This is a genomic window from Polaromonas aquatica (assembly GCF_050626995.1).
Classification (GTDB): domain Bacteria; phylum Pseudomonadota; class Gammaproteobacteria; order Burkholderiales; family Burkholderiaceae_C; genus Polaromonas; species Polaromonas aquatica_A.
This window is the reverse complement of sequence record NZ_CP192467.1, coordinates 3174280-3286029: the sequence shown is the minus strand read 5'-3', so window position 1 is coordinate 3286029 and position 111750 is coordinate 3174280. Positions and strand designations below refer to the sequence as shown.

At 61.9% G+C, this 111750-nt stretch carries 110 protein-coding genes, 5 tRNA genes and 1 pseudogene (2 of these 116 cut by a window edge); 50 read left to right on the top strand and 66 right to left on the bottom strand.

Annotation, left to right across the window (positions count from 1 at the left end):
* Positions 1–32, bottom strand: the 5' portion of a protein-coding gene (locus ACQ4MS_RS15770) for an FAD-dependent oxidoreductase (RefSeq protein ID WP_431095578.1). Its footprint begins 1150 nt before the window's first position; 32 of the gene's 1182 nt are visible here — the first part of the coding sequence; it begins with the start codon at positions 30–32; the stop codon falls past the left edge of the window.
* Between the two features lie 102 nt (positions 33–134).
* On the opposite strand from ACQ4MS_RS15770, the gene ACQ4MS_RS15765 reads away from it, so the two are divergent.
* On the top strand, positions 135–716 hold the full coding sequence (locus ACQ4MS_RS15765) for a TetR family transcriptional regulator (RefSeq protein ID WP_431095577.1): 582 nt from the start codon (positions 135–137) through the stop codon (positions 714–716).
* A 26-nt stretch (positions 717–742) separates the two neighbouring features.
* Here the strand turns inward: ACQ4MS_RS15765 and ACQ4MS_RS15760 are convergent, their stop codons facing one another.
* Complete coding sequence (locus ACQ4MS_RS15760; protein WP_431095576.1) at positions 743–1330, bottom strand: carboxymuconolactone decarboxylase family protein; 588 nt, start codon at positions 1328–1330, stop codon at positions 743–745.
* 174 nt (positions 1331–1504) lie between these two features.
* Here ACQ4MS_RS15760 and ACQ4MS_RS15755 point away from each other — a divergent pair, with 174 nt between their 5' ends.
* Positions 1505–2485, top strand: a complete 981-nt coding sequence (locus tag ACQ4MS_RS15755; RefSeq protein ID WP_431095575.1) for a succinylglutamate desuccinylase/aspartoacylase family protein — start codon at positions 1505–1507, stop codon at positions 2483–2485.
* A 150-nt stretch (positions 2486–2635) separates the two neighbouring features.
* On the opposite strand, the gene msrA is transcribed toward ACQ4MS_RS15755, so the two are convergent.
* The 3 genes from msrA to ACQ4MS_RS15740 form a co-directional block, all read right to left on the bottom strand.
* Positions 2636–3178, bottom strand: a complete 543-nt coding sequence (msrA, locus tag ACQ4MS_RS15750; RefSeq protein ID WP_431095574.1) for a peptide-methionine (S)-S-oxide reductase MsrA — start codon at positions 3176–3178, stop codon at positions 2636–2638.
* 130 nt (positions 3179–3308) lie between these two features.
* Positions 3309–3587: a hypothetical protein gene (locus tag ACQ4MS_RS15745; protein WP_431095573.1), complete on the bottom strand. Its 279-nt coding sequence runs from the start codon at positions 3585–3587 to the stop codon at positions 3309–3311.
* Between the two features lie 135 nt (positions 3588–3722).
* A complete protein-coding gene (locus tag ACQ4MS_RS15740) occupies positions 3723–4616 on the bottom strand; it encodes a LysR substrate-binding domain-containing protein (RefSeq protein WP_431095572.1) in 894 nt (297 codons plus the stop codon).
* A gap of 151 nt (positions 4617–4767) precedes the next feature.
* On the opposite strand from ACQ4MS_RS15740, the gene ACQ4MS_RS15735 reads away from it, so the two are divergent.
* The 9 genes from ACQ4MS_RS15735 to ACQ4MS_RS15695 all read left to right on the top strand — a co-directional run bounded on the left by ACQ4MS_RS15735 (position 4768) and on the right by ACQ4MS_RS15695 (position 15827).
* Positions 4768–5976 carry an acyl-CoA dehydrogenase gene (locus ACQ4MS_RS15735; RefSeq protein WP_431095571.1) on the top strand — a complete coding sequence of 403 codons (1209 nt, stop codon included), beginning with the start codon at positions 4768–4770 and terminating at the stop codon, positions 5974–5976.
* Positions 5977–6048: 72 nt separating this feature from the next.
* Positions 6049–6825 (top strand): YdcF family protein, encoded by a 777-nt coding sequence (locus ACQ4MS_RS15730; RefSeq protein ID WP_431095570.1) that lies wholly within the window; start codon positions 6049–6051, stop codon positions 6823–6825.
* 198 nt (positions 6826–7023) lie between these two features.
* Positions 7024–7704, top strand: coding sequence for a TetR/AcrR family transcriptional regulator (locus ACQ4MS_RS15725; protein WP_431095569.1), 681 nt, complete (start codon positions 7024–7026; stop codon positions 7702–7704).
* A complete protein-coding gene (locus ACQ4MS_RS15720) occupies positions 7701–8894 on the top strand; it encodes an efflux RND transporter periplasmic adaptor subunit (RefSeq protein ID WP_431095568.1) in 1194 nt (397 codons plus the stop codon). Before ACQ4MS_RS15725 ends, ACQ4MS_RS15720 begins: the two co-directional genes overlap by 4 nt.
* A 12-nt stretch (positions 8895–8906) precedes the next feature.
* Positions 8907–12140, top strand: coding sequence for an efflux RND transporter permease subunit (locus ACQ4MS_RS15715; protein ID WP_431095567.1), 3234 nt, complete (start codon positions 8907–8909; stop codon positions 12138–12140).
* Between the two features lie 62 nt (positions 12141–12202).
* The gene (locus ACQ4MS_RS15710) at positions 12203–12886 is read left to right on the top strand and encodes a protein-L-isoaspartate O-methyltransferase family protein (protein WP_431095566.1); all 684 of its coding nucleotides are present in this window, start codon (positions 12203–12205) and stop codon (positions 12884–12886) included.
* 64 nt (positions 12887–12950) lie between these two features.
* Positions 12951–13313 (top strand): rhodanese-like domain-containing protein, encoded by a 363-nt coding sequence (locus tag ACQ4MS_RS15705; RefSeq protein ID WP_431095565.1) that lies wholly within the window; start codon positions 12951–12953, stop codon positions 13311–13313.
* A gap of 65 nt (positions 13314–13378) precedes the next feature.
* A complete protein-coding gene (locus ACQ4MS_RS15700; RefSeq protein WP_431095564.1) occupies positions 13379–14740 on the top strand; it encodes a TolC family outer membrane protein in 1362 nt (453 codons plus the stop codon).
* 61 nt (positions 14741–14801) lie between these two features.
* On the top strand, positions 14802–15827 hold the full coding sequence (locus tag ACQ4MS_RS15695; protein ID WP_431095563.1) for a cupin-like domain-containing protein: 1026 nt from the start codon (positions 14802–14804) through the stop codon (positions 15825–15827).
* Positions 15828–16250: 423 nt separating this feature from the next.
* Here ACQ4MS_RS15695 and ACQ4MS_RS15690 read toward each other — a convergent pair whose 3' ends face one another.
* From ACQ4MS_RS15690 to ACQ4MS_RS15680, 3 genes are all read right to left on the bottom strand, one after another.
* Entirely contained in the window at positions 16251–17624 is a 1374-nt protein-coding gene (locus ACQ4MS_RS15690) for a 3-deoxy-D-manno-octulosonic acid transferase (RefSeq protein ID WP_431099602.1), read from the bottom strand.
* The gene (waaC, locus tag ACQ4MS_RS15685; RefSeq protein ID WP_431095562.1) at positions 17621–18688 is read right to left on the bottom strand and encodes a lipopolysaccharide heptosyltransferase I; all 1068 of its coding nucleotides are present in this window, start codon (positions 18686–18688) and stop codon (positions 17621–17623) included. Before waaC ends, ACQ4MS_RS15690 begins: the two co-directional genes overlap by 4 nt.
* Before the next feature lie 235 nt (positions 18689–18923).
* Positions 18924–20309: a phosphomannomutase/phosphoglucomutase gene (locus ACQ4MS_RS15680; protein ID WP_431095561.1), complete on the bottom strand. Its 1386-nt coding sequence runs from the start codon at positions 20307–20309 to the stop codon at positions 18924–18926.
* Positions 20310–20543: 234 nt separating this feature from the next.
* On the opposite strand from ACQ4MS_RS15680, the gene ACQ4MS_RS15675 reads away from it, so the two are divergent.
* The 5 genes from ACQ4MS_RS15675 (at position 20544) to ACQ4MS_RS15655 (ending at position 24320) form a co-directional block, all read left to right on the top strand.
* A complete protein-coding gene (locus ACQ4MS_RS15675) occupies positions 20544–22052 on the top strand; it encodes a DNA-3-methyladenine glycosylase 2 family protein (RefSeq protein WP_431095560.1) in 1509 nt (502 codons plus the stop codon).
* Positions 22053–22255: 203 nt separating this feature from the next.
* Entirely contained in the window at positions 22256–22777 is a 522-nt protein-coding gene (locus tag ACQ4MS_RS15670; RefSeq protein ID WP_431095559.1) for a methylated-DNA--[protein]-cysteine S-methyltransferase, read from the top strand.
* Complete coding sequence (locus tag ACQ4MS_RS15665; RefSeq protein WP_431095558.1) at positions 22774–23724, top strand: DMT family transporter; 951 nt, start codon at positions 22774–22776, stop codon at positions 23722–23724. The genes ACQ4MS_RS15670 and ACQ4MS_RS15665 overlap by 4 nt, the downstream gene beginning before the upstream one ends.
* Entirely contained in the window at positions 23721–23891 is a 171-nt protein-coding gene (locus ACQ4MS_RS15660; RefSeq protein WP_431095557.1) for a hypothetical protein, read from the top strand. Before ACQ4MS_RS15665 ends, ACQ4MS_RS15660 begins: the two co-directional genes overlap by 4 nt.
* 108 nt (positions 23892–23999) lie before the next feature.
* Positions 24000–24320, top strand: coding sequence for a hypothetical protein (locus ACQ4MS_RS15655; RefSeq protein ID WP_431095556.1), 321 nt, complete (start codon positions 24000–24002; stop codon positions 24318–24320).
* A 33-nt stretch (positions 24321–24353) separates the two neighbouring features.
* Here ACQ4MS_RS15655 and ACQ4MS_RS15650 read toward each other — a convergent pair whose 3' ends face one another.
* The 11 genes from ACQ4MS_RS15650 to pip form a co-directional block, all read right to left on the bottom strand.
* Positions 24354–25013, bottom strand: coding sequence for a DUF1345 domain-containing protein (locus ACQ4MS_RS15650; RefSeq protein ID WP_431095555.1), 660 nt, complete (start codon positions 25011–25013; stop codon positions 24354–24356).
* A 234-nt stretch (positions 25014–25247) separates the two neighbouring features.
* Positions 25248–25324: transfer RNA gene (locus ACQ4MS_RS15645), tRNA-Asp, on the bottom strand.
* 103 nt (positions 25325–25427) lie between these two features.
* A tRNA-Glu gene (locus tag ACQ4MS_RS15640) sits at positions 25428–25503 on the bottom strand.
* 78 nt (positions 25504–25581) lie between these two features.
* Positions 25582–25657, bottom strand: a tRNA-Ala gene (locus ACQ4MS_RS15635).
* Between the two features lie 74 nt (positions 25658–25731).
* Entirely contained in the window at positions 25732–27126 is a 1395-nt protein-coding gene (gene gltX / locus ACQ4MS_RS15630; RefSeq protein WP_431095554.1) for a glutamate--tRNA ligase, read from the bottom strand.
* Between the two features lie 8 nt (positions 27127–27134).
* Positions 27135–28352 carry an O-succinylhomoserine sulfhydrylase gene (locus ACQ4MS_RS15625; RefSeq protein ID WP_431095553.1) on the bottom strand — a complete coding sequence of 406 codons (1218 nt, stop codon included), beginning with the start codon at positions 28350–28352 and terminating at the stop codon, positions 27135–27137.
* Positions 28353–28354: 2 nt separating this feature from the next.
* Positions 28355–29884, bottom strand: a complete 1530-nt coding sequence (purF, locus tag ACQ4MS_RS15620; RefSeq protein ID WP_431095552.1) for an amidophosphoribosyltransferase — start codon at positions 29882–29884, stop codon at positions 28355–28357.
* Between the two features lie 34 nt (positions 29885–29918).
* Positions 29919–30404: a CvpA family protein gene (locus ACQ4MS_RS15615; protein WP_431095551.1), complete on the bottom strand. Its 486-nt coding sequence runs from the start codon at positions 30402–30404 to the stop codon at positions 29919–29921.
* Between the two features lie 18 nt (positions 30405–30422).
* A complete protein-coding gene (locus tag ACQ4MS_RS15610; RefSeq protein WP_431095550.1) occupies positions 30423–31220 on the bottom strand; it encodes an SPOR domain-containing protein in 798 nt (265 codons plus the stop codon).
* 91 nt (positions 31221–31311) lie between these two features.
* The gene (gene folC / locus ACQ4MS_RS15605; protein WP_431095549.1) at positions 31312–32619 is read right to left on the bottom strand and encodes a bifunctional tetrahydrofolate synthase/dihydrofolate synthase; all 1308 of its coding nucleotides are present in this window, start codon (positions 32617–32619) and stop codon (positions 31312–31314) included.
* A gap of 135 nt (positions 32620–32754) precedes the next feature.
* Entirely contained in the window at positions 32755–33726 is a 972-nt protein-coding gene (gene pip, locus ACQ4MS_RS15600; RefSeq protein ID WP_431095548.1) for a prolyl aminopeptidase, read from the bottom strand.
* A 199-nt stretch (positions 33727–33925) separates the two neighbouring features.
* On the opposite strand from pip, the gene ACQ4MS_RS15595 reads away from it, so the two are divergent.
* Both ACQ4MS_RS15595 and ACQ4MS_RS15590 read left to right on the top strand, forming a co-directional pair.
* Positions 33926–34270 carry an ArsC family reductase gene (locus ACQ4MS_RS15595; RefSeq protein ID WP_431095547.1) on the top strand — a complete coding sequence of 115 codons (345 nt, stop codon included), beginning with the start codon at positions 33926–33928 and terminating at the stop codon, positions 34268–34270.
* A gap of 197 nt (positions 34271–34467) precedes the next feature.
* The gene (locus tag ACQ4MS_RS15590; RefSeq protein ID WP_431095546.1) at positions 34468–35181 is read left to right on the top strand and encodes a glycine zipper 2TM domain-containing protein; all 714 of its coding nucleotides are present in this window, start codon (positions 34468–34470) and stop codon (positions 35179–35181) included.
* A 75-nt stretch (positions 35182–35256) separates the two neighbouring features.
* On the opposite strand, the gene ACQ4MS_RS15585 is transcribed toward ACQ4MS_RS15590, so the two are convergent.
* Both ACQ4MS_RS15585 and ACQ4MS_RS15580 read right to left on the bottom strand, forming a co-directional pair.
* The gene (locus ACQ4MS_RS15585) at positions 35257–36036 is read right to left on the bottom strand and encodes an anti-sigma factor (RefSeq protein ID WP_431095545.1); all 780 of its coding nucleotides are present in this window, start codon (positions 36034–36036) and stop codon (positions 35257–35259) included.
* Positions 36036–36611, bottom strand: a complete 576-nt coding sequence (locus ACQ4MS_RS15580) for an RNA polymerase sigma factor (RefSeq protein WP_431095544.1) — start codon at positions 36609–36611, stop codon at positions 36036–36038. The genes ACQ4MS_RS15585 and ACQ4MS_RS15580 overlap by 1 nt, the downstream gene beginning before the upstream one ends.
* Positions 36612–36780: 169 nt before the next feature.
* On the opposite strand from ACQ4MS_RS15580, the gene ACQ4MS_RS15575 reads away from it, so the two are divergent.
* The 4 genes from ACQ4MS_RS15575 (at position 36781) to ACQ4MS_RS15560 (ending at position 41470) form a co-directional block, all read left to right on the top strand.
* Complete coding sequence (locus ACQ4MS_RS15575; RefSeq protein WP_431095543.1) at positions 36781–37107, top strand: pyrimidine/purine nucleoside phosphorylase; 327 nt, start codon at positions 36781–36783, stop codon at positions 37105–37107.
* A gap of 88 nt (positions 37108–37195) precedes the next feature.
* Complete coding sequence (gene argG / locus ACQ4MS_RS15570) at positions 37196–38527, top strand: argininosuccinate synthase (protein WP_431095542.1); 1332 nt, start codon at positions 37196–37198, stop codon at positions 38525–38527.
* 162 nt (positions 38528–38689) lie between these two features.
* Positions 38690–39040: a nucleotide pyrophosphohydrolase gene (locus ACQ4MS_RS15565; RefSeq protein WP_431095541.1), complete on the top strand. Its 351-nt coding sequence runs from the start codon at positions 38690–38692 to the stop codon at positions 39038–39040.
* Positions 39041–39043: 3 nt separating this feature from the next.
* Complete coding sequence (locus ACQ4MS_RS15560; RefSeq protein ID WP_431095540.1) at positions 39044–41470, top strand: DNA/RNA helicase domain-containing protein; 2427 nt, start codon at positions 39044–39046, stop codon at positions 41468–41470.
* Positions 41471–41676: 206 nt separating this feature from the next.
* Here ACQ4MS_RS15560 and ACQ4MS_RS15555 read toward each other — a convergent pair whose 3' ends face one another.
* Positions 41677–42528 (bottom strand): glycine-rich domain-containing protein, encoded by an 852-nt coding sequence (locus ACQ4MS_RS15555; RefSeq protein WP_431095539.1) that lies wholly within the window; start codon positions 42526–42528, stop codon positions 41677–41679.
* Positions 42528–43592, bottom strand: coding sequence for a UDP-N-acetylmuramate dehydrogenase (murB, locus tag ACQ4MS_RS15550; RefSeq protein WP_431095538.1), 1065 nt, complete (start codon positions 43590–43592; stop codon positions 42528–42530). Before murB ends, ACQ4MS_RS15555 begins: the two co-directional genes overlap by 1 nt.
* Before the next feature lie 45 nt (positions 43593–43637).
* Here murB and ACQ4MS_RS15545 point away from each other — a divergent pair, with 45 nt between their 5' ends.
* Together ACQ4MS_RS15545 and ACQ4MS_RS15540 are read left to right on the top strand one after the other, a co-directional pair.
* On the top strand, positions 43638–44123 hold the full coding sequence (locus ACQ4MS_RS15545; protein WP_431095537.1) for a YajQ family cyclic di-GMP-binding protein: 486 nt from the start codon (positions 43638–43640) through the stop codon (positions 44121–44123).
* Positions 44124–44130: 7 nt separating this feature from the next.
* On the top strand, positions 44131–44811 hold the full coding sequence (locus ACQ4MS_RS15540) for a retropepsin-like aspartic protease family protein (protein ID WP_431095536.1): 681 nt from the start codon (positions 44131–44133) through the stop codon (positions 44809–44811).
* A 27-nt stretch (positions 44812–44838) separates the two neighbouring features.
* On the opposite strand, the gene plsY is transcribed toward ACQ4MS_RS15540, so the two are convergent.
* From plsY to ACQ4MS_RS15520, 4 genes are read right to left on the bottom strand one after another with little or no spacing between them, the layout of a single operon-like run.
* Positions 44839–45477, bottom strand: coding sequence for a glycerol-3-phosphate 1-O-acyltransferase PlsY (gene plsY / locus ACQ4MS_RS15535; protein WP_431095535.1), 639 nt, complete (start codon positions 45475–45477; stop codon positions 44839–44841).
* A 36-nt stretch (positions 45478–45513) separates the two neighbouring features.
* Positions 45514–46032: an aminoacyl-tRNA deacylase gene (locus tag ACQ4MS_RS15530; RefSeq protein WP_431095534.1), complete on the bottom strand. Its 519-nt coding sequence runs from the start codon at positions 46030–46032 to the stop codon at positions 45514–45516.
* A gap of 3 nt (positions 46033–46035) precedes the next feature.
* The gene (locus ACQ4MS_RS15525) at positions 46036–46488 is read right to left on the bottom strand and encodes a hypothetical protein (RefSeq protein WP_431095533.1); all 453 of its coding nucleotides are present in this window, start codon (positions 46486–46488) and stop codon (positions 46036–46038) included.
* A complete protein-coding gene (locus ACQ4MS_RS15520; RefSeq protein WP_431095532.1) occupies positions 46485–47546 on the bottom strand; it encodes an aldo/keto reductase in 1062 nt (353 codons plus the stop codon). Before ACQ4MS_RS15520 ends, ACQ4MS_RS15525 begins: the two co-directional genes overlap by 4 nt.
* A gap of 270 nt (positions 47547–47816) precedes the next feature.
* On the opposite strand from ACQ4MS_RS15520, the gene ACQ4MS_RS15515 reads away from it, so the two are divergent.
* Positions 47817–48482, top strand: coding sequence for an OmpA family protein (locus tag ACQ4MS_RS15515; RefSeq protein WP_431095531.1), 666 nt, complete (start codon positions 47817–47819; stop codon positions 48480–48482).
* Positions 48483–48725: 243 nt separating this feature from the next.
* Here ACQ4MS_RS15515 and ACQ4MS_RS15510 read toward each other — a convergent pair whose 3' ends face one another.
* Complete coding sequence (locus tag ACQ4MS_RS15510; protein ID WP_431095530.1) at positions 48726–50522, bottom strand: acyl-CoA synthetase; 1797 nt, start codon at positions 50520–50522, stop codon at positions 48726–48728.
* Positions 50523–50529: 7 nt separating this feature from the next.
* Between ACQ4MS_RS15510 and ACQ4MS_RS15505 the strand changes: the two genes are divergently transcribed.
* From ACQ4MS_RS15505 to ACQ4MS_RS15475, 7 genes are all read left to right on the top strand, one after another.
* Positions 50530–51537 (top strand): alpha/beta fold hydrolase, encoded by a 1008-nt coding sequence (locus tag ACQ4MS_RS15505; RefSeq protein ID WP_431095529.1) that lies wholly within the window; start codon positions 50530–50532, stop codon positions 51535–51537.
* A gap of 233 nt (positions 51538–51770) precedes the next feature.
* A protein-coding gene (gene prfB, locus ACQ4MS_RS15500) for a peptide chain release factor 2 (RefSeq protein WP_431095528.1) occupies positions 51771–52875 on the top strand; the annotation gives its coding sequence in 2 pieces (ribosomal slippage) (positions 51771–51851 and positions 51853–52875; 1104 coding nt in all).
* 64 nt (positions 52876–52939) lie between these two features.
* Positions 52940–55672, top strand: coding sequence for an aminopeptidase N (pepN, locus tag ACQ4MS_RS15495; protein ID WP_431095527.1), 2733 nt, complete (start codon positions 52940–52942; stop codon positions 55670–55672).
* An 18-nt stretch (positions 55673–55690) separates the two neighbouring features.
* A complete protein-coding gene (locus tag ACQ4MS_RS15490) occupies positions 55691–56548 on the top strand; it encodes a tetratricopeptide repeat protein (RefSeq protein ID WP_431095526.1) in 858 nt (285 codons plus the stop codon).
* Between the two features lie 69 nt (positions 56549–56617).
* The gene (locus tag ACQ4MS_RS15485; protein ID WP_431095525.1) at positions 56618–57625 is read left to right on the top strand and encodes a class 1 fructose-bisphosphatase; all 1008 of its coding nucleotides are present in this window, start codon (positions 56618–56620) and stop codon (positions 57623–57625) included.
* A 23-nt stretch (positions 57626–57648) separates the two neighbouring features.
* Positions 57649–57724 (top strand) — tRNA-Thr (locus ACQ4MS_RS15480).
* A gap of 556 nt (positions 57725–58280) precedes the next feature.
* On the top strand, positions 58281–59114 hold the full coding sequence (locus ACQ4MS_RS15475; protein WP_431095524.1) for an amino acid ABC transporter substrate-binding protein: 834 nt from the start codon (positions 58281–58283) through the stop codon (positions 59112–59114).
* Between the two features lie 44 nt (positions 59115–59158).
* On the opposite strand, the gene ACQ4MS_RS15470 is transcribed toward ACQ4MS_RS15475, so the two are convergent.
* From ACQ4MS_RS15470 to ACQ4MS_RS15420, 11 genes are all read right to left on the bottom strand, one after another.
* Entirely contained in the window at positions 59159–60007 is an 849-nt protein-coding gene (locus ACQ4MS_RS15470; RefSeq protein WP_431095523.1) for a DUF2726 domain-containing protein, read from the bottom strand.
* 177 nt (positions 60008–60184) lie between these two features.
* Positions 60185–61522, bottom strand: a complete 1338-nt coding sequence (locus ACQ4MS_RS15465) for a hemolysin family protein (protein WP_431095522.1) — start codon at positions 61520–61522, stop codon at positions 60185–60187.
* Positions 61523–61573: 51 nt separating this feature from the next.
* On the bottom strand, positions 61574–62212 hold the full coding sequence (locus tag ACQ4MS_RS15460; protein WP_431095521.1) for a recombinase family protein: 639 nt from the start codon (positions 62210–62212) through the stop codon (positions 61574–61576).
* 393 nt (positions 62213–62605) lie between these two features.
* Positions 62606–63568 carry a zonular occludens toxin domain-containing protein gene (locus ACQ4MS_RS15455; protein WP_431095520.1) on the bottom strand — a complete coding sequence of 321 codons (963 nt, stop codon included), beginning with the start codon at positions 63566–63568 and terminating at the stop codon, positions 62606–62608.
* A complete protein-coding gene (locus tag ACQ4MS_RS15450) occupies positions 63565–63849 on the bottom strand; it encodes a DUF2523 family protein (protein ID WP_431095519.1) in 285 nt (94 codons plus the stop codon). Before ACQ4MS_RS15450 ends, ACQ4MS_RS15455 begins: the two co-directional genes overlap by 4 nt.
* Positions 63846–65192, bottom strand: coding sequence for a virulence factor TspB C-terminal domain-related protein (locus ACQ4MS_RS15445; protein WP_431095518.1), 1347 nt, complete (start codon positions 65190–65192; stop codon positions 63846–63848). The genes ACQ4MS_RS15450 and ACQ4MS_RS15445 overlap by 4 nt, the downstream gene beginning before the upstream one ends.
* 391 nt (positions 65193–65583) lie before the next feature.
* Positions 65584–65790 (bottom strand): major capsid protein, encoded by a 207-nt coding sequence (locus ACQ4MS_RS15440; protein ID WP_431095517.1) that lies wholly within the window; start codon positions 65788–65790, stop codon positions 65584–65586.
* A 92-nt stretch (positions 65791–65882) separates the two neighbouring features.
* Positions 65883–66731: a rolling circle replication-associated protein gene (locus ACQ4MS_RS15435; RefSeq protein WP_431095516.1), complete on the bottom strand. Its 849-nt coding sequence runs from the start codon at positions 66729–66731 to the stop codon at positions 65883–65885.
* Positions 66728–66961 (bottom strand): hypothetical protein, encoded by a 234-nt coding sequence (locus tag ACQ4MS_RS15430; protein WP_431095515.1) that lies wholly within the window; start codon positions 66959–66961, stop codon positions 66728–66730. Before ACQ4MS_RS15430 ends, ACQ4MS_RS15435 begins: the two co-directional genes overlap by 4 nt.
* Complete coding sequence (locus ACQ4MS_RS15425) at positions 66958–67158, bottom strand: hypothetical protein (RefSeq protein ID WP_431095514.1); 201 nt, start codon at positions 67156–67158, stop codon at positions 66958–66960. Before ACQ4MS_RS15425 ends, ACQ4MS_RS15430 begins: the two co-directional genes overlap by 4 nt.
* 13 nt (positions 67159–67171) lie before the next feature.
* Complete coding sequence (locus ACQ4MS_RS15420; protein ID WP_431095513.1) at positions 67172–67465, bottom strand: single-stranded DNA-binding protein; 294 nt, start codon at positions 67463–67465, stop codon at positions 67172–67174.
* A 145-nt stretch (positions 67466–67610) separates the two neighbouring features.
* Between ACQ4MS_RS15420 and ACQ4MS_RS15415 the strand changes: the two genes are divergently transcribed.
* Together ACQ4MS_RS15415 and ACQ4MS_RS15410 are read left to right on the top strand one after the other, a co-directional pair.
* Complete coding sequence (locus ACQ4MS_RS15415) at positions 67611–67865, top strand: hypothetical protein (RefSeq protein WP_431095512.1); 255 nt, start codon at positions 67611–67613, stop codon at positions 67863–67865.
* Positions 67850–68716, top strand: a complete 867-nt coding sequence (locus tag ACQ4MS_RS15410) for a symmetrical bis(5'-nucleosyl)-tetraphosphatase (protein ID WP_431095511.1) — start codon at positions 67850–67852, stop codon at positions 68714–68716. The genes ACQ4MS_RS15415 and ACQ4MS_RS15410 overlap by 16 nt, the downstream gene beginning before the upstream one ends.
* Positions 68717–68758: 42 nt before the next feature.
* Here the strand turns inward: ACQ4MS_RS15410 and ACQ4MS_RS15405 are convergent, their stop codons facing one another.
* The 3 genes from ACQ4MS_RS15405 to ypfJ all read right to left on the bottom strand — a co-directional run bounded on the left by ACQ4MS_RS15405 (position 68759) and on the right by ypfJ (position 72469).
* Positions 68759–69718, bottom strand: coding sequence for a YihY/virulence factor BrkB family protein (locus ACQ4MS_RS15405; RefSeq protein WP_431095509.1), 960 nt, complete (start codon positions 69716–69718; stop codon positions 68759–68761).
* A 100-nt stretch (positions 69719–69818) separates the two neighbouring features.
* On the bottom strand, positions 69819–71264 hold the full coding sequence (locus tag ACQ4MS_RS15400) for a DEAD/DEAH box helicase (protein WP_431095508.1): 1446 nt from the start codon (positions 71262–71264) through the stop codon (positions 69819–69821).
* A gap of 329 nt (positions 71265–71593) precedes the next feature.
* On the bottom strand, positions 71594–72469 hold the full coding sequence (gene ypfJ / locus ACQ4MS_RS15395; RefSeq protein ID WP_431095507.1) for a KPN_02809 family neutral zinc metallopeptidase: 876 nt from the start codon (positions 72467–72469) through the stop codon (positions 71594–71596).
* Between the two features lie 119 nt (positions 72470–72588).
* Here ypfJ and ACQ4MS_RS15390 point away from each other — a divergent pair, with 119 nt between their 5' ends.
* Together ACQ4MS_RS15390 and pcp are read left to right on the top strand one after the other, a co-directional pair.
* Entirely contained in the window at positions 72589–73284 is a 696-nt protein-coding gene (locus ACQ4MS_RS15390) for a DUF4136 domain-containing protein (RefSeq protein WP_431095506.1), read from the top strand.
* A 114-nt stretch (positions 73285–73398) separates the two neighbouring features.
* Complete coding sequence (pcp, locus tag ACQ4MS_RS15385; RefSeq protein WP_431095505.1) at positions 73399–74121, top strand: pyroglutamyl-peptidase I; 723 nt, start codon at positions 73399–73401, stop codon at positions 74119–74121.
* Here the strand turns inward: pcp and ACQ4MS_RS15380 are convergent.
* A complete protein-coding gene (locus tag ACQ4MS_RS15380; protein ID WP_431095504.1) occupies positions 74114–74365 on the bottom strand; it encodes a hypothetical protein in 252 nt (83 codons plus the stop codon). The genes pcp and ACQ4MS_RS15380 overlap by 8 nt on opposite strands.
* Positions 74366–74417: 52 nt before the next feature.
* Positions 74418–74828, bottom strand: a complete 411-nt coding sequence (locus ACQ4MS_RS15375; protein WP_431095503.1) for a hypothetical protein — start codon at positions 74826–74828, stop codon at positions 74418–74420.
* A 183-nt stretch (positions 74829–75011) separates the two neighbouring features.
* Between ACQ4MS_RS15375 and ACQ4MS_RS15370 the strand changes: the two genes are divergently transcribed.
* From ACQ4MS_RS15370 to ACQ4MS_RS15360, 3 genes are all read left to right on the top strand, one after another.
* Positions 75012–75935 carry a delta(1)-pyrroline-2-carboxylate reductase family protein gene (locus ACQ4MS_RS15370; RefSeq protein WP_431095502.1) on the top strand — a complete coding sequence of 308 codons (924 nt, stop codon included), beginning with the start codon at positions 75012–75014 and terminating at the stop codon, positions 75933–75935.
* A 95-nt stretch (positions 75936–76030) separates the two neighbouring features.
* Complete coding sequence (locus ACQ4MS_RS15365) at positions 76031–76453, top strand: universal stress protein (RefSeq protein ID WP_431095501.1); 423 nt, start codon at positions 76031–76033, stop codon at positions 76451–76453.
* Between the two features lie 104 nt (positions 76454–76557).
* Positions 76558–77442, top strand: coding sequence for an alpha/beta hydrolase (locus ACQ4MS_RS15360; protein WP_431095500.1), 885 nt, complete (start codon positions 76558–76560; stop codon positions 77440–77442).
* Between the two features lie 67 nt (positions 77443–77509).
* On the opposite strand, the gene dcd is transcribed toward ACQ4MS_RS15360, so the two are convergent.
* The 5 genes from dcd to ACQ4MS_RS15335 form a co-directional block, all read right to left on the bottom strand.
* Positions 77510–78082 carry a dCTP deaminase gene (dcd, locus tag ACQ4MS_RS15355; RefSeq protein ID WP_431095499.1) on the bottom strand — a complete coding sequence of 191 codons (573 nt, stop codon included), beginning with the start codon at positions 78080–78082 and terminating at the stop codon, positions 77510–77512.
* Between the two features lie 134 nt (positions 78083–78216).
* Positions 78217–79506, bottom strand: a complete 1290-nt coding sequence (guaD, locus tag ACQ4MS_RS15350; RefSeq protein ID WP_431095498.1) for a guanine deaminase — start codon at positions 79504–79506, stop codon at positions 78217–78219.
* A gap of 77 nt (positions 79507–79583) precedes the next feature.
* Complete coding sequence (locus ACQ4MS_RS15345; RefSeq protein WP_431099601.1) at positions 79584–79946, bottom strand: 6-pyruvoyl trahydropterin synthase family protein; 363 nt, start codon at positions 79944–79946, stop codon at positions 79584–79586.
* Positions 79947–79975: 29 nt separating this feature from the next.
* Positions 79976–80611: a 7-carboxy-7-deazaguanine synthase gene (queE, locus tag ACQ4MS_RS15340; protein WP_431095497.1), complete on the bottom strand. Its 636-nt coding sequence runs from the start codon at positions 80609–80611 to the stop codon at positions 79976–79978.
* A gap of 237 nt (positions 80612–80848) precedes the next feature.
* On the bottom strand, positions 80849–81733 hold the full coding sequence (locus ACQ4MS_RS15335; protein ID WP_431095496.1) for a LysR substrate-binding domain-containing protein: 885 nt from the start codon (positions 81731–81733) through the stop codon (positions 80849–80851).
* A gap of 130 nt (positions 81734–81863) precedes the next feature.
* On the opposite strand from ACQ4MS_RS15335, the gene ACQ4MS_RS15330 reads away from it, so the two are divergent.
* Positions 81864–82268, top strand: a complete 405-nt coding sequence (locus ACQ4MS_RS15330) for a tautomerase family protein (protein WP_431095495.1) — start codon at positions 81864–81866, stop codon at positions 82266–82268.
* An 11-nt stretch (positions 82269–82279) separates the two neighbouring features.
* On the opposite strand, the gene ACQ4MS_RS15325 is transcribed toward ACQ4MS_RS15330, so the two are convergent.
* From ACQ4MS_RS15325 to ACQ4MS_RS15295, 7 genes and pseudogenes are all read right to left on the bottom strand, one after another.
* Positions 82280–83566 (bottom strand): YbfB/YjiJ family MFS transporter, encoded by a 1287-nt coding sequence (locus ACQ4MS_RS15325; protein WP_431095494.1) that lies wholly within the window; start codon positions 83564–83566, stop codon positions 82280–82282.
* 54 nt (positions 83567–83620) lie between these two features.
* A complete protein-coding gene (locus tag ACQ4MS_RS15320; protein WP_431095493.1) occupies positions 83621–84673 on the bottom strand; it encodes an adenosine deaminase in 1053 nt (350 codons plus the stop codon).
* Positions 84674–84795: 122 nt separating this feature from the next.
* Positions 84796–85950 carry a BMP family ABC transporter substrate-binding protein gene (locus ACQ4MS_RS15315; RefSeq protein WP_431095492.1) on the bottom strand — a complete coding sequence of 385 codons (1155 nt, stop codon included), beginning with the start codon at positions 85948–85950 and terminating at the stop codon, positions 84796–84798.
* 110 nt (positions 85951–86060) lie between these two features.
* Positions 86061–86981 carry an ABC transporter permease gene (locus ACQ4MS_RS15310; RefSeq protein WP_431095491.1) on the bottom strand — a complete coding sequence of 307 codons (921 nt, stop codon included), beginning with the start codon at positions 86979–86981 and terminating at the stop codon, positions 86061–86063.
* Positions 86981–88090, bottom strand: coding sequence for an ABC transporter permease (locus ACQ4MS_RS15305; protein WP_431095490.1), 1110 nt, complete (start codon positions 88088–88090; stop codon positions 86981–86983). The genes ACQ4MS_RS15310 and ACQ4MS_RS15305 overlap by 1 nt, the downstream gene beginning before the upstream one ends.
* Positions 88091–88407: 317 nt before the next feature.
* Positions 88408–89988, bottom strand: a pseudogene (locus tag ACQ4MS_RS15300) (ABC transporter ATP-binding protein); the annotation flags it as partial.
* A 75-nt stretch (positions 89989–90063) separates the two neighbouring features.
* Positions 90064–90996 carry a LysR family transcriptional regulator gene (locus ACQ4MS_RS15295; protein WP_431095489.1) on the bottom strand — a complete coding sequence of 311 codons (933 nt, stop codon included), beginning with the start codon at positions 90994–90996 and terminating at the stop codon, positions 90064–90066.
* A 70-nt stretch (positions 90997–91066) separates the two neighbouring features.
* Between ACQ4MS_RS15295 and xdhA the strand changes: the two genes are divergently transcribed.
* Both xdhA and xdhB read left to right on the top strand, forming a co-directional pair.
* Entirely contained in the window at positions 91067–92653 is a 1587-nt protein-coding gene (xdhA, locus tag ACQ4MS_RS15290) for a xanthine dehydrogenase small subunit (RefSeq protein WP_431095488.1), read from the top strand.
* Positions 92650–95070 carry a xanthine dehydrogenase molybdopterin binding subunit gene (gene xdhB / locus ACQ4MS_RS15285; protein ID WP_431095487.1) on the top strand — a complete coding sequence of 807 codons (2421 nt, stop codon included), beginning with the start codon at positions 92650–92652 and terminating at the stop codon, positions 95068–95070. The genes xdhA and xdhB overlap by 4 nt, the downstream gene beginning before the upstream one ends.
* 2 nt (positions 95071–95072) lie before the next feature.
* Here the strand turns inward: xdhB and ACQ4MS_RS15280 are convergent, their stop codons facing one another.
* Positions 95073–95411: an antibiotic biosynthesis monooxygenase gene (locus ACQ4MS_RS15280; RefSeq protein ID WP_431095486.1), complete on the bottom strand. Its 339-nt coding sequence runs from the start codon at positions 95409–95411 to the stop codon at positions 95073–95075.
* A 113-nt stretch (positions 95412–95524) separates the two neighbouring features.
* Between ACQ4MS_RS15280 and soxR the strand changes: the two genes are divergently transcribed.
* A complete protein-coding gene (soxR, locus tag ACQ4MS_RS15275; RefSeq protein ID WP_431095485.1) occupies positions 95525–95998 on the top strand; it encodes a redox-sensitive transcriptional activator SoxR in 474 nt (157 codons plus the stop codon).
* A gap of 10 nt (positions 95999–96008) precedes the next feature.
* Here the strand turns inward: soxR and ACQ4MS_RS15270 are convergent, their stop codons facing one another.
* From ACQ4MS_RS15270 to ACQ4MS_RS15240, 7 genes are all read right to left on the bottom strand, one after another.
* Entirely contained in the window at positions 96009–97112 is a 1104-nt protein-coding gene (locus ACQ4MS_RS15270) for a hypothetical protein (protein ID WP_431095484.1), read from the bottom strand.
* A 119-nt stretch (positions 97113–97231) separates the two neighbouring features.
* The gene (rtcA, locus tag ACQ4MS_RS15265) at positions 97232–98290 is read right to left on the bottom strand and encodes an RNA 3'-terminal phosphate cyclase (protein ID WP_431099600.1); all 1059 of its coding nucleotides are present in this window, start codon (positions 98288–98290) and stop codon (positions 97232–97234) included.
* A gap of 10 nt (positions 98291–98300) precedes the next feature.
* Entirely contained in the window at positions 98301–98696 is a 396-nt protein-coding gene (locus ACQ4MS_RS15260; protein WP_431095482.1) for a zinc-ribbon domain containing protein, read from the bottom strand.
* A gap of 43 nt (positions 98697–98739) precedes the next feature.
* Entirely contained in the window at positions 98740–99972 is a 1233-nt protein-coding gene (locus tag ACQ4MS_RS15255; protein WP_431095481.1) for an RtcB family protein, read from the bottom strand.
* Between the two features lie 13 nt (positions 99973–99985).
* A complete protein-coding gene (locus tag ACQ4MS_RS15250; RefSeq protein ID WP_431095480.1) occupies positions 99986–100489 on the bottom strand; it encodes a hypothetical protein in 504 nt (167 codons plus the stop codon).
* 274 nt (positions 100490–100763) lie between these two features.
* Entirely contained in the window at positions 100764–101915 is a 1152-nt protein-coding gene (locus ACQ4MS_RS15245; RefSeq protein ID WP_431095479.1) for an SPFH domain-containing protein, read from the bottom strand.
* A 291-nt stretch (positions 101916–102206) separates the two neighbouring features.
* Positions 102207–102278 (bottom strand) — tRNA-Ile (locus tag ACQ4MS_RS15240).
* 355 nt (positions 102279–102633) lie between these two features.
* Here ACQ4MS_RS15240 and rtcR point away from each other — a divergent pair.
* Positions 102634–104229 (top strand): RNA repair transcriptional activator RtcR, encoded by a 1596-nt coding sequence (gene rtcR / locus ACQ4MS_RS15235; RefSeq protein WP_431095478.1) that lies wholly within the window; start codon positions 102634–102636, stop codon positions 104227–104229.
* A 29-nt stretch (positions 104230–104258) separates the two neighbouring features.
* On the opposite strand, the gene ACQ4MS_RS15230 is transcribed toward rtcR, so the two are convergent.
* Complete coding sequence (locus ACQ4MS_RS15230) at positions 104259–104768, bottom strand: Lrp/AsnC family transcriptional regulator (RefSeq protein ID WP_431095477.1); 510 nt, start codon at positions 104766–104768, stop codon at positions 104259–104261.
* Between the two features lie 215 nt (positions 104769–104983).
* On the opposite strand from ACQ4MS_RS15230, the gene ACQ4MS_RS15225 reads away from it, so the two are divergent.
* The 3 genes from ACQ4MS_RS15225 (at position 104984) to ACQ4MS_RS15215 (ending at position 108584) form a co-directional block, all read left to right on the top strand.
* Entirely contained in the window at positions 104984–106000 is a 1017-nt protein-coding gene (locus ACQ4MS_RS15225; RefSeq protein WP_431095475.1) for a 1-aminocyclopropane-1-carboxylate deaminase, read from the top strand.
* Positions 106001–106135: 135 nt separating this feature from the next.
* Entirely contained in the window at positions 106136–107116 is a 981-nt protein-coding gene (locus ACQ4MS_RS15220) for a Bug family tripartite tricarboxylate transporter substrate binding protein (RefSeq protein WP_431095474.1), read from the top strand.
* A gap of 34 nt (positions 107117–107150) precedes the next feature.
* Positions 107151–108584, top strand: a complete 1434-nt coding sequence (locus tag ACQ4MS_RS15215; RefSeq protein WP_431095473.1) for a M20 family metallopeptidase — start codon at positions 107151–107153, stop codon at positions 108582–108584.
* 21 nt (positions 108585–108605) lie between these two features.
* Here ACQ4MS_RS15215 and ACQ4MS_RS15210 read toward each other — a convergent pair whose 3' ends face one another.
* Positions 108606–109217: a helix-turn-helix domain-containing protein gene (locus ACQ4MS_RS15210; RefSeq protein WP_431095472.1), complete on the bottom strand. Its 612-nt coding sequence runs from the start codon at positions 109215–109217 to the stop codon at positions 108606–108608.
* A 112-nt stretch (positions 109218–109329) separates the two neighbouring features.
* Between ACQ4MS_RS15210 and ACQ4MS_RS15205 the strand changes: the two genes are divergently transcribed.
* The 3 genes from ACQ4MS_RS15205 to ACQ4MS_RS15195 all read left to right on the top strand — a co-directional run.
* On the top strand, positions 109330–110463 hold the full coding sequence (locus tag ACQ4MS_RS15205) for an NAD(P)/FAD-dependent oxidoreductase (protein ID WP_431095471.1): 1134 nt from the start codon (positions 109330–109332) through the stop codon (positions 110461–110463).
* 85 nt (positions 110464–110548) lie between these two features.
* The gene (locus ACQ4MS_RS15200) at positions 110549–111547 is read left to right on the top strand and encodes a Bug family tripartite tricarboxylate transporter substrate binding protein (protein WP_431095470.1); all 999 of its coding nucleotides are present in this window, start codon (positions 110549–110551) and stop codon (positions 111545–111547) included.
* A gap of 13 nt (positions 111548–111560) precedes the next feature.
* Positions 111561–111750 carry the 5' portion of an amidase gene (locus ACQ4MS_RS15195; protein WP_431095469.1) on the top strand. The gene runs 1328 nt beyond the window's last position, so only the first 190 of its 1518 coding nucleotides appear in the window; it begins with the start codon at positions 111561–111563; its stop codon lies beyond the right edge, outside the window.

Sequence of the window (111750 nt, the reverse complement as noted above, 5' to 3'; positions counted from 1 at the left end):
GGGGAAATGGGATTGCTCGAGGGAAAGGTCATGGTTTGCTCCAGTAAAAGTCAACAACCGTTGGTCAACAACTGTTGGCAATCATAATTGGCATTTTTTAAAAAGTCAACACGTGTTGGCCTATACTTGTTGACATGACCGAAACACCCCCCATTCCATCGCCTCCACCCCGCCGCTCCGACGCCACCAAGTCCGCCATCCTGACGGCCGCGCGCGAGCAGTTCGCCGCGGTGGGCTATCAAGCGGCGACCATCCGTGCCATCGCCACGGCGGCCGAAATCGACCCCGCCATGGTCATGCGCTATTTCGGCAACAAGGAAAAGTTGTTTGCGGCAGCCGCCGAGTTCGATCTGCGCCTGCCCGACTTGAGCGATATGCCGCGTAAAGATGTGGGCGCTGCGCTGGTGGAGCACTTCCTCAACCGCTGGGAAGACGACGAAACGCTGATGGCGCTGTTGCGCACAGCCGTCACCAACGAGGCGGCCGCCGAGCGCCTGCAGGAAATCTTTGCCACCCAGATGGCGCCGCTGATTGCCAAACTGTGCGGCGAGCCGCGCGCCGCAGCCGCCATGCGTGCGGGGCTGATCGCTTCACAGATCCTGGGTTTGGCCTTGTGCCGTTATGTGCTCAAGTTACCGCCGGTGGTCGGGCTCAAGCGCGCCGACATCGTGCGCCGCGTGGGCGCTACCGTGCAGGCCTATCTGTACGAGAACTGAGCAAGAACTGAGCGAGAACTGAGAGGCTAGCGACGCTCCGCCACCGGGCGCCCGAACGTCACCGCGTGGTTGACCTCCGCCGGCGCCGCGGCGGCGAGCTGCCAATCCGGGCTCACACCCAGCGCGTCGTTGATCGTCGAGAACGCCAGCCGGAACGCCACGAAGGCTGTGGCTTCGAAAATCTCGCGTTCTGAAAATCCCGCCGTGCGCAGCGCTTCAACATCCTGCGGTGTCGTGGCATTGGGGTTGCGCACCACCTTGCGCGCCCAGATCGACAGCGCCTGGTCACGTGCCGTGAGGTCATCGTTTTCAGTGGCCTGCAAGACAGCAGCCGCTGCCGCAGGGTTAGCCGCCGCAGCCAGCTTCTTGCCCCAGGCCAGCGCACAGTAAGAATCGCCCAGGCTGGCAGCGGTAGCGCAGACGATTACCGCCAGTTCACGGTTGGACAAAGATGAATTGCCCGTCAGCTGCGTGCGCAGCGTGCCAAAGGCTTCACATACTTCCGGTCGCCAGGCCCAGAGGCGGCTGAGGTTCATCACGAAGCCTTGCTGCGCCACGTCGCTTTTGTAGAGGCGGTCAGTGGCTTCGGTGTGAGCGGGGGTTTGCAAAAACATGGAGCGCCCTTTCTATCGGCAGATATTGCCAAATGATAGGTATCAAGGCGAATCCATGCCATCCCCCAAACACATGAGGGCCAGACCCGCAAAGCACTTCAGTCCCCCCATAAACCGCTGTATAACCAAGCCATCAACGCCACCCACGTTCACCACCCCAGCGGTGCATTACCCATGACTTCTACCCCTACCCCACACCCCACCCATCTACGCAGCCACACTTTTCACGGCCTGGCGCCCGGCCCTCGCCTTCTTGTCACTGGCGCCGTACACGGCAACGAGACCTGCGGCACGCGGGCCATCACGCAACTGCTGGAAGAAATCGACAGCGGCCAGCTCGGCATTGAACGCGGCACCGTGACTTTTGTGCCGATTACCAACCCGCTGGCTTACCGGCTCAAGCAGCGCATGGGCGAGCGCAACCTCAACCGCAACATGGCGCCCAGCGCAATCCCGCAAGACTTTGAAGACCGCATCGCCAATGTGCTGTGTCCGCTGCTGGATGCGCACGACGTGCTGCTGGATCTGCATTCATTCCACACGGGCGGGGCGCCGTTTGTGATGATTGGCCCGCAGAACAACACAGGAGCGCTGGAGCCTTTTGGTCACGCCGCGGAAGAAATGCAGCTGGCGCTGCATACCGGGCCGCACCGCATCGTCGAAGGCTGGCTGGACACCTATGCACGCGGTGTGAAACGGCGGGCGGAAGCCGCCTCCACCAGCGCCGGTGACCGAAAACAGGCCTTGGTGACCGACCCGAACTATGGCGTGGGCACCACCGAATACATGCGCTCACGCGGGGGCTACGGCGTGACGCTGGAGTGCGGCCAGCACGATGACCCCGCGGCCGTGGGCGTGGCACGGCACGCGATCCTGCAAACACTGGGTTTGCTGGGCCTCATCGCGCAAGCACCATCGCCCGAACCTGCGGAGCGCGAGATCCTGCGGCTGGTGGAGGTGGTGGACCGCGACCACGCCGGCGACACATTTACCCGCGAGTGGCGCAGTTTTGACCCGGTGAAACGCGGCGAAACCATCGGTACGCGGCATGGCGGCGAACCCATCACCGCACCGGTCGACGGCTTTGTGGTGTTTCCCAACCCGCGCAGCGAAGCGGGCCAGGAATGGTTTTATTTCGCCCAGCGGCGAGCCTGAAGCGATTGCGCACCCAGGCCGGTGCACAGGCAACAAAAAGGCCCGACAAGGGCCTTTTTAGTGAACAAATCGGGGCTCACCCCAACAAAAACGGGCGCAAGCAGCTATCAATTACATAGCAATACGCCGCCGCAAGGCGAAGCTGCAGTCTCAGTCTTTCACCCGCGACGCAAAAGTCTTGCGGAATTTCTCGACCTTGGGGCCGACCACAAACGCGCAGTAACCCTGGTTGGGATTGTTCTCAAAATAGTCCTGGTGATAGGACTCGGCGGGCCAGTAGTTTTGCAGCGGCAGCACTTCGGTGACGATGGGCTTGCCGAAGGTCTTATCCTGGCTGACCTGGCGAATGAAGTCGTCGATTTCTGCTTTTTGCTCCGGCGTTGAGTAATAGATACCGCTGCGGTATTGCGTACCGGCATCGTTGCCCTGACGGTTCAGGCTGGTCGGGTCGTGAATGACGAAGAAGATCTCGAGGATTTCCCTGAGCGTGATTTCTGCCGGGTCGTAGGTGAGCTTGACGACTTCGTTGCTGCCGGTGCGGCCGCTGCAGACTTCCTCATAGCTGGGCCGCGCAGCCTGGCCATTGCTGTAGCCGGACTCGACGTCGGTGACGCCGCGAACCTTGACATACACCGCCTCGGTGCACCAGAAGCAGCCGCCGCCGAGGGTGATGGTTTGGGGGGAAGAAGGCATGGAGATCTCCGCTGAAATCCGTTGGTCGTATGGGGATCGGCAATCTTACGTCGCAGCCTGCGGTGCCTGCGGCGAGGCCGACATTGCCCCCCGAAAAGAGCCGGACTACAAGGAAGGGAGAAGCACCCGTTCAGTCGCGCCGGCGCGGGCCTTTGGTGACATGCTGGGGGCCGACTGCGCGCCGCATCAGCCGCAACAGGCCCAGCGCCACAACGGCCCCGCCAATGGCCATGCCGAGCGAGCTCATGCTGAAGACCGTGTCATTGGTTTTGCCACCGCTGAGAATGGACGCGACAAAGTCACCGCCGATAAAGGCACCGAACATGCCGACGCCGACGCTTTCGAGAATGAGGATTTTTTCGCGGATGCCCGCGATCAGGCAGGCAGCTCCGCCGAGAAGAGCACCCACCAAACACCAGATATACGGGTTGATGCCGTTCTCCTGAAGACTATGAACCGCCCCATGGTGACAGCTTTACGCCGCCAGCAGTGGACATACTTTTACCAAGGTCATTCGCCAGGGCACTTGGGCGAGATGGAGTCTTCAGACTTTCGCGGCCGGGGCAATCGCACGCACCGCGTTGACAAACGCTCCCAATGCCTGGTGGTCACGCGCGGTTTTCCAGAGGCAATGGGTGTCGTAGGGCGTGGTGGTGGCATCCAGCGGCACAAAGGCAGCCCCGGCCATGGCTGACTGCTTGAGCGCCGCCGGCACCAGCGCGACACCCATGCCCTGCGACACCAGCGACACCACACTGAGCCAGTGCCGCAGCTCATAACGAATTTCAGGATAAAAGCCCGCTTCGGTGCATATCGCCAGGATACGGTCGTGGTAGTCAGGCGACACCGTGCGCGACACCACGGCAAACGGCTCGCCCTGCAAGGCCGAAAGCGACAGCGAGCGCTTGCGCGACAGCGCATGCCCAGACGGCAGGCAGCATACAAAAGCCTGGCTGGAGACGAGGATTTGCGACAGCTCGGGCGGAACCCGCGTGGTGTGCACAAAGCCCAGGTCGAGCCGGTCATGCGCCAGCTCAATCAGTTGCTCGCTGGAGCTGAGCTCTTTCAGCGTCAGGCGCAGCAACGGGTGCTCAGCCTGAAAGCGCTCCAGGATGTGCGGCAGGCCACTGTAGAGCATGGTTCCTGAAAAACCGATGGCCAGGCTGCCGGCCATGCCCTGCCCCACGTCGCGCGCATGGCCGGCGGCTTGGGCGGCTTGCTCCAGCAAGGCACGTGCCGCCGGCACAAAGGCCTGGCCTGCGGCAGTGAGCTGCACGGATTTGCTGTTGCGGGTAAGCAGCTTGGCGCCGACCGAGGCTTCAAGCTGCTGGATGTTCAGTGACAGCGGCGGCTGCGAAATCGACAGGCGCCGTGCTGCCCGGCCGAAATGCAGCTCTTCGGCCAGGACGAGAAAGTAGCGCAGGTGGCGGAATTCCATAAATCCCCATGAATATGTTTTTTATATCATTGAATCGTTATTTGATATTAGACAACTATTCATGCTTGTCAAACAATCAAGCCACTCGCATGGCGCAGCGGCCAAACCGGCCTGCGCCCTACACTGCAACCCGGCCCCAAGGAGACATCCCATGAAAACCCAATTCAACTGGCAAGACCCATTTTTCTTTATGGACCAGCTGAGCGACGACGAACGAGCCATCAGCGAAGCCGCCCACGCTTTCTGCCAGGAAAAGCTGCAGCCCCGCGTGTTGATGGCCGCGCGCCACGAGAAATTCGACCGCGAGATCATGAATGAGGCCGGCGCCATGGGTTTCCTCGGCTCCACGATTGAAGGCTACGGCTGCGCCGGCCTCAATTACGTGAGCTACGGCCTGGTGGCGCGTGAAGTCGAGCGCGTCGACAGCGGCTACCGCAGCGCCATCAGCGTGCAAAGCTCGCTGGTCATGCACCCCATCAACGCCTACGGTAGCGAAGCGCAGAAGCAAAAATACCTGCCCAAGCTGGCCACCGGCGAATGGGTAGGCTGCTTTGGCCTGACCGAACCCAACCACGGCTCGGACCCGGCCAGCATGCTGACGCGCGCCAAGCCGGTGACACGTGACGGAGTGGACGGCTTCATCGTCAAGGGCGCCAAGATGTGGATCACCAACAGCCCGATCGCCGACGTGTTCATCGTCTGGGCCAAGCTGGAAGACCCCGACGGCAAGGTCGGCGGCCAGGAAAGCATCCGCGGCTTTGTGCTGGAGAAAGGCATGAAGGGCCTGAGCGCTCCCAAGATCGAAGGCAAGATGAGCTTGCGCGCCTCGATCACCGGCGAGATCGTGATGGACGACGTGTTTGTCCCCGAAGCCAACTTGCTGCCCAACGTCAGCGGCCTGAAAGGCCCGTTCGGCTGCCTGAACAAGGCACGTTACGGCATCGCCTGGGGCGCGCTGGGTGCGGCTGAAGACTGCTGGTTACGCGCCCGCCAGTACACGATGGACCGCCAGCAGTTCGGCCGCCCGCTGGCGCAAAACCAGCTCATCCAGAAGAAACTGGCCGACATGCAAACCGAAATCACGCTGGGCCTGCAGGGCTGCCTGCGCGTGGGCCGGCTGATGGACGAAGACAAGTCGGTGCCCGAGATGATTTCGCTGATCAAGCGCAACAGCTGCGGCAAGGCGCTGGACATCGCCCGCCTGGCGCGCGACATGCACGGCGGCAACGGCATCCATGACGAATACCATGTGATCCGCCACATGATCAACCTGGAAACCGTCAACACCTACGAAGGCACGCACGATGTGCACGCGCTCATCCTGGGGCGTGCGCAAACCGGGCTGCAGGCGTTTTATTAAAGTCTTTTAGGGCTCCAGCCCCATTAAAGCGTGCGCGAGCAGCTATCTTTTTCATAGCAATACATACCACGCATGGAATCCGGCGCACTCAAGCCCCTGTTGACCGCCCTGGCATTGCCGCCGGCCTCGCTGCTGTTGCTGGCCCTGCTGGGCCTGCTGCTGGCTGTGCGCAAGAAGAAAGCAGGGCTGGCGCTGGTTACCTGCTCCGTATTGCTGCTGGCACTGCTCAGCTGCCATGGCACGGCCGTGTGGCTGTCGCGCACCATGCTGCCGCAGTTCCCAGCCATGCCGGTCGCCAGCCTGCAGACTCACAAGGTACAGGCGATCGTGGTGCTCGGCGGTGGCGTGTTGCCCGAAGCGGCGGAATACGGCAACAGCCAGCCGGGCGCACACACGGCGGCGCGACTGCGCTACGGCGTCTGGCTGGCACGGCAGTCGAGCCTGCCGCTGGCCTTTTCAGGTGGCATGGGCTGGGCGGCCAGCAGTGCGCAGACTGATTCCGAAGCCGTGGTGGCCGCACGCATGGTGCAACAGGACTACGGCATGACACTGCGCTGGAACGAAGCCCAGTCGCGCGACACAGCGGGCAATGCCCGCCTGCTGGCGCCGCTGCTGCAACAAAGCGGCGTGCAGCGCATTGCGCTGGTGACCGACGCCTGGCACATGCCGCGCGCCGCCCTGGCTTTCGAACGGGCCGGCCTGACGGTAACTCCCGCCCCCATGGGCCAGGTGCAGCCGGCACGGAATGACTTGATGGAATGGATACCTTCTGCGTCAGGCCTGATCATTTCGCAGCAGGTATTGCGCGAATGGCTGGCGTTGGCCATTGGCCGGTTCACGCCTGTGTAGGCAGACGACCCTCCCCGGCCCTGTCCCTTCTGTCGCCAGCCCTGACCGCAGCGGCCAAACATGGATGCAGGTCCTGGGCTTTACCGCGGGTTTACCTTTTTAAGGGCTTTCCGCTCCCTCGCCACGGTGTAGCCTAGCCGCTTTGGGTTGACGGTCGGAAAGTAAGCAGATATATTACTAACCAGTCAGTCAGTAACTATGTCACTTTCCAAACTCTTCAGCGACAACACCGCCATTGCCGGCAAACGCGAACGCCGCAAGGAAGCACGCCCCGGCGAGTTGCTCGACGCCGCCCTGGACCTTTTCGTTGAAAAAGGCTTTGCCGCGACCCGCGCCGAGGAAGTCGCTGCCCGCGCCGGCGTCTCCAAAGGCACGCTGTTCCTCTACTTCCAGAGCAAGGAAGAGCTGTTCAAGGCGGTGGTGCGTGAAAACATCTCAGGCCGTTTCACGGAATGGCGTACTGAACTGGACACCTTTGAAGGCACGACCCCCGAATTGCTGGCTTACTGCATGAACAGCTGGTGGGAGCGCGTGGGCCTGACGCGCGCCTCGGGCCTGACCAAGCTGATGATGAGCGAGGCCAAGAACTTCCCTGACATTGCCGCCTTCTACCAGCAGGAAGTCATCATGCCGGGCCACACCCTGATCCGCGCCGTCCTGCAGCGCGGCGTGGACCGCGGCGAATTCCGGCCCATGGACCTGGACTACGCGGTCTACCTGGTGGTTGCTCCCATGATTTTCCTGATCCTGTCCAGGCACACCGCCGGCATCTGCATCAGCAGTGAAACGACCCTGGATCCGGAAAAATACATCGCCTTCCAGGTGGAAACCATCCTGAACGGTATTTCCGCACCGGCCAACAGGAAAGCAACCACATGAAGCGATGGATCAAGTGGGCGGTCGCCGGGCTCATCGTGCTGCTCATGGTGGGCGGTGTGCTGCGTGCGTTGTCCGCGCGCAAGGCCCAGCAACAGGCACTCGCGGCCAGCACGGCCGTCAAGGACATCGGCCAGGTTGAGCTGGCCGCCACCGATGTGGTCAAGGCCCAGACGCGCGAAGTGATCCAGGGGCTGCCGGTGTCGGGCTCGCTCAAGGCCGTCAACTCCGCCGTCATCAAGGCCAGGGTCGCCGGCGAACTGCAGGGACTGGCCCTGCGCGAAGGCGACGTGGTCAAGGCCGGGCAGGTGATTGCGCGCATCGACGCCACCGAATACCAGTCACGCGTGCGCCAGGCCAGGGAGCAGGCCGAATCGGCCAAGGCGCAGGTCGATGTGGTGCAGCGCCAGTACGACAACAACAAGGCGCTGGTCGACCAGGGTTTCATCTCAAAGACCGCGCTGGATACCTCTTTGGCCAACCTCAACGCCGCGCAATCCACCTACAAGGCGGCGATGGCTGCCACAGAGGTTGCAGCCAAGTCAGTGGACGACACTGTCCTCAAGGCGCCGATCTCCGGCCAGGTGTCGCAGCGCCTGGCACAGCCCGGCGAGCGCGTGGGCATAGACACCAAAATCATCGAAGTGGTCGACCTGAGCCGTCTCGAGCTGGAAGCCACCCTGAGTGCCACCGATTCCATGGACGTACGCGTGGGCCAGACTGCACAGTTGCAGATTGAAGGCAGCCGCCAGCCGGTGACGGCCAAAGTGGTGCGCATCAATCCCACGGCCCAGGCCGGCAGCCGCAGCGTGCTGGCATACCTCAGCATCGACAACCCGGGCGCCGCCGGTGACGCCGGCGCGGCGCCTTTGCGCCAGGGGCTGTTTGCGCAGGGCGCGCTCGGTACGGCCAGCGCTTCGCTGTTGTCGGTGCCGGTCAGCGCCGTGCGCACCGACAAGCCAGCGCCTTATGTGCAAACGATTGAAAACGACCTGGTGGTGCACAAAAGCGTCGAGCTCGGCGTGCGCGGCACCGCGGGAAAAGACAGCGTGGTCGCCGTCAAGGGCCTGGCCGATGGCGCGGTGGTGATCCGCGGCGAAATCGGCGCATTGCGTGAGGGCACCAAGGTGCGTTTCACGCAACTTCCGGCTGCGGCGCAAGCAGCCAGCGCACCCGCCAAACCGGCGCCCTGAGGACTCACGCGCATGTGGTTCACACAGGTCAGCCTCAGGAATCCCGTGTTCGCCACCATGGTCATGCTGGCCATCGTGGTGCTGGGGCTATTCTCTTACCAGCGCATGCAGGTCGATCAGTTCCCCAACATCGACTTCCCGGTGGTCGTCATCACCGCCGAATACCCGGGCGCTTCGCCCGAGATCGTTGAAAGCGAAGTCACCAAAAAAATTGAAGAAGGCGTCAATTCCATCGCCGGCATCAACGCGCTGACCTCGCGCAGCTACGAAGGCCAGTCGGTCGTCATCATGGAGTTCCAGCTCTATGTGGACGGCCGCCGCGCCGCCGAAGATGTGCGCGAAAAGATCGCCGCCATCCGGCCCACGCTCCGCGATGAAGTCAAAGAGCCGCGCGTGCTGCGCTTTGATCCGGCGAGCCGCGCCATCTGGTCGGTCGCCGTGCTTCCGGACGCCACCAAAGGCAGCGCCGCCATGTCGGCCGTGGAACTGACCAACTGGGCCGACCAGGTCCTGAAAAAGCGCCTGGAGAACGTGCGCGGCGCGGGCTCCGTCACGCTGGTGGGCGGCACCAAGCGCGAGATCAATGTCTACCTGAACCCGCAGGCCATGGAGTCGCTGGGCATCACGGCCGACCAGGTGGTCAACGCCGTGCGCAATGAAAACCAGGACTTGCCGGTGGGCGCCATCCGTTCGCTGCAGCAGGAGCGTGTCGTCAAGATCGACGCGCGCATGAAGCGGCCTGAAGACTTCGGAAAAATCATCGTGGCACGCAAGGGCAGCTCACCGGTGACGGTGGACCAGGTGGCGCGCATTGCTGACGGCGCGCAGGAAATCGACAGCCTGGCGCTGTACAACGGCCAGCGCACGCTGCTGCTGTCGGTGCAAAAAGCGCAGGACGAAAACACCATTGCCGTGGTGGACGGGCTCAACCAGGCCATCAAGGACATCCAGCCGCAATTGCCGCCCGGTGCACGGCTGGAACTCATCACCGACGGTTCGCGGCCGATTCGTGTGGCGGTTGAAAACGTGCGCCGCACGCTGATCGAAGGCGCGCTGCTCACCGTGCTCATCGTCTTCCTGTTTCTGAACTCCTGGCGTTCCACCGTGATCACCGGGCTGACGCTGCCGATCTCCATCATCGGCACCTTCCTGTTCATGAACCTGTTCGGCTTCACCATCAACATGATCACGCTGATGGCGCTGTCGCTGTGCGTGGGCCTCTTGATCGACGACGCCATCGTGGTGCGCGAAAACATCGTGCGGCATGTGCAGATGGGCAAGGCGCCCTACCAGGCCTCGCTCGACGGCACACAGGAGATCGGCCTGGCCGTGCTGGCCACCACCTTCTCCATCGTCGCGGTGTTCCTGCCGATCGGATTCATGGGCGGCATCATCGGCAAGTTTTTCCACGAGTTCGGCGTCACCATCGTGGCAGCCGTGTTGATCTCGATGTTCGTGAGCTTCACACTGGACCCGATGCTCTCGAGCATCTGGCACGACCCTGCCATTGAGGCTCATGGAAAGCGCGGCGCGCCGGTCACCTTCTATGACAAGACCATAGGCCGCGTCACCGGCTGGTTTGACCACGCCACCGAATCCCTGAGCGACAGCTACCAGGGCATCCTGCGCTGGTCGCTGGGCCACAAGCTGTCCACACTGGCGTTGGCCGTGGTAATTTTTATCACCAGCATCTTCATGGTGCCGCTCCTGGGCACCGAGTTCGTTCCCAAGGCCGACTTCTCGGAAACTTCGCTCAACTTTTATACGCCGGTGGGCTCGTCACTGGAGACCACCGAGGCCAAGGCGCGGCAGGTGGAAGCCATCATCCGCGAGTTTCCCGAGGTGAAGTACACGCTGGCCACCGTGAACACCGGCAATGCCCAGGGCAAGATGTACGCGAACATCTATGTACGTATGGTGGACCGCAAGGCACGCACGCGCAGCGTCGACGAAATGTCGGGCGTGCTGCGCGAGCGCCTCAAGCAGGTGCCTGGCATCACGGTGACGCACGTCGGGCTGCTCGACGCCGTGGGCGGCAACAAGCAGGTGGAGTTTTCCCTGCAGGGGACGGACCTGAAAGAGCTGGAGCGCCTCACGCGCGCCATCAACGACAGGATTCGCGGCATCCCCGGCCTGGTGGACCTGGACTCCAGCGTCAAGGCCGACAAGCCTGTGATTGAAATTGATGTGCGGCGCGACGCGGCCTCCGACCTGGGTCTGTCGGTGTCGCAGATCGCCGCATCGCTGCGTACCCTGGTGGCCGGGCAAACCGTGGGCAACTGGCGCGCGCCCGACGACCAGACCTACGACGTGAACGTGCGCCTGGCGCCCGATGCACGCAACGCACCGCAGGACCTGGAGCGCCTGCCCTTCATGAGCACCCCCGGCAGTGGAGCTGGCGCCGCCGCGCACATGGTCCGGCTCAACCAGGTGGCTACGGTGAAGGAATCCACCGGGGCCAACCAGATCAACCGGCGCGACATGGCGCGCGAAGTCGCCATCAACGCCAACGTCTACAACCGCTCGGCCGGCGAAGTGTCCAACGACATCAAGGCGGCGCTGGAGAACTTCAGCTTCCCCCCCGGCTATCGCTACCAGTTCAGCGGCTCCACCAAAAACATGGCCGAGTCCTTCGGTTATGCGGTGTCGGCACTGGTGATGGCCATCCTGTTCATCTACATGATCCTGGCCAGCCAGTTCAAAAGCTTTCTGCAACCCATGGCGCTGATGACCTCCTTGCCGCTGACCTTGATCGGCGTGGTGCTGGCCCTGCTGATGTTCCGCTCCACACTCTCGATGTTTTCCATCATCGGCGTGGTGATGCTGATGGGCCTGGTGACGAAGAACGCGATTTTGCTGGTCGACTTTGCCATCCGCATGCGCGCCGACCAGGTGGACGTGGACGGCCACCGCGTTCCCGGCATGAACCGCAGCGATGCGCTGCTGCACGCTGCCAAGGTACGGTTGCGCCCCATCCTGATGACCACGCTGGCGATGATTTTCGGCATGGTGCCGCTGGCCTTTGCCCTGACCGAAGGCTCGGAGCAGCGCGCGCCCATGGGCCAGGCGGTGATCGGCGGTGTCATCACCTCTTCGCTGCTGACCCTGGTGGTGGTGCCGGTGACGTATTGCTACCTGGACGACCTGGGCCAGTGGTTCAAGCGCAAATTCGGCCCCAAAACACCGTCGCAAAACCCTGCGGACATGCATGCAGCAACGCCGGCCGCCGTCATGGGCGACCGCTAAAATCAAAGGTTTATCTCGTGTACAGCCCAACCTCCCCCATTTCGCCAACTTACAGGTCCGCCATGAACTACGAACAAGCCCGATTCAACATGATTGAGCAGCAAATCCGCCCCTGGGAAGTGCTGGACAACCAGGTCCTTTCCTTGCTGGCCGTGGTCAAGCGCGAAGACTTTGTCCCGGCCGCCCACAAGGCGCTGGCCTTTGTCGACATGGAAATTCCGCTGGGCGCAAAACCAGGCCAGTGCATGCTGGCACCCAAGGTCGAGGCCCGCATCCTGCAGGAACTGGCCGTGCAGAAGCATGAAAAAGTGCTTGAAATCGGCGCCGGCTCCGGCTACATGGCCGCACTGCTGGCCCACCGCGCGCAGCAGGTGATCACTATGGAGATCGACCCCGGGCTGGCACAGACCGCACGCGACAACCTGCAAAGGGCCGGCCTATACAACGCCGAAGTACGCACAGGCGACGGCACGGCAAAAATTGCCCAGGCCGTCTCCAGCAGCGATCCGCTGCGTGGACCGTTTGACGTGATCGTGCTCAGCGGTTCAGTTGCCGAAGTACCTGCCAGCCTGCTGTCCCTGCTGAAAGTGGGCGGCCGCCTGAGCGCTATCGTGGGCTTTGAACCCATGATGCGCGCCACGCTGGTCACGCGCGTGGCCGAAGACGCCTGGCGCACCACGCAGGCCTGGGACACCGTGGCGCCACGCCTGCTGAATTTCCCTGAACCTTCGAAGTTCAGTTTTTGAGCCCGGCCGTCCGCAAGACTTCATCACCCCAAGCACTCGCACACCCAACGCAGGACAGCCGACCATGATTCCCCAATTGAGCCCCGCCGACTTCGCCAACTGGCGCAACAACGCCGGGGAAGGCGCGCCTGCATTGCCGGTGGTGCTGGACGTGCGCGAGCCCTGGGAACTGCAGACGGCGTCGGTCAAGGAAGACGGCTTCAGGCTGGTGCATATCCCGATGCGCGAGATCCCCACCCGCCTGGCCGAGCTGCAGCAGACCGAAGCCGGCACCGGCCAGCCAATTGCGTGCCTCTGCCACCACGGCATGCGCAGCCTGCAGGTGGCCAACTTTTTGATGCAAAGCGGCTTTACCGAAGTCGTCAACCTGCAGGGCGGCATTGATGCATGGTCGCAGCAGGTGGACCCGTCAGTCCCCACGTACTGAGCCCGCAGCAGCCGCACGCCGTATTCACTTTCCTATCGCCAACTCATTCATTCCTCAGGACCTTTATGACCACGCCCAAGAAACCGCCGGCGCTACGCCTGTCGATGCTGCCCCTGTCGATTGCGATCACCTCGGCGCTGATGATGGCGGCACCGGCCGCGCAGGCACAGAGCCTGGTGGAGTTGTATGAGTCGGCCCGGGCCTTCGACGCTGCCTACCAGTCAGCCCAACGGCAGTACGACGCCAACCTGGCCAGGGCGGCCCAGGCCAAGGCCGGCATTTTGCCGACGGCGGGCATTTCGGCGGGCGCGTCGCGCAGCAATTTTGAAAACACCGCGCCGGTAACGGACCGCAGCTTCAACACGCAAAACGCCACGCTCAACCTGTCCCAGCCGCTGTACCGCCCTGCCAACTGGGCCACGTACGAGCAAGCCGCCAAACAGGTGGAGCAGTCCAAGGCACAGCTTGAAACCGCCAACCAGGACCTGATTGTGCGGACCAGCCAGGCGTACTTTGACGTGCTGGCCGCGCAGGACACACTGACCTTTGTGCGTGCACAAAAAGCTGCGGTGGCCGAGCAGCTGGCCTCGGCCAAGCGCAATTTCGAAGTAGGCACCTCCACCATCACCGACACCCGTGAAGCGCAAGCCCGCTACGACCTGGTCATTGCCCAGGAAATCGCCGCCGAGAATGACCTGCGCGTCAAGAAACTCGCACTGGACACACTCGTCGGGAAAGTTGAAACGCAACCCAAGCCCTTGCTGGCGCCCGTCAATTTGCCCGCCGTGGAGCCGGCCGATGTGAACACCTGGGTGCAGCAATCCGAAGCGGTGCATCCGAACATTCGCCTGGCCCAGAGCGGGCTGGAGATCGCCGAACTGGAAGTCAGGAAAGCCGAAGCCGGCCACAAGCCCACGCTGGACGCGACAGCCAGCTACAACGTCACACGCAATCCGCAAGGCACGGCAAGCACCAATCCGCCGTTCGCCTTCCGCACCAACACCACCACTGTCGGTGTGGTGCTCAACGTACCCCTGTTCGCGGGCTTTGCCACGCAAAACCGCGTGCGCGAAACGCTGTCGCTGAAAGAAAAGGCACAAAGCGATCTTGAGGGCGCACGCCGCAACGTGGCCCAAGCGACACGCGCAGCCTACTTCGGCGTGCAGTCGGGCCAGGGGCAAGTGAAGGCGCTGGAAGCAGCCGAACTGTCGAGCCAGAGCGCGCTGGACGCCAACAGGCTGGGCTACCAGGTCGGTGTGCGCATCAACATCGACGTGCTCAATTCGCAAAGCCAGTTGTTCCAGACCAAGCGCGACCTGGCGCAGGCGCGCTACAACGTCCTGCTGGGCGACCTCAAGTTGCGGCAAGCCAACGGCACGCTGACGCCGGAAGACCTCCAAAAAATCAACGCACTGCTGGCCCGGTAACAAGCAACCCAGCGACCGGCACCGCCACCGCACGACGCAACACCAAAGATCCAACGTTTCCATGCTGATGCCCACCCACGACCTGCTGTCGCTTCCCATCGAGGCCGAGCGGGTAACCGACGCACCTCGCGATATCCCGACAGGGCCGGGCTTTCAGTTGATTGAAGAAACCACCTGGGAAGCACTGGAGGCTTCAGGGCGGCAGCTGCCTTTTGAACGTCCCGTGCTGGTCAAGGGCGGCGTGAAGCATTGGCCGGCTTTCAGCAAATGGTCGTTTGAGCATCTTGCGGGTGTGTGCGAAAGCAAAGGCTCCGAAGCGCCTGTGAAATTCACCGACGGCCTGGTGGAGCAAGGCGTGACCAAGGGCCGGCCTTTTCTGCCGGTGGCGCCCTACCTGCGCGAGCTCGGCAAGGCGGCGCTGATCGCCCCCAACCCCGCCGCAGGCCTGCTGCCCAAGGCGCGGCTTGAAGAACTGCGCAAGCAACCCGGCGCGCGTTTCCACCTGAACTGGGCGCACATGCAGTCTTTCAAACCCACCACGCTGTACCTGGCGCAATGGGACATCCTTGAAACATTTCCAGAGCTGCGCAACGATTTGATGATCAAGAGCCTGTGGCCCGGCCAGCGCCTGACCTGGGAATATGTCTTCATGGGCCCGGCCAACACCGTGACCGGCCTGCACAACGACTTTCCACACAACTGGTTTTGCCAACTCAAGGGCACCAAGGAGTTCATCCTTTTCCCGCCCGACCAGCGCCAGCACATGTGCCCCGCCAAAAAATACGACTGGGGCGCCACGCTCAGCGACATCAACGTGTCGCGTCTGCCTGAGCAGGCCAGGGAACTCGCCTCGTTTGAAAAAGCCAACGGCCTCTACGCCCGCGTGGAAGCCGGCGACGCACTTTTTGTGCCCCGCCGCACCTGGCATTCAGTGGTGTCGGCAGAGCCCTCCATCAGTCTGGGCATGTTTGGCCTCACGCCATACGAAGTCGCCACCGGCGGTGCCTGGGCTACGCTGCGGGATTGGGCGCATCACTTGCGTATGTACGCCTGGGGCAATTGCACCTGCCATCAGGTGATCAAATAGCCCCCACGGTCGCTCACTTTGTGTAGCTCCCAGCCCCCCGAGGGGGCCACCCGCCTGCGGTCTGGCAAAGCCAGTCCCGCGGCTCATGCTGGCATGAAGAACTCTTTGAGCACTACAAGCGGGCAGCCGCGGAACCGGCTTTGCCGGGCTGCAGGCGCCGTCCCCGGCCAGGGGAAAAGGGCTACACGAAGTGAGCCCGATAGGGGTGGGCCAATTTTCCGGCTTCGCCGGCCCCAGGCGCCGCCCCCTGGGGGGGAACAGGCTACACGCAGTGAGCCTGAACGGGAGGTGACGCCAGATCTAGATCAGCGTGAGGATCACATAGGCGCCGAAGCCGAAAAGACATGCGGCCATGAAGAGCAGCATCCAGAACCAGATGGGTACGCGCAGCTTCGGTCTGGTTGGCTCGGTCACGGTGCCTCCTTATCGCGCAGGCGCTTTCAAGAAACCTTCGAGCGCACTCACCGTCTTCGCTGTAGCACCCCGGTTGCGGTCGGCGAAGGCCTGGCCCGCAGCCACAGCGGCGGCGCGTGCTTCGGGCCTGTCCATCAGTTTTCTCGCGGTGCGCACGCCCTGCTCCATGTCGACCACGCGCCGGGCTGCACCTTCTTCCACTGCCAGTTCGGCGGCTTCGGTGAAGTTGAAGGTGTGGGGGCCCATGACGACCGGGCAACCGCAAGCGGCGGCCTCGATCAGGTTCTGCCCGCCCAGCGGTGCGAAGCTGCCGCCCAGCAAGGCGACATCGCTCATCGCGTAATACAGCCCCATCTCACCGAGCGAGTCGCCCAGCCACACATCGGCCTGCTGCGCATCGAGGCTGGCCGTCGGGCCGCCTGCGGCATCGTCCCAGCCAGAGCGCCGCGACACGCGCAGGCCATGCTGGACCACCAGGGCCTCGACTTCATTGAAGCGCTGCGGGTGGCGCGGCACCAGCAGCACCTTGAAGCGGCTTCCCATGCCTTCGGGCTGCTGCGTTTGAGATAAATCCGCTACATTTTTGATAGCGCCTTGCGCACGTTCTGATTGGGCTACAGCACTGATTTCTTTTAGAAACAGCGCTTCCTCGCCTTCACGCGAACTGGCGAACATCAGCACAGGCTGCGCCAGCATGCGGCGCCAGGATTTGCCTTTTTCCTGCTGGGCATCATCTGGCGAAGCATCAAATTTCAGGTTGCCGAACACCCCCGCCACGGCAGCACCCGCCTGGCGAAAGCGCCGCGCATCGTCATCCGTCTGCGCGTACACCGCCGACAGCGCAGCGTATGCGGGCATCGACAGTGGTGACATCTTCAGCGCCTGCCGAAGGGATTTTTCAGACAACCTGCCGTTGACCAGCACCAGCGGCATGGCGCGGGCCTGGGCCGCCGCAACGGTGTTGGGCCAGATCTCGGTCTCCATCAGCAGCCCCAGCCGCGGCTTGAAATGCCCAAAGAAGCGCGCCACCGCGCCAGGGGTGTCCCAGGGCTGCCACACCTGCACATCGCCGGGTTGCAGCAGGGCTACGCCTTCCGCGCGCCCCGTGGCCGTGCCATGCGTGAGCAGAACGCGCAGGCCCGGATGCTGCGCGCGCAGGGCCTTGAGCAGCATGGCGGCCGTGCGCGTTTCGCCTAAAGAGACGGCATGCAACCAGACCAGCTCCGATGCCGTTTCCGGGGGCTGCGTGTAGTGGCCAAAGCGCTCCTGCACGGCCTGAAGGTAACCGGGTTCCTGCTTGCCGCGGCGCGCCAGCTTGCGGCGCAGCAGCGGCTGGCCCAGCCACATCAGCAGTGAATAAAGCCTCAGGGCCGGCGCGCTCATGGCGCGCTTCCCGCGCTTCCCGCGCTGGCCGGGCTGCTCACGGACCAGCATCCCAGCCACGCCTGCCAGACGGTTTCCACTGTGGGAACCGGCTGTGCAAACACGCTGACTTGCCGCCCTCCATGGCCGGCTATGCCGGGCCCGGTACGCCAGGCCGTGTCGAAGTTGTAGATCTGCACATGCGGCAAATCCAGCGCCACGGCGATATGGCTCACACCGCTGTCCACCCCGATCACGCCGGCGCACTGTGCAAGTTCTTCAGTGAGCGCGTCAAGCGGCAGCAGCGGCAGCACCAGGACGGTGTCCGCAGTGGTTCTGTTCAACGCATGGGCAATCGCCTGGCTGGTGAGCAGTTCGCGTGCATTGCCATGTGCCAGCGCCACCGGGTAACCCGCTGCACCCAGGCGCCGGCCCAGGGTGATCCAGTGTTCCAGCGGCCACTCCTTGTCGGCGCGCGACGTGCCATGGACCAACACCACCCGGCCTTTTGACGTCGAATCTGCTATCTTTTTAATAGCTGCTTGCGCCCAAAAATCATGGGATTCAGGGCTTTTTAATCCAAAATCCGGGGTGATTTTCGGGATGTACCCCAAAGCGCGCGCGGCCAGCTCCCGTGAGCGCTGCACGGCGTGGATGTGCGGCTCCACGGTAATGGCCACGTCGGCCACCCAGCGCGTTGGGGCCTCATAGCCGGAGCCCTCGGTCTGGTTGGCCAGGGCATAGCGCTTGCCGCCAGGCGCCAGCACGGCCAGCCGGGCGACCAGCGCGGACTTGGTCAAGCCTTGCAAGTCAATCACGGCATCGTAGGCTTCCCGCTGTAGCTCACCCATGAAGGCGCGCCACTCCTGGCGCGTCACGCCGGTCCAGAATGATTTGCGCCAGCGCCGGATCTCACAGGGGATGACCCGGCGCAACCCACTGCAGCGCGCCAGCAGCGGTGCGAATGACTTTTCCACCACCCAGTCAATTTCAGCCTCCGGCAACGCAGTGCGGATGTCCTGCACCACCGGCAGGGTGTGCACCACATCGCCGAGCGAGGACAGCTTGACCAGGAGAATTTTCATGAAGCATTTTAGACCCCCACGGTCGCTCACTTCGTGTAGCTCCTGCCCCCCGAGGGGGCCGCCCGCCTGTGGCCCGGCAAGCCGGTTCCACGGCTCATGCTGGGTTGAAGATTCAGGACGTAACGGAGTAACGGGTATTCCACCAGTGGGGGCCGCGGAACCGGCTTTGCCGGGCCGCAGGCGCCGCCCTGAGGGGAGAGCAGGCTACACGAAGTGAGCCTGAAAGGGGGTGAGCCTAATGCGCGGCGGCAGCGAAGCTGGCATCAGGCTTGACGCTCCGCAACAGGGCCAGCATGTCGGCCTCGATGCGCTCCAGCGCCTGCTGGGTATGACCCTCAAACCGCAACACCAGCACCGGCGTGGTGTTGGAGGCGCGGATCAGCCCAAATCCGTCCGGCCAATCCACACGGACACCGTCAATCGTTGAAATCTTCGCGGGCGCCGCAAACTTCGCCGACCTGGTCAAGGCCTCCACCACCGTATGCGGCTCGCCTTCCTTGCAGGCGACGTTCAATTCAGGTGTGCTGAAGCTGGTGGGCAAGGCATTGAGCACGATGCCGGCGTCGGGCACGCGGCTCAGGATTTCCAGCAGGCGCGCGCCGGCGTAGGTGCCGTCGTCAAAACCGTACCAGCGCTCTTTGAAGAAGATGTGACCGCTCATCTCGCCACCCAGCGGCGAGTTGATTTCTTTCATCTTCGCCTTGATCAGCGAATGGCCGGTCTTGTACATCAGGGGCGTACCGCCGGCCGCCTCAATCTCGGGCGCCAGGCGTTGCGAGCATTTCACGTCAAACAGGATCGTGCCGCCCGGTACGCGCGACAGCACGTCACGCGCAAACAGCATCATCTGGCGGTCGGGGTAAATGTTCTGCCCGTCTTTGGTCACGATGCCGAGGCGGTCGCCGTCGCCGTCAAAGGCCAGGCCCAGTTCAGAATCGCCGTTCTGCAGGGTCTTGATCAAATCCTGCAGGTTTTCGGGCTTGCTGGGGTCGGGGTGGTGGTTGGGAAAGTTGCCGTCCACTTCACTGAACAGCTCGATCACCTCGCAGCCCAACGCACGAAAAATGGCGGGCGCCGACGCGCCGGCAATGCCGTTGCCGGAGTCGATGACAATTTTGAGCGGGCGTTCAAGCTTGATGCCCGACACGATGCGGTCGCGGTATGCCGTTTCCACGTCGACCTGGCGGATGGCGCCGGGCTGCGACGGCAATACCCAGGTTTCACCTTCGATTGTGCGGCGCAGCGCCTGAATTTCCTCGCCATAAATCGCACGGCCGCCCAGCACCATCTTGAAGCCGTTGTAGTCCTTGGGGTTGTGGCTGCCCGTGACCTGGATGCCCGAATCCGTCACCGTGTTCGCCGCAAAATACAACATGGGCGTGGTCACCATGCCAACGTCGATCACCTCCACACCCACCGCAGCCAGGCCCCGCATCAACGCCGCGCTGAGCGACGGGCCGCTGAGGCGCCCATCGCGGCCCACGGCAACCGATTTCTCACCTTCAGCCAGCGCCGCCATGCCAAAAGCCTTACCCAGCGCCTCTGCCATTTCCTCATGAATGGTGGACGGCACAACACCGCGAATGTCGTAGGCCTTGAAGATGGAGGGGTTGATTTGCATCGGGCGGGATTCCTGTGAGCTTGATGGCTTTGATTGTAGGGGCGGTCTTTTCAGGAACTGTAGGCCGCAGTCGTTTCCAGGGGGCCCGTTCAGACTATGGAAAGCCGATGCAAACTGGTATCTAACAGGAGCTCGCGGAAGGCCACGAGGGGCATTTTTGAGGGGGATTTCCGGCAAAAGGGACATGTCCGAAAACGGCTAGTAAGAAGCACCCTGCGGCGTATCATTTCTTCCATGGACCGCGAAAACACCTCTCTTGCCGACGACGACTGCTACCTCGCCCTGAAGGCGCGGGACGCGCGTTTTGACGGCAGTTTTTTCACCGGCGTGACCTCCACCGGCATCTACTGCCGGCCGGTCTGCAATGTAAAAACGCCCAAGCGGGAAAACTGCCGTTTCTTTCACCATGCAGCGCAAGCGGAAAACGCGGGCTTTCGCCCCTGCCTGCGCTGCCGGCCCGAGCTGGCGCCACATTCGGTCGTGTGGTCTATCCAGGATGCGTCGTACATCCTGGCGCATCAGGCGGCGCGCTTGCTGGACGAGTCTGAAGTCTGGGCTGAAGAAGGCCCTTCGGTCGAAAAGCTGGCCGCCAAACTGGGCGTGAGCGACCGCCACGTGCGGCGCATTTTCGAGGCGCAGTTCGGCGTCTCGCCCATGCAGTATTTGCAGACGCACAGGCTGCATACGGCCAAGCAGTTACTGGCCGACACCAACCTGCCGATCACGCAGATTGCACTCATCAGCGGTTTCGCCAGCGTGCGGCGCTTTAACGCCGCCTTTGTAGAGCACTACAAACTCAACCCCACGCAGTTGCGGCGCCAGGGCCCGGCTCGCGTCGGCGAAGTCGGCGAAGGCGTCACCGTGCGGCTGGGCTACCGCCCGCCCTATGACGTGCAGGCCATGTTGGCCTTTTTCAGCAAACGTTGCATCAGTGCCATTGAGTTCGTCACGGCCGAAGCGGCACATCCGGCGTTGGGCCGGACTTTCAGCATCGAATCAGGCGGCAAGCTGCATGCAGGCTGGCTGCTGGCAAGCTTTGACGAAAGCCGCTCACAGCTGGTGCTGCGCGTGAGTGACTCGCTGCGCGAAGTGCTGCCGCTGGTGATTCGCCGGGTACGCACCACCTTTGACCTGGACGCCGACCCGGCCACCATCAACAGCGTGCTGCATGCCAGCTTTCCGGAAGGCGACGGCTTGCGTGTGCCAGGTGCGCTGGACGGCTACGAGCTGGCTGTCCGCGCAGTGCTCGGCCAGCAGATCACCGTGGCCGCGGCCCGCACACTGGCCCAGCGCATGGTGGACCGCTTTGGCGAGCCGGTGGAAACGCCCTGGCCGGAGCTGACGCGACTCTTTCCCGCGCCAGCCGTGCTGGCTGCGGCCAGTGGCGACGCATTGGGGCAATTGGGCATCGTCAGGCAACGTCAGGCTGCCATCGTGGGAATTGCGCAGGCGGTGGCGGACAAGCGGCTACAACTGCACAGCGGCGCAGACATCAGCACGACGGTGGCGGCGCTGAAGGCGTTGCCCGGCATCGGCGACTGGACGGCGCAGTACATCGCCATGCGGGCGCTGCGCTGGCCCGACGCATTTCCAGCGGGGGACGTGGCGCTGCACAAGGCCCTGGGCGTGCAAGACACGAAGAACCCTGCGAAAGAGGCCGAGAAAGCCTCTGCCGCCTGGAAACCCTGGCGCAGCTACGCGGTGATCCGCGCCTGGAGCGGAACGCTGGAGCGCCCCGGCTGAGAGCAACGCAGTGATTCATGCGTTCGGGGAATGAATGCAACGCTTCGATTTCATTGGACGGTACGGCGCCCTGGCGCGAACATCGACAGTGAATGATCGAGCCAGTCTTCGCCCGCAAAGAGACAAGTCCATTGAAGCCGCCCATTCAGGGCTGAAAAAGACCTGATAAGGCAGAAACTCGAAACCATTCAAAGGGGAACAAGATGAAATTCGACAACTCCATCGTCCAGACAACCTTCTCCAGCCCTCTGGGGGAAATGATCATTGCAGCGACGGACAAAGGCCTCGCCGGCACCTGGTTTGCCGGCCAGCGCCATCTGCCGCCACAGCTCGTGAAACCTTACGTATGGCGCGAAGACCCGAACCATTCCGTGCTCAGGCAAGCCATTTCGCAACTGACGGAATACTATGCCGGCACGCGCAGGATGTTTGACCTGCCCCTGGACCTGGGCTACGGAACAGCCTTCCAGCAGTCGGTATGGCAGGCGTTGCTGGCCATTCCGCAAGGCGGCACCCTCAGCTACGGCCAGGTGAGCCAGCGTATCGGCAAGCCGGAAGCTGTGCGCGCCGTAGGCGCCGCCGTCGGGCGCAACCCGGTCAGCGTCATCGTGCCCTGCCACCGGGTGCTGGGAGCCGACGGCTCACTCACTGGCTACGCAGGCGGGCTGCACCGCAAGACCGCCTTGCTGCAGCTCGAAGGCGCACTTCAGGGGAGCATGCAGTGAGCTCCACTCCTTCTGGTATCGCAGCGCCAGCGGGCGCAACTCTTGCCACCCCAAAAAGCTGGGCTGCTGATTTCGTAATGCTGGCGGCCATCTGGGGCTCGTCCTTTCTTTTCACGCGCATCAGTGCGGTGGAGTTCGGTCCCCTGCCCACGGCCGCTGTGCGTGTCGGGATTGCGGCGCTGTTCCTGCTGCCCATCGTGTGGCTGCGCGGCCTGCTGCCCGAATTGGGAAAGAGCTGGAAGAAAGTTTTCTTCATCGGCATCCTCAATTCGGGCATTCCGTTCGCCTGCTTTGCGTTCGCGCTGCTGTCCATTACCACGGGGCTGTCGGCCATTCTGAATGCCACGGTGCCGATGTTCGGCGCGCTGATCGCCTGGCTCTGGTTGAAAGACAAACCAAACGCCTCGCGCATTCTGGGCCTCGTCGTCGGCTTTGCCGGCGTCGCCATGCTGGCCTGGGACAAGGCCACCTTCAAACCCGACGCTTCGGGCATCGCACCCGGCTGGGCCGTGCTGGCCTGTCTTTTTGCCTGCGTGTGTTACGGCATCTCGGCCAGCTACACCAAGCGCTACCTGACGGGCATGCCGCCGCTGGTGACAGCCGCCGGCAGCCAGATCGGCGCCACGCTGGGCCTGGCCTTGCCGGCCGCCTGGCTGTGGCCGGCACAAATGCCAGGCGTCAATGCCTGGCTGGCGCTGCTGGCGGTGGGCGTGGTCTGCACGGGCCTGGCCTACATCCTCTTTTTCCGGTTGATTGAAAATGCCGGCCCGCCACGCGCGCTATCAGTCACTTTTCTGGTGCCGGTGTTCGCGGTGATCTATGGCGTGCTGTTCTTGGGTGAGAGCGTGACCGCCTGGATGGTGATCTGCGCCGTGGTGATTGTGTGCGGCACGGCGCTGTCGACCGGCCTGCTCAAGCTTGGCCGCCAGGCCCCCGTACAGCGATGACCTCGGCCCGCAAGACCAAACTCAAAATCAAGCTGGCTGTGCCCAAGCCGCGCAACCCGCTGGTGCCGGCCGCGGCACAGCGCAAGGCCGGCTCGCACCGTAAATCTGAAGCCAGCCTGCGCAAGAGGGAGAAGATGGCGCTCAAAAAGCAGCTGTTTCAGCTGTAATGCGCATGCCGCAGGTTCGCAAATGTGAATTCGGCGTGGTAAAAGATCGCGAAACGGCGGCTCTACCCTGCGGTGGAGTCTCCGCAGACCGACCTAAGCCGAGGTCCCATGGAATCAAGCACCACGCAACTTCGCATCACGTTTGGAGACGATGACCTTCCCGAGGTCCTCATCGCCATTCCGAAGATGTCCGACCCGGACTTCTATTCCCTGGGCACGGAGCAACTGCTTACCCTTCCCAATGGGGAGATTCTGGACGTGTACGCCGAAGTCTCGCTGGCGAGTGTTGTCGCCGACGTTTCACTGTCCATTGTTGAGGATGGAAGGCTGTCGGCGATCCGTTGCGGGTCCGGGCTCGTCTTCAGCTACACGACGCGGGGTGGACTCGAGCTCCTTTTCCAGATTGGCACTGGCCCGTGGGACGAATAGCGGCCCTGGTGAAACCACCACCCTTCACGGGTTCTACTGCAGCGAGCCCGCCACCACATTGATGCTGAGCGCCAGTATCAGCATGTTGAAACCGAAAGACAGCACGCTATGGATCAGCGTGAGCCGGCGCATTTCGCGCGAGGTGACCTGTACGTCGGAGACCTGCGACGTCATGCCCACGACATGGGCGTGGTAAAGAAAATCAAAGTAATCCGGATCCATCCCGCCGGGGAACTGCAGGCCCGGGCCATCAGGCTCATTCTGCTTTTCTTCGAAGTAGTAGCGGTGCGCATATCGGAACGCAAAGATCGTCTGGATAAAGAGCCATGAAGCCGCCAGCGCCGCAATGGCCAATGCGATGTGCAGCGTACGTTCCATCCCCGACAGGCTGCGGGACTGCTGCATCATGACCGTGATGGCCGCCACGCAGGCCATGGTGGCCAGCAGCATCAGAAAAAACAACACCACGCTCGGCTCGTCCTGCGCCTGTGCGCGTTCGCGTGTGCGCTTGGCGTCAAAACGCACACACAGCCACCAGGCCAGTGCCAGGTAAATCGCAACACCTACACACCAGCCCAGCAGGCCGCGAAACTGCCAGACGGTGGGAAGTGGCAGCGCCGCGGTAGCCAGCCCGGCCGCCAGGCCGGCGATCAGGCGCTGGAGCGCGCTGGTTTCGGACAGGTGTTTGCGCATGGCGCATTGTGAGCCAGCAAAGACCCCTCTTCAAGGCATGGATGTTGGACAGCCTTGAGAACCGCATCGCTGACTTTTGTGCGTCTTTGTATCCGGCCCATATGAGTGCGGATACAGCCGCATGCCCGTTACATCGTCGATGTAGCCGCAGCCCAGTCCCTGCGGCATTTTCCACAACGGGACGCCCAAAGAAAAAGGGCTAGCAAGTAAGTTCTTGCTAACCCTTTTAGAGACTGGCGGAGTGGACGGGACTCGAACCCGCGACCCCCGGCGTGACAGGCCGGTATTCTAACCAACTGAACTACCACTCCTGGTAGTGACAACATTCGCTCTTTCGAGCCAAGTCGCTGGCCATTGCGGGCCGGCGGTTGTCAACTTGCGCCTTGGGCATCACGCGCTGGGCGTGATGAATGCTGGCGACCCCACGGGGATTCGAACCCCGGTACCTACCGTGAAAGGGTAGTGTCCTAGGCCTCTAGACGATGGGGTCAAAACCTTGGAACTTCCGGACAGGCCTTTGTTTTTACACATTGGCCTGCAAACTCTCAAATTCTTCGCGACTAACTTTTGGTGGAGGTAAGCGGGATCGAACCGCTGACCTCTTGCATGCCATGCAAGCGCTCTCCCAGCTGAGCTATACCCCCGTCAAGTTATTGAGGTTTCCCTGCAATTGTCGAGCCTTGAATTATAGCCCGAAAATTTGCTCTTTTTCAAATCCTCAAACAAGCTTCAACCGGGAGACCACATCTTCACGCTTCATGAGCTCCAGAATCGCGTCGAGAGACGGGGTTTGCGGGGTACCCATGACCAGCACGCGCACGGGCATGGCCAGCTGCGGCATCTTCAGGCCCGTGTCGGCCAGCACCTGCTTGATGGCGGCCGAAATCGCGGCCTTGTTCCACTCGACAGTGCTCAACGCCTCTGAGAGCTTGGCGAGCGCCGGGCGCACGGCATCGGTCACATGTGTCGCAATATCCTGCGCACTGGGTTCACCGCCGGTCACCAGCAGCTTGAGCCAGCCGGCCAGTTCAACCAGCGTGCTGCAACGGTCCTTGAACAAGCCGCAGCCACGAACAATGTGCGCGGCATCCAGGCCGGTCACGCCCTGCGCAGCAAGAAAAGGAGCGACCGCCTCGGCCAGCTTGTCGTCGGCCATGGCCTTCAGGTGCTGGGCATTGACCCAGCGCAGCTTGGCTTCGTCAAACTGCGCGGCGCTCTTGCCCAGGTGGTCGAGGTTGAACCACTCAATGAATTGCTCGCGGCTGAAGATTTCGTCGTCACCGTGGCTCCAGCCCAGGCGCGCCAGGTAGTTGACCATCGCGTCGGGCAAATAACCTTCGGCGGCGTACTGCGTCACCGGTTTGGCGCCGTTGCGCTTGCTGAGCTTTTCGCCTTGCTCATTGAGCACGGTCGGCAGGTGCGCATACACCGGCGGCTCTTTGCCGAGGGCCTTGAAGATGTTGATCTGGCGCGGCGTGTTGTTCACATGGTCGTCACCGCGGATCACGTGGGTCATGGCCATGTCGATGTCGTCGACCACCACGCAGAAGTTATAGGTCGGCGTTCCGTCGGGCCGCGCGATCACCAGGTCGTCGAGTTCGTCGTTGCTGATCTCGATGCGGCCCTTGACCTTGTCGTCCCACACCACACTGCCGCCTTGCGGGTTCATGAAGCGCAGCACCGGCTGCACGCCCTCAGGCACGGGCGGCAAGGTCTTGCCGGGCGCGGGACGCCAGGTGCCGTCATAACGCGGTTTCTCTTTGGCAGCCATCTGCTTCTCGCGCAGGGCGTCGAGCTCGGCCACGCTCATGTAGCAGGGGTAGACGAGTCCGTCGGCGCGCATCTGCGCAAGCACGGCCTTGTAGCGGTCCATGCGTTGCATCTGGAAGAAAGGCCCCTCGTCGTGATTGAGCCCCAGCCAGCGCATACCTTCAATGATCACGTCGACGGCTTCCTGGCTGGACCGCTCGACGTCGGTATCTTCGATGCGCAGGATGAAGTCGCCGCCGGTGGCGCGGGCAAACGCCCACGGATACAGCGCGGAGCGAATGTTGCCGAGGTGGATAAATCCGGTCGGGGAAGGGGCGAAACGGGTGCGGGTCTTTTGGGTCATTACTGCAGTCATGCGATGAGGCTAAGGCCGCGGGACAGGTCGGCCTTGATGTCGTCCACGTGGTCCAGCCCGACGGCTACGCGCACCAGGCCCTGGCCGATGCCGGCGGCCAGGCGCTGCTCTTCGCTGAGGCGTCCGTGCGATGTGGTGGCCGAATGGCTGATGATGGTTTTGGTATCGCCGAGATTGGTTGCAATGCTCAGCACCTGTGTGCTGTTGATGACCTTGAAGGCGTTGGCACGCGCCGTTTCCGGTGTGTCGCCGCGCACGTCGAAAGACAGCACCGCACCGCCCAGCCCCGATTGCTGGCGCATGGCCAGCTCGTGCTGAGGATGTGATTCGAGGCCGGGGTAGTACACACGCGCCACGGCGGGCTGCGTTTCCAGCCACCTGGCAACTGCCAATGCATTGGCACTTTGCGCCTGCATGCGGATGTTCAGTGTCTCCAACCCTTTGAGCACAACCCAGGCGTTGAAGGGCGCCAGCGTCATGCCGGCGGTGCGCACGATGGGGCCGAACACGTCGACGATCAGTTTGGACGGTCCGCAGAGCGCTCCCGCCATCACACGGCCCTGACCGTCCAGGTATTTGGTGCCCGAATGCATGATGAGGTCGGCGCCGAATTCCGCCGGGCGTTGCAAGGCGGGCGAACAAAAGCAGTTGTCGACTGCGAGCAGTGCGCCCACGCTGTGCGCCAGGTCAGCCAATGCCCGGATATCGCAGACCTCGGTGAGCGGATTGGTCGGCGTTTCGGCGAACAGCAGCTTGGTGCCGGGACGCAAGGCAGCCTTCCACTCGCTGATGTCGGTCTGCGACACAAACGTGGTCTCAACGCCGAACTTGCCGAACTCACGGCCGATCAGTGCAATCGTCGAACCAAACATCGAACGCGAACAAATGACATGGTCACCGGATTTCAGCAGGCCCATGCACATCATCAGGATGGCGCCCATGCCGGTGGACGCGCCTATGGCGGCTTCCGTGCCTTCCATAGCCGCAAGGCGGCGCTCAAAACTCGTGACCGTGGGGTTCGAGGTGCGGCCGTAGGTATAGCCCTCCGTCGGGTCCGCAAAACGCCGCGCCGAGGTTTCGGCGTCGGGCTGCACAAAGCCGCTGGTCAGGTACAGCGCTTCGGAGTTTTCACCGTGCTGGCTGGGCTCCAGCGCCACGCGCACGGCCAGCGTGTCGCGGTGCAGGTTGCGCGGCAATTCTCTTTTTTTGGTCATGCTCAGGCTTCCTGCGGATTAGGCAATGCCAGGCGGGACACATCGACGTCGCTGTCTTCGCCGATTTTTTCGGCGGTATCGGCGCGCTGGGAATTCATCGCGGCAATGGTTTCGGCCGTGACGTCGCCCGTGATGTAGACGCCGTCGAAGCAAGAGGCGTCAAAACCATCGAGCTTGCCGTTGAGCGAGCCGATGGCGCGCTTCATGCCTTCGACGTCCTGGTAAATCAGCGCGTCGCAGCCAATGACTTCGCGGATTTCTTCGACGGTGCGGCCATGTGCCACGAGTTCGCCCGGGGTGGGCATGTCGATGCCGTACACGTTGGGGTAACGCACCGGCGGCGCGGCGCTGGCAAGGTAGACCTTGCGCGCACCGGCGTCGCGCGCCATCTGCACGATCTCGCGGCTGGTCGTGCCGCGCACGATGGAGTCGTCTACCAGCAGCACGTTACGGCCTTTGAATTCGCTGGCAATCACGTTGAGCTTCTGGCGCACGGACTTCTTGCGCACGCCCTGTCCCGGCATGATGAAGGTGCGGCCGACATAGCGGTTCTTGACGAACCCTTCGCGGTACGGAATGCCCAGCAGGTGCGCCAGCTGCGTCGCGCTCGGGCGGCTGGATTCGGGGATTGGGATGATCACGTCGATCTCGCTGGGCGGAACGGTGGAGACCACGCGCTTGGCCAGCGTCTCGCCCAGGTTCAGGCGGGCCTGGTAGACCGAGATGCCGTCCAGCACGGAGTCGGGCCGCGCCAGGTAAACAAATTCAAAGATGCAGGGGTTGAGCTTGGCGCTGGGCGCGCACTGCTCGGCATGCACCACGCCTTCGAGGTCCACGTACACCGCTTCACCGGGGGCGATGTCACGTTCGAACTGGTGCGAAGTACCCTCCAGGGCCACCGATTCGCTGGCCACCATCACAGTCGTGCCGTCTTCGTTCTGCCCGTGACCGATGCACAGCGGGCGAATGCCGAACGGATCGCGAAACGCCAGCAGGCCGTGGCCGGCGATCAGTGCCACCACGGCGTAGGAGCCCTTCACACGCTTGTGCACGCCGCGCACGGCGGCAAACACGTCCACTGGTTTGAGCGGCAGGCCGCGTGTGGTTTTTTCCAGCTCATGCGCCAGCACATTGAGCAGCACTTCGGAGTCGCTGTCGGTGTTGATGTGGCGATGGTCGGTATTGAAGAGCTCGGCCTTGAGTTCAGCCGCATTGGTCAGGTTGCCATTGTGCGACAGCACCAGGCCAAAAGGCGCGTTGACGTAGAACGGCTGGGCTTCGTCTTCGCTGTAGGCGTTTCCGGCCGTGGGGTAGCGCACCTGGCCCAAGCCGACCGTGCCCGGCAACGCACGCATGTTGCGCGTGCGGAAAACGTCGCGCACCATGCCCTTGGCCTTGTGCATGTAGAACTTGCGCCCTTGCTGCGTGACGATGCCTGCGGCATCCTGGCCGCGATGCTGCAGCAGCAGCAGGCCGTCATAAATCAGTTGATTGACCGGGGCTTTGCTGACGACGCCGACTATCCCGCACATGGTGTTCCGATCATGATGAGTTGACTCTTGAAAGTTAAATTAAATACTTGGCAAACTGTTCTGGCAGCATCGGCTTCAGGGCTTTGAGCATGACCGTCAATATCGGCGCACCGTTGGACTGCACCCACCAGTCGCTGGACTTCAATGCCGTCATGTTGATGACCACCGTGGCGGCCAGCAACAAAATAATGCCGCGCAACACGCCAAAACCAGCCCCAAGCACCCGGTCTATCGGCGCCAGGCCGACGGCTGCCACCAGTTTCTTCAGCAAAAAAGCCAACAAACCCGCGGTAAACACCGCTGCAATAAATATCAGCACAAAGGCCGCCGCATAACGCACCGGGTCGGCGGCGGACTGCAGTGGCAGCCTGGCGGCAAGATCCGGCGCAAACCATTGCGCCACATAAAACGACACCGCCCACCCCAGCACCGACAACACCTCGTACACCAGCCCCCGCCAGGCACCCAGGAGCATGGAAAAAACCAGCACTCCCAGCAAAATCCAGTCAACAGCTGTCACGAATCACCAGAGTACTTATTACAAGGTCAGGATGGCCGCGGGTAAATCAAGGGCCTTGATCTTGGCCGCCGCCTTGTCGGCCTCGGCCTTGCTGGCAAACGGGCCCACGCGAACCCGGATGCGCTTGCCGTCTTTGGTTTCCGCAACTTGCGTATAGGTTTTCATGCCGGTTTTTTCCACCTTCAGGCGCGCTTCACGGGCCTTGGCCACATCGGCAAACGCGCCGACCTGAACCACAAAGCGGCCTTCCGCGTCACTTGGGGGCGGTTTGGCGGCGGCTGGCGCGGCGGTGCCATTGAGCAAGGCGGCAGCGCGTGAGGCATCGTCGCCCGCCGCAGGCTTGGCCGGTTTGGTTTCTGGCTTGGTTTCCGGTTTGGCCGGAGGTTTCACGTCCGGTTTGGTCTCAGGCTTTGCTTCGTTTTTGATAGCTGCCGGCGCAGATTCGACTGGGGCTGACGCCGGTTTTGATGCAAGAATTTCTTCCTTGGGCGCCAGGCTGGCGTCCGCGGCCACTTTTTCGGCGGGCTTGGGTGCAGATGCAGGGGTGGCCACCGGGGCGCTGGCCGGCCCGGGAATCACCAGCGGCTTGACCGTGCCCTTGCCGGGAATTTCAATCGGGATATCGACCGGAATCGGCCGGGGCTGGGTGTCAAACAGCAGCGGAAAACCCAGCACGCCGATCAACACCAGCACCGCAGAGCCGATCAGCCGGTGTTTGGCACGCTTGCGGATCACTTCCACGCTTTCCGTTTGAGCGGCTGACCCGGCAGTGGAGGCAGCGTTGGAGCCGCCCCGGCGGAAGTTGAAAAACGGCATGGTGTGGCTTGGATCCGATAAGGGGTGACGTTAACGGTGAACGTGGGCTGGCGGCCCTTTTGTGAACGCGTTGCGGGCCGGCTTGTCCGGCTCAGGCGGCCAGGTGCGGGGCCGAAAGACGCGGTACACCGTCCTTCAAAATGCCGCCCACCGTATAGAAGGAGCCGAACACGACAATTCTATCAGCGGGGGTTGCGGCCTTGACTGCCGCCTGTAGCGCCGCTTCGGGGGATTTGTAAGTGCCGGCGCTGGCATCAGGCCGGGTATTTGCTGCCTGCCACTTCGCCTGCAAATCCTCGGCAGTAGCAGCCCGGGAAGTCGGCAAATCAGTGAAGTACCACTTGTCGATCAACGGGCCCACGCGCGCCAGCATGGGCGCAAGGTCCTTGTCGGCCATGGCGCCAAACACCGCGTGGGTACACGGGTAAAAGCCCATGGCGTCGAGGTTCTCGGCCAGCGCGGCCACCGAATGCGGGTTGTGCGCCACGTCCAGCACCAGCGTCGGCTGGCCGGGCACGATCTGGAAGCGGCCGGGCAATTCGACCATTGACAGGCCATTGCGCACCGCCTGGGCCGTGATCGGCAAGCGGTCGCGCAGGGCTGTCAGCGCCGCCAGCACACCCGAGGCATTGACGAGCTGGTTGGCGCCGCGCAAGGCCGGGTACGCCAGGCCGGCATACCTGCGCCCGCGCCCGGCCCAGCCCCACTGCTGCTTGTCGCCCGAGAAATTGAAGTCCGTACCAAATCGCCACAGGTCAGCCCCCACTGCGGCCGCGTGGTCAACGATGCTTTGCGGCGGCACCGGATCGCTCACGATGACCGGCTTGCCGGCGCGCATGATGCCGGCCTTTTCGCGGCCAATACTTTCGCGGTCGGGGCCTAGGTATTCCATGTGGTCCAGGTCGATGCTGGTGATCACCGCGCAGTCGGCGTCCAGCATGTTGACGGCGTCCAGCCGGCCACCCAGGCCGACCTCGAGGATGACGACGTCCAGCTTGGCATCGGCCAGCAGTTGCAGGATGGCCAGCGTGGTGAACTCGAAATACGTGAGCGAGACCGCTTCACCCTGCGTGCGGGCCGCCTCGACGCGCGCGAACTGGGTCACCAGATCGGCGGCCTTCACGATGTCACCCCGCACCCGGCAGCGCTCTTCAAAATGCACCAGGTGCGGCGACGTGAAAACGCCGGTGCGGTAGCCCGCCTCCAGCAGGATGGCTTCAAGCATCGCGCAAGTCGAGCCTTTGCCGTTGGTGCCTGCCACGGTGATGATGGGGCAGTCAAAAGCCAGGCCCATGCGCTTGGCGACGGCGCTGATGCGGGTCAGGCCCATGTCGATACCGACGGGGTGCAGGTGCTCGCAGTAGGCCAGCCAGTCGTCGAGAGTTGTGAGGTTTTGCATACAGCCTCCTATTGTCGCAGGGCATGTACACCCCCGTTGACGCTCACTGCGTGTAGCGCCCTCCCCCCTTGCAGGGGGCGGCGCCTGCGGCCGGCAAAGCCGGACCGCGGCCCCTGCTGATAAAGAAAACGGGGGTCAGCCTGCGAAACGGTCGGTGGCGGCGATCAGCTGGCGCAGGATGCCGGGCTCATTGAAGGCGTGGCCGGCGTTATCAATCATGTGGAATTCAGCCTCGGGCCAGGCGCGGTGCAGGTCCCAGGCCGTTTTGGCCGGCGTAGCCACGTCGTAGCGGCCCTGCACGATGACTCCGGGGATTCCGGCCAGCTTGTGCGCATCGCGGATCAGCTGGCCTTCTTCCAGCCAGCCTGCGTGCACGAAATAATGGTTTTCGATGCGGGCGAACGCCAGGGCAAAGGCGTCGTCGCCGTGCTGGGCGGTAAAGGACGGGTCGGGCAACAACGTAATGGTCTGGCCTTCCCACAGGCTCCAGGCCCGGGCAGCCGCCAGTTGCGCAGCGCGGTTGGTACCCACCAGCCGTTTGCGGTAGGCGGCAATCAGGTCGCCGCGTTCTGCCTGGGGAATGGGTTTGACAAACTCTTCCCACAGATCAGGGAACAACCAGGATGCCCCCTCCTGGTAGTACCAGAGCAGCTCAGCCCGGCGCAGCGCAAAAATGCCCCGCACGATGAGCGCGGACACCCGGGCTGGGTGAGCCTGCGCATAAGCCAGCGCCAGCGCACTGCCCCAGGAGCCGCCGAACACCAGCCAGCGTTCCACACCCAGCAGGGTTCGCAGCCGCTCGATGTCGGCGACCAGGTCCCAGGTGGTGTTGTTCTCTAGCGAAGCACTGGGGCGGGAGCGGCCGCAGCCGCGCTGGTCGAACAGCAGCACGCAATAGCGTTCCGGGTCGAACAGGCGGCGGTGCTCGGGCGAGCAGCCGGCGCCCGGGCCGCCATGCAAGAACACCGCCGGCTTTCCTTTGGGATTGCCGCACAGCTCCCAGTACACCGAATGGCCGTCGCCGGTTTCAAGAACGCCGGTGCGAAAGGGCTCCAGGGGCGGGTAAAGAACGGCGGGGGCAGTGAGCGTGGCTGAAGCAGCGGTCATAAGGCAGGGCATCCATGCAAAAAGATGGCAAAAAGGTTGTGCCGGTCGGCGTTCTTCATTATTCCAGCCTTGCCAAAGGCCTGCCCGCGCACCCAGGCCCTCACCGGCCTTTGCGATAACGCTATAAATTTGATAGCTGCTCGCGCCGGTACTGCTTGGCCAGAAGGCCTTTTTCTCTTAAATCTGCGAAAATCAGGCCATGATCATTCTTTACGGCATCCCCAATTGCGACACCGTCAAAAAAGCCCGCGCATGGCTCGGTGAGCAAGGTATCAACTACCAGTTTCACGACTTCAAGAAACAGGGCGTGCCCCCTGACCAGCTCGCGCGATGGGCCCAGGCGGCAGGCTGGGAAAAGCTGCTGAACCGCCAGGGCACCACCTGGCGAAAGCTGGACCCGGCGCTACAGGCCAGCGTGCATGACAGCGCCAGTGCCCAAACGCTGATGCTGGCCAACCCCAGCGTCATCAAGCGGCCAGTAGTGGACTGGGGCAAGGACGTTACCGTCGGTTTTGACGCTCAGGGCTGGGCAGCAAGGGTTTGAACGCACAACCGGCCAGCCGGTCACGTTTTGCAGCCTGTTTTGCGTCCAAAGGTCAGCTTTACCGTCGATTTACCGAACTCCGAGCCCCAAAATGACTCTGACTTACTAAAATTACGGTTGCCGCCCGAGCCAACGCCCAACCACGGGTGACTTCTCCGGCGGCGCAACTTCAGCCACTTGCTGAAAAGGGTTTGATCATGAAAAAAACGCTTGTTCTCTCTGCTCTTGCTGCCGCCTCCGGGCTGGCAGCCGTGCCCGCCTCCGCCATGGACATCCTGGCGCGGGTGATTTCCAGCACGCCGGTTGTGCAGCAAGTGGCTGTACCGCGCCAGGTTTGCAGCAACCAGCCCGTCGTCGTCCAGCAGCCGAGCTCGGGTGCTGGCGCATTGATGGGCGCCATTGCCGGCGGCGCAGCCGGTAACGCCATCGGCAACGGCGGCGGCCGTGCCGTCGCCACCATGATCGGGCTGGTGGGCGGCGCCATTGTTGGCGACCGCATCGAAGGCTCGAACAACCAGGTCCAGAACATGCAGCAATGCACGACGCAGACCTATTACGAGAACCGCCCCAGCCACTACAACGTGGTCTATGAATACCAGGGCACGCAGTACACCACGCAGATGGCCAACGACCCCGGCCAGTACGTGCGCCTGCAGGTCACGCCGGTCGGCGCCATGACACCCGCGCCCCAGACCTTCCAGTCCGCGCCCCAGCAGCCACAGCCCCAAACTTATGTGCAGCCGGCGCCGGCGCCCGTCTATGTACAGCCCGCCGTTGTCGCCCCCGTGGTCTACCCGGCTTACTACCCTCGCCCCTATTACCAGCCCTACTACGCGCCTATCGGCCTGTCGCTGAACTTCGGCTACAGCCGGGGCTATGGCCACGGACACGGACACCGTCACTGGCGCTAAGGCCAGCGGTTCCGGGTTAACCAAAAAAAGGGCGCTATCAGCGCCCTTTTTTGTTGCCCGCTTTTTTAATGGCCCTTATTTCGGCGTCTCGATCAAGGCGCCCTTGAACAGCACCGGCCCGGTAGGCCCGCTGCCAGGCGGTACCCCGCCCTTGGGCTCCAGCGTGATGGCCAGCGTCGGCACCTGCCGCATGTCGGTGCCCGCAGCGGCCAGGCGCACCACCGGATCCGCATTGAGCACCCCCAGCGACTTGGGCGCCGCGCCGGGCGGCAAGGCCCACAGCTCCAGCGATTTGTCGGGTTGCTCCCGGAATCCGCCCACGCGCTTGAGCACCAGGGTTTTGTTCTTCGGGTCAAACGTCACCAGCAGCGAGGCCGACGCCTTGTCATCCGTCAGCACGGCCACGTACTCGATCTCGGGCGTGGCCGTGAGTTTGGCCGTCAACTCATTCACCTGACCGCTTAAACGGCCGTTCACATTCAGTCCGACGACGATGGCCGCGACCGTGGCGATCAGGCCCGCCGCAGCACCACCGCGCCACAAGCCCAGGCTGGACCACCAGCCGCCCGCAGCAACCGGAGGCGCAGCGCCGCGCGCAGCCTGCATCGCGCGCGCCTCCTTGTCGGCCCTGACGAGGTTTTCAATGCGCTTCCACACGGCGGGGCTGGGAGCTTCTAGTGGCTGGAGCTCGGCCACGGACGACAAGCGGCTTTGCCAGACCAGCGCCGCGGCGCGCAAGGTCGCGTTGTCGCGCGCTAACGCTTCAAAGCGGCGGCGCGCGCCGCCGCGTAGCGTGCCCAGCGCGTAGCTGGCCGCCAATTGGTCCATGAGAGCGGAGTTATTTTGAATATTCATCAGGCAAACCTCGCCATGCAACCGCGCAGTTGCTCCAATCCGCGCCGGATCCAGGTTTTGACGGTACCCAAAGGCAGCTTCAGCTGCTCAGCCAGCTCGCCGTGGCTCAAATCTCGCAAATACGCCAAGCTCACCACTTCACGCTGCTTGTGCTCCAGCTTGCCAAGGCACTGATGCAGCGCCCAGGCCTGCTCGCTGGCCTGCGTCGTATCCATCGGGTTGGGTGAGTCCCCGGCTACGGTGTCGGAAATCACATCGTCCAGCTCCTGCATCAGGTCGGCGCGGTCCGAAGTGCGGCGCCGCAGGAAATCCAGGCCCCGGCTGCGCACCACCAGCCCCATCCAGGCCATGGGCGGTGACAGCGTCGCCTTGTAGTCGCCCGCGACGCGCCAGATCGTGATGAATGCCTCCTGCAGCACGTCTTCGGCCCATTCACGGTTACTCACCACACGCACCGCCACGCCGTAGAGCTTGGACGAGGTCAGCTCGTACAGCTCCCGCAAAGCCAGCTCATCGGCCTGGCCGACCCGGTCAATCAGGGCGATCAAATGACTATCCGGGCTTTCTGGTTTCATAAACGACATTCTCCGGTATCCGGGGAATACGCAGTGAATCGCCAAACGGATTCAACGCACCCGCAGGCGCGGGGCCGCGTGACCTAAAATCAACAGCTTTGGCGCCATCCGGCGAATCCGCGGTTACACCCTGGCCAAGGCGGCCCACCTACTTTTTCAGCCCTTACCCATGCCTACCGAAAAAATCGACAACATCAGCGTGACCACCAAGGCCAACGTCTACTTTGACGGCAAATGCGTGAGCCACGGCATCACCTTCGCCGACGGCAGCAAAAAATCGGTCGGCGTGATCCTTCCGGCCAGCCTGACCTTCAACACCGGCGCGCCCGAGATCATGGAATGCGTGGCCGGCGCCTGCGAGTACAAGCTGGCCGGCACTGACAACTGGGTCAGGTCCTCGGCCGGCGAAAAGTTCAGCGTGCCCGGCAACGCCAAATTCGACATCCGCGTCTCCGAAGCCGACCAGGCCTACCACTACATCTGCCACTTCGGTTAAAAAGCGTCTAAGTCCACCCCCTACCGATCCTTCGCTCCTTTATTCATAGCTGCTTGCGCACATTTCACAAGGGCTAGAGGCACTTTTCATGTCAAACACCATTCTCCAAAACATCCCCGCCAACCAAAAGGTCGGCATCGCGTTCTCTGGCGGCCTGGACACCAGCGCCGCGCTGTTGTGGATGAAACAGAAGGGCGCCCTGCCCTACGCCTATACCGCCAACCTGGGCCAGCCCGACGAAGCCGACTACGACGAGATTCCGCGCAAGGCCATGGAATACGGCGCCATCAAGGCCCGCCTGGTCGACTGCCGCCCGCAGCTCGCCGCTGAAGGCATTGCCGCGCTGCAAAGCGGCGCCTTCCACATCACCACCGCCGGCGTCACCTACTTCAACACCACGCCGCTGGGCCGCGCAGTGACCGGCACGATGCTGGTCAGCGCGATGAAGCAGGACGACGTGAACATCTGGGGTGACGGCTCCACCTTCAAGGGCAACGACATCGAGCGCTTTTACCGCTACGGCCTGCTGACCAACCCCGCGCTGAAGATCTACAAGCCCTGGCTGGACCAGCAGTTCATCGACGAACTGGGCGGCCGCGCCGAGATGAGCGCGTTCATGACGGCCAACGGCTTTGGCTACAAGATGAGCGCCGAAAAAGCCTACAGCACCGACAGCAACATGCTGGGCGCCACGCACGAAGCCAAAGACCTGGAAAACCTCAACAGCGGCATCAAGATCGTCAACCCCATCATGGGCGTGCCTTTCTGGAAAGACGACTGCGTCGTCAAGGCAGAAGAAGTCAGCGTGACCTTTGAAGAAGGCCGCCCCGTTGCACTTAACGGCGTGCACTACCCTGACCTCGTGAGCCTGATCCTCAAGGCCAACGAAATCGGCGGCCGCCACGGCCTGGGCATGAGCGACCAGATCGAAAACCGCATCATCGAAGCCAAGAGCCGCGGCATCTACGAAGCCCCCGGCCTGGCGCTGCTGTTCATCGCCTATGAGCGCCTGGTCACCGGCATCCACAACGAAGACACCATCGAGCAATACCGCGACAACGGCCGCAAGCTCGGCCGCCTGCTGTACCAGGGCCGCTGGTTCGACAGCCAGGCCATCATGCTGCGCGAAACCGCCCAACGCTGGATCGCCAGCGCCATCACCGGCACCGTCACGCTGGAACTGCGCCGCGGCAACGACTACTCGCTGCTCAACACCGAATCACCCAACCTGACCTACGCGCCTGAGCGTCTGAGCATGGAAAAGGTGGAAGACGCGCCGTTCTCGCCGCTGGACCGGATTGGGCAATTGACGATGCGCAACCTGGACATCACTGACACCCGTGCCAAGCTGGGGATTTATTCCAATGCTGGGATGTTGGAGTTAGGCAAGGGGGATGATTTTTTGAAGTTGGGCAAGTAAGCCAACTCAAGCCGTAAAGACAAAGCCCGCCAAGTGAAAGCTTGGCGGGCTTTGTTGTTCTGGACCTATCGCTTCGGCTGGCTAGTCTGCCAATACATCTGGGAAAAGAAAGTGGTTGAAGTTAAAGTGAGACCAAATCACATAACCAAATTAATGCCCCCCATGACAGACTCGCTACGCGACCTAGCCCTCCATCTTGAACAGTTTGCAAAAGAGCGCGAGTGGCAGCCCTTCCATTCACCAAAGAATCTCGCTTCTGCTTTGGTTGTGGAGGCCGGCGAATTACTCGAACATTTTCAATGGCTCACTGAAGCCCAAAGTCGGGAGGTGTCCGTCGAGAAACGAGAAATCATAGGATCAGAGATTGCAGATGTTTTGTTGTATTTGATCCAACTCTCCACTGCACTTGGCATTGATCCAATCGCGGCAGCACAAGAAAAAATAAGAGCCAACGCTCTCAAGTACCCGATCGACAAAGCTCGAGGCACCAGCAAGAAATACAACGAGCTTTGATCAATGATCATCTATCAGGCGAGTAAGAGCGAGTTTTTACATCATGCGCTGCACGATGACATTGAAGACGTCATGTCTCGCCACTTCCTCAACGCCACTGGCCACGGCGTCGGGCAATCTGAAGTTCGATCATGGAAAAACTCTCTCATGGAGATGGCCAAGGTATTAAACGACGATGAAATTCCGTCGGATGTCGGTGTAGCCATCGAATATCAACTCCCCCTTCAAAACAAGCGCATTGACTTCGTCATCACCGGTGAGGACGCACAAGCCAGGTCTAAAGTAGTTATCGTTGAATTGAAGCAATGGTCAGAGTCTCGCCGCAGTGATAAAGATGCAATCGTGTGGGCAAGACGAGGTGGAAAAGCTGGAGAAACTGAGGGTCCACACCCGTCCTATCAAGCCTGGTCCTATGCGGCCTATCTAGAGGATTTCAACAGGGCTGTGCATGAGGGTGACATGAAGCTTCAGCCTTGCGCCTATCTGCACAATCACCCAAGAGACGGGGAAATCGATCACCATCACTACCAACAACACATCGAACGAGCCCCGTTATTTCTGGCGCGTGAACGCGAGAAATTGCAACAATTCATTCGAGAGCATGTCAGATACGGCGACCGTAAGGGGATTCTCTACGCCATCGAAAATGGACGCATTCAGCCGTCGAAGATGTTGGCTGACAGCGTCGTCGCCTTACTTCAGGGAAGAAACGAATTCATTCTTCTTGATGATCAAAAGGTAGCGTACGAAACCATCCTACAGATCGAGACCAAAGCAGCGCAGCAGAAGCAGGTTGTGATCGTTCAAGGTGGTCCAGGTACGGGCAAATCAGTGATTGCCATCAACTTGTTAGGCACATTAATAAACCGCAAGCGTAACGCGCGATATGTCTCCAAAAATGCAGCCCCACGTGCCGTCTACGAGGCTCGACTGGCTGGCACTTTCACAAAGACACGCATAAGCAACCTTTTCTCTGGTTCTGGCGCTTTCGTCAACACAGAGCCCGATATTTACGATGTACTTATCGTTGATGAGGCCCATCGTCTGAATGAAAAGAGCGGGCTCTATGGCAACTTGGGTGATAGCCAAGTCAAGGAAGTGATACGTTCGTCCCGCTGCACGATTTTCTTCGTTGACGACAACCAGTGCGTGACGCTTAAGGATGTTGGAAAAGCCGAAGAACTTCGATTCCGAGCGCGGGAATTGGGAGCTGAGGTAACAGAGTTGGAGTTGACATCCCAATTCCGTTGCAACGGTTCCGATGGGTACTTGGAGTGGCTGGACAACACTCTTGATATCCGAACCAGTGCCCATCAAACTCTTGACTCTCGAGAGTATGACTTTCGTGTTTTCGACAATCCAGCCGACATGCATGCGCTTGTTGCACTAAAAAACCGAGCCAATAACCGATCTCGCGTCGTGGCTGGCTACTGTTGGACATGGCCTAGCAAGAAAGATCCCAGCGCATGGGACATCCAGCTGCCAGAATTTGACTACCGACGCCGCTGGAATTTGGACAAGGACGGCAGCTTATGGATCATCACTCCGGGGTCTGTAGACCAAGTTGGGTGCATCCATACCTGCCAAGGGCTTGAACTCGATTACGTTGGCGTAATCATCGGCCCCGACCTTGCATATAAAGACGGGTGCATTGTTAGCGACTCGGGCAAGCGCGCATCGTCAGACAAATCAGTCCGTGGATTGAAAAGCTTGCTCAAGACTGAGCGTGAAAGAGCGCATGCATTCGCCGATGCCATAGTAAAAAACACCTACCGTACGCTAATGACTCGGGGTATGAAAGGTTGCTATGTCTATTGCACCGATCCATCACTTAGAGAATTCCTCCGCAGTCGATTGCGTGCGAATGGTGTCGGGCTTGACGATGGCGTTCCCACCGAAGCAACTGAGCCTTCAAACGTATTGCCGCTAAAGCGCGTTTCCAAGCAGGAGCGGGACGCAGGGGTCGTCGCCGCACCGTTAATAGATCTCCGCTTTGCTGCGGGTAATTTCTCTGAACCGCAGACCTTCGCGCACGAAGCAGATGAATGGATTGCTTTGCCGGATTGGGTGAATCCACAACCAGGGCTTTTCATAGCCAAAGTTATCGGGGAGTCAATGAACCGCAGGATTCCGAACGGCGCTTGGTGCCTCTTCCGGGCGAACCCATCAGGAACACGGGAAGGCAAAGTGGTAGTAGTACAGCACCGCAGCATTTCGGACCCGGAAACGGGAGGGCGCTACACCATCAAACTTTATTCGAGCGAGAAGGTGGAATCTTCTGACCACGAATGGAGACATAGCCGGATTACTCTCCGGCCAGACTCAACTCAGGCCGAGTTCCAGCCGCTTGTAATTGAGCGACCGGACGAGGATGAAGATTTCGCTGTCGTAGCGGAAATGCTGATGGTCTTAGCAGTTCCAACAAAATAGCGACAGGCAGGTCCAAAACCCGAGTCGGAGGCCCCGAAAAATGGCTATAAAAAAATTTGCGGCTTTTTAAGCCCTTTTTTAAGCTATCAAAGTACTAGAACCCCCCGTCTAATGGGCGCAAGCAGCTATCAAAAACATAGCAATCATCAAAAAAAAAGCCGCCTTCTGGCGGCTTTTTTCGTTGGCTTTTCGTCCCTCGCCACGCGCTAGTCGCCACCCCCACCACAACCTCCGCCGCATCCACCACCGTCGCTACCGCCATCACTGCCTCCGTCACCGCCGCTACTGCCCTCAGAGCCGCCAAACCCGTCCGCATCACCGCTGTAGCTGCCGTCGGAAAAGCTTTCGCCGCAATAAGCGCCCGCTGATCCGCCTGTTCCGTCATCACGCTGGGGCTTGCTGCAGTCGGGCAGGTAATGAAAGCCGTTGGGGATCGCCAGCTTCGCGTCCAGCGCAAACAGCAGCGGCAGGCGGCTGGGTGAGCGTGGCTTGATGGCCTCGTCGCGGCAGGCCCAGTACCAGGCGCGCCGCAGGCCGTCGTTGCTCGAAGCCCGGCTGCCCAGCACTTCGGCCGGCACATGGTCCATGAAGCGGCCCAGCACCAGGTCACACCATTCGCGGTAGGCGCGTGTGTGCAGGATGAACTCGTGCCACATGCTGTCGACCACGCGCGACGGCATGGCCACAAACTTGCCCCTGCTGCGCACGCAAGCCAGGAAGAACTGCCGAAGCCCGCGCTCGACCAGCTCGGTGTCTTTGGCGCTCAGGTGCGGATAGGTGTCGCGCAGCTTGCGCTTGAGGAACTGCGGCAGCGGCGCCTCGCGCACCAGGCGTTCGCGTTCACGTATTGCCCACACAGCCAGCACCACCATGGCGGCGAAGAGCCCGAATACGCCGGTTGCCAGCCCGGTCGGCTTGCGCCAGCCGGCCACGCCGGCCATCATCAGCAACACCCACAGCGCAATCAGCACGCCCGCAAGCTGCCGCGCATGGCGCAGCGCCAGGCGGCGCCAGAGCGCGATGTCGGGCCCGGTGTAGAACTTTCCGGCGGTCGCCATCAGACCACCACCGGTTCAGGCTCCAGCAGGATGCCAAAGCGTTCGTACACACTGGTCTGGATGGCCTTGGCCAGCGTCATGACCTCGCCGCCCGTGACGGGGTCAGCCGTGCCGCCGCGGTTGACCAGCACCAGCGCCTGTTTTTCATAGACACCGGCGTTGCCGATGGTCTTGCCCTTCCAGCCGCAGACATCGATCAGCCAGCCAGCAGCCAGCTTGACCGTGCCGTCGGCAAGGTGGTAATGAACGATTTTGGGCTCCCTCTGGATGATGTCGGCGCATTGCTCGGGTGAGACGGTCGGGTTCTTGAAAAAGCTGCCAGCGTTGCCGATCACCTGCGGATCAGGCAGTTTGGCTTTGCGGATCTCGCAGATCCAGTCGTAAATTTGCTGCGCACTGGGCGCCTGGATGCCGGACTGCGCCATTTTTTTGTCGATGTCGGCGTAGCCCAGCACCGGTTTCCACGCCTTGGGAAGGGCAAACCGCACCCGCGTGATGAGGGCCTTGCCTTCCAGCCCAAAACCATGGGTGGCCGACTCCGGCGCCGAACTGCTGTGTTTGAACACCGAATCACGGTAGCCAAACGCACATTGCGCGGCATTGAGGGTAAATGGCTGGCCCGTCGTCAAATCAATGGCGTCCAGCGACTCGAAGCGGTCTTGCAGCTCCACGCCATAGGCGCCAATGTTCTGCACCGGCGACGCACCGACCGTTCCGGGAATTAATGCCAGGTTTTCCAGGCCGGGGTAGCCGTTTTGCAGCGTCCAGGTGACAAGGTCGTGCCAGTTTTCCCCGGCGCCGGCCTCGATGATCCAGGCCTTGGGGTCTTCCCTAAGCAGCCGTTTGCCCATGATTTCGACCTTGAGCACCAGGGGTTTGACGTCCCCGGTCAGCACGATGTTGCTTCCGCCGCCCAGCACAAACTTGGGGGCGGCTTTCAGGGCCGGATCCTGCAAAGCCGCGGCGATATCGGCCTCCTGGGCCACCCGCACCAGAGTCAGTGCCTTGGCGACGATGCCAAAGGTGTTGGAATGCTGGAGTGGAACGTTTTTCTCGACTAACATCCGGGTGATTGTCTCACCCCATCTACCGTAAAAAAGACTTGCACCATGCCCTCTTTCGACACCGTTCTTGAAGCCGATCTGGTCAAGGTCAAAAACGCCGTGGAAAACACCTCCAAGGAAGTCGGCAATCGCTTTGACTTTAAGGGCACCTCGGCTTCCATCGAACTGAAGGACAAGGACATCATCCTCGTCGGCGACGGTGACTTCCAGATCGACCAGATCAATGACATCCTGCGCTCCAAGCTCGCCAAGGCAGGCGTTGACGTGCGCTTTCTGGACACCGGCAAGATCGAGAAAATCGGCGGCGACAAGGTCAAGCAGACCAACAAGGTCCGCAATGGCATCGACACCGAAACCGCCAAGAAGATCCAGGCCGCCATCAAGACCAGCAAACTCAAGGTGCAGGCCGCCATCCAGGAAGAAAAAGTCCGCGTCACGGGCGCCAAGCGCGACGACCTGCAGGCCGCCATGGCGCTGATCCTGTCGGAGATGAAGGACTTTCCGCTGAGTTTTGACAACCGTCGCGATTAGGATTGCCATGAATCTTCTGCCTGCCCTCACCCACGCAGCATTTTTGCTGTCCGCGTCTTTGCTGCTGCATGGCGCGGCCGAGGCGCAGAACGAAGTTCAATCATCCGTCGCGCTGGCCGGCATGATGGGCACTAAGGCCCTGCTCGTGGTCAACGGCAGCGCGCCCAAGAGCGTCGCACCCGGCGAAACGCACCAGGGCGTGAAGATTATTTCCACCACCAGTGACCAGGCTGTGATTGAGCAGTCTGGCAAGCGGCACACGCTGCGGGTGGGCGACGCACCTGTGAACTCCGGCGGCAGCACCGCCTCTGCCGGGCGGGGCACCCGCATCACCATCACCGAAAGCGGTGGCGGCCACTTCATGACGGCCGGGCAGATCAACGGCAAGGCCGTGCATTTCATGGTCGACACCGGTGCCACCACCATTGCCATGAGTATGTCGGATGCAGAGCGCGCCGGTATCAAATACAAGGATGGGCAACCGGTGCGCATGTCGACGGCCAACGGCGCCGCGCAGGGCTACCGGATCAAGCTCAACACAGTGCGTGTGGGCGACGTGGAGATATTTGACGTGGATGCGGTGGTCACTCCGCAGCCCATGCCTTTCCTGCTTTTGGGTAACAGCTTTTTGTCGCGCTTTCAGATGAAGCGCGAAAACAATTTGATGACGCTGGACAAGCGTTACTAGCCTGCGCTATGTGCCTGGGGCTTCGGCCTATTTGGCGGCCTGTTTTGAACCGCCCAGCTTTGACTCTGTTCCCTTGATCAGCTTGTTGATGTTTTCGCGGTGGCGATAGATCAGCAGCGCGCTGATGGCAACCATCACGGCCATCAGGCTCTTGTCGACATACCAGGCCGTACGGTCGCCAAACAGGTAATACAGCGGCGCAAAAACAGCCGCCACCAGTGATGCCAGCGAGGAATAGCGCGAGAAGAAGGCCACGATCACCCAGGTCGCCAGCGTGGCAACGCCCAGCACCCAGCTGATGCCCAGCAACACGCCAGCCGCCGTCGCGACGCCCTTACCGCCCTTGAACTGGAAAAACACCGGATAGAGGTGCCCCAGGAAAGCCGCCAGCCCCACGGCCGCCATAGTGCCCTCACCCAGGCCGTAGTCGCCGCCAAACCACTTGACGAGCACCACCGGCAGCCAGCCTTTCAGGCCGTCCAGCAGCAGAGTCGTTACCGCCGCCGCCTTGCTGCCGGAGCGCAGCACGTTGGTGGCACCGGGGTTCTTGCTGCCGTAGCTGCGCGGATCACTCAAACCCATCACGCGGCTGACGATGACGGCAAACGACAGCGAGCCAATCAGGTAGGCCAGCAACGTAGCGCCGGCTGAATACACGTAGTCCAAATCTATCTCCCTTGTTATGTGGGGGCCACCGGCATTTCAGCCGTGGCCCGTTGCGTTGTCGATGCCGAGAACCTGTTCTAAGGCACAGTTGACTGATTTTGCACCCAGCAAGGTGACACAAACCTGCGGGTCAATACCAATCAGGTAGCCCCGCCGCCCGCCGTTGATGGCGATTTTGGGCAGGGCCAGGATGCTTTCCTCAATATACACAGGCATCGCCCTGCGCGTGCCGAATGGCGATGTGCCGCCGACCAGGTAGCCGCTGTGGCGGTTGGCGACTTCAGGCTTGCAGGGTTCGACTGATTTGGCACCGATCTGCCGCGCCAGGTTTTTGGTGGAAACCTTGCGGTTGCCGTGCATCAGCACCAAAAGCGGTTTGGCATCCTGGTCCTGCATGACCAGCGTCTTGACGACGGTGAAAGGGTCGAGGCCCAGCACTTCGGCGCTGTGCTGTGCGCCGCCGTGTTCGAGGTACTCGTAGGAGTGCTCAGTGAAGGCCACCTTGCTGGCTTTCAGTAACTGTGTGGCGGGAGTTTCGCTGACGTGCCGTTTCATAAACTAGGAAGGTTTGAAGCCCTCACCGCAAGAGTCCAGTACCGGCTTCCCCCTGAAACCCTGAAAGAGAACTTCTACTCTTTTTCGATTTCCTGTGTCAGCCAATCTTGGCGAAAGACCACCCACCCGATTGATACCGACAAAAAGATACTTCCTGGGTATGCCGATTTCCTCCAGTGCCGCAGCCACTTTCGAGGCCCTTACCCATGCCAACGCATTGCCATCGCGCTCGGAATCCTCAGCGTCGCCCACCACGACGATGGGTTCAATCGAAACCCCACTCGCCTGAGCCCGGCAAAGGTGCTCTTTCAACGCGGCGATGGAGCGCTGATCGAACGAGTATTCGTTGGTCCTGAAATCGATGGTTCGTTCTCCCGTGAATTTCGACAAGGCGACGCTCAGGGAGGCAGCAGCCAGCAAGCCAAAGAAGATGGCAGGCTGTGCGAGCCTTTTCACAATGCTGGATCCCGGCTTTCCCAACGAATCTTGTCAATCTCGGCAAGAATTTCTGGGGTCAGCTTGGTGCCCCAGGCACCAATGTCCTCATCCAGCTGCGCGACCGAAGTCACGCCAATGATGGTGCTGGCCACCTGCCACTTGGTATAGCAGAACGCCAGTGCCAGTTGTGTGGGGGTCAGCTTGTTGTCGCGCGCCAGGGCGTTGTAGCGCCGGGCGGCGGCCAGCGCCTCGGGACGGCCCCAGCGCTGCTTGCGCACCGACTCGAATTTGGCGATGCGCGCGCCCTTGGGTGCGGCCGGGCCTTCAATGCCTGATTTGTCGTATTTACCTGTGAGCAAGCCAAAACCGAGCGGCGAATAAGCCAGCAACGACACGCCCAGGCGGTGCATGGTTTCATCAAGGCCGTTTTCCACCGTTCGGTTGACGAGGCAATACGGGTTCTGCACGGTGGCGACACGCGGCAAGCCATGCTGCTCGGCCAGGCGCACAAACTCGTGGACTCCATACGGGGTTTCATTGGAAAGCCCGATGAACCGCACCTTCCCGGCTTTCACCAAAGCACCGAGCGCCTCAAGCTGCTCGCGGATCGACGTGGCCGAGCGTTCCTGCTCGGGGTTGTAATACAGCGCGCCGAAAGCTGGCACATGGCGCTCGGGCCAGTGAATTTGATAAAGATCGATGACGTCGGTTTTCAGCCGCTTCAGGCTGGCATCGCACGAAACCAGGATGTCCTTGGCTGTCATGCCGCTGCCTTCACGCACCCAGGGCATGCCGCGCGAAGGGCCGGCCACTTTGGTGGCCAGCACCAGTTTGCTGCGGGCTGAAGGATTTTTCGCGAACCAGTTGCCGATGATGGTTTCGGTCGAGCCGCAGGTTTCGGCGCGAGCCGGCACTGAATACATTTCCGCAGTGTCAAGAAAGTTGACGCCGCGCTCGAGCGAGCGGTCCAGGATGGCATGGGACGTTGGCTCATCCACCTGCTCGCCGAATGTCATGGTGCCCAGGCAAATGGGTGTCACCTGGAGGTCGCTGGAGCCGAGTTGAACTTTATTCATGAGGAGCCACATGTGAGAGTGAAGAGGCCGTACGACAGCAAAAACGCTGTGACGGAATTCACGGAATTGAAAAACGGCTAGTTTAAGGTCTCCGTAAACAGCGTGCAGGCGCGTCTATCTCGCGCCCTTGTCTTACAACTGCTCACCTTTTGCGTGCCTAGTATTCACACACCCGCGCTTTAATGCGCTGCTGATTGAAATGAGGCCGACACCGGTTCTCCTTCACTCCCGTCCCAGCATTAACTACATTAACTTTCCGAGGAGCACTCTATGAACAAACTGACCATCACATCCATTACCTGCGCGGCGCTGGCCGCATTGACCATTTCTGGCTGCGCCAACATGAGCGAAACCCAGCAGGGAACCGCCAAGGGCGCCGGCATTGGCGCTGTGGCCGGCGCTGTGCTGGGTGCGGCAACTGGCGGCTCCAAGGGCGCAGCCACGGGTGCGGTCTTGGGCGGCGCGGTAGGCGCCGGCGGCGGTTATATCTGGTCCAAGAAAATGCAGGACCAGAAAGCCGCCATGGAAAAGGCGACGGTTGGTACCGGCGTGGCCGTGAGCCAGACGACGGACAACCGCCTGAAGCTCGACATCCCCAGCGACGTTTCTTTTGACGTGGGCCGTTCTGCCATCAAGCCGAACTTCGCCCCTATCCTGAACCAGTTCGCCACCAGCCTGAATCAGAACCCTGTGACGACGGTGACCATCATTGGCCACACGGACAACACCGGCTCTGATGCCATCAACAATCCGCTGTCCATTGACCGCGCCGATTCAGCGCGCGATTACCTGGTCAGCCGCGGCGTGGCACGCACCCGCATCGTGACGGACGGCCGCGGTTCGCGCGAACCGGTGGCCGACAACAGCACGCAGCAAGGCCGTGACAAGAATCGCCGCGTTGAAATTTACGTTGCCGAACAAGTCGCGACTCGCTGATTGGCACACCCCTGTTGAGGCTCACTTCGTGTAGCTTCCTCTCCCCTCAGGGGACAGGCGCCTTGGGACTGGCAAAGCCAGCTCCCGGCCCCTGCTGGCATGAACTGAACACCCCTATCGACGCTCACTGCGTGTAGCGCCTTTTCCCCTTGCAGAGGACGGCGCCTACGGCCTGGCAAAGCCAGTTCCGTGGCGCCTGCTGGAATGAAAAGCACTCCTTGGAGTGCTTTTTCTATGGCTGGGTCAGTTTGATGACTGCGCTCTGAATCTTTCCTCTTCCTGCAACCGCAGCACTCGCCTCTGCACCTTGCCCGTCGTCGTCATCGGCAGTGCATCAATGAACTCAATCTCCTTGGGGTACTCGTACGGCGCGAGCATGGTCTTGACGTGGGCTTGCAGCTGCAGCGTCAATTCATCATCAAATCGGGCCGTACCCCCCGGATTACGGGCGCGAGCAGCTATCAAATCAGGAGCAAGAACCACGTAGGCTTTGACGACTGCACCGCGCTCGCGGTCGGGCTTGGGCACTACGGCGGCGTTGGCGACGGCTGCGTGCTTGACCAGGCAGTTTTCAATCTCACCGGGGCCGATGCGGTAGCCGGCTGCCTTGAACACATCGTCGGCACGGCCTTCGTACCAGAGGTAGCCGTCGGCGTCCCGCGTTGCCAGGTCGCCTGTGCGGCACCAGTCGCCGGTGAACTTGCCGCGTGTGGCTTCGTCTTTTTTCCAATAGCCCAGAAAGAAGATCGGGTCGGGGTCGCCATGGATGTCGTAGCGGTTCACCGACACATCGCCCGGCACGCCGACTGCGCATTCATTCCCCTCCTCATCAATGACCGCCACGCGGTGGCCCGGATAGGCCTTGCCCATGCTGCCTGGGCGCGCAGGCCAAAGCCGGCTGCAGTTGCCGACGACGTAGTTCATCTCGGTCTGGCCAAACATCTCGTTGACGGTGACGCCGAGCTGCTCCTTGCAGTACGCAAACACGGCATCGCCCACGGCTTCACCGGCACTCATCATGGCCTCAAGCTTGAGTTTGAAGTGCTGTTTCGGCTTGGGGTAGGCCTTCATCATGGCCTTGAGGGCCGTCGGGAACAAAAAGGTGTGCGTCACACCCTGCTCTGCCATCAGGCTGAAGGCCAGCTCGGGACTGAAGCGCCCGTTGAAGGCGACGATGGGCCGGCCGAAATAAAGGCTGGGGAGCAAGGCATCCATCAGCCCGCCTGTCCACGCCCAGTCTGCCGGTGACCAGAAAACGGCGTCGGATTTTTTGTTGGTCTTGCCGTCGAAGCCAAACCAGTTGTGGCTGCAGATAAAGCCCGGCAGGTTGCCGATCAGCGCGCGGTGCGGCAGCAGCGCACCTTTGGGTGGGCCGGTGGTACCGCTGGTGTAGATCAGGATCGCGCCTTCGTCGGCTTTGGTTTTCACAGCAGTGAAGGCATTTTTCTGGGCGGCCAGTGCGTTTGCGTAGTCGAGGTCTCCCTTGCCTTTCGCGGCGCCGGCGGCCACCACCGTGCGCAGCGCCGGACAGCTGCCGCGGATCGAATTCAGGCTGTCGATGGAACTCTCGTCACAAATGGCCACCACCGCATCGCTGTCCTGCAGCCGGTATTCAAGTGCGTCAGGGCCGAACAGCATGGACAGAGGCATCGCCACCGCGCCCATCTGGAACACCGCCATGTAGGCCACCGCGGTCTCGAAGCGCTGCGGCATCACGATGGCGACGCGGTCACCGCGCTTGACGCCCAGACCCTCCAGCACATGGCTGAGTGCGTCGGCGGCCTGCTGCAGCGCCTGGTAAGTATGAGAAACAGTCGCAGCCCCCGTCCGATGTTGGCGGATAGCTATTCTTTTTATAGCATCAGGTGTCTGGCGCTCAGCCCGCGCCCAGCGCCCACAGCAGACCTCGGCGATGTTGAAGTGTTCATCCACCTGCCAGCGAAAGCCGGCGTGTAGGGCCGCGTAGTGATCGGGTTGGGATGGAGAGCCTGCCGGCTTGTCCCTGCGTTGACTGCGTGTCAGGTCATGTCTCTTTATCATGGGACCAATGTACAAAGAAAAACGATCTTCCCGCAGCGAGTTTGTCCCTATACGCGGGCTCAGCTATCACGTATGGCTCTGGGAAAGCGCTTCAGGCGCCAACCCCGCGCTGCCGCCACTTGTTCTGGTTCACGGATGGATGGATGTGGCGGCCTCCTACCAGTTCATGGTGGACGCGCTGTCGGATGCTTTCGTCCAGGGTCGCACCATCATTGCTCCCGACTGGCGCGGTTTCGGGTTGACGGATGGAAGCCGACAATTTTCCGCCGGGCCGCCCCAAGGAAAATTAGCCCCCTCGGGGGGCAGCACAGTACGCGAAGCGACAAGCGTGGGGGCCGCAGATTGTTACTGGTTTGCCGATTACCTGGCCGACCTGGACTTTTTGCTCGACCATTACGTGGGCGACAAACCCGTCGACCTGGTCGGCCACAGCATGGGCGGCAACGTCGCCATGCTGTATGCCGGGGTTCGGCCCGCACGCATCCGCAAGCTGGTCAACCTCGAAGGTTTCGGCCTGCCGCCCAGCAAACCCGCGCAGGCACCGGGCCGTTATGCCAAATGGATAGACGAGCTCAAAAGCCTCCACCGGGGCGAGCTGTCGCTCAAGGCGTATGACGACGTGGCCGGCGTGGCGCGCCGCCTGATGAAAACCAACCCGCGCCTGTCTGCCGACAAGGCCGGTTGGCTGGCCAGCCACTGGGCCCGGCCAAACGCTGAAGGCAAATGGGAGATCCTGGGCGAAGCCGCCCACAAGATCACCAGCGCCCAGCTCTACCGCGTCGACGAGGCCCTGGAGATTTACCGCTGCATCAGCGCCCCGGTGCTGGCCGTCGAGGCGTCCGACGATTCACTGGCCACCTGGTGGCAGGGCAAGTACACCTTGGCCGAATACCACGAACGGCTCAAAGAGGTGCGCCAGGCGCAGGTCGCCGTGATCCAGGACGCCGGCCACATGCTGCACCATGACCAGCCGGAACAACTTGCCACACTCATTGAGGGCTTTCTGGAGTCATAGCCCCCACGCTTGTCGCTTCGCGTGCTGCGCTGCCCCCCGAGGGGGCTGTTTCACCTTGGGGCGGCCCGGCGGTGAAACGGTTCCCTCAACACCCGCCGCTTCGGATACCACGCTACTCCTGAGAAGGTTGTTTCATCTTGAGGCGGCATGATGCTGAAACGGCCGCCTGATCATGAGAAAATGACGGGTTACGCCGCCCAATGCGGCTCCCACCATTTCAGGACAGAAAAATCATGGAAGCAGAACGCATCAATCTCATCGGTAACCAGCTCGTCGACCTGAGCAACCGGGTCAACGAGCTTCGGGGGTATCTTTGACTACCCTGCCAAAGAACGTAAGCTGAACGAAGTCAACGCCGCACTGGAAGACCCGAAGGTCTGGGACAACCCCAAGCGCGCGCAGGAACTCGGCAAGGAAAAGAAATCGCTGGAAGACGTGGTCCATGTGATCGACCGCCTGAGCTCCGAGCTGGCCGACAACACCGAACTCTTCGAGATGTCCAAGGCCGAAGGCGACGACGCCGGCATGCAGACGATTGAGGCCGAAGCAGCCAAGGTGGCCGTGGAAGTCGAGAAGATGGAATTCCGCCGGATGTTCAACAACCCGGCCGATCCCCTGCCCTGCTTCCTCGACATCCAGGCCGGCGCCGGCGGTACCGAAGCCTGCGACTGGGCCAGCATGCTGCTGCGCCAGTACCTCAAGTACGCCGAGCGCAAGGGTTTCAAGACCACGGTCGAAGACGAATCCCCGGGTGACACGGCCGGCATCAAGGGCGCGACGATCAAGATCGAAGGCGAGTACGCTTTTGGCCTGCTGCGCACCGAAACCGGCGTGCACCGCCTCGTGCGCAAGTCGCCGTTCGACTCCTCCGGCGGGCGCCACACCTCGTTTGCATCGGTGTTCGTCTACCCCGAGATCGATGACTCGATTGAAATCGAGATCAACCCGTCGGACGTGCGCACTGATACCTTCCGCGCCAGCGGCGCCGGCGGCCAGCACATCAACAAGACCGACTCGGCCGTGCGCCTGACGCACATCCCGACCGGTATCGTGGTGCAGTGCCAGGACGGCCGCAGCCAGCACAGCAACCGCGATGTCGCCTGGAAGCGCCTGCGCTCACGCCTGTATGACTTCGAGTTGCGCAAGCAGCAGGAAGCCCAGCAAAAGCTCGAAGACACCAAGACCGACGTGGGCTGGGGCCACCAGATCCGCAGTTACGTGCTGGACAACAGCCGCATCAAGGATTTGCGCACCAACGTGGAAGTCTCGGCCACGCAGAAAGTGCTGGACGGCGACCTGGACGTGTTTATTGAGGCCTCCCTTAAACAGGGTGTGTGAGGGCGCGTAAGTGCCCTACAACCCACTCCGGATATTGTGATTTTGGATTTTCAGGAATTAACCCATGCTGCAAATGCTTGATGGATCAACCCCCGGGGCCGCAGTGGTCATCAACCGCGCCGACTACGTCGCACCCGCTTACTGGATAGACACCGTCGACCTGTGTTTTGACCTGGACCCGCAGAAAACGCGCGTTCTGAACAAGATGACATTGCGCCGTAACCCGGACGTGCCGGCCCAAGCCCTGAAGCTGGACGGCGAGGAACTCAATCTCTCCCGCGTGCTGGTCAACGGCCAGGGCACTTCCTTCAAGATGGAAGGCAACCAGCTCGTGCTGGAAAACCTGCCAGAAGGCACCGAGCCCTTCGAGCTGGAAATTTTCACCACGACCTGTCCGGCGAAGAACACCAAGCTGATGGGCCTTTACGTCAGCAACGACTCCTTCTTCACGCAGTGCGAGGCTGAGGGCTTCAGGCGCATCACCTACTTCCTGGACCGCCCGGACGTGATGGCCAGCTATACCGTCACCCTACGCGCCGACAAGGCGCAGTACCCGGTGCTGCTGTCCAACGGAAACCTGGTGGCCCAGGGTCCGTTAGAGCCCGGCCCCAACGGCGCGCGGCATTTTGCCAAGTGGGTAGATCCGCACAAAAAGCCGAGCTACCTCTTTGCCCTGGTGGCCGGCCAGCTGGTGGCCCGCGAGCAACGCATCACCTCCCGCGCAGGCAAGGAGCACGTACTGCAGGTTTATGTGCGCCCCGGCGACCTCGACAAGACCGAGCACGCCATGACCTCGCTGATGCATTCGGTTGCCTGGGACGAAGCCCGCTTCGGCCTGCCGCTGGACCTGGAACGCTTCATGATCGTGGCTACCAGCGACTTCAACATGGGCGCGATGGAAAACAAGGGCCTGAACATCTTCAACACCAAGTACGTGCTGGCTAACCAGGCCACCGCCACCGATGTTGATTTTTCCAACATCGAGAGCGTGGTCGGCCATGAGTACTTTCACAACTGGACGGGCAACCGCGTCACATGCCGCGACTGGTTCCAGCTCAGCCTGAAGGAAGGCCTCACGGTTTTCCGCGACCAGGAATTCAGCCAGGACCTGTGCGGCGAGGCCTCGGCCCGCGCCGTCAAGCGCATTGAAGACGTGCGCGTGCTGCGCACCGCCCAGTTCCCCGAAGACGCCGGCCCCATGGCCCACCCGGTGCGGCCCGACAGCTATGTCGAGATCAGCAACTTCTACACCGTCACCATTTATGAAAAAGGCGCTGAAGTCGTCCGCATGATGCAGACCCTGGTCGGGCGTGACGGTTTTGCCCGCGGCATGACGCTGTACTTTGAGCGCCACGACGGCCACGCCGTGACCTGCGACGATTTTGCGCAGGCCATTGCCGACGCCAACCCGATGTCGGACCTGGCGCGCCTGTTGCCGCAGTTCAAGCGCTGGTACAGCCAGGCCGGCACGCCGCGTGTGCACGCGCAGGGTGTTTATGACGCGGCCGCGCGCACCTACACCCTGACCTTGTCGCAAAGCTGCATGCCCACGGCAGGCCAACCCGTCAAGGAACCGTTTGTCATACCGGTCGGCCTGGGCCTGCTGGGTGCGGACGGCCGTGACTTGCCGCTGCAGCTGGCCGGTGAGAGCCATCAGGGCCAGGCCCTCGCCAGCACACGCAACGTGGTGCTGACGCAACCGAGCGAGACACTGACCTTCGTCAACATTGATGCCGAACCGGTACCCTCCATCCTGCGCGGCTTTACGGCGCCGGTGGTGCTGGAGTTTGACTACACCGACGCCCAGCTGCTGCACCTGCTGGCGCATGACAGCGACCCGTTCAACCGCTGGGAAGCCGGGCAACGCCTGGCCGTTGCACGCGCTATCAAATCTATAGCTGGTGGCGCAGATTCCGCACCGGCTACAGTGCTGGATGATGCCTATCTTGATGCGATGCGCCAGGTGCTGCGCCACCCAAGGCTGGATTCGGCGTTCAAGGAACTGGTGCTGACGCTGCCGTCTGAAACCTATCTGGCCGAGCAACTCGACGTGGTGGACCCGCAGCGCATCCATGCGGTGCGCGAGGCCATGCGCGCGCAGCTGGCCACCGCGCTGGCGGCCGACTGGCAAGCCGTGTATGAGGCCAACCATGACACCGGCGCCTACACGCCCGACCCGGCCTCCAGCGGCCGACGCGCGCTCGCGGGCATGGCGCTCACTTATCTGTGCCTGGCGGCGCAAAGTACCGGCGATACCGTCTGGCCAGGCAAGACCCTGCAGCGCTTCAAGGATGCCGGCAACATGACCGACCGCTTCAATGCGCTGGCGGCCCTGGTCTCCAGCGGCCATGCCCTCGCCGCTGAAGCATTGCCACTGTTCCACGCCATGTTCAAGGATGAAGCCCTGGTCATCGACAAATGGTTTGGCCTGCAGGCCGGCGCGCCTGACCGCGGCGGCAACATTCTGCCGGCGGTGAAGCAGCTCATGAAGCACCCCGACTTCAGCCTGCGCAACCCCAACCGCGCGCGCAGCGTGGTGAGCACCTACTGCCAGGGCAACCCCGCCGCGTTTCACCGTGCAGATGCTGCCGGCTACGTGTTCTGGAGCGACCGCGTGATGGAGCTCGACGCCATCAACCCGCAAGTGGCTGCCCGCCTGGCACGCGCGCTGGACCGCTGGAGCAAGCTGGCCGAGCCTTACCGCAGCGCGGCGCGTGAAGCGATTGCACGCGTAGCGGCCAAGACAGACCTGAGCAAAGACACACTCGAAGTCGTCTCTCGCGCACTGGCCGACTGAACGCGAACGGCGCCCGCCATGGCACTCTTCACATTCAATACCCCCGCACAGCGGTTTGCGAAGAAGTTCAACCCGCTGCGCGACACGGTGTACGACGCCAGCGGCATGTTCAGCGGTTCGCGCATGTCAGCCGACCTGGCCGCGCTGGAGCCCCTGGCCGAGGCCCTTGGCGCCGACTCCGCCGAGCAGGCTGACTTGCTATGGTTGCAGTTCGTGGTGTTTCGCAAACGCCAGCAGCATGCCGAGGGCCTGCCCCTGGGCTTGCGCGCCCTGGCCATGCGCGCCGCCAAAGGTGGCCTCACACCCACCGATCGCTACGAACAGCATTACGCCATTGGCGAGTCGGCCCTGGAAGCCGAGGAGTACGACACTGCCGTTGAGCACCTTCAGCAGTCGGCCCACTGGGCAGCGCACGAAGGCGCCACGCTGGGCACCGACCAGAAGCTGGGCATCCGCGAAGAGATCGGCTATGCGCTGCACGAGGCCGGCCGTTTCGCCGAGGCGCTGGCGCACAACCGGCAACTGCTGGCCGATGCACAAAGCGCATTCGATTCCGGCACGGACAAACGCCTCTCCGGCCTTATCAACAACCTGGCGCAAAACGCCTATGAGCTGGACGACCATGCGCAGGCGCAGGCCTGGCTGCAACAGCGCATGGCGCTGGGCCAGGCCTTGCAGGACACGGACATCGTGCTGGACACCTTGTTCCAGCTCGGCGTGCTCGCGCATGAAGCGGACCAGCCCATCGAAGCGCGCGCCCTCTTCCAGCAACGCGTGGACATTGCCCGTGCGAAGGACGACGAGGACCTGCTGAACGACGCCCTGGCCACGCTCGCCGAATTTGAACAACGCGAACAGCAAGGCGAGCCTGGCTGAGTGCCCGCCCAGCTAAACCCAGCCACATCGCAGCCCAAACGAACTATCTTCAACCGAACGGAGCACCCTATGTCCCAAAAAATCTCCCTGACCCGCTACCTGGTGGAGCAGCAGCGCATGGACGGCCACATCCCGTCGCAGCTGCGCCTGCTGCTGGAAGTGGTGGCCCGTGCCTGCAAAAGCATCAGCCAGGCCGTCAACAAAGGTGCGCTGGGCGGCGTGCTGGGCACCGCCAGCAGTGAAAACGTGCAGGGCGAAATCCAGAAAAAGCTCGACATCATCGCCAATGAAGTGCTGATCGAAGCCAACGAATGGGGCGGCCACCTGGCGGCCATGGCCTCGGAAGAAATGGACAGCATCTACGTGGTGCCCAACCGCTACCCGCAAGGTGAATACCTCCTGCTGTTCGATCCCCTTGACGGCTCCAGCAACATCGACGTCAACGTCAGCATCGGCACCATCTTCAGCGTGCTCAAGAAGCCTGAAGGCCACGCCGGTGTGGAAGAAAAAGACTTTCTGCAGGCCGGCAACAAACAGGTCGCGGCCGGCTACTGCATCTACGGCCCGCAAACCACTCTGGTGTTGACGGTGGGCGACGGCGTCGCCATGTTCACCTTGGACCGCGAGCAAGGCTCCTTCGTGCTGACCGAGGAGAACGTCAGGATTCCGGCAGACACCAAAGAATTCGCCATCAACATGAGCAACATGCGCCACTGGGACGAACCGGTCAAGCGCTACATCGACGAATGCCTGCAAGGCAAAGACGGCCCACGTGGCAAAGACTTCAACATGCGCTGGATCGCCTCTATGGTGGCCGACGTGCACCGCATCCTGACCCGCGGCGGCGTCTTCCTGTACCCCTGGGACAAACGCGAGCCAGAAAAGGCCGGAAAACTCCGCCTGATGTACGAAGCCAACCCCATGAGCTGGCTGATTGAACAGGCCGGCGGCGCCGCCACCAACGGCAAGGAACGCATCCTGGACCTGCAGCCCACCAAGCTGCACGAACGGGTCAGCGTCATGCTCGGCTCCAAAAATGAGGTCGAACGGGTGACCGCCTACCACTCCGGGCTATAATCGCGGGCTGTATTTCATACAAAGCCGGTGTAGCTCAGTCGGTAGAGCAGCTCATTCGTAATGAGAAGGTCGGGTGTTCGATTCATCTCTCCGGCACCATTTACCGCAGTCAAATGCGCTAGTGGTTATTTAATAGAAAACAGCTGATGTCAAATTCGATGGCAGTTGGTTTTCATTCAAGCAGAAGCCCTCGATTGAGGGCTTTTTGCTTTCCTGGTTGCTGAATGACTTGATCTGGATCAGCGCTGCCGGGACCAAGCCCTCCGATACTTACAGCAACGCGTGATGCTTAGCTGGAATACCTCCGGCGCCATGTCGCCGTTCGCGAACGGTTTTCCAATTGAATACCGCCGCTCCGCGAAGTCCGCTAAATCACGATAGACCAGCCGCGGTCCGTACCAGCCCCAGCTCTCGCGCAACCATCCGAGCCCCTGCTCCGCAAGAACAAGGTCTTTTTCATTCATTCTTTCAGATGGCCATGGCGCAATGAGTTCCTTGGTTGTACCGGGAAAGTCATCCCTCAGCATTGTTTGCGGATTAAGTCCTTTTACATAAGAATCAAACTCCACTACCGGGGATTCGCATGGGGATATTTCCGCTTCGTCCTTTTTGGCGACGGCTCTTTCCAGCCGTTCTGGCTACAGCGGCGGTCACCGTGCCGCAATGGGCCCAGGCCCAGGCGACCCTCGAAAAAATCAAGAGCCGCGGGCAGATCAACGTAGGCTACCGCGCAAACTCCGCGCCCTTTTCATTTCACCAGACAGCAGAAAAGCCCCTGGGCTACAGCATTGAATTCTGCAAGCCCATCATCGAGCGGCTGCGCCAAGCTGCTGGCAACCCGAACCTGCGGGTACGGTATATCGAAACGTACGTGGACGCCCGTACCCGCTTGCTGTCTGAAGGCAGCGTGGATCTGCTGTGCGAGAACGTGACCGACACACCGGAACGCCGGGCGCGGATGGATTTCTCGACACCGATTTTTATCGAAGGCGTCCAGGTGGCGGTGCGCACCAAGGACAAACTCAGCGCGCTTGACCAACTGCAAGGCAAAAGCATTGTGGGCATTGCCGGCACTACCGTAGTTCCCGCGTTGGATCTTTATGCGCAGCAGCATTCATTGAAGTGGCAACACGCCAAAGCGGTCAACGCGGATGCCGCCCTCGGACAGTTGCAACTGGGCTGGGTGGCAGGGTACGCCCGCGATGGTGTAGCGCTAGCCGCGCAATTGGCGAGCCTGCCCAATGCAGGCGACTATCTGATCCTGCCGGAACGCCTGTCAGTCGAACCTATCGCCATCGCCTACCGCAAGGGGGACGCAGCCATGGGCGACCTGGTCAATGCGTCTATCAAGGAATCCATACGTAGCGGCGCAGCGCAGGGCTGGTATGAACAATGGTTTTTAAAGCCCGTGAAACCAGGCGGCAAACCGCTGACAAGCGTGATGCCGGCGGAAACGAAAGCGTTGTTTGACGCCGCGAAGGCCAATTGAATTAACCCTGAAAGAAGCCGCAGCACTGGTGCGGCTTTAAACGTTCAGGCGTTGGTGCCGTTCGGCGTATCCGACTCTTCAGGCGTGATGAAAGAGTCTTCCCATTGCACTGCGAAATTGTGGTCGGCGTTGTCGTGAACAATGCCTGAACCGGTGCTGAGAGGGTCGAAGTTGGTAAACCGTATCTTGCGGTTGCGCTCCAGCTTGGCCCGCAGGCTGGTGCGGGCGGCCGCTATGGCTGTCATGTCAACATGCTGCGCATCTGCCACCAAAGCGCCGCCGTCGGCCGCACGCATGGTGTCGGGCACGGTGGCCATGGCGTCGACCTCGACGTCCACGGGCATCGCAAGGGGCGGCTCCCCGAGCACGGCGAGTGGCGCTTCTTCGTCGTCGGACAAATCGATTTCACCCAGGAAGGCTGCGCGCACGTCCTCCAGCGAGGGAAGGTTGCTGCCCCGCACCACGGCGTAGGCGATGCCACACTCTGCAAACAGCTTTCGCTTGAGGTCGCGGTTGCTGGCCCTCAGCCCATTGGGGCCGGGGACGTCGAGGCAACCGATGACGGTACCGTCAGCGGCACATACCGTGAACGTGCAATACACACTTTTGAGCAGCTCAAACGAGCGCTGCCCTTCGACTTCAGTGCGCGGCGAGACGAACCGGATAACCGGGACTTTAACCAGCACATGGTGTTCAAAAAACGCGCGCTGCAACCAGTGCCACACATCCTGCTCTGTTTCGAGCAGTAGGGGGCGGGCCTGGAGATGCCATTGCGCGGGGATACGCCTTTTGTTGCGCGCAACGCGCGCCAGCCAGCCATGATGGCAAGCCGCTCCCGCCGCCATTGCCAACACAGCCGTGGCGGTAAGCGCCAACACGAAAACATCAAACATGGGTACCTTGCTTTTTTTCCCCAGTTTAAACAGAGCATCTTCAAGTTACAACTATTTACGTATCGGGTGTTGCATGGGCGTCTCACATTGCGACGTCTCTTCCCGTTAAATAGGCTCTGAATCACGGAATTGGGCCACAAGTTCCAAAAGCCGCAGCCCCAAAAAAGTAACAATAATTTACAAATCGGAGGTGCCTGACATCGGGCTGGCCAGTACTTTGTCAATGCGCTTCCCATCCAGATCGAGCACTTCGAATCGCCAGCCAGCGCATTCGACATGCTCAGCGGTCTTCAGCAGCCGGCCTGAAACGCTCTGGAGGAGGCCGGCCACCGTGTTGTAGCGTCCGCGGCCTTCTTCGGGCAAATCCCGGATATCCAGCCGCGCCTTGAGTTCTGCCACCGGCATGACCCCGTCGATAAGCCAGCTGCCATCCTCCCGCTCGGTGGCCCACGCGTCCACTTGCGCGCCCGGTTGCAGTTCTCCCGTGATGGCTTCGAGCATGTCCATGGGCGTCATCAGCCCCTGCACCACACCATATTCATCGACCACAAAAACGATGCGCGTAGAGCGGGCCCGGAACTGTTCAAGCAACTCCATGCCGGTCAGCGTTTCCGGAACAAATACCGCAGGCACCGCATAAGCACCGATGCGGTCAGTTACAGAGGGCACCGCATCACCACCCTGGGCCGACGGCGAAGGCTGGATCTGGCCGCGCAGGGCAAGGAGTTTGGCCACGTTGACCACGCCCACCACATCGTCCAGGCTGCCGCGGCACACGGGATACCACGAGTGGCCCGTCGCGCCCGCCTTTTCGATAGCCTGGGCGACGGTGTCGGAGGCATCGAGCCATTCGATGTCGGAGCGCGGCAGCATCAGCGAAGTGAGCAGGCGGTCGTCGAGCAGGAACACGTTTTGCACCATCTGGTGCTCATGCTCTTCGATCAGGCCCGCATCGACGCCCTCTTCAAGGCTGGCGGCAATTTCCTCTTCCGTCACACCCCGCCCGGCGGTGTTGTCAATGCGCAGCAGCTTGAGCACGGCCAGCGTACTGATGGACAGTAACCTGACAAAAGGCTTCGCAATGCTGGCCACCCGCATCATGGGCCGCGAGACCATCCGGGCGACGGTTTCAGGATAGAGCTGGCCTATGCGCTTGGGCACCAGCTCGCCGAACACGATGGTAATGAAGGTGATGATCGTCACCACCAGTGCGGTCGCCGTAATCTCGGCTGCACGCGGCGACGCGCCAAAGCTTTGTATCCACAGCGAGAGGCCGTCGCTGAAAGCCGCCTCACCAATAATTCCGTTGAGCATGCCGATGGAGGTGATGCCCACCTGCACCGACGAGAGAAACTGTGTGGGGTTGTCCAGCAGGCCCAGGGCCGCCTGCGCGCCCTTGTCACCTGATTCGCCCATGGCGGTGAGCCTTGCCTTGCGGCTGGAAGCCAGGGCCATTTCCGACATGGCAAAAACGCCGTTGAGCAGCGTCAAGAAAGCTATCAGAAAAAAGTCCATGAGGCCTGGCGCAAAATAAACACATGTCACTTTACTTCATTGGTGACATGGCTACATCAACGATTTAGAACCTCTCCCCGAGCCATTCAAGTAACGCCCTAAGACGGGCGTTTTTTTTGCCGTCACGCGCTCCGGAAATCTCCGGGCCACAAACGCACGCGTAACAGTTGACTCACTGCAATCAAACATCTCCGCAAGCATTGACTTTGTAAATAGGCCCGTGGACCTTAAAAGGTAAACCTCCTGGGCGTCTGCATCAGATAGGGCGCGAGGCTGACCGCCCCAACGAACGCCCCTTTGCCAAGCCGCGACCTGACCGGCAATAGCTCGTTCACGAATCAAATTGCGCTCAAACTGGCCGACAGCGCCAAGAATTTGAACGATGAACATGCCCACCGAGCTGGAAGTGTCGATAGGCTCTGTGAGGCTTCTAAAACCTGCGCCACGCTGTTGTAGCGTTTCAAGTATCCCGAGCAGGTCACGGAGGCTTCTAGCCACCCTGTCGAGCTTCCAAACCAGCAACACATCGCCCTTCTGCATGGAAGCCAACGCAAGCCGAAGCTGTGGCCGATCACCGATCGAGCGTGCTTTCTCCTGATAGATTTTCTGAACCCCTGCTTTTTGCAGTGCATCAAGTTGCAAGGCCGTTTCTTGTGTCCTGCTGGACACTCGCGCGTAACCAATCAACACCCCTACACCCCTCCCGCTATTATTTGAATAGCGCAAGGTATCGGAATAGTGCGGCTTTGTGGAAAAAAGCCTGTCAATGTTGACAGGGTGGAAGTGGCTCTACTTCGCGAGCTGCAAGACCACCCGGGCGACCACAAGCAGCAGCAGTCCGAGAGCAAGGCCTCCAAGAATGAGCCAAGTCGCGTGAAGCTTAAACGGTTTTTTAAGCTCCGATTCACTGGCCGGGAGGCGAAACGCGGAGCGCTCCACGTAGCCCGTGCGCTTGCGGAGGAGGTCCCTGTACCAGTGCCGTGTGTCCATTGCCATGTGGTGATCATATATTCGGGCGGGGGCGTCTGGCCAGACGCGCTTTCCATCAGGGGCGAGGCCCCCGATACCCCAACAGCCTGCCTATCAATGAACGGTGGCAGTTTTGCCCGATGCGACCGATAGCACGGGCAGCTTTTCGCGAAGGATGTACACAAGCTCCCGTGAGGCAGTACGGCAGCTGTGATCTGACATTTCGACCTTGAGCCCGGTTTCGTCGTAGCACGCACACCGATCTTTCGTCGATATGCAGCCCAAGGGCCTGATGAGCGCGGCGGCTGTTTCCGGTACTTGTCCAGGTGGAACGTTTGCAGGCGCTGGCGGGTTGCCTAGCGGCCCCTCCGCCTTCCGCGCCTGCTTTGTGTCTGATGGCTGATTCTTGGTGACAGCCGCCGTGGGGTTGTACCGCTCGGACAGGCGTGCGGTGATGGTGGGCACACCATAGGCCAAGCCGGCAGCAGCCAGCAGCATGACGAGGAGCGCAGCAGGCAATCGGCGCGGTTGCTTGGTGTGAGCCTCAGCGGATTTATAGAGCTTGTACGCGCCCTTTGGATAACGCCAAGGTCGCGTGGTGATTGCGCTCTTGACCATCGACGGATTTGAGGCGTGGTCCCACTCGTACACAACGGCCAACGGCATGTTTGCAATGCGGCGCACGTGCAAATGACGACCGACCAAACGCCGGATATTCTGATCGAGCAACATGGGATGCTGCGTGATCAACACGAAGTCCACCGCCATGTGTCGATGAATTTCCAGCTTGGCAATGCACTCCGGCGTCTGTGCTCCCATGGAGCGCGGCCGCCACACCTCCTGAACCTCATCGAAACAGATCAGCGCGCCGGGCTTGGCCCATGTGTGCCATTCGTTGAGGTTTTTAGCGTCGATGTGGACGTGATCGAGCAGCAGGTTTTTGATGTTGGTGTGCAGCACCCGAGGGACCTTTTCGCCCTCATGCTCAACCGTTGCGCCCTGCATGGGCAACAGGAGCTCAGCGACAGCGTGCAGGCTCTTGCCGGACCCGGGAACGCCCGTAATCAAGGTAATCATGTGTTCACTCCCAGAATCTTCACGCTCGATTGAATCTGCCAGAGCAGTAACCGGGTCGCCATGGCTCCGAAGATGATCCCGAGGGCTACCCCACCACCACCCAGCAAAAAGAGCTGCAGCATGCCCGCAGGCATCGCGTTAGCGGCAGAAATGAACTGAGCCTTGAGCCCTGACAGCGCGGCCTCCATGCCCACGACGCTGACCACCGAGAAGCCGAGCGAGACGAGAATTTTTGCCAGCATGGGCTGCATGAGCGTCAGGAGCCAAGTTCCAAGCTTCATACCTTTGCCCCCGGGAGAATAATGAGGTAGGCCATGTACAGCGCAATAGCGATGATCATGGGCCGGATGTAGACCGAGAAAGCGTCACAAGTCGGCTGATAGCTCAAAACAATCTGCTTGCCCGCACTCGTTGTAATGGTGTGATTCGCGGGACAACTACCGCCACCAAACAGGTTCTCTGGCGAATAGGTAATGTTTTTTGTCGACTTGGGGATTTCGCCCTCCGGTGTATCGAGCTCCGAGCAGTTGAGCGACTGCGGATTTTTCTCGCACTCACCGCGTGTGTCTTCGGGTGGCGTTTCGGTTTTCGTTTCGTTGGAAATTACGTCGCCGAGATTGTTGGTAATCACGGTGTTGGTGAGCGTGGTGGTCGTGATCGTGTCGCCCTGATAGGTGTGGTTGTGGGTGGTCGTCTCGGCTTTGGTGGTGTTGTTCGTGGTGTTGTTGGTGGTGGTCGTCGTGCCGGGTGAGGTGGCGGGGCCAGAGACGGTGATGGCCTGAGGTTGCACCTTGGGACCGCCAATGGTGTTCGACTGCGCGATCACCTCCGCGATCGCCGAGGTGGACGGCCAGCCACTTTTAGCAGCTACTGCATCGAGCAATTCCTGCTGACTCGCTGGAACCGCGTTGCTTGGCGCCGGGTCAACAATTCGAGTAGCGAGGTGATAAGCGTCTTCGCCAACATCACCCGAAGGCGTCGTGTAAGACATCACACAAATATTTCCAGACACAGAGCCGCTGAAACTGTAGGTGGGAATATTTGCCTTCAACGAATTCGCCAACGCTGTGCAAGCAGAAGCTCTCGAAGTTCTCCAACCGCTGGTAATAGTCGAGCTCTGTGAATACAAATATTCACTGCACGGCGAAACGGTGCAAATGTCGGGGTCTTCTCGCGTGATGGTGATCAGACCACTGTCCGCGGTGCGGCTACAGCCAAAGCCCAACTCTTTGCAGACCTCCCATATGGCCATCCCCGCAGCGACTGGCCCAACCACTCTACCCAGTGCGCGACCGACGGCTAATGCTGTCTGAACTCCGGGAATCCTGCCGGTGACTTTGACGGGGACAGCATTACCCGACGGATTGCGAACATTGCCAGTCTGCTCGACCTTGGGTAGGCCGCCGTCCGTGCTGACCTGGGGAACGCCGGGCGCAGCCACGGGGGTTCCGTCTTTAGCAAAGTCCACCGTGGTCTTACCGGCACCAGTGACCTTCTGCATGAACTGTTCGAAAGCACCGGGAGCAGCTACAGGCCCCTCAGCATATGCAGGTGCTACCTGAACAAGAGCCACAAGCCCAAAAAGAGCAGCCCAAAGGGCGCGAGTGTATGTATTGCTTGCCATGTTTGAAAGTCCATATTTAGACGACTTCGTGTCGGCCTCGGAATAGGTTGTGGAGCTGCTTAGCGCCCCATAGGACGGCGCAAAAGCCTAGCGCTAAGTACCAGTAGTCCAGCGCCATCGAAACGCCGCCATCGTGCTCGCATGGCGCGAAGGTCGGAGCCGGTACGTTGACAGTCGCTATCGTTGCGCCATTGAGTCTTTCGACTGTGGCGACACCCCCGGAAACGCCGGTGCAGCGACTTGAAATCAAGTCGCCGGTTGACGAAAGTCCGGTTTGCGTCCAGGACTCGCAGTAAGCCGTCTCGGCCTGCTGTTCAGTCGGGTAGCAAATGCCTTTGTGTGAATAGCCCATTGGAAATGGGGAGAGCTTGTGCCCTCCCCGGTCCTTGGTTTAACCGAAAAACTTGCGCTTGAGGTACACGGCACCCCAGATCAGGGCGACCATGGCGGTCAGCGTGCCAGCCACCGACAGGGCGTCGGCTTGAGCGTCGGTCATTGCCGTGGTGACAGCAGCGGGAACGGCTGCATATGCAGCACCCGAGCTTGCCAACACGAAGGCAGGGATAGAAGCCAGTTTCAGTTTCAGAGAGCGTTTCATTTCCGATTTCCTTGGTAAAGGTAGCGGTGCGAAATTGCACCGGAAAGAAGCTCGACGTTTCACAACGCTGGAGCCCTTTCCGTCGCAATCTGTCAATGAACCGTCACCCCCTGCGGAGCGGACCGTACCCAAGAGAACGGACCAGCGGCGTCCACTTCCCGTGGGTGGGTATAGACTCTAAAAAAGGTCTTGTGAGAATTGCCGACTGGCTGGAATTCAGCTCTGAAGAATTCGCCAGTGTCATGATTTGTATAGCCGCCTCCAACCGCAGGTTTGAAGCGGTCACCGGCTGCAGCATTGCCCTGCAGATACGCAGGCCAAAGTACCCAGCGCTTAATGTCGCGACCAGTTTTATCGAGGCCACCAGAACCAGAGATACGAGCGCCATGGGGGAACTCCATTACGTTTTTCGTTTCGATTTTTGAGAGATAGGACATGAGGTAGCCGATGGGCTTCTTTGCCGCTTCGGTCTTGGTCATGCCATGCGGCCACCAGCCGCGTTTGTCGGCCTTGGGCATGGTGATGCCCTTCTTGAGCCAAAACACAGCGTGGTAGTGGATTACGCCCCGGTCCTGCAGCTCTGCAACCCAGACATAGCGGAGGTTTTTCCCGGTGAGACGCTTGTACCAATTGCGGACGTTGGTCATGTACGCGGTAAGGTGCGTAGGCTTCCAGCTGCTGTTGTCACCAGCATAGGTCAGGGTCACCATGACTTTCTGGGCACGATCACCTGCAGCGTTATGCAGCAGCTTGGCCGCAACACCTACGCCCTTGCGGAGCCGGGTCACTCTGGCTTGCTGGCGATCAATGGTGATCCCATTGTTTGCAAGCCAGATCACAGAAGCTAACCCTTCGGGGTTGAGACACCCCGTATGGGTTGTTGATACTGAGACAAGCCCAGCCGCTGCGCGGCTCTCAGTGCGTGCGGCGGGGGTGTTCATGCGAGACCTGCAAGGCGCTCGAACTGCAGCGCCATTTCGCACACAGCAGCTTGCTCTTCGGCGTGTTCGGCGTAGCCGATGCGTGAAGACGCGGCGGACGAATACCCGGAGGTTTCGAGGTTCACGGCAACTCGACGCTCAAAGGCGGCGGTCTTGCTGTGACCAGCCACGAGCTCAGCGAGTTTGGCCCCCTCGGGCTCAAACATCTGGAGTTGATCGGCGGACCTCATAGCGATGAGCCCGCCAAAGGCATATCGTCCAGGGTGATGACGTAACCGATTTCGCAGTGGTCATCATCGAACTCAGCAGTAATGACGAGTGTGTCAAAAGGCGACTGGTCCTCGATCATCGACACTTCGTAGAGAAGCGTGATCATCGAAGCCCGAACAGCGGCCTTAGCAGCTTGAAGTTGCAGGGCGCGGGTCATGGTTCACCCGGACTCAGGCTTTTTTCAGGGGGACGAGCTTGGGAGCCACCTCAAGGCCGAATTTGCCCACATAAAGACTGGCCGGGTGAAGCTGGTATTCGCCGGGTTGATAAACCTTCGGCATGTTGCTTTGCTGGTCCACATCAAGGACCAGTTCGATTTTTTCGGGGAAGGGGTTGAGCGCGCCGTCTTTGGCGTGGGTGTGGGCATAGCCGTTCTGGAAGAACATGTGATACGGCTTGCCACTGGTTTTGCCGATACCCTTGTTTTCGCGGGTGTTGGTATCAATGATGGTGACTTTGATCATGGTGTGGCTCCTATTAAATGCCTACAATGCGTAGGCAAGCCAGAGGATGCCGATGACTACACCTTGTAGTCAAGAGCTTTGATACCATGACTACGCTCTGTAGGCATGAATACAACATGTAGGCAATACCAATATGCAAACCACAATGAATCTGCTAGACGACGCGTTAGCCCGGGAACCAGCTCCGTACTGGACCGAAAAGCTACGTCTGTCGAGGGGCGCACTTCATACCGCCAAAACGCGCGGCCATCTCAGCCCAGCAATAGCGGGAGCGCTTGCGCGGCTGATCGGCGAGCCGGTAGAGAAGTGGATTTGCATCGCAGCGCTGGAGTCTGAAAAAGACAGCGCGTGCAAGACGATGCTGGTCAAAGAAGCCGGGAGATCGTGGCTCAATACTTGATTGGCGACCTGCAGGGTTGCGATGCGCCCTTGGGGCGACTGCTGGACAAGATGGATTTCTCGCCCAGCCGCGACACCCTCTACCTCCTCGGTGACCTCGTCAATCGCGGCCCCGAGTCGCTCAAGGTGCTGCGCCGTCTGTCCGCCCTGGGTGACGCGGCACAGTGCCTGCTGGGCAACCACGACCTGCACCTGCTGGCCGTATGGCAAGGTGTACGCAAGCCCGGACGCAGTGACACCGTACAGGACATTCTGGAAGCCCCGGACAGCCAGGCACTGCTCGATTGGCTGCGCCACCGGGCCATGGCGCTGCACCGCCACGGTTGGCTGATGGTGCATGCCGGCGTGCTTCCGCAATGGACTGCAGCGCAAACCATGGCGTTGGGGTCGGAGGTGGAGCAGGTGCTGCGCAGCGGGGACCTTAAAGACTTTTTGCAGGCCATGTACGGCAACACACCCGACCACTGGGACGACAGCCTCCAGGGCGCCGACCGGCTGCGGGTCATCGTGAACGCGCTGACCCGCCTGCGCTTCTGCACGCCCGAAGGCGTGATGGATTTCAGCAGCACCGACGGCCCCGGAAGTGCGCCTGAAGGCCATCTGCCGTGGTTTGATGCCCCGGGCCGCGCTACCCTAAAGACACCCGTGGCGTTTGGCCATTGGTCCACCCTGTCCAGCGGAAAAAACAGCACACCTGCCCTGCGAAACAACACCTTGCCGCTCGACACCGGTTGTGTGTGGGGAGGCTGTCTCACCGCCGCCAGGCTGGGCGCAACAGCCGGCGAGTTTGAATTGATCAGTGTGAAATGCGAACAGGCACAAAAGCCTGGCAAGCACGGAAAGTCGGCCTGAACCGTGCACATCGGCCTTTACCCGAGGCAAGAGCAGCAGGCACTATGCAGCGCGCGCACCCGCCGCAGCAGCGCCCGGGGGTAGCCCAGCCCGCCGCGCGCTGGCCGACTCGTCGGCCCATGCGCGAGCCACGCTTGCGGCCAACAAGAGCACGGCCGACGAAAAGTAGATCCACATCAGGATCACCACCAGAGAGCCTGCTGCGCCATAAGCCGACACAACCGCAGCGGTCGAGAGGTAAAAAGCCATCAGGTGCTTACCGACCGCAAACAGGATGGCCCCCACGGCGGAACCCATCACCAGATAGCGCAAAGCGGGCTTGGGGCCCACGCTCATCCTCATGAGCGCGACAAACAGTACAACGCAGAAGCCGAAAGACACAACTTCATTAAGGATCCAGGCGATCTTCTCGATCGGCAGATAACTGCCCGCCCAGCCCGACAGGAGGCTGAGAAAAGTCGAAATCACCAGCGAGACCAGCAACAAAAAACCAAAAGCCAGGATGTAAGCCACCCCACGCAGGCGCAGGGAGGCGCTGTGCCACCACTTCTGCTGCGGTTCTTCGCCGCTGCCTTGCCGCCACAGCCGCTCAAACGCGTCCTGCAGCTCGGCAAAGACGCCGGTAGCGCCAAACAGCAACAAGGCAAAAGCAAACAGTGAAGCCGCAATGCCTTCCGATGGCTCCTGTGCGCTCGACAGCGCCTGCTGCACCACCTGCGCGCCCTGCGCGCCGACCACGCTGCGGATATGGTCCACCAGGCTGGTTTCGATGTACGCGCGATCCAGCCACCAGCCCAACACGGCCACAAGCAGAACCAGCAGCGGCGCCAGGCTCAGGATGCCGTAGAAAGACATGGCGGCGCTCATCCGCATGCCGTCTGCGTCTATCCAGTGATCGACGGCGCGCCACAAGGGGCGGATGGTTTTCAGGATTTTGTGGAAGCGCGCGGGAAGTCCCAAAGCCGATGGAGGCCTCAAATGCGGATCGGTATTCGCCGTCATGGAGACAGCGTAGAAGGCGCGCCACAAGCGCCGCACCGGACGGCCCCGCAACCCGCCGTAGGCGCTCGCCGACGGTTGCTACCTGCCCGCGGGACCGGGTTTAACCGGCAGTCTTGAACAGCGCCGCGACTTTTTTCTTGGGCTTGATGTTGGCCGACACGCTGCTGCGCGCGGGAGCTGCCTTGGCGGCGGCTTCCCAGGCGGGTGTAGCGTCGGGCGCTACGGCGGGCTCGTAAGGCTGGTCGAAGAATGGGTCACGCGGCGCAGCGGGCTGGCGGTGCGGCGGGTGTTCGCGGCGCTCGCGCGGCTGGCGTGCTTCGCGCGGGCTTCCGCCGTCTTCAGCGTCGCGGTACATACGGCGGCCGTCGTTGATGCGGCCCTGCTCGCTGATACGCGGGCGGTCTTCTTCAAATTCAATGGGCTCAAGCTCAATCTTGGTCTTGATCAGCTTTTCAATGTCAGCCACCAGGCGCTGGTCGCTGCTGGCGACAAAGCTCACGGCCAGGCCCGAGGCGCCTGCGCGCCCGGTACGGCCGATGCGGTGCACATAGTCTTCGGCATTGAAGGGAACGTCGAAGTTGAATACCGCCGGCACGTCCTTGATGTCGAGGCCGCGGGCCGCAACGTCGGTGCAGACCAGCAAATCCACTTCGCCTTTCTTGAAGGCTTCCAGCGCCTTGAGGCGCTCATCCTGGCTCTTGTCGCCGTGCAGCGCGGCGGTTTTAAGGCCCTCGCGCTCCAGTGAACGGGCCAGGCGTGCACAGCCCAGCTTGCTGTTGACGAAGACAAAGGCCTGCTTCATGCCGCGCTGTTTGAGGATCTGATGCAGCGCGCGGCGCTTGTCGTCGGCGCCTACGCTGTAGAAATGCTGCTCGACGGTCGAGGCCGTGGCGTTGGAGCGCGCCACCTCGATGGTGACCGGATCCTGCAGGTAGCTGGAGGCCAGGCGCTTGATTTCGGGCGAGAAGGTGGCCGAGAACAGCAGGGTGATACGCTGCTTCGGCAGGTAGCTCAGGATCCGCTGCAGGTCGGGCAAAAAGCCGATATCCAGCATGCGGTCGGCCTCGTCCAGCACCACGTACTCGACCTGGTTAAGCACCGCGTTCTTCGCTTCAATGTGGTCCAGTAGCCGGCCCGGCGTGGCCACCAGCACCTCGACGCCTTTTTTGAGCTCGGCCGTCTGGGGCTTCATGTCCATGCCGCCAAACACTACGGCGCTGTTCAGGTTGGTGTATTTAGCGTAGAGCTTGACCTGCTCAGCGACCTGCACGGCGAGTTCGCGCGTGGGCAGCAGTACCAGCGCGCGCACCGGGTGGCGCGCGGGCGAGGTCGAGGCGTTCTCATGCTTCATCATGCGCTGCAGCAGCGGCAGCGAGAAAGCCGCGGTCTTGCCGGTGCCGGTCTGCGCGGCGCCCATGACGTCTTTACCCTGCAGGACGACCGGTATGGCCTGTTCCTGGATGGGGGTCATGGTTTCGTAGCCCATCTCGGCGACGGCGCGGGCCAGCGGTTCGGCCAGCGAAAGATTGGAAAAGGAGGATGTCATAAGGAAACTCAGCGTATCTCTAGCGGGTGATGGCGCGCGCGGATCCAACAGGATGCCAAGGCGCGTCTTGCAGCCAACGGCACCGCCATTGGCAAGAAAGGTAACACCGCAAAGAACCCGGGCCCGCCCGGTCACAGACCGCAGGACAGGGGTTATGCAGAGCTTCCTTAGCCCGCTATTGTCGCACTTTGGGTGAATTGGCCGGTTTTAAACGCCAATCCTGGCTTCAGGGCTGTTACAGATGAGGACAACCCGCCACAACATAGCCTTGAATGCTATCAATTTTATAGCTGCTTGCGCCCATCAAGCTTGGGCTGGTGCCGGTTTTTCTATATATTTCTGGCACTGAAGGTATCGCAGGCCTTGACGCTGCCGGTTTTCAGGCCGGTGTCAAACCATCGCTGGCGCTGGGCGCTGGTACCGTGGGTGAAACTTTCAGGCACCACCGCGCCGCCGCCGGCCCTTTGCAGGGCGTCGTCGCCGATTTTGGCGGCTGCGTTCATGGCTTCTTCAACGTCACCCTGCTCGAGGATCTGACGGGCGTTCTGCGCGTTGTGCGCCCAGACCCCGGCGAAACAATCGGCTTGCAGTTCCAGCCGCACACTCAGCGCGTTGAACTCGGCCTTGCTGACGCGGCCGCGCATCTGCTCCATCTTGCCGCTGATGCCCAGCAGGTTTTGTACGTGGTGGCCGACTTCATGGGCAATGACATAGGCCTGTGCAAAGTCACCCGGCGCACCCAGGCGGCTACGCAAGGTTTCGTAGAACCCCAGGTCGATGTACACCTTCTGGTCGGCCGGGCAATAAAACGGGCCCATTGCCGCCTGCCCCTGGCCGCAGGCCGTTTGGGTGGCGCCGCGAAACAGCACCAGCCGGGGCTCCTGGTAGGTAGCGCCGCCTTTGGCAAACACATCTTTCCAGACGTCTTCGGTATCAGCCAGGACGGTCGAGACGAATTTGGCCATGCGGTCATCAGCCGGCGGGCGCTGCGCAGGCGCCTGCTGCACCTGCGCCGGCGGTCCACCGCCGCTGAGCACGCCCAGAATCGTGAGCGGGTTGATGCCGAAGATCCAGCCACCGACCAGCGCCACCACAATGGTGCCGATGCCGATGCTGCGGCCTCCAAAGCCGAAACCGCCGCCGCCACCACCATCCGCACGCCGGTCTTCCACGTTGTCAGACTCACGATTGCCTTCCCATTTCATGGCATTCTCCCAATCCCGTACAGTGGTAGTGATTTAGCCCTGACCGCTTCCTGCCGGCTGTCAGCGCATGCGCCGACTTTACTTGAGCCGGCCCGATTCACGGAACAAATTGAACCCTGATGTATCCATTCCTCATGACCCGCTTCATGCCTTTTTGCTTGTCGCTCCGCAGCTGGCTCGCGCTGGCGGTGGTAGCCCTGCTGACCGCCTGCGCCAGCCCGATCACCACGCGCGTGACCAGCTTCAACCAGTGGCCCGCAGACGCAGCGGGCAGCACCTTTAGCTACATCACGCCGGTAGACACTACCCGCCAGCTGGAGCAAGCCACGTACGAGGGCCATGTGCAGGCCGAGCTCGAAAAACGCGGCCTCAGGCTCGCGCCTCCAGGCCAGGTCGGGCGCCTTCAGGTTGACGTGGCCGCCAGCAGCCGCAGCGAGGAAAAAACCTGGATGCAGCCGGTCTACCAGGACAACATGGTGTTTGTGCCGCCCTACCGCGATGCCGCGGGCCGCCTCTACGGCGGCGGCTGGGTGCCGGATCCTTTCGGGCCGCGCTACGTCGGCGACCGGCCGGTGAGCATGACGCTCTACACCCACAGCCTGCGCCTGCGGCTGCTCGACACCCAGGGCACCCCGCCCGGCAAGCCGCCCCGGACGGTGTTTGAGTCGCGCGCCTTCTACGAAGGCGGCAGCAGCGACCTGCCCTTGGTGGTGCCCTACCTGGTGCGCGCGGTGTTTGACGACTTTCCTGGCCAGAATGGGCAAGTGCGCGTGGTGAAGTTCGACAGCAAAACCGGTGCGCTGATCAAAAAATAAGCCGGAAGACGATTCAGGATCTTCCTTAGAACAGCAGCCTGAAACTTATGAGACGCCTTCGGCCATCCCTGGTCGTGGTAGCTATAACCGGCCTCCATCCTTCACAATGCCTGCATGCCTGCCGACTCGTCCACTCGTACCTCTTCTGCCTTTTCTACCTCTTCTGCCTCTCCTGCGACCGCCCTCCCCTGCGTACTGCTCACCGGCTTCGACCCTTTTGGAGAGGCCGGGCGCACAGGCCCGGCTATCAACCCCAGCTGGCTTGCAGTGAAGGCGCTGCGCGGCAAGCGCATTGCCGGCCACCGCGTGGTCGCGGCGCAGCTGCCCACCGTCTTTGGTGACTCCACACTTGAACTTGTCCGGCTGCTGAAACTGCACAAGCCGGCACTCGTCATCTGCGTCGGTCAGGCCGGCGGGCGCAGCGCGATCTCGCTGGAGCGCGTTGCCATCAATGTCGATGACGCCCGCATTCCCGACAACACCGGCAGCCAGCCTGTCGACACATCCGTGGTGCCCGGCGGACCGGCGGCATATTTCACCACCCTGCCCATCAAGGCGATGCTGCAAGCGCTGCAAGACGCCGGCGTCGCTGCCGAGGTGTCACAAACGGCGGGCACCTTTGTCTGCAACCATGTCTTTTATGCGCTGATGCATGCGCTGGCTACACAACGAGGCTTCAAACGCACACGCGGCGGGTTCATCCACGTTCCTTATGTTCCGGAGCAAGGCGTGCCGAACCTGCCATTGCCAGAGGTAGTGCGCGGGCTGCGAACGGCCGTGGCCACGGCGCTGACCACCGGGCGCGACATATCAAAAGTTGCCGGAGCCGTCAGCTAGTGGAATCGTTGCCCGCGCCAGGAGTTTCCTGCGCAGGCGCGGCGGGCTCCTCCCGCAACAGGCGCCAAGCCAGCCACATGCCCAGCAACGCATTGCCTATCGCAAAGCAGGTCACCACCAGCGTGGCCACCGCGTTCAGCGGCCGGTTCTGCACCACCCAGGCCAGCAGGGGAGACAGCCCGTTAAGCACGAGCATGAGCCAGAACAGGGGGTTGCGCGGCTGGTAAATACGTGAAACGTTCATCCTGGCCCCATGCTAACCGCTGCGGCCGTTGATTCCGTCCCCCAAGCGTGAACTAACGAAATGCAAAGGATGCGGCCATGAAGCCCTGTGCAGGCTGGGTTGGCAGCATGCCGCTGACGCCGGTTTCATTGCTCGCCATCACGCCGTTCGACTCATCCGGCGCATCCGCCAGGGCTTGCGCTTCGGGCGCGGCACCCGCGGCCGGCGGCACAGCCGAACTGGCCATAACGCGGGCTTCCTGGATGCAGCGTTGGCGCGCGGGGACCGGGGCGGTTTCCATGCATTGGGCAATCGCCTGGATTTCGACAGTGCGCTGGTAGTCGCGGATCTTCGCTTTGGTGACTTGTGCATCCGCCACAAACGCGAAAGCTGCGAGCTGACAAACAAAAACCAGCCCGGCCGCTACCATTAGCAACGTCCTGTAAGGCATTTCGTCGAATTTTTTCAAGTGATCAGAAAACATGACAGGCCTCCCGGTGAACCCTGGTTCATCCTGAGGGGCCCCCCGGGGGTTTCCATCCAGCGCTTTTCCCGGGACTCTGTAGGATAAAAACCTTTCATTTTTTTACGCGGCGTAACGCCAGGGTCTCGCGTCCCGCACCGCCTCCCGTTGCCTCCTTCTCCCTTCGCCGCTTACCATCGCCCCATGATGCCCACCGCGCTCAACCCCGCCCAGACTGCCGCCCGGCTGCCTTACCCGCTACTGGTCGGCGAACTAACGCTGCTACTCAAAGACACCACGGTGCAGGCGCCTTCTCGCGTAGTGCAGGCCTTGCCCGCCGGCGGCAGCCTTTTTGTGATGCCCGCGCTGGACGCCCGGATCGCCATCACCAAGCTCATCACCTTCACCCCCGCCAACGCCGGCACCGGCCGGCCCGCCATCCAGGGCGACGTGGTGGTATTTGACGTGGCCACCGGCCAGCGTAGGCTGATGCTGGACGGCCCCACCGTCACCGCCCGCCGCACGGCCGCCGTCTCGCTGCTGGCGGCGCAGCGGCTGGCACCCAACCCCAAGGGTCCGATGCTGATCGTGGGCGCGGGCGTGCAGGGCCTGGCCCACCTCGAAGCCTTTGCCGAAGGCCTGGGCGTGCGCGAATTCCGGATCGCTTCGCGCAGCGCGGCCAGCGCCCAGGCCTTGGTGCACCACGCGCAGTCTTTGGGCTTGAACGCCCGCATGGTGTTTGACGCCAACACCGCGCTGGCCGATTGCCCGCTGGCCGTCACCTGCACGCCCGCCAGCGGCGTGGTGCTCAGTGCCGTACCACGCCCGGACGGCTTTGTCAGCGCAGTAGGCGCTTTTACGCCCACCATGGTGGAGCTGAGTGCGGCGCTATGCCAATACTTCGCCGCAAAGGGCTCGGTGTTTGTCGACACCTCCGACGCCGGCCACGAAGCCGGCGACCTGCTTCAGGCCGGGCTGGATGTGAGCCGCTTCGCCACACTCGCCGACGTGGTGCGCCAGGACATAAAACCCGCGGCCGGTCCGGTGTTGTTCAAGAGCTGCGGCTGGGCAGGCTGGGACCTGGCGGCGGCGCGCGTGGCGCTGGCAGCACCGGGCCCCGTGGGCTGACACAGAAAGCCGCTCAAGCGCATACAGCGGCGCTCGCCTACAAAGAGTTGCCGCCCCCGGTGCTACGCTGAAGGATTCACATTGTGGAGACGCGCATGAAGATCCTGTTCGCAGCCGATGGCAGCAAGTACACCAAAAAAGCCCTGGCCTTTCTGGTCAATCACGAGGATCTGGTCGGCGCCGACGGTGAAGTGGTGGTGATCAATGTGCAGCCACCCGTTCCAGGGCGGGTCAAAAGCATGCTGGGTTCCGCAGACGTCGCCGCCTACCACGCCGAAGAATCGCAGAAGGTGCTGACGCCGATTGAACGGTTCCTTAAACGCCAGAAGATTGCGTTCCGTACGACGGCGGTCATAGGCTCGCCCCCCGCCGAAATCCTGCGTGCCGCCAAGCGCGAAAAAACACACATGATTGTCATGGGCACCCACGGCCAGGGCCTGCTGAGCCGGGCACTGATGGGCAGCGTGGCCCAGCGGGTCATCGCCGAATGCGAAATTCCGGTGTTGCTGGTGAAGTAGCAGCAGACGTTCCCCCGGTAGCGCCCTGCCGGTGGTTCACCCGTTGGGCGGCTTGCGGAGCCGGGCGCTTCCCATCACAACAGGGAGATCAAATGGAGACACGTATGGCATTCAGACCGATCCGCAAACTGTTGGCCTGGCTACTGCTGGTAGTCGCTGCGGCCGTTGCATCTCCGTCACTTGCCGGCGAGGTCACCGTCAGGTCCTTCAGTTCAAAAGCCCTGAACACAGATTACCGTTACACCATCTACCTGCCGGATGGTTATGAAAGCGGCCGGCTGCGTTACCCGGTGATTTTCCTGCTGCACGGCAATGGCGGCGATCACAATGACTGGCTGGTCAAAGGCCAGGTCCAGTCGACCATAGACACGCTGGTGCGGGAAGGCCGCGTCCAGCCGGCCATCATCGTGATGCCGGGCGGCGGCACAAGCTGGTGGGTGGACGGCAACAAGGACAAGGCGGAAACCGCGCTTATCAAGGAACTCATCCCGCATATCGACGCCAGCTTCCGGACCATCAATGCCCGAGAAGGCCGCATGATCGGCGGGCTGTCCGCCGGCGGCTTCGGCACGGTGAATGCCGTTTTCAAATACCCTGAATTGTTTGTTTCCGCCGCAGCGTTGAGCCCGGCGATCTATGCACCCACCCCACCGGCCCATTCTTCGGCCATGCAGGTGGCGCCGTTTCAGGCAAATGGCAAATTTGACCAAGCCACATGGGACCGCCTGAACTACACCGCGAGCTGGGAAGCCTACAAAAGCAAAAAAGTTGTGGTGCCGATGTACATCAACAGCGGCGACCACGACACCTTTTCCATCGCCTACCACTCGGCCGGGTTGTTCCAGAAGCTGTTTGAATACCAGCCCAAGCTGGTGGAGTACCGTGTCGTCGATGGCGACCATGAATGGCCGGTCTGGCGCGACACCATCGGTGATGCCATCAAGTACATGAGCGGCTTTGCCAGCCGTCCCCAAGCCGTCAGGCCTTGACTGAAGGCAGAAACAAAACCGGACGCTCTTTGCCGGAGCCCGTTCGAAACAGGCGCGCGGATTTCCGCTACGCCTTGGGCAGCGTCACCCCAACCTGCCCCTGGTACTTGCCGCCGCGGTCCTTGTAGCTGACTTCGCAGACATCGTCCTTGTCGCTCTCGAAGAACAGCACCTGTGCGCAGCCTTCGCCGGCGTAGATCTTGGCGGGCAGCGGTGTGGTGTTGGAGAACTCCAGCGTGACGTAGCCTTCCCATTCGGGCTCGAAGGGCGTGACGTTGACGATGATGCCGCAGCGGGCATAGGTGCTTTTTCCCAGGCAGATGGTGAGGACGTTGCGCGGAATGCGGAAGTACTCCATGGTGCGCGCCAGCGCGAAGCTGTTGGGCGGGATGATGCAGCTGTCGCCGTGGAAGTCGACAAAACTTTTTTCGTCGAAGTTTTTCGGGTCTACCACGGTGCTGTGGATGTTGGTGAAGACCTTGAACTCGGGCGCGCAGCGGATGTCGTAGCCGTAGCTGCTGGTGCCGTAGCTGATGATCTTGTGGCCGTCGCGCTGGCGGATCTGGCCGGGTTCGAAGGGCTCGATCATGCCGTGCTGCTCGGACATGCGGCGTATCCATTTGTCGCTTTTGATGCTCATTTCAGGGGATTCCTCGGTTGCCTAGATTGTAGGCAAGCCATGGGCCGGAAGACACTGGCCTGAAACGCTATCAATTCAGGAGCTTATTGCGCCCATTTTTAAAGGGCTGGAGCCATATTTAGCTTAATTCAGGCTTAACTGCCGCTGGCTTGGGAGATCACCGTTTTTTCGACCAGGCGGTCGTCACCCAGCACGATCATCGCGAACAGCAGTTCATCCAGGTTCACGGCCTGCGCGGTCTTGCGCGCCAGCAGCGGCGTGACCTGGGGATTGAGCACCACAAAATCTGCCTCGCAGCCGGGCTGCAGGTTGCCCACCACGCCTTCAAGCCCCAGCGCGCGCGCCGCGCCCGCCGTGTGCTGCCACCACAGCGCCTGCGGCTTGAGCGACAGGCCCGGTTTGGCCTGTCCTTCGCGGCCGACGTAATAAGCCGCAAGCATGGTGTGAAACGGACTGAAGGAAGTACCGCCGCCCACATCGCTGGCCAGGCCGTAGGGAAAACCCACGCGCTCGGCGCCTTCATAGTCAAAAAATCCGCTGCCCAGGAACAGGTTGCTGGTCGGGCTGACGGCGGCCGCCGTGCCGGTGGCGCGCATCAGCGTGCGGTCTTCGTCGTCGATGTGTATGCAGTGGGCATACACCGCGCGCGGGCGCAACAGGCCGAACTGTTCGTAGACGCTGAGGTAGCTGCGGGCCTGCGGATACAGCTGGCGCACCCAGGCGATCTCGTCCTTGTTCTCGGCGACGTGGGACTGGATCCATACATCGGGGTACTTCGCGGCCAGCGCGCCGGCGCCGCGCAGTTGCGCTTCACTGCAGCTAGGCACAAAGCGCGGCGTGATGGCGTAGCCCAGCCGGTCCACGCCATGCCATCGCTGGATCAGTGCTTCGGTGTCGATGAGGCTTTGTTCGGTTTCGTCGCGCACGCCGTCGGGTGCGTTCTGGTCCATCAGGCATTTGCCGGTCATCAGGCGAAGGCTGCCTTTTTGCGCCTCGGTGAAGAGCGCGTTGACCGATTCAACGTGCGAGGTGGCAAAGGCCAGCGCCGTGGTGACGCCGTTGCGCAGCAGCTCTGCTATGAAAAAAATAGCGGCTTGCGCACTGTGATCCTGGGCTGCGAAGCGTTTTTCTTCTGGAAAGGTGTAGTTCTCCAGCCACGGCAGCAAGCCGTCGGCGGGCGAGCCGATCACATCCAGCTGCGGGTAGTGGATGTGCATGTCGACAAAACCCGGCGCGATGATGCGGCCCGGAAAGTGCTCGGTGGGCACATTGGCAAAACGCGGCGCCAGGGCCTGGTAGCTGCCCACGGCCTCTACGCGCTGGCGGGCTTCGGTGTCTGGGCCCACCACGAGCAGGCCGTCGGATTCGAAATGGGCTTGGGCGGGCCCGGTGAAATAAAGGATGGCTGCGCGATAGGCTTTCATGACGGCAAGGGTAACGCAGGAGCCCCGGGGCGGCGATATTTGAATCCCGATAAGGTGTATCGCCCTGGCCTGAGAACCTAACGGCTCACGCGGCAGCCGTCACCCAGCGAGGCGCGCCAGACGCGTACCGAGGTCAGGCCCGGCAGACGCGCATCGAGCTTGCGGAAGATGAACTGGCAGAGGTTCTCCAGTGTGGGCGGACCCAGGTCCTTCACGTCGTCGAGCAGGTGGTGGTCCAGCTCCTCGCGCAGCACGGCGATTTCGCGCCGCACCAGGCCCAGGTCCATCACCATGCCGGTGGCCGCGTCGGGCTCGCCGGTCACAAAGACCTCGGCGTTGTAGGTATGGCCGTGCACACGTTTGCTGCTTTCGGCCTCAATGGCACGCTTGAGCGTGTGGGCCGCGTCAAAGTAAAAGGTCTGGCTGATTTCGCAGCGCATGGGGACTGCTGTCGTGGTTTTTTTCGTGCTCATCGGATGCCCGTGATCTTGTGGGTCTGCAGGCTGAGCCGCCACGCGGGGCGCTCCATGCACAACTGGATGCAGGTTTCGGTATTCTGCTGGCGCTGGGGGTTGTCCATGGGCTGCAGGTAGCGATGGGTGAAGTCGGCGGCTTCGAGTTCGGCCAGGTCAAAGCTGGCCTGAGGCCACACCACTTTCAGCTCGTGCCCCGCGCGTTGCACCCAGGGCGCGCCGGCCTTGGGGCTCACGCAGATCCAGTCGATGCCCTCTGGCGCGGCAATGGTGCCGTTGGTCTCAACCGCGATCTGAAAACCGCGCGCATGCAACGCCGCAATGAGTTCAGCATCGACCTGCAACAGCGGCTCGCCGCCCGTCATCACGACAAAACGGTGGCTGCTGTCGCCCGCAGGCCATTGCGCGGCGATGCGATCGGCCAGTGCGTCGGCATCCCTGAACTTGCCGCCCAGGGTGCCGTTGGTGCCGACAAAGTCGGTGTCGCAAAACTGGCACACGGCCGTGGCGCGGTCCTGCTCGCGGCCCGTCCAGAGGTTGCAGCCGGCAAAGCGGCAGAACACCGCCGGGCGCCCGGCATTGGCGCCCTCGCCTTGCAGCGTGTAGAAAATTTCCTTGACCTGGTAGCTCATGGCGCGGCCTGCGCAGGCATCTGCGGGTGCAAGGTCAAAGGGAAAGAAAGAGAGATAAAACAGGCGCCCACACAAGCCGAAAGACCGGGGGTCGCGAGGTTTTTATACATGGTAGTCCTCTACATGGCCCCGGAAGAAACAGGATGCGGGCGCGCCGGGACAGCACGCCAAAGGGCCTGATTTTAGCGACTCAGGGACTATGGCGGGTTTTCAGGGGATTTGCGGGCAGTTTCAGTCTCAAGGCACTGGCATCTCGCGCGCCTGCGCCTGCAGCCAGCCGCAGAAGCTGTCCAGCCGCGCATGTGCCCCGGCCCGGCGCAGAGCCACGTACTGGTAGGCGCTCTCGTCAAAGCCCAGCGGCGCGACCAGGCGGCCGGCCCGCAGGTCGTCCATCACCAGGTGCCAGGGCGCAATGCAGACGCCCAGCCCGCCCACCGCGGCTTCCAGCGTGAAGTAATAGTGTTCGAAAGCCGGGCCGCCCTGCACGGGGAAGCTGGCGCCGCGTGATTCGCACCAGGTCCGCCATGCGTCGGGCCGCGTTCGGGTGTGCAGCAGCGGCAGGACCGCCAGGTCCTGGGGCTTGCGCACATCCGCCCTGGCCGCCAGCGCGGGCGCCATCACAGGCCCCAAGCGCTCCACAAACAGCGGCAACAAGGTGGCCGAAGCCTGGGCACCGCGTTCGGCCACCGTGATGACGAGGTCGTGGCGGCCGCGGTCCAGGTCCGCCGCCTGCTCAGCCGCGCTGAGGCGGATTTCAGTCTCCGGGTGCAGCGCGTTGAAGCCGTACAGGCGCGGAATCAGCCATTTGACGGTGAAGGTGCTGAAGCAGGACACATCCAGCATGCCGGCCTCGCCGCTGCGCACCTCGCGCACCGCCGCTTCCATCTGGTCGAGTGCGGCGGACAGCGCCGGCCGCAGCGAAGCGCCGGCGGCCGTCAGCTGCGGCTTGTTCTTGGTGCCTTCGAACAGCGGCACGCCAAGCGCCTGTTCGAGCTGCCGCACCTGCCGGCTGATCGCGCCGGGCGTGACCGAGAGTTCTTCGGCCGCCGCTGTCATGCGGCCCAGCCGTGCTGCGGCTTCAAAGGCGCGCAAGGCGTTCAGGGGTGGGAGGCGGCGCGTCATGATGTGAGTTTATGGCACATATAGCGTGCGAACAAATCGTTTGGCCGGATCACATTCACTTGGGAGAATTCGCGCAGTTCCTGGCGAATCCAACTCGCAGTCGCTTTAATTTCAATTGAGGAAAAATCACATGCCTTTTATCCGCACCAGCGTCCACCAAAGCACCAGTACCGAACACCGGCAGGGCATCGTCGACGGCATACACCAGGCCCTGGTCGACAGCATTGGCATGCCGGAAGACGAGCTGTTCAACCTGGTGAACGACTACGATGCGCGGCAGTTTTTCTTCAACCGGACCTTCAATGGCATGGCCCGGTCGGAAAAACCGGTGGTCGTCGAGATCACGCTGCGGCGCGGCCGCAGCGATGCGATGAAGCGCGCGCTCTATGCCGCCATCGCGCGCAACCTGAAAGCCAATGCCGGTGTGGCGCCTGACGATGTTTTTATCTTCATGCACGAGAACGACTACTCGGACTGGTCGGTGGGCGGCGGCAAGTTCGCCATGGCGCTGGTGCAGCAGCCCGGCCCGGGCTGAAGAAATACCGCCTATTTGCCGACGGCGGCAGGGCCCGCCGGCAGCGCTTGCAGCACCGGATAAGCCCTGGCCATCCACAGGTACATCACGGCGCCCACGAGCAGTGAAGCGGCGGCGATCTCCAGCGACAGGGTGAAGCCCGCGCCCGCGTTGGGTGTGCGCTTGAGCAGCAGCGCGACAAGCGGCGGGCCGAGGATTTGCCCCACGCCGTAGGTGGCGGTCAGCAGGCCCATGAAGCTCGCAGCAGTGGCGGGCTTGAGGCGGCGCACTTCCTGCATCGCAAAAAAGGTGATGGCGGTGAACGGCATGCCCAGCATCAGGCTGCCCAGCGCAAAGCCCGCGAGGCTGGGGCTCCAGAGGCTGGCGGCGATACCCAGGGCCTGCAGAAAGTAGCAGCCCGCCAGCAGCAGGCGGAAGTCCTTGCCCGGCGGCAGCCGTGTGGCCAGCAACGCGCCCATCATCACGCCCAGGCCGAAGATGGGCCAGAACATGTCCAGCCAGGCCGACCCCGGCAGCGCCGCGCGCGCGATTACCGGCAAAAAGGTGGCGGTGATGATGTAGCCGAAACCGGCGAGACCATAGGCCAGCGTAAGCAGGGTCATCTCTGCGTGGCCGTGGCGCTGCAACGAATCGCCCGGCTGGATGGCACTCCGCGGCGCCAGTGCGGTCAGGCGTTCGTCACCGCCGCGCAAGACCTGCCACACCGAGGCGGCCAGCACAAAGGCCAGCGCGCCGAAAATCATCCAGCCCGTGGCGGCTCTCCAATTCCAGGCCACCATGCCGGTGGCAAACAACCCGCTCACCACAATGCCTGCTCCGGGGCCAACGTAGATGATGCCGCCCATCGCAGGCACGCCCCGCTTGGCGAGCTGCGATAAACACCAGCCAGATGTGAAGACAAACACCACCGCGCTGGTCACACCCGCGGCAAACCGCAACAGCGGCCACACCGCAGGAAACTGCCACGCCATGGCCAGGGTCAACACGCCGGTGGCAAGCAGTCCGGCGCGCACCAGCGAAGAGTAAGCCAGCGATGGCAGCCACTTGAAACGCGCCCAAAGCCAGGGCTGTAGCGTGCAAAGAATCGCACCCAGCATGTAGCCAAAGTAGTTGGCGCTTGCCAGCCAGCTGGCCGTTGGCAAATCGACCACGCCGTCGTTAAGCATCATGGGCAACAGCGGCGTAAAAGCAAAGCGGCCGAGGCCCATGGCCACCGCCAGCGCCACCAGCCCCGCCAGCGCGATAGGCCAGGGGCTGTGGGCTACGGGAAATTGCCCCTCTTTTGGCGTTAACGCCATACACAGGTCTCCGTCAATGCTCGTTCAGCCCCGCCAGGAGTCAAGGCGCACGGCTTACTGGAATGCTTCGAAGGTTTCATTCAGGCGATTGATGTAACGGGATTTCGCCGAGGCGTCGATAAAACTCGCCTCAAAGCTGTTGCGCGCCAACGCATAGGCATGCTTCGCTTCCAGCCCCGTCGCGGCAAAGGTTTGCGTGAAATTCTCGTTCATATAGCCACCAAAATAGGCTGGATCGTCCGAGTTGACGGTAGCGGCCAGCCCGGCATCGAGCAGCTCGCGCAGGTTGTGGCTGGCAAGGTCCGGGAACACGCAGAGCTTGAGATTGGAGAGCGGACACACGGTCAGCGGAATGCGGTCTTTGGCCAGGCGTTGCATCAACAACGCATCGCGGCTGGAGCGCACGCCATGGTCCACACGCTCCACCTTGAGCAAGTCGAGCGCGGTCCAGACGTATTCGGGCGGGCCTTCCTCACCTGCGTGGGCCACCAGGTGAAAACCCAGTTCGCGGCAACGCGCGAACACGCGGGCGAACTTTTCCGGTGGATTGCCGATCTCGCCCGAATCGAGCCCTATGCCGATGAATTTGTCGCGATGCGGCAGGGCCTGCTCCAGCGTTTCAAACGCGTCTTCCTCGCTGAGGTGGCGCAGAAAACACAGGATGAGCGAGGCGCTGACCCCCAGCTCAGTTCCGGCGTCCACGCAGGCCCGGTGCAGGCCGTTGACAACCGTTTCCATGCTGACACCGCGTGCCGTGTGCGTCTGCGGGTCAAAGAACATTTCGGTATGTACCACGTTGTCTGCGGCGGCCTTGCGCAAGTAAGCCTGCGCCATGTCATAGAAGTCCTGCTCGGTGATGAGCACGCTGGCACCGGCGTAGTAGATGTCGAGAAAGCTTTGCAGGTTGGTGAAGGCGTAGGCGCTGCGCAGCTCTTCGACGCTGGTGTATGGGATATCCACGTTGTTGCGGCGGGCCAGCGCAAAGATCAGTTCGGGCTCGAGTGAGCCTTCGATGTGCATGTGCAGTTCAGCCTTGGGCATGCGCTTTAACAGCGCGGGCAAGCGGTCTGCGGCGACGGTTTTTATCTTGACTTGTGCGGGCGTCATCTCAGCTCCTGAAGCGCATCAATACCTGAACAAAAAAGCTGCCCGAAGGCAGCTTTAAAACTACGTTGCGAGCGCTCCGGCCCGGGGACTTTGCCTCGGGCACGGCGCTCCGTCCATTATCCTCAGTTGCCGGGAACCTTGCCTTCGACGCCTTTGACGTAAGTCTTCAGGCCACCGAGAAATTTGTCGTCTGCCACCACATCCTTGGCCAGCAGTTCCTTGCCGGTGTTGTCGGTGATAGGACCCTTCCAGATCGAGAAGCTGCCATCCTTGAGCCCGGCCTTGACTTCCTCGACGCGCTTCTTGGTGTCGTCCGGTACGTCGGCGGCGACGGACACGATGTCGATCGCGCCTTCCTTGACGCCCCACCAGGCGGCGGTGTTGCCCTTCCAGGTGCCGTCCAGCGCCTCACCCACGGCTTTGACGTAGTACGGGCCCCAATTGATGATGGCCGATGCCAGGTGGGCTTTGGGGCCGTAGGCGGTCATGTCCGAATCCCAGCCGAATGCGCGTTTGCCCATTTTTTCGGCGGTCTGCAGCACGGCGGAGGAGTCGGTGTTCTGGAACAGCACGTCAGCGCCGCCGTTGATGAGCGCCGTGGCGGCTTCGGTTTCCTTGGGTGGGTTGAACCACTCATTGACCCACACCACTTTGGTCTTGACCTTCGGATTGACCGACTGCGCGCCCAGCGTGAAGCTGTTGATGTTGCGCACCACTTCAGGAATCGGCACCGAGCCGACCACACCCAGCGTGCCGGTCTTGCTCATCTTGCCCGCGATCACGCCGGCCATGTAGGCGCCTTCGTAAGTGCGGCTGTCATAGGTGCGCATGTTCTCCCCCTGCTTGTAGCCGGTGGCGTGCTCGAACTTCACGTCCTTGGTGTCGCCCGCAACCTTGAGCATGGGCTCCATGTAACCGAAGGTGGTGCCGAAGATCAGCTTGTTGCCCTGGGCCGCCATGTCGCGGATCACGCGTTCGGCGTCAGCCGACTCGGGTACTTTTTCCACGAAGCTGGTGACAACCTTGTCGCCATAGGCCTTTTCCACGGCCTTGCGGCCGTTGTCGTGCGCAAAGGTCCAGCCGCCGTCACCTACCGGGCCGACATAGGCAAACGCGATTTTCAGGGGCTCGACCTTGGCAGGCGCTGCCGCCGCTGGTGCCGGTGCGGCAGGCGCCGCTACCGGCTCTTCCTTCTTGCCGCAGCCCATCAGGGCCGCCCCGGCCACAGCCGACAGGGCCGCCAGCTTGAGCAGGGATCGTTTTTGCAGGTCAGTCATGTGAACTCGCTTTCGTTGTTGGAAATGGCATTGAAATGAAAAGTGGCGCGGGAAGGCGAAAAAAGGCAATTATGCGGCGGATTGGCCGCCAATACATCATGAAATAACCATCAGGCCCCCGGGTAAAAAGGCTTGCCGATGGAGCTGGGCATGTTGACGCGAATCCACAGGGGGTTGCGCGAGATCAGCACCAGCACCACGATGGTGGACAGGTAGGGCAGCATGCTCAGGAACTGCGTGGGCATATTCACACCCAGGCTTTGCAGGTGAAACTGCAGCATGGTCACGCCGCCGAACAGGTAAGCACCCAGCAAAACCCGTGCCGGGCGCCAGGTGGCAAAGGTGGTGAGCGCCAGCGCGATCCAGCCCTTGCCCGCGATCATGCCTTCGACCCACAGTGGCGTGTAGACCACCGACACATAGGCCCCAGCCAGCCCGCACAGCGCGCCGCCGGCCACCACCGCCGCCAGCCGTATGCGCCGCACCGGGTAGCCCAGGGCATGCGCCGACTCAGGGCTTTCACCGACCGAACGCAGCACCAGCCCGGCGCGCGTACGGTACAAAAACCAGATCAGTCCGGCCGTGAGCGCCATCGCGATGTAGACCATGGGATGCTGACGGAACAGCGCCGGGCCCGCGAGCGGAATGTCCGCCAGGAACGGAATGGGGTACTGCGACTGCTCGGGCAGCTTCTCCTGCACATACTTGATGCCGGCAAAGGCTGAAAAACCCGCGCCGAAGAGGCTGAGTGCCAGGCCCGTGGCGTACTGGTTGGTGTTGAGCCAGATCACCAGCACACCGAAAACCGCCGCCAGAAAAGCACCCGCCGCCATGCCGGCCGCAAAGCCCAGCCAGCTGTTGCCGGTATGCACCACGGTGGCAAAGCCTGCAATGGCGGCGCACAGCATCATTCCCTCGGCGCCCAGGTTGACAATGCCGGCCTTCTCGTTGATCAGCAGGCCGAGCGCGGCGATGGCCAGCACGGTACCCGCACTGAGTGTGGCCGCGATGAGCAATGCGGTGGAGTCCATCAGCCGGCTCCTTTCACAAGGTCGGTTGAAGCCGGTGTGACCACCGGCATGGGGATCGGCCTGGCCAGCCTGAGGCGGTAAGCGATCAGCGTGTCGCAGGCCAGCAGGCTGAAGAGCAGCAGGCCCTGGAACACACCGGTGATGGACTTGGGCAGTCCCAGGCGCGACTGCGCAAGTTCGCCGCCGATATAGAACATGCTCATCAGGATGGCCGAGAACACCACCCCTACCGGATGCAGCCGCCCGACGAAGGCGACGATGATGGCGGCAAAACCGTAGCCCGCCGGGACGTAGGGCGTCAGCTGGCCGATAGGGCCGGCCACTTCGAGCGCACCAGCCAGGCCCGCCGCGGCGCCCGACGTCAGCAGCGCCAGCCACAACGCCCGGCGTGACGAGAACCCGGCATAACGCGCGGCCGCAGGCGCAAGGCCGCTGACTTCATGCCGGAACCCCGCATGCGTACGAAACATGAACAGCCACAGGCCCGCCACGCCCAGCAGTGCGAGGACGATGCCGATGTTCACACGCGAACCCTGCATAAGCCGCGGGATCTGGGTGACGGCTTCGAAGGTTTTGGTTTGGGGAAAGTTGTAGCCGTTGGGGTCTTTCCACGGACCGAAGACCAGGAAGTTCAGAACCATCTCCGCCACGTAGACCAGCATCAGGCTGACCAGGATCTCATTGGCGTTGAAACGGTCGCGCAGCAAAGCGGTGATGCCGGCCCACAGCATGCCGCCCGCAAGGCCTGCCAGCAAAATGGCCGGGACAATCCAGGGACCCGTGGTTTTTTCAGCCAGAAGCGCGACGCCGCCTGCGGCGATCGCGCCCATGACGAACTGGCCTTCGGCGCCAATGTTCCAGACGTTGGAGCGAAAGCACACCGCGAGGCCCAGCGCAATGATGAGCAGCGGTGTGGCTTTAACCAGCAGCTCACCCAGGGCATAGGGAGTCTTGATGGGCTCCCAAAAGAAGACCTGCAAACCCTTGACCGGGTCCTTGCCCAGCGCCACAAACAGCGCCACGCCAATCAGCACGGTGATCAGCAGGGCCAGCACGGGGGAGGCGTAGCTCCAGAAAGAAGACGGCTGGGGACGGATTTCGAGTTTCATGCCGAAGCCCTTCCCAGATGCAAATCAAACACCCAGTGAAGAGAACCGGCAGTCAACAGCTGATCAACAAGCGCATCCGGATCGACCTCGTATTCAGGTGCCTTTTTCAAGGATGGGCTAAAGACTCTAGCCAGCAATTTTTCTCCAGCGAAGGCAAAGAGGGAATCATGTGAGGCGGAATATTGCAGAAAGCCGGATGCCTCAATCCGATCAATCAAGGAACGCAAGGATTCCTCCTGTATTTTTGGATATGTAATAGCCAGCGGGCCGGCTTGATCGTCCGCACTACAGCACGCCTGACGATGTACTTCTATGACGGCAGAAGTGCGTCCGGCAGACGATTCGACATCCGAATTTCCAGTCGACGCCGTCCACAATCCGCTCATCCACTGCCCCACGAGCTCCACCGTGGCATCGGCGCGCGGCAGCGACGGTGAGAGCTGGCCCTTGGCCATCACATAAAGCCTGTCGCAGATGTCAAACAGTTCTTCGAGCTCTTCGCTCACCACCAGCACCGCACAACCGGTGTCGCGCAGCTTGAGCAGCTCGCCCCGTATCTGCGTGGCCGCACCCACATCGACGCCCCAGGTCGGCTGCGAGACGATCAGCAGTTCAGGCCGCGCATCAATCTCGCGGCCCATGATGAATTTCTGCAGGTTGCCACCCGAAAGGGATTTGGCCACTGCCTGCGGACCGCCGGACTTCACCTTGTAGTCAGCAATGATGCGGGCGGCCTGCGCCTGCAAGGCACCTCGGTCGAGCCAGCCGCCCTTGCCCACAGCTTCCTTGCGCGTCAGCAAGAGGTTGCGCGCCAGCGAAAGCGACGGCACGGCGCCGCGGCCCAGGCGTTCCTCAGGCACAAAATGCAGGCCCAGCGCACGCCGGCCGCCTGGCCCGAACTTTCCCACAGGCTGTCCCTTGACCGTGATTGCCTCGCTGGCTGCGCGAGTGTCTTCGCCCGACAACGCATAGAGCAATTCCTTCTGGCCGTTGCCCGACACACCGGCAATGCCGACCACCTCACCGGCCCGCACCTCCAGCGCGACCTGGTACAGGTCGACACCGAACTGGTCTTCCTTTTGCAGGTCGAGCTGCTTCACGTCAAGCACTACGGCACCGGCGCGCACATCGCGGTGCTCCAGCGCGGGCGGCTCGGCGCCAATCATCAGACGGCTCAGCGAGGCATTGGACTCCTGGCGCGGATCGCAAAAGCCGGAAACCTTGCCGCCGCGCAGCACCGTGCAGGCAGTGCACAGCGCACGGATTTCATGGAGCTTGTGGCTGATGTACAAAATACTGCAGCCCTGTGCGGCCAGGGTCCTCAGCGTCACAAAGAGGTTCTCGACCGCCTGCGGCGTCAGCACCGACGTGGGTTCGTCCAGGATCAGCAGCCGCGGATGCGTGAGCAGCGCCCTGACAATCTCCACCCGCTGGCGCTCGCCCACGCTCAGGGTGTGCACGGGGCGCGTCGGGTCCAGCTGCAGGCCATAGGCTTGCGTCGTCTGCAGGATGCGCTGCGAGACTTCGGCCAGCGTGAGGTGTTTGTCCAGCCCCAACCAGACGTTCTCGGCCACCGTCAGCGTGTCGAAGAGGCTGAAGTGCTGAAACACCATGCTGATGCCCAGCGCCCGCGCCTCGTTCGGGTTGCGAACAGCCACCGGTTTGCCGTCCATCTCCACGCTGCCCGCGTCGGGCTTGACCGAGCCGTAGATGACCTTCATCAGTGTGGATTTGCCCGCGCCGTTTTCGCCCAGCACGGCGTGGATTTCACCGGGCTGCACCACCAGCGAAATGTCGTTGTTGGCGACCACACCGGGGTAGCTTTTGGTGATGCCGGAAAGCTGCAGCCGCGGCGGCCGGCCGGGCAGGCTGTCAATCTGGGGCGAGGCTGCGGTCATTGTCTCTGGGTATCCGGTGTTGTCTTGAATTTATAGGTATTCTGGCTGCACCCCATGTAAAACGGGCGCAAGCAGCTATTCTTTTCGTAGCATTGAAGCCACGGACTTGACACGCTCGCGCAGCCACCGGGCCGAGTTGGAGGCGTGTGTGCGTTCGTGCCAAAGCTGGTAATACATCATGCGGGGAAAGGCGATCGGACTGGGCAGTATTTTCACCGGCAACAGGCCGGCAAAACGTTCGCAATACTGACGGCCAGTGGTCATCACCAGCAAGCTTGATGCCACCATGGACGGCATGAGGCTGAAGTGCGGGCAACGCACCGTGATGTTGCGCACCATGCCCAGGGTGTCAAGATGCTCGTCAATCACGCCTTTGGCGCCGGGGTGGGTGGCAGTGGGTGCAATGTGTTCGGCCTCGAGCCAGGTCGCGGCGTCCCAGCCGCGGCGCACGGCCGGATGGTCTTTGGCGACCAGGCAGACCACTTCGTCGCCGAAAAGCCGCGCCATGTGAAGGTCGTCGGGCGGCGCAGCCCAGTTGCCGATGACGATATCCGCCTGGCCTTGCGCCAGATGCGTGCGGTAATCCGATTCAGCGGACAGCGGGTGAATTTCAATATGGCAGCTGGGCGCCTGGGACTTGATCTGCGCCACCAGCTGCGGCAGGAAGGACGGATCCAGGTAGTCGCTAGCCGCCAGGCGAAAGGTAGTCTGCGCCGTGGCTGGGTCAAACCCGCGCGCATCGCTGAACAGCATGCCGGCTGCACGCAAAATGCTGGCCGAGGGCTCGATCATCCGCAGGCCCGCGTCAGTCGGCACCATGCCGGAGCCGGACCGCACCAGGATTGGGTCACCCGCCAGCGCGCGCAGGCGCTTGAGCGCCGCGCTGACAGCGGGCTGGTACATGCCCAGGCGGAGGGCGGCGCGTGATACGCTGCGTTCGGTAAGCACGGTGTTTAAGACCCTGATGAGATGGAGGTCTATCTTGTCGAAAAGCGCCTGGTCTTTCATACCTTTTCACCCATGCGGTTGATATGCACTTTTGTATGCCGGCCGCAGCAAGGCTGTTTTAACCTGAAGCATGGCTGTCCCATCATTTTCCAGACCCATCCGCTTCGTCAGGCGGGGTGAAGTTGTTTCCGTCAGCAATGTACCACCCAGCCGCACCCTGCTGGAGCTGCTGCGCGAGGACCTGGCCTGCACCGGCACCAAGGAGGGCTGCGGCGAAGGCGACTGCGGTGCCTGCACCGTGGTACTGGGCGAGGCGGCAGGCGGCAAGCTTGAATACCGCGCCATCAACAGCTGCATTCGCCTGGCGCATTCAATAGACGGATTGGCCTTGTGGACAGTAGAGGATATTGCCCCCACGCTTTTCACTTCGCCTTCGGCTTCGTGTAATGCGCTGCCCCCCGAGGGGGCGCTGCGCCTGCGGCCCGGCAAAGCCGGTTCCGCGGCCCCTGCTGGCGTGGGAGAAGACACCAAACCAACACTGCACCCTGCCCAGGAAGCTATGGTTCAGTGCCACGGCTCCCAATGCGGCTTTTGCACCCCCGGCTTCGTGATGAGCCTGTTTGGCATGTACCAAAACCACGTCTGCAGGGGCGAACCCATCACGCGTGAGCTGGCGCAGGAAGAACTCTCGGGCAATCTCTGCCGCTGCACCGGCTACCGGCCCATCCTGGAGGCTGCGCAGACCATGGGCAGCCTGCCTTCGGTGCAAATTGACGAGGCGAGTTTGCTACAAAAATTGGAGCTGCTTGCGCCCGTCCCTCTTGGGCGGGAGGGCGATTTGGCTTACAAATCACCCACCACGCTGAAAGCCTTGCTGCAGGCCCGCGCCGCCCACCCCAACGCCCAGCTGGTGGCCGGCTGCACCGATGTTGGCTTGTGGGTCACCAAGCAGCACATGCAGTTTGACAAGGTGCTGGACGTCACCAAAGTACGGGAACTGCGCCGCATCGAAGACTACCCGCATCACACCGCCATAGGCGCGGCCGTGACCCTGGCTGACGCCTACGCGGCACTGGTCAAAGACCGACCGCAGTTGCACAACTTCGCAGCCCGCTTTGCCGGCCTGCCGGTACGCAACTCAGGCACGCTGGGCGGCAATGTTGCCAACGGCTCGCCGATCGGCGACTCCATGCCCTTGCTGATTGCGCTCGGCGCCAACATCGTTTTGATGAGCGTGCGCGGCCACCGCGAAATGCCGCTGGAAGCGCTTTACACCGGCTACCGTAAAAACGTGATGGCGCCTGACGAAGTTCTGGCCTGGGTCAAGGTGCCCAAGCCGCAGCCGCTGGAAGCCATGAAGGTCTACAAAATCTCCAAGCGCTACGACGACGACATCTCTGCCGTCTGCCTGGCCATCAACCTGCAGATTAAAAATAACACCGTTATCACCGCTTCCATTGGTGCGGGCGGCGTTGCAGCGACGCCGGTGCGCGCCATCCAGACCGAGGCGGCACTGAGGGGCCAACCCTGGACGCAGGCCACCGTGCAGCACGCCATGGCGGCGCTGCGCGCCGAGTTCTCGCCTATTTCAGACATGCGGGCAAGTGCCGCCTACCGCAGCCAGGTGCTGGGCAACCTGCTGCAGCGCTACTGGCTCGAAAGCCAGGGCCTGCAACAGATCAACCTGGCCAGCTTCCGGCTGGAGGAAGCCGCATGACTGCCGCGAAAGACATCTCCCCCAGCCGCGATGCGATGGCCGACCCGGACGTGCAATCGGCCAATGCCCGAGCCGACAAGGCGTCTGAAGCCGGCCCCACTGAAAAAGCATCGCTGGCCCGCAAGCCTGCCAGCGTGCAGGCAGCGGGCCGCTCCACACCGCATGAAAGCGCGCGCGCGCAAGTTGCCGGCGCTGCCACTTATATCGATGACATCCCGGAAGTGCGCGGCACCCTGCATGCGGCACCCATTCTTTCGACCGTTGCGCACGGCAAGCTGCTGGGCGTTGACACCACTGCCGCGCTGGCCATGCCGGGCGTGCGTGATGTGATCCTGGCGCGCGACATTCCGGGCGACCCGGTGCTTGGAAACTTCTCACACGACGAACCGGTGTTTGCCCAAGACACGGTGCAGCACATCGGCCAGGTGATTGGCGTGGTGGTGGCCGATACCGTCATGCAGGCGCGCCGCGCCGCACGCAAGATAGTGTGCAGGATCGAGCCCCTGCCTGCCCTGCTGACCGTGCATGACGCACTCAAAGCTGAGAGTTATGTATTGCCGCCGGTTTTTGTGAAACGCGGTGATGCGGCAAGCGCCTTGAAAAATGCCCCGCACACACTGCGCGGCACGCTCGAAGTCGGCGGCCAGGAGCATTTCTACCTCGAAGGCCAGGTTGCCTACGTGGTGCCGCAGGAACAGCAGCAATGGCTGGTGTACTCCAGCACCCAACACCCGGGCGAAATCCAGCACTGGGTATCGCACGCACTGGATATCGCCAACCACGCGGTGCGGGTTGAATGCCGGCGCATGGGCGGCGGCTTTGGCGGCAAGGAAACGCAGTCAGGCCAGATGGCCGTCTGGGCCGCCGTCGCTGCCCACAAGCTGCATTGCCCAGTCAAGCTGCGGCTGGACCGCGACGACGACTTCATGGTTACCGGCAAACGGCATCCGTTTGCCTATGAATACGACGTGGGTTTTGACGACACTGGCCGGCTCAGCGGGCTCAAGCTGACCATGGCGGTCAACTGCGGCTTCAGCGCCGACCTGTCGGGCCCGGTGGCGGACCGCGCGGTCTTCCACGCTGACAACGCCTACTTCCTCGAAGACGTAGAGATCGCCTCTTACCGCTGCAAGACGAACACGCAAAGCAACACGGCCTTCCGTGGCTTCGGGGGGCCGCAGGGCATGATCGTGATTGAAACCATCATGGGTGACATCGCGCGTACGCTGGGGCTGGATCCACTGGAGGTGCGTAAACGCAACCTCTACGGCATCGGAGAGCGCGACGTCACGCACTACCAGATGAAGGTCGAGGACAACATCCTCAATCCATTGCTATCAAAACTGGAGCAGACTGCACAATACCGACGCCGGCGAGAGGCCATTTCTACCTGGAACAAACGCAACCCGGTGATCAAGCGCGGCATCGCCATCACCCCGGTGAAATTCGGAATTTCCTTCACCGCCACCCTCTTCAACCAAGCCGGCGCGCTGGTGCATGTGTACACCGATGGCAGCGTACAGGTCAACCACGGCGGCACCGAAATGGGCCAGGGGCTCAACACCAAAGTCGCGCAGATCGTGGCCGACGAGCTGGGCGTGCCGTTTGGGCAGGTGCTGGCCACGGCCAGCGACACGAGCAAGGTGCCGAACGCGTCGGCCACCGCGGCGTCTGCCGGCACCGACCTGAATGGCCGCGCCGCCCAATACGCCGCACGCAATGTGCGCGACAACCTGGCGCAGTTTGTGGCAGGTCTGGACCGCTGCGGCGCGGGCGCCGTGCGTTTTGAAGGCGGCGAAGTCATCACGCCCGCAGGTGCTCGGCCCTTCACTGAGGTCGTGAAGCTGGCTTACGCCAACCGCATCCAGCTGTGGAGCGACGGCTTTTACCGCACGCCCAAAATCCACTACGACAAGACCACCCTCACCGGCCGGCCTTTTTATTACTTCGCCTACGGCGCCGCCTGCACGGAAGTCGCCATCGACACACTGACGGGCGAAAGCCGCGTGCTGAAAGTCGACATCCTGCATGACGTGGGCACGAGCATCAACCCGGCCATCGACATCGGCCAGATCGAAGGCGGATTCATACAAGGCATGGGCTGGCTTACCACCGAGCAACTGGTGTGGAACGACAAGGGCCTGCTCACCACGCACGCCCCCAGCACCTACAAGATCCCCGCGACCGGCGACGTGCCCGAACACTTCAAGGTCGATTTGTGGCCCGAACCCAACCGCGAAGACAACGTCTTCGGCAGCAAAGCCGTCGGCGAGCCGCCGCTGATGCTGGCAATCAGCGTGTATGAGGCTTTGCGGGATGCGGTGGCTTCCGCCGCGCAGCCAGGCGAGTGCGTGTTGCTGGAGGCACCGGCGACAGCCGAGCATGTGCTGGCGGCACTTGGCCGCGTTGAGCGCTGACGTCAAACCCGGCTGTAAAACCCCGAGTCACCCCGTACGCCCAGCTTTCGGCGGAAGGTGGCCGGGTCAAACCCCTCCTCCTCAAACCTCCCTTGCATCACGGCCTGCGCCGAGGCCACCGCCTGGGCGTTGGCCCATTCGACCACCGTCACCACATTGAACTGGCCATCGCCACCCGTCTGCGTCAGCACGTGTTTTTGCTGGCAGCCCGGCAGCGTGGCCAGGATTTGATGGGCGCGGCGCAATTGCGCGACGAACTCGGGAAGCGACTCTGCGGGTACGACAAATTTATCGACGCGAAAGACAGGCGCGGATGCATCGGTGTGAAGGACATCGGGCATTGAGGAATCTCCTTGAAAGTTGCAGGCCGGGATTGAGCACCGGAACCAGCAGCCTAAGACCTCAAGTAAAGTTGAGGTCAAGGACTATCTGCAAACATTTCAAGGAGCGCCTGATGAGCACAAAACTGGAAGATGCCGGCTTCGCCCCCACACTTTCAGTCGGCGACATGGCACGCCGCAGCGGCGTGGCGGTGTCTACGCTGCATTTCTATGAGACGAAGGGGCTGATCAGCAGCAACCGCACCGACGGCAACCAGCGCCGCTATGCGCGAGAGATGCTGCGGCGCGTGGCCTTTGTGCGTGTGGCGCAGAGGGTGGGCATTGCGCTGGCCGATATCGAGGCGGCGCTGGCCACACTGCCCGCCAAAGCGGCGCCCAGCCGGGCAGACTGGGCGCGCCTGTCGGCCGCCTGGCGCAAAGACCTGGACGAGCGCATGGCGCAACTCAAAAAACTGCGCGACACACTGGACGACTGCATAGGCTGCGGCTGCCTGTCGATCGACAAGTGCAGGCTGCGCAACCCTTATGACAAGCTGGGCGACAGGGGCGCCGGGCCGCAGCGGCTGTGGGTCAAGAAGGCAGCTTAAATCGGGGCAATTACACGGCCCGGTTCAAATCCACTTCCAGGCCGGCGCGCTTCATCTCGCGTGCCAGCAACAGGCGCCACAAGCCTTCCTCGTCGACCGAAATGCTGGTCGCGCCCTTCAGCACGTCCGGCAAGTTGTCGTCTTCAGAAAGCAGGCAGGCAATGCGGCCGCGGCCTATCGCCGCGAGCATGAAGCCTATGGCCAGCATGGCATCGGGTGCGTTGGATTTGTTACCCGGCAGAAGGAGCAAAAACGCCACATTGCGCAGGCCTTCGAGCTGGTCGATGGAGACGGCGTCGAGTATGGCCGCCTCCAGTCCCAGTTGCTCCACGAACTCGCAGGCGTCACCCACGGCATCGCCGCCCAGCCCAAGGATAGCTACGCGAGAGCCGGAAACGGCTGGGGACGCAACGGCAGAAGAGGAAGGGGAATCGGTCTTGGACATGGGCATCCTCGCTGGAGTGGAAGGTGTAGGCGCGGAAGGCGGTTCCGGTTCCGGTTCCGGTTCCGGCGCTGGCGCTGGCGCTGGCGCTGGCGCTGGCGCTGGCGCTGGCGCTGGCACAGGCACAGGCACAGGCACAGGCGGTGGCGGCAGTGCAGGTGCAGGTGCAGGTGCAGGTGCAGGTGCAGGTGCAGGTGCAGGTGCAGGTGCAGGTGCAGGTGCGGGTGCGGGTGCGGGTGCGGGTGTTGGTGCGGGTGTTGGTGCTGGCGGCGGTGACACCGGTTTTGGCTCCGGCACCGCGATGCCATTGAGGAAGTCATTCAATAGTTTCTTCGCCGCATTCGTCCGCATGATGGCCAGGTCTATCCCCTGCTTGACCTTTTGCTGACGTTCGTCATCCGAGAATCGGTCACCGAAAGTTTTGTCCAGCAAGAAGTCCTGGATCGTCACGGCGAATTGACGGTACTCGGTTGTGCCCGTGCCGAAGGCGTCAGCCAATGTGGTGTTGACTTTCTTTTGCAGGGACTCCACGCTCGAATCCCAGCCCGTTTGTGTCACCGATATTTTGAAGGCCCGCAGAATCTTGATCTGCCGGTTGACCTTTTCGATCGAGTTCTCGATCTGGGCTTTGTCGGGGGCGCCGGATGGTAGTGTATTTTTGCCATTGGACATGCAGGTTCCTCGTACGACCAGCCCATACTGTAAAGCTTCTAGGGTCTGGGACTAAAACGCCAACTGCACGACAGTTTTTCATATGGGCATGTACCAGCCCGGAAATGACCAAGCCCCCTTCACACCTGCAGTGAAATCACCGTTCCGCCATCGCATGGCTCGTATGAAAACTTCACAGGCAGGAAGGCCTCAATGGTCCGCGCGTTGGTGCGGGTGTGCTCGGTAAGCTCTGTCGCCCAGTAGCGGCCCACCTTGCCCTGCAGGCCCGCCAGTGCCATGGGAATCATCAGCTGATCCGCCAGGTGTGGGCCCACTGGCGCCTGGTGCGACAGGTAGTCCTTGACCTCCTGCAGCACGCGGCGTGCAACCTGCTCGGCACTGACACTTTTTTCGCCATAGGCCGCAAAGACCTCGGTGATGTGTTCATAGCGCAGGACGGCCACCAACGCATTGCCCGGCCCTTCGTTGCTGCGCAGCCCGCGGTTGCGCAGGCGGCTTTCGTCCCAACCCAGCCCCTGCCGAAGCACAGCCAGCTCGCGCTCAGCGACGCCTTTGGGAAGGCCGGCATGCAGGCACTCGGCATAGGACTCCAGCAGCTCGCCGCGCTCCATGAGATCGATAGGCGCGAAGCCTTGCGCAGGCGGACTCAGGCGCACGCGCACCTCTCCGCCGCCTGCCGGATAAAACCCATGGCGGCGCAGTTCGATCTCAAACAACACCTGCCGGTTACCGGCGAAATACGGCGCCAGCAGGGTCAGAAAAGAGCACGACGGCGCCATCGGGTTGTGTGTCCCCCCGCTGAGCAGCAGCGTGGAGGCCGCCTTGGCATGCAGCAGCGGCCACAGCACGGTTTGCAGCACCAGCATGCAGCTGCCCGCCGAGCCGACGGCAAATTCATAGTCGCCCGCACGCACCTCGCCGGGTGTGAACAGCAGCGTGGTTTCACCAATCCGCACGGCCTCGCCGGCGGAATTGACAGCAGAGATCTGGCCAGCGCCGCCACCTACCGCCACAGCTGCATTCACGCAGGCCAGGTGCTGGCGCATCAGGCCCGGCTTGGGCCGTTTGGCACGGATGTTGTCCATGCGGAACGCCTTGCCAGTCACCAGGCTGAGGGCCAGCGCCGTGCGCAGAATCTGCCCGCCGCCTTCGCCCTGCGAGCCATCGAGTTCAATCATGTTTTTAACTTCAGTTTTCATTGTTCTTCTTTTCCATCTTCAATGCCAAACCCGCCTGGCTCACGCGCCGCGCCTCTTCGACCCGCGCACGCTCCAGCAGACGGCAAGGACGGCAACGCACGGCGCGGGTCTCGATACGGCCTTTGGCAATTTCGTACCACCACTTCTGCTGCTTGGCCGTCCATATCTCGTGTCCGCCGCAATCCTTGCAGACAAAGGGCGTGTCGATGTAGAACGAGGGCAGCGCACTCCAGGTGGTGTTGTGCGCCAGTTGCGCAAGGTCCACCGCCACGCCGCCCAAAGGCACTGACTTTGTCGGAATAGATGGGTTAGATGCCCGCGCGGCGCTCAGGCGTACCAACCGCCTGGCTTTGATTTCCTCCCGCCGTTGCTTCCCGCTCTTCATCACATGTTCCTTTTTTCAGCTGTCCTGGCGCAGCTGTCGATCACTATCCCTTCACACACACCACCTGCTTGAGCGTGTAGACCACTTCCACCAGGTCGCTCTGCGCCAACATCACGGCGTCGATGTCCTTATAGGCCATCGGGATCTCGTCGATCACGTCGGCGTCCTTGCGGCACTCAACGCCTTCGGTCGCCTTGATCTGGTCGTCCACGGTGAATTGTTTCTTCGCTTGCGTACGGCTCATGGTGCGGCCAGCCCCGTGGCTACAGCTCATGAAGCTGTCGGGGTTGCCCTTGCCGCGCACGATGAAACTCTTGGCACCCATGCTGCCGGGAATGATCCCGAGCTCTCCCGCCTTGGCGCTCACGGCGCCCTTACGGGTCACAAACACCTCTTGCCCGAAGTGTGTTTCTTTCTGCACATAGTTGTGGTGGCAGTTCACCGCTTCCAGGTGCGTCTCGAAGGGCTTGCTGATCACCTTGCGCAGCGCGCCTATGGCCGCCTGCATCATCACCTCGCGGTTCAGGCGCGCGAACTTCTGCGCCCAACCCACGCCGCGCACATAGTCGCCAAAGTACTGCGAACCTTCTTCGAGGTAAGCCAGGTCCTTGTCAGGCAGGTTGCGCTGGTGCAGTTCCGCGTCCTTCTTGGCGAGTTCAATGAAGTGGGTGCCAATGGCATTGCCCACCCCACGCGAACCGCTGTGCAGCATGATCCACACCCCGCCGCTTTCGTCGAGGCACACCTCGACAAAATGGTTGCCGCCACCCAGGGTTCCCATGTGGCGGTGGTTGTTGGTGTTCTTCAGGCGCGGATAGTCCAGGCATAGCGCTTCAAACTCATCCACCAGCTGGCCCCAGGCCGCATCGGCCGCGCCCGGCGGATTCGTCCAGGCCCCGACTTCGCGTACCGAGCCGTTACGGCGGTAAGTCTTGGGCGCGGATCCGTGCGGCACGGCTTTTTCGATTTCCGTACGCAGCGGCCCGAGATTGTCGGGCAGGTCTTCAGCGCGCAGCGTGGTCTTGCAGGCCATCATGCCGCAGCCGATGTCCACGCCGACCGCCGCCGGAATGATGGCCTTGAAGGTCGGGATCACGCTGCCGATGGTGGCGCCCAGGCCGTAGTGCACGTCGGGCATCACGGCCACGTGCTTGAACACGATGGGCAGGCGCGCGGAGTTCTCCAGCTGCTTGAGGGCCTGGGCTTCCACCGGCACGCCGTTGGTCCACATCTTTACCGGCACACCGCCGGTGACTTCGTGTTGTTGATAGTTCATTTTTTCTCTCTTTTTAATTCTTTGTCGTCATCCGTTCCAAATCGATCAACCAGCACCCACCTTCGTGGTTGGTAGCCAGGGCCAGTTGGCCCGGTATGAGGGATACAAAGCCCTCCAGCAAGGCCCCTTCGGAGCCCCGCTCGCACGAGCACAAACGTGCCCTGAGCTGCGAAAGCGCCAATGTTTCGACACTCTCACGGCTATGGCCACAGGCCAGCACATGCACTTCGCGCACCTTGCGCGCCTGCGCCAACCTTATCGCCTGGTCTACCATCGCAGCCCACTCCATGCGCGGCGGCAGGCTTTCGTACACGTCGCAAGGCCAAACACGCCAAGGCAGGATTTTTCGCCATTTCTCCGGCTTGCCCTGCAATAGCGAGACCCAGCGTTCGGCATAGGCCGGGGCTACGCGCGCGAACAGCGCGGTGAAGTCTGCCAACTGCGCGTCGGTGACAAGCCTGCTCGCAGCATCACACATTGCTCTGGACAGTTCCGGCAGATTCTTGTTCGTTTTCATCTACTTCTTTTCACGGCTTCAATTTTGGTGGACGCGGCGGGATTCGAACCCGCATCAATACGGCGACCACGGTGTTTTACGCCTGTGGCCCAGCTGACTGTTGGAAACGCGCGCCAGTGACAGACCCGTCATCGGAGCCAGCACCTGCATCCTCAACCTTGCCCGTCAACCGGCTTGCCCGCCGCACCCGGTGTTACCCGGCCTGCCGGCAATCAACATTTTTGGCAGTGGCGCTCCCTTCTGTGCCAGCGCGCCCTTGTTCTCGTTCAATAGCTCAACGCAGCTTCACCAGCCCGTTGAGCACCTGATCAAGGCCTCCGAACACGGAGATCTTGTCGATACGCTCGGCCACGCGCTCCAGCGTCTCCAGCTCCTTCATGCGCAGGACAATCGGGTTGTCCTCCATGATTCTGGCCGTGTTGAGCAACGAACGCGTTGCGGCGGTTTCCTCGCGGCGGCGGATCGCATTGGCCTGGGCCGACTTCTCGGCTTCCACCACCTGCGCCAGGATGGCCTTCATCTCGCCGGGCAGGATGATGTCTTTCACACCCAGGGTTTCCAGCTTCAGGCCGGCGCCTGCCAACCGCGCACGGGTGTGCTCAGCAATCACGTCATCCAGTGCGGCCTTGTTCTCCAGCAGCTCATCGAGCGTGCGGGTTCCTACAGCCACGCGCAGACCCAACTGCAGTTCGCGGTAGATCTGCTCAGACGGCTTTCCCCACTGGGCAAAAGCCTTCAGCACATCTTCATAGCGCCAGGTGGCCGACAGGTTCAGGCGCAGGCTCACCTTGTCGCGGGTGAGGATTTCCTGCCCGCTGACTTCCAAAGCCTGCGAACGCAGGTCGATGCACTCGACGTCAACCTTGCGGCCGTAGCGCCAGAAGCCATAAGCCCCTGCGCTTAGCAGCCCGGCTACCTTGCCGTCCAGCGTCAACACGCCGGCATGGAAATCAGGTACCTGCACCAGAAGCACGCCGTCCAGCCCCTTCACCGGGCGCTGGCGCAGTTGCGTCTGGCCCAGAGTCGCCACGAGGCCGGCGGGCAGCTTTTCGCTGTTCGCCACACCCTGGTCGATATCGACCACGTCGATACGGATGTCGTTCAGGCCCTTCCAGTAGAGCTTGCGGGTTGCGGGCGCCAGCACTTCGACCAGCAAGCCGTTTTCATAGCGCAGGCCTGCCTGCGAATCCGACAGCGCGGCCAGCACAAATTCCTGGGCCACAACAGCGGGCTCCCTGGCCATGAAGTAATCGGCCAGGCAGTGCGTGAAAGCCGCCTGCTCCATCGCGAAGGTTTCCACGCGGACCTGGTCGGCGCCGGTATACACCCAGTGTTTACCGGGCTGCAGCACGCGTTCGAAATCGCCATTGCGCAGCAGCAGGCCGCGTTCGTTTTTCTTGATCTTGTATTGCTTTAATCCAAACATTTTTCTTCTTCCTTATTCTTTTGCGTTATTTTTTCAATTCAACAAACCAATAGTCCGCACCGGCAACAGTGGCGGACTTGGGGTGCGGGCACTTTCGGGTGAGGAACCTCGACGTGAATCCTTCGATGTCACGCCGGGCGTCTTCACTGTCCGGTGTCGCAGTACCTTCGCACTGGCCACTGTTGCCGGTGGGTTCTGGCCCCGCAAGCCGCGGCGGTTTCCCGTCGCACCTTGCATCCACTTTTCCCACTCGCGGCACGTCTCACTTCCAATAAGCTGATTTTTTACGTCAGCGTTCGGCGGGAATCGAACCCGCGACAGTCGTGTGATTAGCACGATGCTCTACCTTCTGAGCTACAGAACAATGGCACCCGGGAATCGAACCCAGCGGGGCGGCTCCTCTATCCGAGCCGCCCCTTGACCACATGCCTTGGTGCCAGCGCATCGGTTGTCGCGGCATACAGGAGACCCAAGACAACCCGGGGCTTCCTGCACCAGCGGGGCCCGGTTTTCCGGAAACCCCTGCTTGTGAGCGAACAACTTTCTCATCTGACATCCTCTTTATTGCAGGCGCCGTGCCAGCTTGCCCAAAAGCTTTTCGCCAAATCGGAAGTGGGTTGATTTGATTGGTTATTTTTCTTGTTCACCGCAAATTTCCTCCGAACTACAAGCATCAAGATTCCTATTTTTCTATCTTTAAAGCTAGTACATTAGAAAGATGAAGAAAAAGGTCGTGATAGGTTTTCTGGGTACTCAACTGGATTCGGGCCTGAGTACTTCGCGTTGGGAGAAATGGCGGCCCACGGTTTCCATCGCGCAACATGAAGACCTGGTCGTCGACCGGCTGGAGCTGATGCACGACGCGCGCAACAAGGCACTGGCCGAGCGGGTGCGCGACGACGTCGTGCAGCTCTCGCCCGGCACCGAGGTCCGACTGGTCGAGATGAACCTGGCCAATCCCTGGGATTTCGGCGAGGTCTACGGCGCGCTGTATGACTGGATGGGCGCTTACGCCTTCGACACCGAGCGCGAGGAGTACTGGGCTCACATCACGACCGGCACGCACGTGGCGCAGATCTGCCTGTTCCTGCTGGTCGAGGCCCGCTTTATTCCCGGCGTGCTGTTGCAGACGGCGCCGCCACGTGGCCGACAAGGCCAGGGCGCAGGCAGTTACGAGTTGATCGACCTGGACCTCTCACGCTACGACGCCATCAATGCGCGGCTGGCGGTGGCGCACCAGGATGCCGTGTCCTTCCTCAAAAGCGGTATTGCCACGCGCAACACGCGCTTTAACACGATGATTGAGGAGATCGAGCGCATTGCCGTCCAAAGCAAAGCGCCCATTTTGCTGACCGGGCCCACGGGCGCAGGCAAGTCCATGCTGGCGCGGCGCATCTTCGAACTAAAAAAATCACGCCACCAGGTCAGCGGCAACTTTGTCGACGTGAACTGCGCGACGCTGCATGGCGACGGAGCTGGCTCCACATTGTTCGGCCACAAGAAGGGTTCGTTCACCGGCGCGGCCAGCGACCGCCCTGGCCTGCTGCGCACGGCCGACAAGGGCGTGCTGTTTCTCGACGAGATCGGCGAGCTGGGCCTGGACGAGCAAGCCATGCTGCTCAAGGCTGTCGAAGAAAAACGTTTTCTGCCCGTAGGCGCAGACAAGGAAGCTGAAAGCAGCTTTCAGCTGATTGCCGGCACCAACAAGGACTTGCGCCTGGAGGTGGCACGCGGGCGTTTTCGCGAAGACCTGTTTGCGCGCATCAACCTCTGGACCTACACCCTGCCCGGCCTCTCCCAGCGCCGCGAAGACATCGAGCCAAATATGGACCACCAGCTCATGCTGGTCTCCGAAGACCTTGGCCGCAAGATCCGCATGACCACCGAAGCGCGCGCCGCTTATTTGCGCTTCGCACAGTCGGGTGAAGCTGTCTGGACCGGTAATTTTCGTGACCTCAGCGCATCGATCACGCGCCTTGCCACGCTGGGCGACAACGGGCGCATCGGTGTAGGCCTGGTGGAAGCCGAGATCGCGCGGCTGCGCTGGCAGTGGCAGGCGACGGAGCAGGAAACCGGCGAAGCCGCTGTATCACTCGCCGAATTAATGGGCAGCGCCGCGGACACGCTGGATTATTTTGACCAGCTGCAGCTTCAGGCCGTGATCGAGGTGTGCCACAAAAGCGCGTCCCTCAGCGATGCCGGGCGGGCCTTGTTCAATGTCTCGCGCACGCAGCGCAGCGTGGTGAACGACGCCGACAGGCTGCGCAAGTACCTGCTGAAGTTTGACCTGAGCTGGGAAAAGCTCTCAGCCTGACCAGCACTGGATCAGCACTAGACCGGCACTTAGATCGGCAATTGCGTGGTGGAGAGCACCTGCTTGAGCACCATGAAGGTACGCACCTGCCGTACGCCCGGCAGATACAGCAGCTGCTCCGCATGGAGGCGGTTGAAGCTGTCGTTGTCGCGGGTTCGCACGAGCATGAAGTAATCGAACTCGCCGGTCACGACGTGGCATTCCATGCAGCCCGACACCGTCTGCGCCGCCTTTTCAAAATTGGCAAACGACTCGGGTGTTGACCGGTCCAGCACGACGCCGATCATGACCAGCATGCCGACGTCAAGCAGGTGCGGGTTGAGCAGTGCCACCACGCCCTTGATCAGCCCCAGCTCCTTGAGCCGCTCCACGCGCCTCAGGCATGCGGGTGCGCTCAGGTTCACCTTGGCCGCCAGCGCCACGTTGGACACCGAGGCATCGCGCTGAAGCGTCCTGAGAATCGCCCGGTCTGTACGGTCCAGCGCCTCCCTGAGGGAAGCTGGTTCGGTGCTTTTTGCGCGTAATTTTATTGTGCTCATTCTGATTTTTACAAAATAAATATCATAAATACCTACTCTAAAGACACCTTAGTTTTGAATTTTAGGGAAACTTTGCAACCACCATTTTGCCATTTGTTTTTAGTATTGGCTTCATCGGAGCATCGATAGAGCAATTGAAGAAAGGGGTGGGCATGCCGTCTTTATTCGCCAGTCTCGATGCCTGGATATCCGCCTTAAACCCAGGAGCCATTTGCATGAATCTCAAGAAATTTCCCCGCCACTCACTGACCTTCGGCCCCACGCCGATCCAGCCACTCAAGCGGCTCAGCGCCCACCTGGGCGGCAAGGTCGAGCTTTTCGCAAAGCGTGAGGACTGCAACAGCGGGTTGGCTTTCGGCGGCAACAAGACGCGCAAGCTCGAGTACCTCATTCCTGAAGCGCTGGAAGGCGGCTACGACACGCTGGTGTCCATTGGCGGCATCCAGTCCAACCAGACGCGCCAGGTGGCAGCGGTGGCGGCGCACCTGGGCATGAAGTGCGTGCTGGTCCAGGAGAACTGGGTGAACTATTCCGACGCGGTGTATGACCGCGTGGGCAATATCGAGATGTCGCGCATCATGGGCGCCGACGTGCGCCTGGACGCGGCCGGTTTTGACATTGGCATACGCCCCAGCTGGGAGCAGGCCATGGACGACGTACGTAAAGCCGGCGGCAAACCCTTCCCGATCCCGGCCGGCTGTTCGGAACATCCGCGCGGCGGACTGGGATTCGTCAGCTTCGCCGAAGAAGTGCGCCAGCAGGAAGCCGAGCTGGGCTTCAAGTTCGACTACATCGTGACCTGCTCCGTGACCGGCAGCACGCAGGCCGGCATGGTGGTGGGTTTTGCGGCGGATGGACGCGCCGACAAGGTCATCGGCATCGACGCCTCGGCCAAACCCAAGCAGACCTTTGACCAGATCCTGCGCATCGCGAAGGGCACGGCGGAATTGGTCGAACTGGGCCGCGACATCACAGCCAAGGACGTCGTGCTGGACGACCGCTTCGGCGGTCCGGAGTACGGCCTGCCGAACGAGGGAACGCTGGAAGCCATCCGCCTGTGCGCCCGCATGGAAGGCATGCTGACCGACCCGGTCTACGAAGGCAAGTCCATGCACGGAATGATCGAGAAGACGCGCCTGGGCGAGTTCCCGGCAGGCTCGAAGGTGCTGTATGCCCACCTTGGCGGTGTCCCGGCGCTCAACGCCTACAGCTTCCTGTTTCGCAACGGCTGAAAGAGCCGCGGTGACCCGCCCCCCACCGCAGCGGTGATCGATCCACCGATCGATCACTGCTGACACGCCACCGACACCGATACCGACATTCACACTGACCCAGAGCCTTTGATTTTTTCCTGATGAAAGCAAGCCATGAAGCCAGCCCTAAAGTCCCTTCGTTTCCTTTCCGTACTGTTGCTGGCCATGCTGGCGGCAACGGGAGCCTGGGCGCAGGCCTATCCGGTCAAACCCATCACGCTGGTCGTGCCTTTCCCTGCGGGCGGCGCGACCGACATCGTGGGCCGGCTGGTGGGGCAGAAGCTCGGTGAACGGCTGGGGCAGCCCGTCGTCATTGAAAACCGCGCCGGCGGTGGCACCATCGTGGGCGCCGGCTATGTGGCCAAAGCTCCGGCGGACGGCTACATCCTGCTCATCAGTTCGGGCTCGACGTTCACGGTCAACCCGGCCATCAACAACAGGCTTCCCTACGACCCCGTCAAGAGCTTTGAGCCCATCGCGCTGACGGCGCGCGTGCCGCTGATCCTCGTGGCCAATCCGCAGGTGCCTGTCGCCAACATCAAGCAGCTCATCACGGCCGTGCAGGCGTCGCCGGGAAAGTACATGTACGGCTCGTTCGGCACCGGTACCACGGGCCACTTTGCGGGTGAACTCATCCTCAACGCCACGGGTCTGAAGATGGAGCATGTGCCCTACAAAGGTAGTACGCCCGCCATCACCGACCTGGTCGGCGGGCAGATCCCGTTTTCCCTGGACACGGTCGCGGCCACGCTGCCGCACATCAAGGCCGGCAAGATCAAGCCGATAGCCGTGACCGCCGCCAGGCGCTCTACCTTGCTGCCGAATGTGCCGACTGTCGCGGAGGCCGGCTACCCGGGCTTCGACGCGGACTCGTGGCTCGCCATCGTGGCGCCGCGGGGCATTCCGCGCGAAGTGAGGGTTCGCCTTGAACTGGCGCTCGCCAACACCATGGCCGACCCGGAGGTCAGGGACAAGCTGCTGGCCAGCGGCCTGGAACCCGCTTACGCCCCGGCCGCCGCGGTTGCGGCCTTGATAGACCACGACCTTCCCCGCATGCGCGCCACTGCACAGCGCGCCAATATCCGCTCGGAATAAAACGCTCCCCACGCATTTCTCACCCTTCCGACCCATGAGCAGAGACGATGCACTGGCCAGGGCGGCCGCCTATTTCGATGACGGCCATTTCCTCGAAGCGCTGTCGCGCCGCGTCGCCGTCCGGACCGAAAGCCAGAATCCGGCCAGTGGACCGGTGCTGCACGCCTACCTGGGCGAACACATCGCGCCTCAACTCACGCAGCTCGGATTCACGCACCGCATCCTTGACAACCCGTATGCCGGGGGCGGGCCCTTCCTGCTGGCTACACGTAGCGAGCCCGACGCGGCCTTCAGCGTGCTGACCTACGGCCACGGCGACGTGGTGCGCGGCCAGGAAGGGCAATGGCGCCAGGGCCTTGACCCCTGGCGTGTGTCGGTGGAAGGAGACCGCTGGTATGGCCGCGGCACCGCGGACAACAAGGGCCAGCACACCATCAACCTCGTCGCGCTGGCGCAGGTGCTGGCCGCGCGCGGCGGAAAGCTCGGCTACAACGTCAAGATCGTCATGGAGACCGGTGAAGAAACCGGCTCGCCGGGCTTGCGCGAGTTCTGCGCCCTGCACCAGGAGGCGCTGGCCGCCGACGTATTCATTGCATCCGACGGTCCCCGCGTGGCCGCCTCCAGCCCCACCCTGTTCCTGGGTTCGCGCGGTTTTTTCAACTTCAGCCTGCGGGCGCACTTGCGGGATGGCGGCCACCATTCCGGCAACTGGGGCGGCCTGCTGCGCAACGCCGGCACACGTCTGGCCCACGCCATCGCCAGCCTGGTGGACCCCAAAGGGCGCGTGCTGGTCAAGGGGCTGCTGCCTGCCTCACTGCCGGCCAACGTCAGGGATGCCCTGCAGACGATCACCGTCGGGGGCGATCCGGGTGACCCGGCCATCGATAGCGACTGGGGTGAACCCGGCCTCACACCCACCGAGCGGGTTTACGGCTGGAACACCGTGGAAGTGCTGGCCTACAAGACCGGCAACCCCGACGCACCTGTCGGCGCCATTCCCGGCCACGCCTTTGCGCTATGCCAGATACGCTTCGTCGTGGGCAGTGACAGCGGTAATTTTGTGGCGCATATCCGCGAACACCTTCTCGCCCAGGGCTTCGACGACATCGACGTACAGCCCGAAGGCGAGCCCATGGCGGCCACCCGGCTTGATCCCGATGACGCCTGGGTACGGTGGGGCCTGGATTCCATCCAGCGCAGTACCGGAAAAGTCCCTTCACTGCTGCCCAACTTTGGCGGCTCACTACCCAACGATGTCTTTGCCGAACTACTCGGCCTGCCAACCCTGTGGTTCCCGCACTCTTACCCGGCCTGCAGCCAGCACGCCCCCAATGAGCACCTGCTGGGCAGCGTGGCGCGCGAGGGCCTGCAGATCATGACGGGCATTTTCTGGGACCTGGCTGAGAGCGGCCATGACGTCGTCCGGCATCGCGCCGGCTTTCAGTCTCCCCCGGCCGGCCCTACATAAGCCAATGCGCGGATGCCGCGGCTACTCGGTCATCACCACCAGCACCTGGGCATCGCTGCGGCTCAGGGAAAGATAGATATGGCCGACGCCGCTGTCGAAGTAAGCCGACTCGTGGCGCCCCACCTCGATGATTTCACCGGTTTCGAATTCGATCCGCACCCGGCCCGACAGCACTGTGAGGAACTCCTGCCCCGGATGCCGGACGAAATCGGAGAACTGGTCGCGCGCCCGGGCCAGGATGCGGCCGTGCATCGGCGTCATGCGCTTGCCGGGAAAACCGGCGGCCAGCGCGCGGTAGTCGTAGTTACCCGATCTGTAGGCCGGCGCATCGCCGGCATCGGACCAGACCACCACGGGTCTGGCCGCACCAGGCTGAGGCGACGCGACCCGCGCATCCAGCAACTGCCCCACGTCCAGCGAGAGCGCCCGGGCCACAGCGGCCAGCTTTTCATAGCTGACCGAAATCTGGCCCAGTTCCATCTTGGACAGGGTGGACAGCGCCACGCCGGAACGCCCGGACAAGTCCTTGAGAGTCAGCCGTCGCGCCTTGCGGTGCGCGCGCAGGCTCAAGCCCAGTTGCACCCTGTCCGCTTCAGGGGCGGCAGCGGGCGGGCGGGCAGGACGTGGGGCCATGGTGTTTTCCCTTTGTTTGGTGCAAATCAGGCCGGAACCCGGTAAATCGGCTGGACAGGCATGATTCTCGCATGTGAGAATTCTCAAATGCGAGAATTTGGTGAAAGAGTGAATGAAAGAATATGACATCCTGATCGTCGGCGCCGGCATTGCGGGCGCTTCCCTGGCCTGGCGCCTGGCCGGGCAGCGCAGCGTCGCGCTGCTCGAGCGCGAGTCCCAGCCGGGTTACCACTCTACGGGCCGCTCTGCCGCCATGTTCATGGAAAGCTACGGCCCGCCCATGGTGCGGGCGCTGACGCGCGCCAGCCGCGCCTTCTACGAGCAGCCGCCCGAAGGCTTCGCACCCGACCTGATGCAGCCGCGCGGCGTGATTTACCTCGCCACCCACGGCCAGGAAAAGGAACTGGCCCACACCCGCACGGAGCTGTCGCCAAGCTGCACCGGCCTGGCGACCCTGGACGCCGGCACCACACTGGCCCACGTGCCCTGCCTGCGTCCCGATCTGGTGCACGGCGCACTGTACGACGCCGGCGCGCAGGATCTGGACGTGCATGCCCTGCACCAGGGGTTCCTGCGCGGCTTTCGCCGCAAGGCGGGCGCCGACGGCGAAGTGCGCACCAGCGCGGGCGTGACCCGGGCCACGCACGACGGCCGCTGCTGGACCGTGGAACTAGCTGACGGCCGGACGCTGCGCGCGCGCACCGTGGTAAATGCCGCGGGGGCCTGGGCCGACGAGCTGGGCGCCGTGTTCGGCGCGCGGCCCATAGGTCTGGTGCCGCACAGGCGCAGCGCCTTCACCTTCAAGGGGCCCGAGGGCGTGGACGCCTCGCACTGGCCTGCTGTGGTGGGCGTGGACGAAAGCTATTACTTCAAGCCCGACGCTGGCCAGTTGCTGGGCTCGCCTGCGAATGCCGACGCTACAGTGCCACACGACGTGGTGCCCGAGGAACTCGACATCGCCATGGGCATACACCAGATTGAAAGCGTGTCGACCCTCACCATACGCCGGCCCGCAAGCACCTGGGCCGGCCTGCGTTCTTTTGTGCCCGACGGGGAAATGGTGATAGGGAACGACGGCGAATGCCCCGGCTTCTTCTGGCTCGCAGCGCAGGGCGGTTACGGCATCCAGAGCGCGGCAGGCGCCAGCGCGCTGGCCGACGCCCTGATTCGCCAGGCGGCACTGCCCGAAGAGTTGGCCCGGCAAGGCGTCGATGCCTCCAGGTTGTCACCTGCGCGGTTGCGTTAACCCTGGAACCGCTTTTCAGAATCTCTCCCTCTCCACATACCCACTTTCCCACTTCCGATTGATCCAATCTTCAACGAGGCCTACCATGCAACACATGTCCTTTAAAGCAATGCGCCGCACGCTGATCGCCAGCGCCTTCTTTTCCTGCGGGCTTGCCGCTACGGTTGGGCCGGCCCAAGCCGCCGATTTTCCTGATCGCCCCGTCACGCTAGTAGCACCCTTCCCGGCTGGGGGCGCGGCCGATGTGCTGACGCGCATCCTGGGCAAGGCATTGGGGGACCAGTTGGGCCAGTCCGTGGTGGTCGAAAACAAGCCGGGCGCCGGCACCGCCATTGGCGCGGCCGCGGTGGCGAGCGCCAAACCCGACGGCTACACCCTGCTTGTGAGCTCAAACTCCACGTTCACGCTGAACCCGGCGTTGCAGCCCAAGCTGAGCTACGACCCCGTCAAGGGCTTTGAGCCCATCGGCATGGTCGGCTCGGTGGCGTTGGCCTTGCTGGCGCATCCGTCAGTGACGGCAACGGACGTGCGGCAACTCGTGGCCGCGGCGAAAGCCAGCCCGGACAAATACCTCTACGGCAGCTTCGGCAACGGCACCAGTTCCAATTTCGCCGGTGCGATGTTCAATACGGCAACGGGACTGAAAATGACCCACGTGCCATACAAGGGCTCAGCGCCCCTGATGACCGACCTGATGGGCGGACAGATTCCGGTTTCTTTCGACACCGTGGTGGCCGCGTCACCGCAACTGAAGGCCGGCAAGGTGCGCGTCCTGGCCGTGGCCATGAACAAACGCTCGGCCTTGCTGCCGAATGTGCCAACCATGGCCGAAGCCGGGTACCCCGCCGTCGACATGAATGCGTGGCTGGCCGTGGTCGCACCCAAGGGCCTGCCAGCCCCGGTGAAGGCGCGGCTTGAAAAAGCGCTGGCGACGCTGATGGCCAACCCCGAGACAATAGAGAAGCTCAAGGCGGCCGGCTTTGAGCCCGGGTATGCCGCCATTCCCGATTGGGCTGGCATGGTCACAGCGGAAATTACGCGCATGAAAGCTTTGGCCGAACGTTCGCAAATCAAAGTCGACTGAACAAAACATTGCCATGCCATCCACTCTTCCCGACCTCTCCGCCGTTGAACTCCGCCGACTGATCGGCAACCGCGAGGTGTCGCCGGTGGAGCTGATGGACGCCTGCATAGGCCGCATCGAAAGCCTCAACCCCGCCATCAACGCGATCTGCGCGACCGGCTTCACACAGGCACGCGAGGCTGCGCGCGAGGCCGAGGCGCAGG

Coding starts and splice junctions, on each gene's coding strand:
- ACQ4MS_RS15765 (WP_431095577.1), top strand. CDS start 135: ATGACCGAAACACCCCCCATTCCATCGCCTCCACCCCGCCGCTCCGAC.
- ACQ4MS_RS15760 (WP_431095576.1), bottom strand. CDS start 1,330: ATGTTTTTGCAAACCCCCGCTCACACCGAAGCCACTGACCGCCTCTAC.
- ACQ4MS_RS15755 (WP_431095575.1), top strand. CDS start 1,505: ATGACTTCTACCCCTACCCCACACCCCACCCATCTACGCAGCCACACT.
- msrA (WP_431095574.1), bottom strand. CDS start 3,178: ATGCCTTCTTCCCCCCAAACCATCACCCTCGGCGGCGGCTGCTTCTGG.
- ACQ4MS_RS15740 (WP_431095572.1), bottom strand. CDS start 4,616: ATGGAATTCCGCCACCTGCGCTACTTTCTCGTCCTGGCCGAAGAGCTG.
- ACQ4MS_RS15735 (WP_431095571.1), top strand. CDS start 4,768: ATGAAAACCCAATTCAACTGGCAAGACCCATTTTTCTTTATGGACCAG.
- ACQ4MS_RS15730 (WP_431095570.1), top strand. CDS start 6,049: ATGGAATCCGGCGCACTCAAGCCCCTGTTGACCGCCCTGGCATTGCCG.
- ACQ4MS_RS15725 (WP_431095569.1), top strand. CDS start 7,024: ATGTCACTTTCCAAACTCTTCAGCGACAACACCGCCATTGCCGGCAAA.
- ACQ4MS_RS15720 (WP_431095568.1), top strand. CDS start 7,701: ATGAAGCGATGGATCAAGTGGGCGGTCGCCGGGCTCATCGTGCTGCTC.
- ACQ4MS_RS15715 (WP_431095567.1), top strand. CDS start 8,907: ATGTGGTTCACACAGGTCAGCCTCAGGAATCCCGTGTTCGCCACCATG.
- ACQ4MS_RS15710 (WP_431095566.1), top strand. CDS start 12,203: ATGAACTACGAACAAGCCCGATTCAACATGATTGAGCAGCAAATCCGC.
- ACQ4MS_RS15705 (WP_431095565.1), top strand. CDS start 12,951: ATGATTCCCCAATTGAGCCCCGCCGACTTCGCCAACTGGCGCAACAAC.
- ACQ4MS_RS15700 (WP_431095564.1), top strand. CDS start 13,379: ATGACCACGCCCAAGAAACCGCCGGCGCTACGCCTGTCGATGCTGCCC.
- ACQ4MS_RS15695 (WP_431095563.1), top strand. CDS start 14,802: ATGCTGATGCCCACCCACGACCTGCTGTCGCTTCCCATCGAGGCCGAG.
- ACQ4MS_RS15690 (WP_431099602.1), bottom strand. CDS start 17,624: ATGAGCGCGCCGGCCCTGAGGCTTTATTCACTGCTGATGTGGCTGGGC.
- waaC (WP_431095562.1), bottom strand. CDS start 18,688: ATGAAAATTCTCCTGGTCAAGCTGTCCTCGCTCGGCGATGTGGTGCAC.
- ACQ4MS_RS15680 (WP_431095561.1), bottom strand. CDS start 20,309: ATGCAAATCAACCCCTCCATCTTCAAGGCCTACGACATTCGCGGTGTT.
- ACQ4MS_RS15675 (WP_431095560.1), top strand. CDS start 20,544: ATGGACCGCGAAAACACCTCTCTTGCCGACGACGACTGCTACCTCGCC.
- ACQ4MS_RS15670 (WP_431095559.1), top strand. CDS start 22,256: ATGAAATTCGACAACTCCATCGTCCAGACAACCTTCTCCAGCCCTCTG.
- ACQ4MS_RS15660 (WP_431095557.1), top strand. CDS start 23,721: ATGACCTCGGCCCGCAAGACCAAACTCAAAATCAAGCTGGCTGTGCCC.
- ACQ4MS_RS15655 (WP_431095556.1), top strand. CDS start 24,000: ATGGAATCAAGCACCACGCAACTTCGCATCACGTTTGGAGACGATGAC.
- ACQ4MS_RS15650 (WP_431095555.1), bottom strand. CDS start 25,013: ATGCGCAAACACCTGTCCGAAACCAGCGCGCTCCAGCGCCTGATCGCC.
- gltX (WP_431095554.1), bottom strand. CDS start 27,126: ATGACCCAAAAGACCCGCACCCGTTTCGCCCCTTCCCCGACCGGATTT.
- ACQ4MS_RS15625 (WP_431095553.1), bottom strand. CDS start 28,352: ATGACCAAAAAAAGAGAATTGCCGCGCAACCTGCACCGCGACACGCTG.
- purF (WP_431095552.1), bottom strand. CDS start 29,884: ATGTGCGGGATAGTCGGCGTCGTCAGCAAAGCCCCGGTCAATCAACTG.
- ACQ4MS_RS15610 (WP_431095550.1), bottom strand. CDS start 31,220: ATGCCGTTTTTCAACTTCCGCCGGGGCGGCTCCAACGCTGCCTCCACT.
- folC (WP_431095549.1), bottom strand. CDS start 32,619: ATGCAAAACCTCACAACTCTCGACGACTGGCTGGCCTACTGCGAGCAC.
- pip (WP_431095548.1), bottom strand. CDS start 33,726: ATGACCGCTGCTTCAGCCACGCTCACTGCCCCCGCCGTTCTTTACCCG.
- ACQ4MS_RS15595 (WP_431095547.1), top strand. CDS start 33,926: ATGATCATTCTTTACGGCATCCCCAATTGCGACACCGTCAAAAAAGCC.
- ACQ4MS_RS15590 (WP_431095546.1), top strand. CDS start 34,468: ATGAAAAAAACGCTTGTTCTCTCTGCTCTTGCTGCCGCCTCCGGGCTG.
- ACQ4MS_RS15585 (WP_431095545.1), bottom strand. CDS start 36,036: ATGAATATTCAAAATAACTCCGCTCTCATGGACCAATTGGCGGCCAGC.
- ACQ4MS_RS15580 (WP_431095544.1), bottom strand. CDS start 36,611: ATGAAACCAGAAAGCCCGGATAGTCATTTGATCGCCCTGATTGACCGG.
- ACQ4MS_RS15575 (WP_431095543.1), top strand. CDS start 36,781: ATGCCTACCGAAAAAATCGACAACATCAGCGTGACCACCAAGGCCAAC.
- argG (WP_431095542.1), top strand. CDS start 37,196: ATGTCAAACACCATTCTCCAAAACATCCCCGCCAACCAAAAGGTCGGC.
- ACQ4MS_RS15565 (WP_431095541.1), top strand. CDS start 38,690: ATGACAGACTCGCTACGCGACCTAGCCCTCCATCTTGAACAGTTTGCA.
- ACQ4MS_RS15560 (WP_431095540.1), top strand. CDS start 39,044: ATGATCATCTATCAGGCGAGTAAGAGCGAGTTTTTACATCATGCGCTG.
- ACQ4MS_RS15555 (WP_431095539.1), bottom strand. CDS start 42,528: ATGGCGACCGCCGGAAAGTTCTACACCGGGCCCGACATCGCGCTCTGG.
- murB (WP_431095538.1), bottom strand. CDS start 43,592: ATGTTAGTCGAGAAAAACGTTCCACTCCAGCATTCCAACACCTTTGGC.
- ACQ4MS_RS15545 (WP_431095537.1), top strand. CDS start 43,638: ATGCCCTCTTTCGACACCGTTCTTGAAGCCGATCTGGTCAAGGTCAAA.
- ACQ4MS_RS15540 (WP_431095536.1), top strand. CDS start 44,131: ATGAATCTTCTGCCTGCCCTCACCCACGCAGCATTTTTGCTGTCCGCG.
- ACQ4MS_RS15530 (WP_431095534.1), bottom strand. CDS start 46,032: ATGAAACGGCACGTCAGCGAAACTCCCGCCACACAGTTACTGAAAGCC.
- ACQ4MS_RS15520 (WP_431095532.1), bottom strand. CDS start 47,546: ATGAATAAAGTTCAACTCGGCTCCAGCGACCTCCAGGTGACACCCATT.
- ACQ4MS_RS15515 (WP_431095531.1), top strand. CDS start 47,817: ATGAACAAACTGACCATCACATCCATTACCTGCGCGGCGCTGGCCGCA.
- ACQ4MS_RS15510 (WP_431095530.1), bottom strand. CDS start 50,522: ATGATAAAGAGACATGACCTGACACGCAGTCAACGCAGGGACAAGCCG.
- ACQ4MS_RS15505 (WP_431095529.1), top strand. CDS start 50,530: ATGTACAAAGAAAAACGATCTTCCCGCAGCGAGTTTGTCCCTATACGC.
- pepN (WP_431095527.1), top strand. CDS start 52,940: ATGCTGCAAATGCTTGATGGATCAACCCCCGGGGCCGCAGTGGTCATC.
- ACQ4MS_RS15490 (WP_431095526.1), top strand. CDS start 55,691: ATGGCACTCTTCACATTCAATACCCCCGCACAGCGGTTTGCGAAGAAG.
- ACQ4MS_RS15485 (WP_431095525.1), top strand. CDS start 56,618: ATGTCCCAAAAAATCTCCCTGACCCGCTACCTGGTGGAGCAGCAGCGC.
- ACQ4MS_RS15470 (WP_431095523.1), bottom strand. CDS start 60,007: ATGTTTGATGTTTTCGTGTTGGCGCTTACCGCCACGGCTGTGTTGGCA.
- ACQ4MS_RS15465 (WP_431095522.1), bottom strand. CDS start 61,522: ATGGACTTTTTTCTGATAGCTTTCTTGACGCTGCTCAACGGCGTTTTT.
- ACQ4MS_RS15455 (WP_431095520.1), bottom strand. CDS start 63,568: ATGATTACCTTGATTACGGGCGTTCCCGGGTCCGGCAAGAGCCTGCAC.
- ACQ4MS_RS15450 (WP_431095519.1), bottom strand. CDS start 63,849: ATGAAGCTTGGAACTTGGCTCCTGACGCTCATGCAGCCCATGCTGGCA.
- ACQ4MS_RS15445 (WP_431095518.1), bottom strand. CDS start 65,192: ATGGCAAGCAATACATACACTCGCGCCCTTTGGGCTGCTCTTTTTGGG.
- ACQ4MS_RS15440 (WP_431095517.1), bottom strand. CDS start 65,790: ATGAAACGCTCTCTGAAACTGAAACTGGCTTCTATCCCTGCCTTCGTG.
- ACQ4MS_RS15435 (WP_431095516.1), bottom strand. CDS start 66,731: ATGAACACCCCCGCCGCACGCACTGAGAGCCGCGCAGCGGCTGGGCTT.
- ACQ4MS_RS15430 (WP_431095515.1), bottom strand. CDS start 66,961: ATGAGGTCCGCCGATCAACTCCAGATGTTTGAGCCCGAGGGGGCCAAA.
- ACQ4MS_RS15425 (WP_431095514.1), bottom strand. CDS start 67,158: ATGACCCGCGCCCTGCAACTTCAAGCTGCTAAGGCCGCTGTTCGGGCT.
- ACQ4MS_RS15420 (WP_431095513.1), bottom strand. CDS start 67,465: ATGATCAAAGTCACCATCATTGATACCAACACCCGCGAAAACAAGGGT.
- ACQ4MS_RS15415 (WP_431095512.1), top strand. CDS start 67,611: ATGAATCTGCTAGACGACGCGTTAGCCCGGGAACCAGCTCCGTACTGG.
- ACQ4MS_RS15405 (WP_431095509.1), bottom strand. CDS start 69,718: ATGACGGCGAATACCGATCCGCATTTGAGGCCTCCATCGGCTTTGGGA.
- ACQ4MS_RS15400 (WP_431095508.1), bottom strand. CDS start 71,264: ATGACATCCTCCTTTTCCAATCTTTCGCTGGCCGAACCGCTGGCCCGC.
- ypfJ (WP_431095507.1), bottom strand. CDS start 72,469: ATGAAATGGGAAGGCAATCGTGAGTCTGACAACGTGGAAGACCGGCGT.
- ACQ4MS_RS15390 (WP_431095506.1), top strand. CDS start 72,589: ATGTATCCATTCCTCATGACCCGCTTCATGCCTTTTTGCTTGTCGCTC.
- pcp (WP_431095505.1), top strand. CDS start 73,399: ATGCCTGCCGACTCGTCCACTCGTACCTCTTCTGCCTTTTCTACCTCT.
- ACQ4MS_RS15380 (WP_431095504.1), bottom strand. CDS start 74,365: ATGAACGTTTCACGTATTTACCAGCCGCGCAACCCCCTGTTCTGGCTC.
- ACQ4MS_RS15375 (WP_431095503.1), bottom strand. CDS start 74,828: ATGTTTTCTGATCACTTGAAAAAATTCGACGAAATGCCTTACAGGACG.
- ACQ4MS_RS15370 (WP_431095502.1), top strand. CDS start 75,012: ATGATGCCCACCGCGCTCAACCCCGCCCAGACTGCCGCCCGGCTGCCT.
- ACQ4MS_RS15365 (WP_431095501.1), top strand. CDS start 76,031: ATGAAGATCCTGTTCGCAGCCGATGGCAGCAAGTACACCAAAAAAGCC.
- ACQ4MS_RS15360 (WP_431095500.1), top strand. CDS start 76,558: ATGGCATTCAGACCGATCCGCAAACTGTTGGCCTGGCTACTGCTGGTA.
- dcd (WP_431095499.1), bottom strand. CDS start 78,082: ATGAGCATCAAAAGCGACAAATGGATACGCCGCATGTCCGAGCAGCAC.
- guaD (WP_431095498.1), bottom strand. CDS start 79,506: ATGAAAGCCTATCGCGCAGCCATCCTTTATTTCACCGGGCCCGCCCAA.
- ACQ4MS_RS15345 (WP_431099601.1), bottom strand. CDS start 79,946: ATGCGCTGCGAAATCAGCCAGACCTTTTACTTTGACGCGGCCCACACG.
- queE (WP_431095497.1), bottom strand. CDS start 80,611: ATGAGCTACCAGGTCAAGGAAATTTTCTACACGCTGCAAGGCGAGGGC.
- ACQ4MS_RS15335 (WP_431095496.1), bottom strand. CDS start 81,733: ATGACGCGCCGCCTCCCACCCCTGAACGCCTTGCGCGCCTTTGAAGCC.
- ACQ4MS_RS15330 (WP_431095495.1), top strand. CDS start 81,864: ATGCCTTTTATCCGCACCAGCGTCCACCAAAGCACCAGTACCGAACAC.
- ACQ4MS_RS15325 (WP_431095494.1), bottom strand. CDS start 83,566: ATGGCGTTAACGCCAAAAGAGGGGCAATTTCCCGTAGCCCACAGCCCC.
- ACQ4MS_RS15320 (WP_431095493.1), bottom strand. CDS start 84,673: ATGACGCCCGCACAAGTCAAGATAAAAACCGTCGCCGCAGACCGCTTG.
- ACQ4MS_RS15315 (WP_431095492.1), bottom strand. CDS start 85,950: ATGACTGACCTGCAAAAACGATCCCTGCTCAAGCTGGCGGCCCTGTCG.
- ACQ4MS_RS15310 (WP_431095491.1), bottom strand. CDS start 86,981: ATGGACTCCACCGCATTGCTCATCGCGGCCACACTCAGTGCGGGTACC.
- ACQ4MS_RS15305 (WP_431095490.1), bottom strand. CDS start 88,090: ATGAAACTCGAAATCCGTCCCCAGCCGTCTTCTTTCTGGAGCTACGCC.
- ACQ4MS_RS15295 (WP_431095489.1), bottom strand. CDS start 90,996: ATGAAAGACCAGGCGCTTTTCGACAAGATAGACCTCCATCTCATCAGG.
- xdhA (WP_431095488.1), top strand. CDS start 91,067: ATGGCTGTCCCATCATTTTCCAGACCCATCCGCTTCGTCAGGCGGGGT.
- xdhB (WP_431095487.1), top strand. CDS start 92,650: ATGACTGCCGCGAAAGACATCTCCCCCAGCCGCGATGCGATGGCCGAC.
- ACQ4MS_RS15280 (WP_431095486.1), bottom strand. CDS start 95,411: ATGCCCGATGTCCTTCACACCGATGCATCCGCGCCTGTCTTTCGCGTC.
- soxR (WP_431095485.1), top strand. CDS start 95,525: ATGAGCACAAAACTGGAAGATGCCGGCTTCGCCCCCACACTTTCAGTC.
- ACQ4MS_RS15270 (WP_431095484.1), bottom strand. CDS start 97,112: ATGTCCAATGGCAAAAATACACTACCATCCGGCGCCCCCGACAAAGCC.
- rtcA (WP_431099600.1), bottom strand. CDS start 98,290: ATGATTGAACTCGATGGCTCGCAGGGCGAAGGCGGCGGGCAGATTCTG.
- ACQ4MS_RS15260 (WP_431095482.1), bottom strand. CDS start 98,696: ATGAAGAGCGGGAAGCAACGGCGGGAGGAAATCAAAGCCAGGCGGTTG.
- ACQ4MS_RS15255 (WP_431095481.1), bottom strand. CDS start 99,972: ATGAACTATCAACAACACGAAGTCACCGGCGGTGTGCCGGTAAAGATG.
- ACQ4MS_RS15250 (WP_431095480.1), bottom strand. CDS start 100,489: ATGAAAACGAACAAGAATCTGCCGGAACTGTCCAGAGCAATGTGTGAT.
- ACQ4MS_RS15245 (WP_431095479.1), bottom strand. CDS start 101,915: ATGTTTGGATTAAAGCAATACAAGATCAAGAAAAACGAACGCGGCCTG.
- rtcR (WP_431095478.1), top strand. CDS start 102,634: ATGAAGAAAAAGGTCGTGATAGGTTTTCTGGGTACTCAACTGGATTCG.
- ACQ4MS_RS15230 (WP_431095477.1), bottom strand. CDS start 104,768: ATGAGCACAATAAAATTACGCGCAAAAAGCACCGAACCAGCTTCCCTC.
- ACQ4MS_RS15225 (WP_431095475.1), top strand. CDS start 104,984: ATGAATCTCAAGAAATTTCCCCGCCACTCACTGACCTTCGGCCCCACG.
- ACQ4MS_RS15220 (WP_431095474.1), top strand. CDS start 106,136: ATGAAGCCAGCCCTAAAGTCCCTTCGTTTCCTTTCCGTACTGTTGCTG.
- ACQ4MS_RS15215 (WP_431095473.1), top strand. CDS start 107,151: ATGAGCAGAGACGATGCACTGGCCAGGGCGGCCGCCTATTTCGATGAC.
- ACQ4MS_RS15210 (WP_431095472.1), bottom strand. CDS start 109,217: ATGGCCCCACGTCCTGCCCGCCCGCCCGCTGCCGCCCCTGAAGCGGAC.
- ACQ4MS_RS15205 (WP_431095471.1), top strand. CDS start 109,330: ATGAAAGAATATGACATCCTGATCGTCGGCGCCGGCATTGCGGGCGCT.
- ACQ4MS_RS15200 (WP_431095470.1), top strand. CDS start 110,549: ATGCAACACATGTCCTTTAAAGCAATGCGCCGCACGCTGATCGCCAGC.